Here is a 93,848-nt window from a genome sequence, read left to right on the forward strand (position 1 = left end):
TAGCCACTAGCCACTAGCCAATGAAATCATTATTCTTCTTGTGCTTTCCACTCTAAAGTCTCTAAAGGATAGCCACCAAACCATTTTGCAGTATCCAGTACAAAATGGCTGGTGATTTTTTCAATACCCAAGTCTTCTTGCATCATGTCATTACAAACGCGATTAAAATCTTCAACCGTAGAGCACATCATAAAAGCAATGTAATCAATGCTGCCATTTACCTTCATACAATCGACGACTTCGGTATATTTTTTGATGCCTTTTTCAAATACTCCACAATGTTGGTATGTATTACTTTTCAATACAAAATGCGCATAAGCCTTCACGTTAACACATAACTTGTCCACATTCGTCACCATGGTATAGCCAATAATGAAGCCAGCGTCTTCAAGGGCTTTTACGCGTTGCAAACAGGCACTTGGCGACAAACCAATAATTTCCGATAAATCATTATTACTAATCCGAGCATTGTTTTGTAATTCTGACAAAATACGACGATTCATTCTGTCTAACTTAATATGTTTTTTTACCATTTTTGCCCCATATGAAAATAAATGCTCAAGCGACTTTAAAATCAACAGATTATTGTGTTTGACCCCTCAAAAACTAAATAATATATCCTGAATATACCGCATAATAAAAATTAAAATCACAAATGAAATTGGAATATGATGAATCATCACCCCAGTGTTTTGCTTCGAACACAATTAGGCAATATTACGATCAAGTTATTTATGCAAGAAGCGCCAATTACTGTGACTAACTTTTTAGAATATGTCGATAGCCAGCTATTTAATGACAGTAGTATTTTTAGAATTGTAACCAACGACAATGCAGAGCAAGCTGAAGATGCTAATGCAAAAATCAATGTCATTCAGGCAGGGTTGCCCCCGGAACATTCAAGCTTATTAGCCGGGATCCCTCATGAAACCACTAAAGACACCGGCCTTTCACACATAGATGGGACGGTTTCAATGGCCCGATTTGAGCCAGGAACTGCTGATGGTAGTTTCTTTTTCTGTATCAATGATCAACCTGAACTTAATTATGGTGGTAAACGTTATGATGATGGATTGGGGTTTGCAGCCTTCGGACGTATTACTCAAGGTAGAGACATACTTGAATTAATTTATCAGAAAGCTGAAAACCAAGAATACTTAGAAAATGAAATATCGATATTATCGATTAGCCGTTGTGAATGATGGATGCATCAGCCAAATTAGTCATTTTTGAATCAACACTGATTGTTTTGGCTTTCAGCATAACTTACGGCTAGTTGAATTTTTAAACGGGCTAAAGGCAATACTAATATAAAAGATAGCGCAAATAATATCGTCCCCATAATGACCACATCACGATAACCTGTGCCTTCTACCAAGGTTGAAGCCAAAATAGGGCCTAAGATATAACCCACACCTACCACCGTCTGCGCGGCGCTGATATATTTCCCAGAATGGTCCACATCAGAAATAATCGCAAATAACCGCGCACCAGCAATACTCCAAAAGAAACTAAATATGCATAAAGAGACGAGATAGCGTGTTTCATTTAAGCCCTTATCGAGTACCAATAACGATAACGCCATCACGAGCAACGACACAAATAATAGCCCCGTATGCTTACCAAACTCACCCGTAAAGGCAAAAAATAACGCACCAACCAGACCAGCAACCATCGCAATGGCAAGCGCTTGAGAAACATAAGATAGCGCCAAATCAGCACTGGTGCCCATCAAAGACATATAAGTCCACACCCCACCTATACTCATATAGAAAAAGAGTATCCCTAATAGGGCTAAATTTAATTGCTTGGTTGGCTGTTTCTCTCCCGTTTTTTCAACACCTTGTTTCACTTTATAGTCATCACTTTTACGCGGTAACAGTTTAATCACCAAAAGCGGAATTAAGTAAAATAATCCCATGGCGATAAACACCCCTGACAACGATAAGCGATCAAATATAATCGGCACGAGAGCAAGTCCAATCGCCTGAACCACAACGATGGCAGCGGTATAAAACCCAAACCAACGATTTGGATTGCTCGTCATACCAATTGCACTTATCCCCACAGCAACAATCAATCCTTCGCCCAAGCCGGTAATAGACCTTATCAAGCAAAGTACCAGAAAATTTTCAGTGAACACTGAAAGAAAATTTCCCGCAACCGCAATAACTACACCAACAAGTAACACCTGTCTAAAGTTTACTTTTTTGATAAATATCGAAAAAATAAATGTGGCGAGTGCTAACCCCACAGCATCAGTCGATGCTAACCAGCCAATTTGTTGGTCCGTCAACGATAACTTGATCCCAACGACTTCCAAATACACGGGTAAAAACAATAACACAAGGTAGCCAACAGGTGCAGTTGCGAGTCCACTCAGTCCATATTTCAAATCTGGATCACTGGTATTAAAGAGCTTATGCAGCATTAATTATTCCCATCTATTCTAAAAAAGTCAGATATGTCATCTATTCAACTTAGCGGTAATGAGGCTATTTAAAATTATAAATAACCTGCGCATCTTGCTCGGTTATAAAACCATTTTTAATATCATTTAACACATCCGCTTTAGGCCTTTTACTTGGATTGCCCCAACCACCACCATTGCCGGTCACTAACCGCAGAAGATCGCCTTTTTTCAACTTATATCGACTGGTTCGACTAAATCGTGCTTTTAGATTGTCCTGATCATCGAACACTTCGACATAGTTACATGAGCCATCATGACCTTCATCAATCCCCCAAGGCGCGGTGATTCCACGACCAAAAAAACTTGAAATATCAGTATTATCGGAAAGGATTCGATAATCGAGAATAACACCATTACCGCCTCTGTATTCACCTGCACCAGACGAATCATTGTTAAAGGCATATTGTTCCACTAATACACCATATCGCGCTTCTGTGATTTCGACAGGAATATTACTGGTTTCGCCATTACCCACACAAAACTGACCAGACTCGCCATCTTTACCAACGGCAGCGCCCCAGCCACCCACTAAAGGCTCAACTAACAGGTAAGGCTCACCCGTTTCAGGCAGTTCACCGGATAAATTCATGGTACAAACGGAACCAAATTGTCCTGCGGTAACAATGCCAGGTAACACATCGGCTAACGCTTTACGCGTCACATCTGCTGCACATACCATGGCTTCAAAATAGGAAGATACCGGTGCTGGGCGCTCTGCAGTCAACAAGGTGCCTGGTGGGCAAATAACCTCTAAACGGCGAAAACAACCATCGGTTGCAGGCGCATCAGGCTGAACAATGCCCATGAAGACTTCTCTCGCCGCAGAAATTAATACTCCCATCGTACAATTAATAGGCCCGGGAGCTTGTTTAGATGACCCGGTAAAATCAAGGGTGAATAATGTGTCCGTGATGGTCACTTTGACCTTTACCGCAAAAGGCCCATTGCCCATACCATCTTCATCAATGACGTCTTCAGCCTCAAATACACCTTTCGGTAGTGACTTGAATTTCTCTAACACCATGACATCACCATGCTCGAGTAGCTTATCAATGGCTGTTAATGTCACTTGTTTACTGTATTTTTCCATCACAGCAACAAAGCGTTGTTCACCCACTTTTAATGACGCTGAACATGCTTGTAAGTCACCTAATGTCATATCAGGTAAACGAACGTTAACTTCAATTAAATCCAGCAAGGCTTGGTTAGGCACGCCTCGTTCAAACACTTTAATCCCAGGAAACTGCAAGCCCTCTTGGTAGATTTCAGTGGCATCAGCACTATAACTACCAGGATCTTTACCACCAATTTCGGTCCAATGCGCTTTATTAGCAGTCCATGCAACCAGTTCATTTTCAAAAAATATGGGACGGATCATACAAACATCAGATAAATGTGTCCCTCCACCCGCATAGGGATCGTTTAAGATAAAAACGTCTTCGGGGTAAATATTCTCACGATCAAATTTAGCGATGATATTTTGGACGCCAGCATCTAATGTACCGATAAATCCAGGGATGCCGTTGCCTTGAGAAATGAGTCGTCCCTGAGCATCGGTAACGCCGATGCCATAATCTAACGATTCATAAATGATCGGACTTTTACTACTACGTTTTAATGCTAAAAACATTTCTTCGCCAATAGCCACTAGCGCATTTTTTATTATTTCTATGGTAAATATATCGACTTGTTTATTCATAGTTTACTACTCAACTTAATACTTTTACTGCAACCAATTAATCACGAAGATAAATATGAAGTCCGCCAAAATCATCCACTTCAACCCTGTTACTCGGTAATATAACCGTCGTTGTGGTGCTTTCTTCAATGATAGCGGGGCCTTTAAATTTCATACCAGGCTGTAATTTTTCGCGGTCATAAATAGCCGCCTCTTGCTGAGTATTATTATCAAAATCAACCACTCGCATTCCAATCAAAGCAACATCAGCATTCGTAGATGAACCTATTGGTAACTTTTCAAGTTTAGCTTTGTCTAGTATGCCAAAAGCAACTAAGTGAATATTCACAACTTCAATCGCTGAGTCATTGAGTCTAAACGTATATTCCTGCTGATGAGTTCGGTGAAAACGCTCTGACAATTCATTAATAAAATCAGCATCTTCAAGTTCAGTACTGGGTACATGAATTTTAACGGTATGCTCTTGCCCACTATAGCGGGCATCCACATACCGTTCATGCTTCACTTTATCCTTGCTCAAACCATCATTTTCATAATCTAGATTGGCTTTTGAAGTCACTTCTTTAAATGCATTAATCACTTCACATTTACTGTGACGATTAAGACTGAATCTATGGGTTTGAATATAATCTCTACGCAAGTCAATCATCAGCATCCCCCAAGCAGAAAACACGCCTGCAAAGGGAGGAATGATGACTTTGCGTGCATTCAATTCTTTGGCTAAAGCGGTTGCGTGCAAGGCGCCACCACCACCAAAGGCCATCAGTGAAAAGTCGCGAGGGTCGTAACCACGATTAACCGAGATTAACTTAAGCGCATTGACCATATTAGAGTTAGCAATATTTAATACGCCATGAGCAACATCCATGGCTGTGACATCAAGCTGTTGCGCTAATGCTGTAAAAGACGCTTCCACTGCGGCAATATCGGGCTGTATTGCTCCACCAGCAAAATTGTCACGATTGATTCTACCGGTAATTAAATTTGCATCCGTTGTTGTTGGTGCACTTCCCCCACGGCCATAAGCGACCGGACCCGGCGTAGAACCCGCACTTTGCGGACCGACATGCAAACTATTAGCGGCATCAATCCAAGCAATACTGCCGCCGCCATTGCCAATTTCAACAATATCAATCACGGGAGTTTTGATAGGGTAACCGGCTTTTTTAGCTGTTTTTTCTAAAACATATTCTGTGGTGATACGTGTTTGACCATCGTGAATAAGTGAACATTTTGCTGTCGTGCCACCAATATCGAGGGCCATAATGTTGCCATCACCAATCACTTCACCGTAGGCTGCCGCCCCTAATATGCCGCCAACAGGACCAGATTCAACCAGTGTTATTGGATTATCACGAGCTGATTGTAATGTGGCTATTCCGCCATTAGATTGCATGATAAAAGGATCAGTTTTCAAACCATTGGCACGTAATTTACTTTGCAGTTTATCCAAATACTGCTGAGCGGGAGGCAACACATAGGCTGATAACACTGTGGTGCTGGTTCTTTCGTATTCTCGCCACTCACTTGATATTTCATGTGACGCAATAACGTTAACGTCAGGCCACAATAGCTTTAATGCCTGCACTGTTTTAATTTCATGAACAGGATTTAAATAAGCATGTAAAAAACACACCCCTACAGCTTCAACTTGCTGAGATTTAAAATAATCCACCAAGTGCTGTAAATTATCTAAATTTATCGGCTTGACAACATTGCCTTTATAATCGAGACGCTCTTCAACTTCTAAACGTAAATGACGCTCAACAAACGGGTTGGGTTTTTGATATGTGTTGTTAAAAATATCGGGAGTATTACCGCGTGCAATCTCTAACACATCACGAAAGCCTTTGGTGGTGATAAGCCCTGTTTTAACCCCTTTTCGCTCGGTAATCGCATTGATAACAACGGTGGAACCGTGAGCGAAAAAATCGACCTCTGACAACTCAATTTCAGCTTTAATCGCAGCATTAACCACACCTTGCTCAAAATTTGGGGCGGTCGTATCACTTTTAACGGCTTTCACATTACCTTCATCAATATAAACAAGATCGGTGAACGTTCCACCGACATCTGTTGCCACTCTTACCGTCATAATTTGCACCTTTTACTCACAAAAGTTAATTGCAATTTAGGGCAATTAACCCTCTCTAGCCCGTCATAATATTATTGACTGAGCTAGCTATATTAAATGTTAACTAGCCATAATCGATGGTAAGTAATACTTGCCACCAGCCAGCGATTATCGCTAGCGATGTCTCGTTCTAGAAGTTATAACGCGCCTGCACCCCGACTTGTCTAGGTTGATTGCGCATACGAATTAAAGGGTTGAATAGGAATACCGTTTCGGGAGAAGCCTCGTCGGTTAAGTTGGAGGCAAATAATGACACTGACCACTGCTGGTTTTCTATGGCTATATTGGCATTTACAAAGGTATGAGCATCGGACTCGCCAGTATCATCATTGAAAATATCGAATGAACGTGGGCCTAAGGTGTTGAAGGCAAGTCGCGCTTTAAATACAAAGTCGCTAAAGGCTTCTTTTGAGTAATCAATTGAACCATTTAAATTAAAATCTGATACATACGGCATAGTGCCGCCTTCAGTTTCAGCTAAATCTCGACCAGACAGAATATCAATGCCTGTATTTTTGGTAATTTCATTATCGATTAAGCCAAGACCAAAATTAATACTGATATCATCAGTCACTGATGCAGACATTTCGAGCTCAAAACCATCGATAGCGACTTCATCAATGTTTAAATTTTCCAGCGTGAACGTCGTTGGGTTTAAGCGAGTAAATTGTGCATCTTGCTGTTCAATATGAAAGACTGACATATTTAACCACAGCGCACCGTCTAGCCAAGTGGTTTTAAGCCCTAACTCAACAGTATCGGAAATTTCTTGCTCATACTTTCGAATAACAGCAGGGGAGTACTCATTAAAACCACCCGATCGAAACCCTTTCGAATAGGTGCTATAAAGCAGGTGTTCTGCTGTCATTTGCCAAGCGATTGAAGCTTTGGGTTGCAACTGACTAAAAGTATCATTCACTTTCGATGCGCTTGGATCTCTTTCATCATAAGCATCACGCTCTTCAGAGTCATAACGCAGTGCCAGTGTGAGCTCTAAATCATCTTTAATGTCGTAGTTTGTCTGCCCAAACACCGCATAAGCACTGCTTTCTTGTACTGTTTTTTCACCAATAAAGACTAAACTTGGATCTGCTGCAATGTTGGCTAATACATCCTGATAAGTTACACGTTCAGTCGGCGTGATATCCCATACTTGATCATAAGATACGCTTCTATTTTTTGCTTCATAGTAAGCACCAACAGACCAACGTAAACTGTCATCATTTGGCGAAGTAAAGCGCGCTTCAGCGCTGCTAGCATCTTCTTCTATTGGATTTATTTGGGTGATGGGGAAATAGAAATTATCTTCACTAGCCTCTTGATGAGTAAAGTCGCCATCAGAGAAAAACATAATATCTGAGTCATTTGCAGCAGCAATAAGGGTCAAATCACCATAATCAGTCCCTTGTTCTAACTTAGCAGAAACAGACCACAGTGTTGATTCATCAAGACCAACCGCATTGGCATCAGGCTTTACTGAGAAGTCTTCTAATTCTTCTTTAGTAATAAAGGCCATATAATTACTACCCTGAGTTTTCTCAGAATAGCTACCGTTTAAAGTCAACGCCGTATCGTCACTCAAATAAAACTTAAGCATACCTTGAGTACCGAAAGCACCGTCGACATAATCGACGGTTTCATTAAGGTAATTATTGTCGATTAATCCATCAAAATCTTGATAGTTTGCAGAAAGCCTATAGTAGGCTTTATCTTCTATCATAGGGCCGCTTATTGCAGCGTTAACCTTTTTATCACTGCCTTCTGCAATTGAGGCTTGTACGCTACCTTCAAGCTCATCCGTTGCTTGCTTGGTGACAATATTAATGGCACCACCAATGGCATTTTTACCATACAAAGCACCTTGCGGACCTCTTAATACTTCGATTCGCTCTATGTCGTGCAAGCCTTGATTAATAAATTCTAAATTAGGCACCGTTATGCCATCGACGACATAAGCGATAGGTGCTTCACCAACTTGTGGCGTTATGAGTCCACGCACTGTGACAAAGTTAAGGCCCGAGCGAAAATTACTCGATACGTTTAAGTTTGGTGTCAGTGCGGAAAAATCTTTAATAGTCGTGATACGGGCAGCTTTAATATCTTCATCACTAAATACAGTTACTGAATCGGGGATTTGTTGCAATGTTTCTGTGCGTCCACGAGCGGAAACAACAATTTTTTCAATATTATCGAGATTGCTATTTTCTTTGCTTGCTTCTTCTGCATGCAAAACTGTACTTCCTGATAAGGCGAAAATTACTGCTACAGCAATTTTCTTAGGAAGAAAGTGATTACTTAATGACATTTGGCTACCCTCTAAATTTTGTGTGAGCACTTGGGTCAATTGTCACGTTAATCAATTGTTACACCACTCAAGTGCGCCGTTACATCTCTTTAACAGTTTCAATGTTACGCAATAGAGAAAAAAACTTTGATACAAATAACGTGTAAAAACGCAGTATCTTTCGTATTTACATTCCAAAACTGCATATTTAGCAGTAACCACGGTAATCTGATGATCCATTGATTCTATACATTCGCTAGTGCATTAGTGTGAATGTTAAACCGCTGATAAAATTGGAAAAGCAAGGTTCACTAATAATGCAGCATTGATTTTATCCCGCGAAACACGTTAGATTAAATACTCTACAATAATTATATCCATAAGGCTGCTGATGACTACGGATGTCCAACTGCAAGCATTGAAGCAAGTTGCTGAAATATTTGACCAACATGTGCCATTTCATAATTTATTAGGCTTAGAGATTAAGCGCTATGATGAGAGTGGTGTTGAAGTGATGATTAAAATGAAGCCTGAGCTCATCGGCAATATTCATCAAAATATTTTACACGGCGGGGTTACTGCAACCTTGCTCGATGTGGTTGGCGGACTGACCTGTTTTGCCGGCTTAGTCTCAAGCAGAGATGACTGGACCTTGGAGCAATTACAGCAGCGCCTTACCACATTAGGCACCATTGATATGCGCGTTGATTTTCTACGCCCTGGACGTGGAGAAATATTTACTGGCACTGGTTGCGTCATTCGTTCAGGCAATCGGGTGTCAGTCTGTCGCATGGAATTACATAACGAACAAGGTACCCATATAGCCTTCGGTACTGGGACCTATATGGTGGGTTAACCCAGCAAAGCCAAAAAACTAAACATTCAATATAAACAGACGCTTAAAATTAGTCATTTGGCTGATATATAGCAACTGTAATAATGCTTGGGCTAATGGCTTAATCTTGATTAAAAAATGATTGAGCGATTAGCTTGAGAGATCGTCAAAGGCAACCTACAATCGCCCTCTCTTTGTCAGTTGTTTGTGGAAATTCATGCAAGATATTGAAACACGTAAAGGCATTATCCTCGCCATTTGTGCTTATTGCTTATGGGGCATAGCACCACTGTATTTTAAATTACTGGCTGATGTGTCAGCCTTCGAAATCTTGGCTCACCGCGTGGTGTGGTCCTTTATCTTTATCATCATTTTAATGCAGTTTATTGGCGGATTTTCACGCCTAACACTGTTATTGAAAAAGCCAAAACAATTACTGGTGTTGGCGCTGACCTCGGTACTGATTGCACTTAATTGGCTGATTTTCATTTGGGCGATCAACAACGGCCACATGCTCGATGCCAGTTTAGGTTATTTCATTAATCCACTATTTAACGTATTGCTTGGAATGGTATTTTTATCTGAGCGGCTACGAAAATTACAGTGGTTTGCGGTGGCGCTTGCCTGTATCGGGGTGCTCATCCAGCTCATCTCCTTTGGCTCTATCCCATTGGTGTCTTTAGCGCTGGCAGCATCATTTGGTTTTTATGGTTTATTACGTAAAAAAGTCAACATTGATGCTAAAGCGGGTTTATTGGTTGAAACCGCTATTTTACTGCCTGTGGCATTAGCTTATTTAGCCCTAACGCTTGATACCGCATCGGCAAATATGCTCACTAACGATATTGGAATGAACTTAACCTTAGTGGCCGCAGGTATTGTTACCACCATTCCACTATTGTGCTTTGCAGGGGCAGCCATTCGTATCCCATTATCCATGCTAGGTTTTTTCCAGTATATTGGCCCAAGTATCATGTTCATGTTGGCAATATTTTTATTCAAAGAGCCTTTTGATATTGAAAAAGGGGTCACATTTGGCTTTATTTGGAGTGCATTAGTGTTGTTTACCGCTGATATGGCGCTGCAGCGCCGTCGCCGTTTAAAGCAAAGCTAATAGCTATCGCCTTTTCAATGCTTCATTGCCGCAATGGCTTTCATTGCGGCCTCGTTATCCTCTAGGGTTACTAGCATTACATAGCCTCTAGTGGTTGGCAGTAGCAAGGCATCGTCCCTTGTGAGTGACACCAGCGCCTTATCGCCGTTTTTAAGGGTAAACCATCCTAGTGAGTATCCGGCAATGCCTATGCCGTTTGTACGCCACTGTGGCGTTAATTCTAATTCAGTTGTTAAGTCCACTACTCTCACTTGCTGCCAAAGTAATTCATCCGTGTTGAAATCCTGACTGTAAAGGGGGATCGATAACGTCAAAGGCTTATTGTCAGGCTTTAGCGTCAACTGGCTATTATTGGTTTGATACAGGGTCCATGAGAACAGCATAAACAGGAATAAAATAATCCCGTAGCTAACATACAACGCAGTGCTCGGTAATTTCTTTACCCAAATCAGCGCCGTTAGCCCTACTAACCCAACCAGCACCCCGACAAAATTGAACATGCCGTGACTGCTTAATCCTGCTAATGCTATTTCAGTCATTTTTCCTACTTAGTGATGTGTTTTTATAAGGATACATCTTTATTCATTTTTCAATATTATCATAATCTTCATAACATGCTGACCGGCATAGTTTTATCACCCCAAATCTTGCCTAAAAATCAGTAACCATGATGAGTTAACATCTGAAATACACAAAAATGCCACCGTAAAGTAACCTCCACGGTGGCATTGCTATAACGGCACAATCGCAATACAGCTTACAAGTCCAACGCCAGAACTTTTGAATTGCGTTGGAAGTTATACAGCTTCTTTTTTGCGTTAGGCAGCTGTTCAACATCAACAATATTAAAGCCGAACTCCAAGAACCAATGAATACTGCGGGTGGTTAAGGCAAACAGTTTCGAATAACCTCGAACCCGTGCTTGGCCAATAATATTGTTCAGCAACACACTGCCTCTGTCAGCATCACGATAGTCTTGATGCACCACTAAACAGGCAAACTCACCGGCATTGTCTTCTTCAAAGGGATATAACGCCGCGCAGCCAATGACTAAGCTATCGCGCTCAATCAACATAAACTGCTCAATTTCCATTTCCAGCTGCTCACGGGAGCGGCGCACTAGCACCCCTTGCTCCTCTAATGGGCGAATAAGGTCTAATACTCCACCGATATCGCCAATGGTGGCGCGTCTTAAGCGCTCAGCGCTTTCAGTAACAATTTGGGTACCAATACCTTCACGGGAGAACAACTCTTGTAGCAAAGTGCCATCTTCAAGGTAGCTCACCAAGTGACAACGTGGAATGCCATTACGACAAGCATCAATACTGGCCTTTAAAAATGCCATGGTGCCCACACAGGATTTACCCGCCGTTTGCATTTCATCCAAGATGGACTGCGCGCCGTTTGGCATCAGCTCAGCAATCACCTCGCCGTCTTTGCCCAAAATGCCGTGGGTATTACTAAAACCAATAATTTTGTCGGCTTTAAGCTTTATAGCCACTTTGGTGGCCACTTCTTCGGCGGTTAAGTTAAAACATTCGCCAGTGACAGAAACCGCAATAGGCCCCATCAATACAATACAATTTTTTTCCAGCTGGCGTTCAATACCTTGAGTATCAATACGGCGCACTTTGCCCGTTAGGCAAAAATCCACCCCGTCATCGACTCCCAAAGGCTGAGCAATAACAAAGTTGCCACTGACAAGGTTGATTTGTGCATTTTGCATTGGGGTGTTGCCAAGGCTCATTGACAGCCTTGCTGTAATATCAAATTGCACTGAGCCTGCAACTTGTTTAATCACTTTTAATGAGCCTTCATCAGTAATGCGCACGCCGTTGTGATAACTCGGTTCAATACCCGCACTGTGCATGGCGCTATCAATTTGCGGCCTTGCACCGTAGACCAACACCACTTTAATCCCTAAGGAGTGCAACAAGGCGACATCGTTTAAGATGCCTCTAAATTGATTATGCAGCAGGGCTTCGCCGCCAAGCATGACAACAAAGGTTTTTCCGCGATGAACATTAACGTATGGCGCTGAATGGCGGAAACCATCAACCAGCTCTGTGGTTCTTAAAGGCACATTAACCCCTAAACAAATAATCAATCAGAACAGTCAGTGACAAAACCACCAACAAATATAATTACGCAATAATATTGCATTTAAATTCACTTTAAAAGCATTTTATCGCATTAGTAATAGTTTTAGGCCATAAATAGTGCCTATAAAGCAGTAAATAAGCTCACATAACCGCCAAATAGTTCAAATGGCGTTTATGCATAAGGCGGCAATATAGCGTCAATAAGTGAATAATGAAGACAAAATAAGCGTAACGACCTCTATCACTGTAAGGCGTTGTTTATAAAGCAAGAGAAAAGCATAACTGATTGAAATTGATAACGCGGAGATCTGGATTACATTTTTGACAGGCAAAAAAAAAGCCCCATAAAGGGACTTTTTTAAAAGAACAAAATCAATTACTTGATTTTAGCTTCTTTGTACATAACGTGCTGGCGAATAACTGGATCAAATTTCTTGATTTCCATTTTTTCAGGCATGTTACGCTTATTTTTTTCAGTAGTGTAGAAGTGACCAGTTTTAGCACTAGATACTAATTTGATCTTCTCACGATTACCTTTAGATTTAGCCATTTTCTATTATACCTTCTCGCCGCGGGCACGAAGTTCTTTAACAACAACTTCAATACCTTTTTTGTCGATGATACGGATACCTTTGGTAGATACACGTAGTTGCACGAAGCGTTTTTCTTCTTCTAACCAAAAACGGTGGTTTTGTAGGTTAGGTAAAAAACGACGACGAGTCGAATTTTTAGCGTGCGAACGGTTGTTACCAACCATAGGCTTCTTGCCAGTAACTTGGCATACTCTTGACATGTCAATCTTCTCCAAAAACAATTTTAAAACGCTCGAGCATTTATGTGCCTCGTGTGGCCGTCGCCCGAGGCACAAAGAGGGCGCATTTTATACACGATAACAAAAATAAGGTCAAGCGTTGTTTAATTTATCCACCCGCGTTCAGCAAAAGAAACTATCTCCTGATCGCCTACAACCATATGATCTAAAAGAGAAACATCGATAGTAGATAAGGCTTTTTTTAATCTGTCAGTAATTTGCCGATCTGCCTGACTTGGCTCTGCAATGCCAGACGGGTGATTATGACACACTATGACTGCCGCAGCTTTTTTTTCCAACACCAAGCTCACCACTTCACGTGGGTAGACTGATGCAGAATTAATCGTTCCGCGGAATAATTCTACAAATTGAATCACTCTATGTTGGCTATCCAACAATAGTAATGCAAACACTTCATAGGATCGGTCTGCTAATTGTCTCATTAAATAGTCCCGAGTTAAATCAGGATTTACCAAAATTTGCCCTCTACGCAGATTTTCTTGCGAAATTCGCTTAGAAATCTCCGATGCCGCCTGTAATTGGGCATATTTTACCGGCCCAACACCCGACAATTGGCAAACTTGACTACGCGGTGCACAAAATAAAGCCCTTAATCCGCCAAACTGACCAATCATATCTCGGGCAAGATCGACCGCATTTTGACCTGCTATGCCATTTCGCAGTAAAACCGCCAGTAACTCGGCATCCGATAAATGCCCTGCACCTAAATGTAATAATTTGTCTCTTGGCCCTTCTCCTTCAGGCCAGTCTTTAATCGCCATAAACACTCCTTGTTTAATGTCATCCGTGATGGGGGCACTCATACTTGTATGAGTAAGTTATAGATAGTGGGTAGCAATAACTTTTTGTAAATAGCGAGTTGTGACCCTTAGTTGTTGTGACCCTTAGCACATCATTATGGTCTATATTTTTAATTTCGGATCATCATCCTTATTTAGATTGTGATATCTTAGCCGCAATATCGCGATGAGCAGGATTGAGCAAAACATGCTGACAAATAAAAAAGTCCTTCTAGGCATAGGTGGTGGTATTGCTGCCTATAAAAGTGCCGACTTAATACGCCGCCTTAAAGAGCGCGGTGCTGATGTTCGTGTGGTCATGAGCCAAAGCGCCATGGAGTTTATTACCCCACTGACAATTCAAGCGCTATCAGGTCATCCTGTGGCCTCAGATTTACTCGATCCAGCAGCTGAAGCCGCAATGGGACATATTGAGCTCGCCAGATGGGCTGATGTGGTTATCGTCGCACCAGCGACCGCTAACCTCATTGCGCGTATTAATGCAGGTATGGCAGATGAACTGTTAACCACCACCTGCCTTGCTACTGAAGCGCCAATTATCGTTTGCCCAGCCATGAACCAGCAAATGTATCGCAACCTTGCAACCCAAGAGAACCTTGCCAACATTAAACGTAAAGGCATCACCGTTTGGGGGCCTGCCAGTGGCGATCAAGCTTGTGGCGAAGTCGGCCCAGGTCGAATGCAAGAGCCCTTGGCCATTGCTGAGCAACTGGTGCAGTATTTCGCCCCAGCTGAAAAACCATTAAACGGTTACAAATTGATCCTGACTGCGGGCCCAACCCGTGAAGCAATCGATCCGGTTCGATACATCTCTAACCATAGCTCAGGTAAAATGGGCTTTTCATTAGCCGCAGCCGCAACCCAAATGGGCGCTGAAGTCACCCTCATTAGCGGCCCTGTTAATCTGGCCACACCTTCAGGCGTTAAGCGCATCAATGTCGAATCAGCACAACAGATGTTAGATGCCGTCATGGAAAACATTGAAGACCAAGCAATTTTTATCGGCTGCGCTGCAGTGGCCGATTACCGCATCGCCACCGTCGCTGAATCTAAAATCAAAAAGTCGGCTGAGCATATGCAACTTGCGCTCGTTCGCAATCCTGATATCTTAGCCAGCGTTTCAGCGCTAAAAAATCGACCTTTCACTGTAGGTTTTGCTGCAGAGACCGATAACGTAGAAGAATATGCCCGTGGCAAGCTTGAACGCAAAAAATTAGATCTTATTGCTGCCAATGACGTATCAATTGCAGGTCTAGGGTTTAACGCCGATAACAATGCGCTGCAGGTGTTCTGGAAAGACGGTAGTGAAAAACTACCCGCAACAGACAAACTGACACTGGCAACGCAATTACTTACTTTGATAGCAGCAAAGATTAAAACATCATGAAAACACCTGTAGAACTTAAACTTCTCGACTCGCGTATTGGCAGCGAGTTTCCTTTACCTGCTTATGCCACCCCAGGCAGTGCAGGTATGGACTTACGTGCCATGATTGATACCACTATGGTTATCGAGCCAGGTGAAACCGTATTAATCCCAACTGGCATAGCTGTACATGTTGCCGATCCAAGCTTAGCTGCCGTGATCTTGCCTCGCTCAGGCTTAGGTCATAAACATGGCATCGTATTAGGCAATTTAGTCGGCTTAATTGATTCAGACTACCAAGGCCCCTTAATGGTGTCTTGCTGGAACCGCAGCGATAAAGCCTACAGCATCGAAATAGGCGATCGTTTAGCGCAGTTAGTTTTTGTGCCTGTAGTACAGGCGCAGTTTACCTTAGTCGATGAGTTTGATACCTCAGAACGTGGTGAAGGTGGATTTGGTCATTCTGGCACCAAATAACCTTTACAAGTAGTCACAATCCTAGGAATAAATAATGGCGGCTAGCCCAAAAATAAATCGTCGTGAGCACATTTTACAGTGCCTTGCGCATATGCTGGAAACCAGCCCTGGTCAACGTATTACCACTGCTAAGTTGGCAGCTGAAGTTGGTGTTTCAGAAGCGGCGTTATATCGCCACTTCCCAAGTAAAGCGAGAATGTTTGAAGGCTTGATCGAGTTTATTGAAGATGCGATTTTATCGCGCTTGAATATCATCATGGATGAAGAAAAAGACACCATGAAACGTTGTGAGCTGGTACTGCAACTCTTACTGGTGTTTTCAGAGCGTAACCCGGGGATCTCACGGGTGCTCAATGGTGATGCACTTTTAGGTGAAAATGAACGTTTACGCAGCCGCATTAGCGCACTGTTTGCCAAAATTGAAACCCAAATCAAACAAATACTGCGTGAAAAAACCCTCCGTGAAGGCAAAGGTTTTAATATCGACGAAGCCATACTTGCCAACCTACTGCTTGCAGTAGCAGAAGGGAGAATCGCTCAGTTTGTGCGTAGTGAGTTCAAACAAAAGCCCACTAAGCACTTCGATGAACAGTGGCAGTTTATTCAGCAGCAACTGCTGAGAAGCTAACCTATTAGTATTGTTAATATCGCTTATTATGGTCGTTGAATTAACACAAAACAACAACATATCTAAAACGCACTTCGGTGCGTTTTTTATTGCCGATAAATTGTATTTGTTAATTAAATGTCGTACTTTGGCTTTAGTTTATCGATAGCTATCGATAAATATTACCACTACAAAAATTAACAAGGATGTTTATGAAACACACTGCTGTTATTGCAGCCTGTCTGCTGGCCTTTATTCCCTCAATATCTCATGCGGCATCATTATCTGATGCGAGCCTTTTCAGTAAAGGGGCAGAGTTTAGCGATGTCAAAATTTCTCCAGAAGGTGATTACCTCAGTGCATTAACTAGCCACAATGGCAAAAAAACCTTAGTTATTTTAGAAACAAAAACCAAAAAGCTGCTCAATGCGCTCAACTTTCCAGGTAATGCCGAAGTCGGCAATTATGTATGGGCAAACCATGAACGTATTGTGCTACAAAAAGTCTATTTAAAAGGTTGGTCCGACATTCCACAATATTATGGCGAATTATTTGCTATTAACGCTGATGGCTCACGCAAAAAATACTTATTTGGCTATAACAGTGGCGAGCAACAAACCGGTTCCCATATAAAGAAAAACACCGCTATTAATGCCACTGCATTCATACTTGATCCAATGCCAGAAAACAATAAACACATGCTGGTCAATGCGATACCATGGAGCAGTGCGCTTTCGAGAGGTTATGATAGCCTTCAAGATGTATATCGTGTCGATCTCTATACTGGTAAAAGACGCAAAATCGTTACCTCTCCCATAGGTAAAGCTAGCTTTTTAACCAATCATACAGGCGAAGTAAAATTTGTAGCTGGTATCGATAGTCAAAATAAAACCCAAATATTTTATCGCCATGAAGGCGATTGGCTGAACAGTAGCAAGCTTAATCTTGGTTTGACTGATTTTTATCCCATTTCATTCGCCAATAACCCTGACACCATTTTTGCCGCTGGCAGAGAAGACAATCACACCTTGGGGGTGTATAAAATTGATTTAACTAGCGGCGAAAAGCAACTGGTTGTTCAAGATGAAGATGTTGACCCAAGCAACTATTGGATTAATAAAAAAACCAAACAGCTTTATGCCGTCGAATTCGATAGCGGATATCCAACTTATGCCTTTGTAGATAAACAAGATCCCCACTCCAAACTAGTTAAACAATTGCTGGCATCACTACCTGGACATCAAATCCAAATAGTCAGTGAAACTAACGACGCTAAACTCGCTATCATTAAAGCCTTCAACGATCGCAACCCTGGTGATTACTACTTATTTGATACCGAAAACACCAAACTTGAATATCTTTTATCTGAAAAAAGCTGGCTAGACCCTGATGCCATGGCTGAAGTTAAACCTATTAATTTCACCAGTCGTGATGGTAAAACGATTTCAGGCTACCTCACCTTGCCCGCAGGTAAAGAAGCCAAAAACCTACCACTGATTGTTAACCCCCATGGCGGCCCACATTATATCCGCGACAATTGGGGTTTTGACCCACAAAATCAGTTACTGGCGAATCAAGGCATGGCGGTATTACAGGTTAACTTTCGAGGTTCAGGTGGTTTTGGTGGACAATTTCAACAAGATGGTTATCAAAAGTGGGGCTCTGAGATTCAATACGACATCATTGATGGCACCAAATATGTAGTTGACCAAGGTTTTGCAGATAAAGATCGCATTTGTATTGTGGGCGGCAGTTTTGGCGGCTACAGCGCCCTACAAAGTGCCATTATTGAGCCTGATTTATTCAAGTGCGCCATTGGCTTTGCCGGTGTTTACGATTTAGAAATGATGTTTGAAGAAGGTGATGTACAAGAATCTCGAAGTGGCACTAGCTATTTAAAAGATGTGCTTGGGGAAAACCCTCAACAACTTAAAGCCATGTCACCCGCCTTTAATACCGATAAGCTTAAAGCCAGCTTATTACTCGTTCATGGCGGCAATGATGAGAGAGCACCCATTGAGCAGTTAGAGTCATTAGAAAAAGGCTTAAAGCAGCACAAATACCCTTATCAAAAACTAGTCATGGATGATGAGGGTCATGGCTTTTATAATGATGAACATAGAGCCAAATACTACAATAAGATGTTGAGTTTTTTGAAAGATAATCTCAAGTTGTAATTTTGTCGCCTCACACCAAAGCCGATACTTGACTAAAAAGGTCGGCTTTTTTTATTTCAATAATATTAATTTGACCTAAATCACGTTATTATCCCGTCCCTGATCTTTGATGCAGCGCTTGCCTATAAAGCGTTAACGTCATTTTTAGCATACACTCATTAAGTATTACCCCTGTGGTTGGAGGATAAGATGGCATTAAGTGAAGCCGCGTTAAAAGTTAAAGCAGCACTGACTGAACAAGGACTTGAAACCCCAATGTTGCCGCAAACTCGAACTGCAGAAGAGCGTAAAGAAAAAATTGAGCATCACATGAAAGAAGTGCTGACGTTAATGGCGTTAGACTTATCAGACGATAGCTTAATGGATACACCGCGCCGTATTGCCAAAATGTATGTTGATGAGATTTTCTCTGGGCTTGATTACCAGAACTTCCCTAAAATCACCGTCATCGATAATAAGATGGGCGTTGATGAAATGGTGCGAGTGCAAGATATCAGCCTCACCAGTACCTGTGAGCACCATTTAGTGACTATTGATGGCTTTGCCACCGTTGCTTACTTGCCACGCACTAAAATCATCGGTTTATCAAAAATCAACCGCATTGTGCGCTTTTTTGCCCAGCGTCCACAAGTGCAAGAAAGACTGACCCAGCAAGTGTTAGTGGCATTACAAACCTTGCTTGAAACCAAAGATGTGGCGGTCAAAATGGATGCAGTGCATTACTGCGTTAAATCCCGTGGCGTTATGGACTCAACCAGTTCAACCACCACCACAGCGTTAGGTGGGGTGTTTAAATCAAATCCTGCTACCCGCGCTGAGTTTTTACATCAGTCTAAGTGCTAATTTGCTCGGTATAAATTGGTAGCATTGCCAAACAACAGAATCAAAAAAGCCAGTCATATGACTGGCTTTTGCTTTTAGCTTTAAGTGAAGACGGATTAAATACCGTATTGCTCGCGGTAAGCACTCACTGACGCTAGCTCTTTTTCCATGCCAGGTTTTTCAGATAAATAGCTAATCAAGTCAGACAGCTTAACGATAGACACGATGTCACAGCCAAAGTCGCGCTCAACTTCTTGAATCGCTGATAACTCGCCTTTACCTTTTTCTTGTCTATCAAGCGCAATTAATACACCCGCTAAGCTTGCATCGTGTGCAGCAATGATTTCCATCGATTCACGAATTGCGGTGCCCGCGGTGATCACATCATCCACTAACATCACTTTGCCAGCAAGTTCACTACCCACTAATGAGCCGCCTTCACCATGAGTTTTCGCTTCTTTACGGTTAAAGCAGTAAGGCACATCTTTATCGTGATGATCACATAAAGCCACAACGGTAGTTGTCGCAATCGGGATACCTTTATAAGCAGGACCAAACACTAAATCGTAATCGATACCAGAATCAACCAATGCAGCAGCATAAAAACGACCTAAACGCGCTAAATCACGACCCGTGTTAAATAAACCCGCATTGAAAAAGTAAGGGCTAGTACGGCCTGATTTTAAGGTGAACTCACCAAAGCGTAATACCTGACGCTCAAGAGCAAATTCAATAAACTCACGTTGATATGCTTTCACATTATCTCCTTAACACTGTTATCTGTTGGGTAATCTTTTTTGTATTAAATGCAGCTTAAAAAAAGGGCCACCTTATTCAAGTAGCCCCTTAATCAAATACGCTTTAGCTTAATGCCGCTTTTTGCGTATCGACAATTTCGCGAATGCCGTGCTTCGCAAGCTCAAGTAAGCTTAATAACTCTTCGTGGCTGAATGGCTCGCCTTCAGCAGTACCTTGGATCTCAATCATCTTACCGGTTTCTGTCATCACAACGTTCATGTCAGTTTCAGCAGCGCTATCTTCGATATATTCTAAATCGCAGATTGGCTCACCTTTATAAATACCAACACTAACAGCAGCAATAAGGAACTTAAGCGGGTTAGTTTTTAAAATACCTTTACCACGCGCCCAGTTCAGCGCGTCAACTAATGCAACACAAGCACCAGTAATCGCTGCAGTACGTGTTCCGCCGTCAGCTTGAATCACGTCACAATCGATAACGATAGTGTTTTCACCCAATGCTTTCATATCAACAGCTGCACGTAATGAACGGCCGATTAAGCGTTGGATTTCTTGAGTACGACCAGACTGCTTGCCACGAGCAGCTTCACGTTGCATACGGCTATGAGTCGAACGAGGAAGCATACCGTATTCAGCAGTTACCCAGCCTTGGCCTTGGCCTTTAAGAAAACGTGGTACGCCTTCTTCAAAACTGGCAGTACATAAAACTTTTGTGTCACCAAATTCAACCAACACCGAACCTTCAGCGTGAGCTGTAAATTGACGAGTAATCGTAACTGGACGAGATTGTGCAGGTGTTCTGTCGCTTGGACGCATATGCATTTCCTATAGTGTGGAATTGATGACTTAATTTCGCAGCATATTATAGTGACTTGTTTCAGTGGATGCCACGCTTAACAAAACCCTTATTGGATTTTTATTAACAAAACGGCACACTGAGGGATTAAATATTGTTTAAATGATGTGAGACACATGAAAATTGCCATCTTTGGTGCCGGCTCAACAGGCTGTTTTTTAGCAGGCGAACTCAAGCTCGCTAAGCTTGATGTCAGTGTTATTTGCCGGCCACGGATTAAACACAGCATTATTGAAAATAACGGTATTCGGCTTACCGACTATCAAGGCTTAGATCAACGCGTCATGCCAGATGCACTGATGACCGATATCAACCAGTCTGTTAATAAGAGCCGTAATAAAAGTGATAATAATAGCGGCGATAATGAGCAAATAACGCAATTCGATGTCATCTTTGTCACCCTAAAATGCCACCAACTCACCAGCATCATCGATGACTTATTAGCAATATCAACCCAGCAAAGCGCCATCGTATTAATGCAAAATGGCCTAGGTAGCCTTGAAATCCTTCAGCAAGCCTTTAAAAACCGCAATCAAGCAAGGCAAATCTTTCAGGGCATCACCCCGTTTAATGTATTGCAGCAAGATAACGCCAGCTTTCATAAAGGCACTGAAGGCGTGTTTACCTTCAACACATGCCCGCAAACGCGCGCCATTGACACCGCGATGAACAATGCACAGGCAAATATCAGCTGCACATTAGCAACCGATATGACGGCCATTATTAATGGTAAATTACTGCTCAACCTCAATAACGCCTTAAACGCCATATGTGATGTACCGATAAAGCAGCAATTAAGCCAGCGCAAAACCCGAAAACTACTGGCCATGGCAATGCAAGAGTGGCTTAAGGTCTGCAAACAAGCACACTTACCACTGGCCCAATTCGCCAAAGTTAAACCCAGCTTGCTACCGCTGATTTTATCGCTACCTGATAGCTTATTTACCTTGATAGCAAAACCCATGTTGGCAATCGACCCGCACGCACGTTCATCGATGTGGCAAGATATACACGCACAGCGCCCCACAGAAATTGATTACCTAAATGGCGCAGTCGTAAAGCTTGGGCTCAACCACCAAGTGGCAACCCCAGTAAACAGCGCCATAGTCGCAGGAATTAAAAAATTAGAGCAAGGCAAGACAATCAGTATCGATGAGATTTACCGCATGATCCGAGCTTAACTCGCACCTATATAGCGCCAGCACTTACAGAAAGTTAGCCCTGATATACCGCTAGCATTGCTTTCAGCTAGATACAAAAAAGCCGAGCTCATCACTGCATGCAGCAACCAACTCGGCTTTTTAACGCCTTAAAACAATTAATAGTCGTAAATAGTCTCGCTAAATCTACTTAGTCTTTTTAATCATAGGCAGCACCAACAGCGCCACACCTACCACTAAAAATGGAATACTCAATAATTGCCCTGCACTCATGGTCCAATCTGTGGCATAAGCGGCTTGCTTAACCTTGACCATTTCGATGGCCCAACGTGCGCTGAATACGCTACACAAGAACAGTCCAAAAATAACCCCGTGCTTTTGTTTTAAGTTGGTAAATTTATACAAAGCAAACAAAGCAATAAAGATAACTAAATAGCTAATGGCCTCATATAACTGCGCCGGATGGCGCGGCAGCATATCAATACGTTCGAAAATAATGCCCCACGGTTTAGTGGTCGGTAGCCCTAAAATCTCTGAATTGGCAAAGTTTGCCATCCGTACAAAAAAGCCAAATATCGCTGTCGCAATGGCTAAGCGGTCAAGTAAAAACAAAAACGGCATATCGGTTTTACGCTTGTAATAGTAAAGCGCTAAAATGGCACCTAAACCGCCGCCATGGCTGGCTAAACCGCCTTCCCAAATGGCCAAAATCTTCATTGGATTGGCAAAATAATAACTTGGATCGTAAAAAAAACAGTGCGCTAAACGGGCGCCAACAATAATCCCCACCACACAATAAGTCAGTAGATTATCTAGCGATGCGACATCTAAACCTTCTTTTTTGTACATGTGCTTCATAACTTGAAAACCACTGGCAATGGCTGCCGCAAACAAAGCCCCATACCAATGTACTTGTAAACCCATAAATGAAATTAATACTGGGTCGAGATTCCACACAAAATGGTCCAATTGACTACTCCAAACATTAACAACCACTCACGCAGCAGGCGTGAGCAAATAATTGCCGCTACTATAAACAATTCATCGGCTTAATTCGATGACTATGGTCACCACAGCAGACTATTTCCATGATAGGTAGACGACACTCGTACCTTAATCGCAATGCTGTGACTGATAAAAGCCGCTTAAGTTGCACACTAACCAGTATAAATAGCTCAAAAGCCAGTTGATAAAACTTGCTAAGCTTTGACCTTCACAATCAGCAGACTATAATCGACACACTATTTACGTTGCTAATTAATCAGGGTTCACAATGATCCAAAGTATGACCGCCTACGCTCGCATTGAGCACAAAGCCGAATGGGGCACAGCCTCGTGGGAAATCCGCTCAGTCAATCAACGCTACTTAGAAACCTACTTACGCTTACCAGAGCAAATGCGTAGCCTAGAGCCAGTATTGCGCGATCGCCTACGTAAACGCTTAAACCGCGGCAAGGTTGAGGTCAACTTACGTTATGAACTATCAGAGTCTGGCAGCAGTGAAATGCGCCTAAACCAAGACTTGGCCAAGCAACTACTTAACGCAGCAGAGTGGTTAAAGAAAGAATCTAGCCATGGCGAGCTTAACTTAGCCGACATTCTACGCTGGCCTGGTGTGATGTCTGGCGCAGAGCAAGACATGGGCGACATCAATAAAGACTTACTGGTGGCTTTTGATGGCGCTGTAGCGCAATTTATCGAAGCTCGCGGCCGTGAAGGTGAAGCAATCAATACTATGTTGCAAACCCGCCTAGACCAAATTGTTGAACAAGTGGCCATCGTGCGCGAGCACATGCCAGCCGTGATGCAATGGCAACGTGACAAGCTAACCAACCGTTTAGCTGAAATCACCGGCGAACTTGATCCTGCTCGTATGGAGCAAGAAATGGTGCTACTTGCACAAAAGATGGATGTCGCAGAAGAAATGGATCGCCTTGATGCACACGTTGCAGAAACGCGCTTAATCCTCAAAAAAGGTGGCGCACAAGGCCGCCGCTTAGATTTCATGATGCAAGAATTCAACCGTGAATCTAACACCCTAGCGTCTAAGTCAATCAGCGCAGAAGTCACCGCCGCAGCGGTAGAACTTAAAGTGCTTATTGAGCAGATGAGAGAACAGATCCAAAACGTTGAGTAAGCATTTTACACGCGTTTTATAAAACTAAGCCCAGCGAATGCTGGGCTTTCTATTTTAGTTTGTAAAGTTTGTAGGCCTTATAACAACCTTCGTTTCACACGCTACAACAGGTAAAACTAACCCATAGTGAGTTTGATTGCTTGTTTGGTGCCTTGAGCCCTTAATGACTATCCCATAGGTTATATCGCATTAAGGGATACTTCATGAGCTGGTACTCCAATACATTTCAGCTTCCTTAAGTGCATTCTATTGTTAATAAAAAAGGCTAATTCACGAATATCGAAGATAAAACACTGGTCAAAGCTGACTTAATCACTAGCTATGTTACAGTGAGTCTTATCGCTGAATTATCACCAAGTTATCGTTATTTAAGAAGGTTTTGTGGAACAACTCACTATCGTCATTGATTTTTTAGCAACCTATAAGTTGTTTGTTACCGTATTAATCATCCTATTGCTGTCGATGCTTAAACGCTTTGTGGTGTCTAAAATTCGTGGTGATATCGCTTTTGTGAGCGAAGGGCAGCGTAAGTGGATGTCGCGGACTAAAAACGGCACTTTCATCTTAATCGTGATGATTTTATTTTTACTGTGGCAGACAGAAATCAATAAGTTCGCGCTGTCTGTGACCGCGATAGCCATTGCCTTTGTGGTGGCGTCAAAAGAGATTATTCTGTGTTTTACTGGCTCCATTCAGCGGGCGAGTTCGCGCTCATTTGTCATCGGTGACTGGATTGAAGTGGGTAAGCTGTGCGGCGAGGTCATTGAACACAACTTAATGGCGACGGTGATCCAAGAAATCGACTTGCACCATGGTCAGTACCATTACACCGGTAAAACAGTCACCTTCCCTAATAGTATGTTTTTTAGTTATGCGGTGAAAAACCTCAATTTCATGAAGCGTTATGTTTACCATAGCTTTTCCATTACCGTGGTTGAGTTTGTAAACTTGTATCCGCTGTTTCCTGCATTAACCAGCAAGATTGAAGCCCACTGTGAAGACTTTTTTGAAGTAGCAACTCGCTATAATAATATTATTGAAAGACATGCTGGCGTTGACCTGCCAGGACCTGAGCCACATATTCATATCCATAGCGGCCCTGCGGGCGAGCAAATGGTGCATATTATGATTTTTTGCCCCACTGAACGGGCAACCCATTTAGAGCAACACATTCGAGAAGACTTTATGATTGCCTATCATGAGGCGTTTCCTAAAGCGGCTGAAACGAGTGCTTGAGTTAACCTGCTAGGCTAATGTTCAGGGCTAATGTTCAGGGCTAATGTTCAGGGATAATGCTTCGAGCTGATACTTTGAGCTAAAGATTTACCCAAAAAGAAGCCACTCAATCGAGTGGCTTTGTTTATGCTAAAAATCGAGCTATCTAACTCACTGAATGCAGTACATCATGTAGTTGCTGTAGGTCTTTGACTTCAAACGTTGGCGTAATGCCATCGACGGTTTGTTTACCGTGATGATTGAGCCAACAGGTATCAATCCCAGCATTAACGCCGCCTAAAATATCTGAATGCAGGTTATCGCCCACCATCAAAATATTGTGCTTTTCAGGGTTACCCATCAGCTTAAAGGTATGCTCAAAAATACTGACATCGGGTTTGGCTTTACCAAACTCTTCAGAAATCACCACATGCTCAAATGACGACTTAAAGCCGGTGCGTTCAAGGCGCACATTTTGCAGCTCAGTTAAGCCGTTGGTGATTATGCCTAAATTGGCTTTGCCTTTTAGGCTATCAACCAGCTGTTTCGCCCCCGGTAATGGCTGACAGATATCGGCCATGGCCGCTAAAAAATCACTGTTAAGTTGCTTGGTAGTGACATTGAGCTTTTCAGCCCAATGTAAAAAGCGGGTGTGTTGCAGCTGCGCGGCATCAATTAATCCTTGTTGATAATCCAGCCAAAGCTGCTTGTTTACCGATTGATAAAATTCAAAATCACTGGCGTTAAAATCAATATCAAAGTGTGAAAACATCAGCTTTAGGCCGCTAAATATATCAAAATCAAACAGGGTTTCATCGGCGTCAAACAATATCCATTGGTACTTCATGGTTCAGCCTTATCGACGTTTTGGTTTATGAAAATGATTTGAAACAGCCTAGTTATTATTCAAATAGCGTCACTAATTGCGCTTCTTGGGCAACCAAGCTGTTATATATGGTTAACTGGTTTGCCGCGCGATCGAGGTTATGGCCCTCACGATGAATACCAAAGTACACATCACCATTTAAATGATCGGTTAAAAACCGCGAACCTAGCATCAACGCCATCACTTTAATGCCTAACCACAGGCTGCGTTTTTCCAGCGGTGTTAATATTGCAGATAACTGCTCGGTATAGGCTTGAGTGGCTGCTTTAATAATCTCAGGGCGAGCAATGACTTTATCGAGCGCTGTAGAGTCTTCTTCCTCAGGTGAGCAAAACGCCCGTACCATGTCACCAAAGTCATACATTAAGTAGCCTTTCATGCAGGTGTCGATATCGATGACTGCCATGCTAGACATATCACGCTTATCAAACAGCATATTGTTGATTTTTGTGTCGTTATGGCAAATACGAAGTGGCAGTTGTTGCTCCACTTGGGCGAGCTCAGCAAATAAGGCTTGTTGCGATAACACTAAATCAACCCATTGCTGACAATCTGCTAAGCGCTGAGATTTATCATCAGCAACCGCTTGTTTAAGCTGTTGGATACGAAGAGGAAGGTTTAAGAAGTTAGGAATAACATCTTGTAAGCTATTAGCATCTAAATCACTCAATGCATGTGCAAAATGACCAAAAGCGCTGGCGGCCATTTTGGCTTCATCTTGATTGGTCACCACTTCAATTGTATGGCTATTGGCTAAATAGCTAATGGCTCGCCAATAACCTTTATCACCAAGGTTTACCGACAAACTTCCATCTTTAAGAACCACAGGCGAAATAACATCGAGCTGGTATTCACCCAAGGTAGATTTTTGGATGAGGTGATGACTCACTTTAGCAGCATTGTCGATTAACACGTCAGGTTTGGTGAACACTGTGGTATTAATTTGCTGTAGCACCATTTGCCCTGCTGGCCACTTAACCAAATAGGTTTGGTTAATATGACCATTGCCCAAAGGCGCAATAGTGGCACTTGTTACATCTGATGCTGCAATTCCATATAAAGGCAAAATTGTTTGCCTAATAAACTCAACCACCCAACACTCCATATCTTTTCTTTGCAAGCCAAACAGTTTAAGCCATCGCAGCCGGCAACACTAGTCACCTGTTGTGCTGCGATTTAAGCTCTTATAAGCTTTTCATAAATTGGCCAAATGCAGGCTCAGAGGATAATGTGGCTTGGCTGCCTTTCAGGCTAAAGTTATAACCACACAGTTTGAAGCTACCACGCATGGCAACATTGTTGATGAGCTTGGTATTATCCAGCGGTGAAAAGCGCGCTTCGGTGCCGCTATCTGCCATTAAATCAACGCTAATGGGCCTAAATTTACTGCCATCATTAAAGACTAATTCGGCGCAGCGTTTATCGCCTTGGGCTGTATCTAAACGCCAAATAGACTGGGCATCACCTTCATCACCTAACCAGCGTAACACTAAAATATCTTCTTGTAAGATAAGCCAAAAACCATCAGGCAGTTTTACTCGCGCAGTTTCATTGCTTGCTAATGGTTGCTCAATGGCTGCGGTTTCAACAGGTACAATTTCGGTTTTTTCTGTGCCAGTAAATAATAAGCTAATTAGATAGATAACTAGGCCAATTGCACACATAACCCCTATAGCTTTTGCCGCCATTATAAGTATTTTTTTATTATCTTGCGCCCACACTAACCAAGATTTAAGTAATTCTGTCATCGAACCTGACTCTAATGCGCCTCGGTCAACTCGGTAGCTGGGCTTTTCATCAGCTTGATACCTAGCCTCGTCTGTTTCGCTATTGTATCCAGCTGCATTATTTGCAGAATGGTTAAACGGATTAAGCTCAGACTCTTTATAAACGGTTTCGTGCTGATAACCAGGCTCATGGCCCAGTTCGTCATCAAAACTGTTGTTATCAAAGCTTTCAATATCAGAGTTTGCGCTATCAACGTTGGCAGCGTCAGGGCTTTCAGCCCTAAGACTGGTGTTATTGCCATGTCCAATGGTCGGTTCTTGACGCTGCCTTACTCTCTGAGCGCCTGCAACAGGTTTAGCATGTGGGCCTTGATAGCCCATAACATAAAAATTATTTCTGCGGTTTTGATTACGGCTATTGCTCTTGGGTGCTGAAAACCACGCAAAACCAGCGCTCACTATGGCCGCTAAAATAAAAATGGTCACTGACACAGCAACAGGAAAACTAAATGCAATAGAAAGGCTAAAAAATAACAATAACAAGGTTGGGATTGCCACCAAAGAGCTTGGCTTAGCTGCGTCTCGTAAACGGCGTAAGCTGCTTAAAGCACTAATGGGCAGCGCCACTACCCCTGCAATAATAGTGGTAACAGAATGAGCAAATAACAGCGCGATGATTAATACAAAAATCAAACAAGATAATTGCACAGCCAACACTCTTTGACCGTTATCTCGGCCTTGGCGACAAAATAAGGATGAAAATGACACAAGAAATCCCAATAATAAATAAACAGAAACTATATAAGCAGACTAAACAATTTCATCACTAAAGTCAGCGAAACCACTGCATTTGCCGCAAAATTAATTGTAAAACCATCAATCACAAACCATTTAGCGCCATTAACATTGCCAGTTCATTTTTTATTAACGAATATGACAAAATGAAATAGCCTTAGGTCTTTAAGCCTATGCATTAAACTAATCAATGTATTACTAAGGTTAGAAAAAAAATCGCCGCTAATAACCACAGATTTATGCAGTTTTTTCCATCACAAATCTCGCAAATTGCCATGCTTTGAGTATAATACTCGCCCTGTAAAATAATCTGGTTGGAATTTGCACTATGAGCGCGAGAGGAAATCTATTTATTGTGTCTGCCCCAAGTGGCGCCGGTAAATCTTCGCTTATCTCTGCTTTATTAAAAGATAAGCCAAGCGACATGCAAGTGTCTGTATCACACACTACCCGTCAACCACGTCCTGGTGAAGTTAATGGTCAACATTATCACTTTGCCAGCGTTGAAGAATTTAAAGCGCTCATCGCTGATGAAGCTTTTTTTGAATGGGCAGAAGTGTTTGGTAACTATTACGGCACATCCCGCAAGGTCATTGAGCAAACATTAGCCAACGGTATTGATGTCTTTTTAGATATTGATTGGCAAGGCGCAGAGCAAGTTAAAAAGCTAATGCCTGAGGCCGTTGGGGTATTTATATTACCCCCTTCAAAAGCTGAGCTTGAACGCCGCCTAACTGGCCGAGGACAAGACAGCCAAGACGTGATTGACGGACGTATGGCTGAGGCTGTATCTGAGATGTCACACTATAAAGACGCTGATTATATTATTGTAAACGATGACTTTGATACCGCACTAGACGATCTGCGCGCGATCATTCGCAGCCAAAGATCAACCTGTGCTAGTCAGATCCATACTCATAATGGTATGATTAACGATCTGTTGGCAGACTAATTGTCATTAAGTACAATTTGCGTCACTTTTTCCCATAGATAACACTGGAGTTTCACCACATGGCTCGCGTAACTGTAGAAGACGCCGTACAACAAATCGGCAACCGTTTTGACATGATCCTGGTTGCAGCGCGTCGTGCACGCCAAATCGCTGTGCAAGGTAAAGACCCAATGGTTGAAGAGATGAATGATAAACCAACGGTTATCGCCCTGCGCGAAATCGAATTAGGTTTAGTCACCTCTAACACATTAGACGCTGATGAGCGTCAAACTGTACGTGAACGCGAAGCAGCTGAAATTGCCGCTGTTGCAGCAATTGCTGAAGGCCGTTCACTTTAAGGAGTAGCGCCACTTGTATCTGTTTGAAGGTCTAAAGGAGTCTGCCTCTGGTTATTTAGAACCAGCGCAAGTAGAGTTACTCAAGCAGGCGTACATTGTTGCGCGTGATGCCCATGAAGGGCAAATGCGCACAAGTGGCGAGCCCTATATTACCCACCCCGTTGCGGTAGCCCGCATCGTTGCAGATATGCGTCTTGATCACGAGACGTTAATGGCTGCACTGCTTCACGACACCATCGAAGATACCCCAGTTACCAAAGAAGAACTCACTGAGCTATTTGGCGTAACCGTGGCTGAACTGGTCGAAGGCGTGTCTAAACTTGAAAAAATCAAGTTCCGCGATAAAAAAGAAGCCCAAGCTGAAAACTTCCGCAAGATGATGATGGCAATGACGCAAGATATTCGCGTTATTTTGATCAAACTTGCTGACAGAACGCATAACATGCGAACTTTGGGTGCATTACGTCCTGACAAGCGTCGTCGTATTGCCCGTGAAACCTTAGAGATTTACGCACCGATTGCTAATCGTCTTGGTATTCACAATATCAAAAGCGAATTAGAAGATTTAGGTTTTCAAGCCTATTATCCGATGCGATATCGCGTTTTAAAAGAAGTCGTAAAAGCAGCCCGTGGTAATAGAAAAGAACTGATTAACAGTATTGAAACTGCCATAACCTCTCGCCTTGAAGATGCTGGAATTAACTGCAAGGTCAAAGGTCGTGAGAAAAACCTTTACTCAATTTACCTTAAAATGAGTAAAAAAGAACTGCAGTTTCAAGAAGTCATGGACATTTATGCCTTCAGAGTCATGGTCGATTCCATTGACACCTGTTACCGTGTATTAGGTGCCATGCATGGTCTTTATAAGCCTCATCCCGGTCGCTTTAAAGATTATATTGCCATTCCTAAAGCCAATGGTTATCAATCATTGCACACCTCATTATTTGGCCCCCATGCGGTTCCTGTTGAAGTACAAATACGTACTGAAGAAATGGACCTGATGGCGGACAAAGGGGTTGCTGCTCATTGGATGTATAAGAGCGGCACCAGTAGTTCACAACAAAGTACCACCCAAGTTCGCGCCCATAAGTGGATGCAAAGCTTGCTGGAGCTACAACAAAGCGCCAGTAGCTCATTTGAGTTTGTGGAAAATGTTAAAACTGAGCTATTCCCTGAAGAAATATACGTATTCACCCCAGAAGGCCGCATTTTAGAGCTGCCGGTGAATGCAACAGCGGTCGACTTTGCTTACGAAGTCCATACCGATGTGGGTAACACCTGTGTCGGCGCCCGTGTTAACCGTCAAGCTTATCCATTAAGTCAGCCGTTAATATCAGGCCAAACCGTTGAAATTATTACAGCTAAAGGCGCAAGACCTAATGCTGCATGGCTTAACTTTGTCGTAACAGGTAAAGCCCGCGGTAAAATTCGTCAAGTCTTGAAAAGTTTAACCAGTGACGATGCTGTGGCGCTCGGCAAACGGCTACTGAACCACGCATTAGGTGAAAACAAGCTTGATGACATCACCTTAGAGCAGCTTAAAAAAGTTATTGCTGAAACTAAGCATGACAATCTTGAATCGTTATTGGCTGATATCGGCCTAGGTAATGCCATGAGCATTGTGGTTGCCCAGCGCTTAATGGGTCACAAGCTCACCACTAAGAATGAAGATAGCGAAACCGAAGAGCACTTGATGCCAATTCGCGGCGCTGAAGGCATGTTGGTGACCTTCGCAAATTGCTGTCGTCCAATTCCAGGTGATGCTGTCATCGCCCATGTAAGCCCAGGCAAAGGCCTTGTGGTACACATGGAAAATTGCTCAAATATCCGTGGTTATCAAAGCGAGCCAGACAAATATATCCCAGTACATTGGGATAACGTTGAAGGTGAAAGCTATCAAGCCAATCTGCGAGTTGAAATTGTCAATCATCAAGGCGCACTGGCAAAAATCACCAGTATTATTGCTGCCGCCGGCTCAAATATTCATAACTTGAGCACTGAAGAGCGTGATGGCAGAGTCTATCTCATTAACCTGCGGATCTCAGTCGACGACCGTGTTCATTTGGCCAATGTTATGCGCCGCATTAGGGTATTACCTGAAGTCCTGCGCACCTCACGTAACCGCTAATAAATCAATCACGACTTCTGCATTGCAGAAGTCTTGCGCACCTGCCACAAACGTTAGTAATATTGATCCCCTAAATCCCTAAGTTAGATAACAGCTTAGGGATGACATCATTCATTTACTTGATCGCAGAGGGCGTCATGGCAGAAAAAATCATCATCGCAACCGATAAAGCTCCAACAGCAATTGGCACCTATTCTCAAGCTGTAAAAGTAGGTAGCACTGTTTACCTTTCAGGCCAAATCCCACTCGTACCAAGCACCATGGAAATGGTTAGCGATGATTTCTCTGAGCAGGTTGTACAGGTTTTCGAAAACTTAACCGCAGTATGTGATGCCGCTGGCGGCACTATAGCTGATATCGTTAAACTGAATATCTTTTTAACCGACTTATCTCACTTCGCTACCGTTAATGAAATCATGGCGCGCTACTTTACTCAACCTTATCCAGCACGTGCTGCAATCGGGGTAAAACAGCTGCCAAAAGGCTCATTAGTGGAAATGGATGGAATAATGGAGATCTAGCTCACAAACCGAGTTTTATCCTGAAGGGTGCCATTGGCACCCTTTTTTATTAGAGCTATTACTCAAGAGGTATTTAACTTTCAGTGAAACATGCTAGTTTATAAGTAGAAATTATCTCGTTAAGTTGTTCTCGCGTTTGCGAATAGGCTGATAAATAGCCATACTGAGATGATTGCATTAGCAAACTACAAATAAATGCATCCTACATTAAAAACAAAAAGAACATGGAATTGTCGATGGAAAATCTAATAAAAACGCCAGTAGAAATGTTATCTCATTGGGCTGAAACCCAAGGGGATGCCGTATATTTACGACAACCAATTAACGGCCAGTTTGTTGACTTCACATGGGGAGAAGTTCAGCAAAAGGTACAACAAATTGCAGGCGCATTACGCCACTTAGGTCTAGTACCGGGTGACAAAGTTGCTCTGCTTTCTAAAAACTGTGCCGAGTGGTTTATTACCGATCTTGCCCTTATGCACGGCGGCTACATCAGTGTGCCAATCTATCCCACTGCTAACGCTGAAATGATCCGCTATGTATTAGAACACAGTGGCGCTAAAGCTATCTTCACCGGAAAACTTGATTTTTGGGCCGACCAAGAAGCCGGTGTCGGCGGTGAAATCCTCCGTTTAGCTTTACCTTATGAGACCATGCCAGCGCAATATCATTGGGAAAAACTGCTTGAGTTAGGGCAACCATTAGTGGATGCGCCTACGCCTAGTAGCGATCAAATGATGACGCTCATTTACACCTCGGGCTCTACTGGTAAACCAAAAGGCGCAATGCAAACCTTCGGCAGTTACGGCTGGACTTGTGAAGCGGTTGTGCGCGATTTAAAAACCAATACCACAGACAGATTATTATCCTACTTGCCTTTAGCGCACATTACTGAGCGGGTAGCGATTCAAGGATCGTCTTTTTACTCCGGCTCGTCGGTGGCGTTTGTAGAAAGTTTAGATTCTTTTGTGGCTGATGTGCAGCGATGCCGCCCGACGGTCTTTTTCTCGGTGCCGCGTTTATGGACCCTGTTTCAGCTCAATATTGTCAATAAAATTGGCCAAAGCAAGCTGGATTTATTGCTTAAAATCCCACTGGTTAGCGGCTTAGTTAAACGTAAAATCCAAAAAGGTTTAGGCTTAGAGCATTGCCGTTTATTAGGTTCAGGATCAGCCCCCATCCCACCATCTCAATTAGAGTGGTACAACAAAATCGGCATGAATATTTCAGAAGCCTGGGGCATGACCGAAAACTGTGCTTACTCAATTATTAACTTCCCATTTAATGCCTCAAAAATTGGTAGCGTGGGTCGCCCTGTTGAAGGCTGCCAAGTTCGCCGCACCGATGAAGGTGAGTTAATGGTTAAGAGCCCAGGTTTGATGACAGGTTATTACAAGCAAGAAGAAGCCACAGCAGCATGCTTTGATGCTGATGGATTTTTCCATACGGGTGACTTATGTGAAATCGATGAAGATGGCTACATTTCTATCACTGGCCGCGTTAAAGATAACTTTAAAACCTCTAAAGGTAAGTATGTGGCGCCGGTGCCTATTGAGCGTAAAATAGCCCAAGATCCGCACATTGAGCTACTTTGTGTCATTGGCTCAGGCTTACCGCACCCGATCACCTTAGTGCAATTATCTGAAGGCTCAGCCTTGCAAGCCCGCGAAGAAGTGCGCGCGTCACTGAAAGCGACCCTAGATGGAGTTAACCCGCACCTTGAGTCCCATGAAGTTGTGGATGCCATTGTCGTAGTGACAGAGCCTTGGACCATTGAAAATGATGCCCTAACCCCTACACTTAAAATTAAGCGTCATGTGTTAGAAAAGCAGTTCAGTGCCAAAGTTGACGGTATTCGCGGCGCTAAAGTGTGCTGGGAAGACGAGATTTAGCACCACAGTAATTCGCTTCAATATATTGGCCGCCTAAGCTTTAACAAGCCGGCGGCTTTTTTATCAATGACATTTGTCACCTCAAACTGGTGACGTTTGTGTCTGCCCTGTGCAAGCCCTTTGTTAGATACTAACTCCGTAGCAACACACCTTAAATGCAATAAACGGAGTTAATCATGACATCACTAATCTTAAAATCTCTTATCTCAAAATCAACCGTCATGGCGGTAACACTGACGTTAGTCAGTAGTGCTAGCAATGCCGATATCGGCGCTATCGATATGGCAGCCAACACAATGGATCTACAACAGCTAAAGGTTCTCAGCGAACAATCTGTGGATTATGAACACGCCTATGCACAATATCGCACCGCCATTACAGCCAATATTAGCGGTCTGCGCGGAGTGGCTAAAAAAGCCCTGAATGAGGCACAGACGACACTTGAAACTGTATTGAGCCGTGAAGACGATGCTGAGTCAATGGCGCTACTGGCGTCTGTTTACGGTATGCAAATCGCCAATGACTCAAGCAAAGGACAATCTCTGGGAATGAAGGTAAGTGCTTTACTGGCTCAAGCAGAACAACTCAGCCCTGAAAACCCTCGTATTGCGTTAGTCAGAGCAATGAGCGCCTTTTATACTCCCGCTCAATATGGCGGCGGTATGGATAAAGCTGAGCAGTATGCCACTGATGCGATTCGTTTTTATGAACTACCATGTGTTGATATCTGCTGGGGGCATACTGAAGCGTACACCTGGCGCGGAATCGCTAAGCAAGAATTAGGTCGTCAACAAGAAGCAATTAATGATTGGCAACACGCTGTAGAAATTGATCCTAATTACGCTTGGGCAAATTTTTTACTTAAACAACAAGCGCGTTAATCCGATGCTGCTGAAGCTAGCTGCTGAAGCTAGCTACTGCAGACATACACATTATGACTCGGTTGCAGTATGCTAACTTCGCAAGGAGGCTTCATGTCTAATATCAATACCAAACACTCGGTCAATAGTAGCAACACTCGCGTTCACCCAGAAAAAGCCTATCGACAAAAAACAGCTTGGGTATATCTGCTCAATCTGATTTTTTACTTTATTCCACTTTGGTTTATGCGGGATGATTGGGCTCGGGTCGGTGTCAGCTTGTTACTCATATTTCCCTTCTTATATGGGTACTTTTGGGCTTACAAAAGCTCAGCCGCTCAAGGGAAATATCCTATTGCTTTAATGCTCATCACTGCGAGCATTGCCACCATATTTACCAGCGGCTCCATTTCATTTTTCAGTTTTGCCGGTTTTTTTATTGGTTTTTTCTATTCACTGCGCACCGCCATTATTAGCTTTATTCTTATCAGTACTTGGCTGTGGCTACTTAATTACATCGTGGGCTATGAAGCTTACTATTTTCCGCTATACGGTATGTTAGTCACCTTTGTGGTGGGGCTATTTGGCGTGGTTGAGCATAACAATGAACGCATCAGGCGCCAACAAAGACAATCAAATGATGAAATCGCTAACTTAGCAACGGCACTGGAGCGTGAACGTATTGCGCGCGATTTACATGACATCATGGGGCACAATTTATCTTCCATTGCACTGAAAGCACAACTCGCCGAAAAACTGGTTGAAGCAGGCGAGCTTGCTGTTGCAAAACAGCATTTACAGGAACTTGCTGATATCGCCAGAAACAGCTTAACTGAAATTCGCCAAACGGTTTCTAATTACAAACATAAAGGCTTACAAGATACGGTCAATCAACTATGCAGTTTATTAAGACAAAAAGAAATTGAAGTACATCTCGAGGGTAAATTACCACCATTAACACCTTTGCAAGAAACTCAACTAGGGCTAATGTTGACAGAATTAGTTAATAATATGCTCAAACATAGCCAAGCCAGTCAATGTGTATGGTGCTTTAACACCTTGGATAAGCAGCTTATTGTTAGCCTAAGTGACAATGCTAACACCAAAGTTATTAAAGAAGGTAATGGCTTAAAAGGCATTAGAGAGCGAGTGAACTTATTGGGCGGCAAGTTTAGTTATCATATTAACGATGGCTACCGTTTTAGCATCAGTTTGCCCCTTGAAGCAGAGCAAGTCAGTGAACCTAAAGTTGACAACGACACGGAACAGCCTTAATGAAGATTTTATTAGCAGAAGATCAAGCCATGGTGCGCGGGGCATTATCTGCCCTACTTACCCTTGCCAAAGATGAACTCGGTGAAGTCGATATCACAGAAGCAGAAGATGGTAACCAAGCCATGGCAATGCTTAAAGAGCAGCATTTTGATTTGCTGCTCAGTGATATTGAAATGCCCGGTCACAGCGGCGTTGAGCTGGCTCAGTGGCTCGCAGCATATCAAGCCGAGGCTGCAACAATGCAACCTAAAACTAAAATCATCATCTTAACCACTTTTGGCCGCGTAGGTTACATCAAAAGAGCACTCAGTTGTGGCGTCGAGGGATTTTTGCTAAAAGATGCGCCATCTGAAAGTCTAGTCAACGCTATTAAACAGGTGATGGCAGGTAAAAAAATTATCGATCCAGAGCTGGCGATCAGCGCCATTGGTGATATTGACCCACTCAATGATAAAGAAAGAAAAGCGCTACGATTAGCCAGTGATGGCTTATCAACCAGTGATATCGCCGCCCAGTTATTTATCGCCGAAGGTACTGTGCGGAATTACCTTTCTGAAGCGATCTCCAAGCTCAATGCCACCAATCGCATAGATGCGGCACGAATAGCTAAACAAAAAGGCTGGTTATAGAGGCAGTTAAGCCTGATATCTGGATTAATATTGCCTTGTATTAAAACTCTGCTAAGATAAGCCATAACATCTGTATATATTTACAGTACTATCATTGCTAACAAGCATCAGGGCGATAAAGTTGACTGTATAACTCTTTGGATAACTGTCAAAGTTAACCCCAAAGTGAATGACTCACTTTAATCAGCGAGCTTTACAATATCAACAAAGTCTAAGTGATGAAGTCTGTGGTCAACTCAATAGATAAAGGCATGCTAGATTTGCAACCATTGGATCAGGTACCGATTACCGACTTAAAAGGCGTCGCTAAAAAAGCCGCTGAAAAGCTGGCAAAGCTTGGCATTAAGACAGTGCAAGATGTACTGTTTCATTTGCCGCTGCGCTATGAAGACCGCACCCAAATCTATCCCATCAATGCTCTTTATCCCGCGATGTACGCCACAGTTGAAGCTGAAATCATCTCAACCCAAATTGTGCCGGGTCGCAGACGTATGCTGACCTGCAATATTGCCGACGAAAGTGGTTACCTCACATTGCGGTTTTTTAACTTCTCGGTTGCCCAGCGAAATGGCATGCAAAACGGCGCGATAATTCGGGCCTATGGTGAAATCAAGCGCGGCAACCGCCATTTTGAGATAATCCACCCAGAATACAAAATCATTAAAGCTGGCGAAAACCCAGCCCTGAGTGATTCACTGACCCCTATTTATCCTTCGACTGAAGGATTAAAACAAGCCAGTTGGATTAAGCTCACCGAGCAGGCACTAACTATGCTCAATCAAGGTGGCTTAACAGAGTTACTACCACCAGCCCTGCAACCCAACAATATGAGCATTGGTCAGGCATTATCCTTAATCCATCGACCGCCCAATAACATCGCCCAAGCCGATTTAGAGCAAGGCATGCACCCCGCTCAGCAGCGCTTAGTCCAAGAAGAGTTACTGGCCCATAACTTAAGTATGCTGCAATTACGTCAGCGCAATAACCTTGATAAAGCGGTGACTTTACCCGCCACCGGCCAGCTATTAAATCCATTTTTAAAAGCCTTACCTTTTAAGCCAACAGGGGCCCAGCAACGAGTCGTAGCTGATATCGGTATTGATATTGAAAAGCCCACACCTATGATGCGCTTAGTGCAAGGGGATGTGGGCTCGGGTAAAACCTTAGTGGCCGCCTTAGCAGCCCTGCAAGCCATTGAAAATGGTTATCAGGTGGCGATGATGGCACCGACGGAATTATTAGCAGAGCAACACGCAGTCAACTTTGCCGCCTGGTTTGAACCATTAGGGCTAAAAGTGGGCTGGTTAGCAGGCAAGTTAAAAGGCAAAGCCAGAACACAATCATTGGCTGATATCGCCGATGGCAGCGCCAACATGGTAATTGGCACCCATGCTATTTTCCAAGAGCAGGTCAGTTTTAATAAGCTCGCGTTAATCATTATTGATGAACAACACCGTTTTGGGGTCCATCAACGCTTAGGATTACGCGAAAAAGGCGTCAGCCAAGGCTTTCATCCGCATCAATTAATAATGACAGCTACGCCAATTCCGCGCACGTTAGCGATGACGGCTTATGCTGATTTAGAAACCTCTATCATTGATGAGTTACCGCCAGGAAGAACCCCTGTTACCACGGTTGCCATTAGCGATAATCGCCGCGAACAAATCATCGAGCGGGTAAAACAAGCCGCGCTAAATGATAATCGGCAGATTTATTGGGTTTGTACTCTCATTGAAGAATCTGAAGTTCTTGAGTGCCAAGCCGCTGAAGATACCGCTGCAGAATTAAGCCAATTACTACCCGAATTAAAGGTTGGCTTAGTGCACGGACGTATGAAAAGTGCAGAAAAACAGCAAATAATGGCCCAATTTAAGGCGGGTGAACTACATTTATTAGTGGCAACAACGGTTATTGAAGTGGGAGTCGATGTGCCTAATGCCAGTTTAATGATTATTGAAAACCCTGAGCGGTTAGGCTTGGCGCAATTGCATCAGTTACGTGGCCGAGTAGGCCGAGGCTCTATTGCCAGCCACTGCGTGTTATTGTACAAAGCACCGTTATCACAAACTGCCACCAAACGTTTAGGAGTACTAAGGGCCAGTAACGATGGCTTTGTTATTGCCCAAAAAGACTTAGAAATAAGAGGCCCAGGTGAAGTACTCGGTACCCGCCAAACCGGCTTGGCAGAAATGAAAATCGCTGATTTAGTCAGGGATCAATATCTGATTGAAAACACACAAAAATTAGCGGCCCATGTTATGCAACAAGTGCCACAAAATGTAGACAGCATTGTTCAACGTTGGTTAGGGGATCGCCAGCAATACGTACAAGCATAAATTATTGTTAACCTTGGCTATTATTACTAGACAAGTGTTGAGATTATTGCAGAATGAAAATAAGGTTTAAGCCTTATATACTACCAAATGAAAATGTAACAAATTCAATGGTATTGGTTCCCTTTCGACGTTTAAAGCTAAGGAATAGACATGCAAGTCAATCAAAATGATAGAGCCACACCGCACTCAAGTCGCGCCAGTGGTAGTAACGCGGGTGTGATTGGTATCACCATTGCGGTTTTACTGGCTGGTGCAGGCTATTTCTACTTCTCGGCCGATAAAGCGCCTGAAGTCGAAGCGCCAATACCTGTGCAACTACCAGAGCCTGTGCCTGAACAACCTATTGAGCAAGAGCCTATTGAAGAAGTGATAGTGGAAGTTATTGAACCCACTATTATTGAAGCTCCAGAGCCTGAAGTAGTAGAGCCCTTACCTACACTGATTGAAAGTGATGACTTTGTCGCCCAGAAAACGGTTGAGATGGCTGATGGGATGAAAATCGAGCCACTACTTGTTAAAAAAGACATTGCCCGCCAGTTTGTGGTATTTGTCGATAATATGGCCCAAGGTGAAGTGATCCGTAAAGCCAGCCCACTGAAAGGCCCTAAAGATAAATTCACCGTCAGTGAAATCACTAACAAAACCTATTTAAACCCTGACAGTTACCATCGTTATGACCTGTACGCCAACATGGTGTCAGATATGAATGACGAGCAGTTAATCAACACTTATAAAGAACTCACGCCAATATTTGACGAAGCTTTTGCAGAGCTAGGTTATAGCGATATGTCATTTGACGAGCGCATGCAGCAAGCCTTTGAGATGATCTTATCAGCGCCGATTATTGAAGACCCGATTGAATTAAGTTCTATCAGTGTCAATTATCAGTTTGTCGACCCTAAACTAGAAGCACTGCCAAATGTGCAAAAATTTATGGTACGTATGGGACCTGAAAATAGCCGTAAAATTAAAACGGCAATTAGAAAACTTCAGCAGCAAATGGCCAACTGATAGAACCGTTATCATTGGGGTTATGATTTGCAATGGCAGGTTCCAGTATGCGCAATCTAAATCAATGGCATAAAAAATAGCGACATGAGTGTCGCTATTTTTTTAGATAAAGTATTTTTGCTTTTGGCGGCATCAATACCTCGTTAATCTTTAAGCGTTGGAACAGCTAAGTTCTTTATAAAAAGCTAATCGCATTCAACACGTTTTTATAAGATGTTGGCTTCTCTCTAATCCATTTAGAAAAAAGCCATTTCTCGCCTTCAATCACTGGCATTCCCTGATGTAGAGATAACGGTAAAGGCGCAAAGTTATTATCTGTATTATTGAAAATAATGAGTTGCTTATACTTAGGAGTGATTGATTTCGAAAGGCGTGGAAAGTTTGTTTCCCCTCCACTTTTAACCTTATTTAAATAAATTAATACCGTTTTGTATCTCTGCCCGCCATCTTGCAATGCTACAGCCGACCCTGAATCTTTAGGATGGAAAAAATCATAGTGCGCTTTATATTCTTCAGTTGGCGCATAATGTAAGACATTACTTAACTCACCATGTTCAACAGGTAAGTTAAAGTACGCTGATATTTTCATTTCAATATTCAATAATACCCAATCACTCGATGTAGAAACAAATTGGGCGACCGAACCCGTGCGAACCTGGCTGACTTCATTTTTCCCTGTATGACCATCAACAACCAATGAGCGCTTGATGCTACTTTCCGCATGGCACTTAAGCCAATGACACTCGAAATCATTAACGAAATCATCAACGGTATACAAGTTTATTTCTGGTGCGATTAATTGGTAGGATAATGCTGATAAATCGGCTTTTTTAATATCATTAAAGTCATAAATCTCTATCGGTTCACTTACAGATTCAAAATCTAAAGCGTCTAATATCGCAATAATCGATTCAAGATGATCAAAGCGCTTTAGAATAGTGAAAGCCTTAACCAAATCATTCTGTTGATAATACAAATTTGCCGCTGCGATTACAGCATTCAAATCACCTTTGATATACGCATCATACAAGTAAGGCTGAAATGCCACACCAACTTGTGGGTGAAAATATAATAGAAAGGCAGCTTTATAGCTTGCTCCAGCAATGCCTTTTTCAACTAATTCAAATACAAATTTTAGTCCAACAGACGGGTTATTACAGATAAGCACATCGACTTTCATAAGTAATGCATCTGGAACTTCTTGCTTTACTAACGGTTCTAAAACGGCTGCAGCCTCTAATGCCTTCCCTTTATATAACAGCGTATTAGCTAGATTCAATTGTTCATTATGTTCTTTAAATATTGGCATATTTTATTAGTTTAGTTTGTATATGTACTTTTATCATACTATACAAATTTCAATATATTCACATGAGTTTATTCGTTAACCTGAGCCATCAAAGCCATGATGATTAAAGCAACTTTTTTTGTGTAGTATCACTGACAGAGAATTAAACCCTTCTTATAAATGGATATAGTCAAACTCTAGGGGTTAACAATGAAATTATTACTGAATAGCCTCGTCATTGGCTGCTGTTTACTCAGCCCAATGACGCTAGCAAATAGTTATACCAGCGCCGAATACCAACAAATTTTTAGCGGTAACGATACCTATAAGCAAAAACAGGCCATTGAATCGATGATATTGGTAGGCCTTGAAGACCCAAGTATTTATAACACCATCAAATCCAAAATCGAAACGGAACTGCCTAGTGCAACCGATAAGTATTTAATTGATAATGTTTCCTGGTTAATTAAAGGCTTAGGCTATTCAGGCGACCCGCAATATAACGGTTTCTTAGTGTCTTTATCCCAAGGTGAAGCCCACCTAAAGATCCGAAAATATGCCAAGGCTGCGATTGAAGATCTAAAGAAGTTTCAAAAGTGGAACGTGTTTTTACAAGATAAAAGTCACTATGATAAAACCCAACCACGGCTGCAAAATACCTATGCCGCAGCATTAAGAAGTGACGATTTAGCATTGATTCGTCTAACCGCAAGACGCATCATCACCGAGTGGATTTTTGACGATTACATGCTAAGCCAGTTAGCCATTCAATTGCAGCCGATGCGCTTAATTGATGACAGTAGACTCGCGATTGATGCCTACGCTTATGTGGCTAAAGGGCTCGCTATTTCAGGTTCTGCTCAATACAAACCTGTTGTTGCAGACATTGCCGCCAATGCGAAACAGAAAACATTGCGTAGATATGCCAACAGTTATTTGAAAAAATACTACTAGTGAGGTTTAGTAGGGCTTGGGAGCAAGACACTAACGCTCCCAGCTCTGGTATGGCTGAACACGATTATTGAATCAAGTTCACTTAGCAATGCTAAAATACAGCCCAGTAAAGCTGGCACAAAGCTTATCTTTACAATGCAGCTGTACCTCAAGTTTCACTTTTACCTTACCGCCATCAGCAAGGCTTGCTAATGAAACATCTGGCCAAATAACACTAGCAGTGGGGGCTTCAGTAATGGGCGCGCTATAGCGGATGTGTGCATCTGCTAATACGATATCACCACTAAAACCTTGCAACTTTTGCTGTAACCACATCATCCCCCAGCCCGTTAGGGTCGCCAACGTATAAATACTGCCAGCAAACATGGTCTGATGCAGGTTAATATTGGGCTCGAGCAGCGCGGTAACTGTGAGTGTTTGCTGCTGAAAACTCAGCGGCTGCACTTGCATAAACTCACTCAAAGGAATGGTTTGATACCAAGTGTTTTGCAGTTCAATAAGTTGCTCTTTAGCCGCCATAATGTGCTCCTTTAAACCTGCAAATTAAAGGTCACAGGACCATCATTAACTAACTCTACCTTCATGTTTGCGCCGAAAGAGCCTGTAGCAGTTGTCACCCCTTGTTCACGACAAAAAGCCACGAAAGCTTCATATAGCTCATTGGCTTGATCTGGAGTCGCAGCGCTGGAGAAGCTTGGACGCAGCCCTCGGCCAGTATCAGCGGCTAAGGTAAACTGTGACACTACCAGTAACTCACCACCAGCTTGTTGCAGATTTAAATTCATCTTGCCGTTTTCATCACTAAACACACGATAGCCGATGACTTTTTTGGCCAGCTTTTGCATTTTCTCAATGTCATCGTCACGTTCCACCCCAAGCAGCACTAATAAACCTTTATTGATACTACCGGTGACTTCTTGCCCTAGCTCAGAGTCGATGGTGACACTGGCACGTGTCACCCTTTGGATTAAGCCAATCAATGTTACTTCCTAATACTTACGTGAAGAATTGTGCGATTACTTGCGGATTTACCTACACCAACAATAACCTTAGCCAGCGATATCTTGTTTCATCACTGGGATCGGTTTAATTAAATGCTCAGATCCTTTGGGTAATGATTTACCCACTTGATTAAGGCCTTCATCAGTCCACAACATAAAGCGGCGTAATTCTTCCAGTTCAATGGAATCAACAAATGTCGCAGCGCCTTGTACTTGGATCACCGCCCCATTGTCGCGAATGACGAACTTAGCAAAATTAAGCTTTTGGTTTAGTGAGCCAATTAACAACAATAGCTCTTTACTGCCATGTAATTGCGGATGCACCGCAAACAATCGATTGGTAAGAATACGATCGACCCCTTGCTCACTCATGCTAGGCTGCAGCACAAACTGAGTTTCCCCAAATTGCACCGCCACACTATTAGGGCTGAGTTTAGTGGCTAAGTAACTGGCGTTTAGCAACGTTTTATATAATTCTTCAGCGGCTTGCTCATCGCTCATATTAGCCATGTTGATCATCTTAGGAGCAGCAGAAACTACAGTATCTTCTGTGGTATTTTCGGTGGCGGCGCAAGCAGATAACCCTATTACGCATGCTGCAAGTATCAATTTTTTCATTTTCGTTCCTTGTTAAGTTATCTTTGCTAGCGATAAAGTATCGCAAGTTAACACTCATGTCAGGCTCAAGTGCTAAGCCCAGTCGGTGTATTTATAATGCTTGTGTTACTTCTCATTATCTTCTGAAGTAGAAAAAATCCCGGTATCGAGGTACTCAGGCATCGCGGCCGTTATTTCTGCGCCTAATAAAACAATTATCCACGACACATAAATCCACACAAACAAAATCGGGATGGTGGCTAGCGCGCCATAAATGGCTTCATAACTGGGAAACTGCGTCACATAAAAGGCAAAACCTTTTTTACCCGCTTCAAATAGCATCGCCGCTACCACAGCACCTAATAAGGCATGTAAAAAATGCACTTTTTTATTGGGCACCACCATATACAACAGTAAAATCGAGGCCACAGAAAACAACATCGGCAAACGCTCAACCAGCCAAGTCATTAAGCCTGATATTTCGCTATTATCAAATACCGTTAATGACACCACATAAGAGGTTGCCACTAAGCTGGCACCAATCAATACTGGCCCTAATGTCAGTACCATCCAATACATAGAAAAAGACACCATATAAGAGCGGCTTTCAGTGGTACGCCAAATATTATTCAGCGCTTTATCGATAGCAGAAATCAGCAACAAGGCCACCACCACTAACGCAATCACCCCGACAAAGGTGCCCTTTGAGGCATTTTCAACAAATTCATTGATATAAACCTGTACGGTATCGCCAGCGGCAGGCAAAAAGTTGTCGTAAATAAAGCTCTCAATTTTACCGCGAATACCTTTAAATACTGGAAACGCCGACAACATCGACATGGTCACCGCCACCATTGGCACTAGTGATAATAGTGTCACATAGGCTAAGTGACCGGCTTTGACATTGATTTGATCTTCTACCAAGCGCTGCTTAAGGTGAAGTATAAATTGCCAAATGCTAATAAAAACTCGTTGGATATAGGCTACATCTATCTTATTTGTCACAATATTCTCTTGATTATTTTATTTTCAATTCTGCGTTTTAATTCGTACAATGTTATAACACGATAGTTACACTCCAAGGGAGCGATTTAATGTCTCAACAAGGTTCTGCTGGTAATGTGATTGCCGCCATCGCCAGTTTCTTTTTCCCAGGTTTAGGTCAACTGGTTCAAGGTCGTATTATAGCTGCAATTCTATTTTTCTGTCTTACAGCAGTATGTTACTTCTTCTGGGTATTAATCATCCCAGCCATTATTGGTGCCATACTTCACCTTTGGAGCATTATTGATGCTGCCACATTTACCGCCGACTAATTCGACAATACGATAAGAGAGTAAACAATGAAGAAATGGATATCCTTGGCATTACTGAGTAGCAGCTTACTACTTAGCGGTTGTCAAAGCGCTTATTATGGCGCCATGGAAAAGGTCGGCTACCACAAGCGTGACATCATGGTTGATCGCGTCCAGGAAGCAAAAGAGTCCCAAGAAGAAGCCCAAGAGCAATTTAGTTCTGCGTTAGAAGAAATGCAGGCGTTACTTGCCTTTGATGGTGGCGATCTTGAAGATGCTTATAACAAAGCTAAAGATGAATATGATTCAGCGCAGTCAGCCGCTGATGAAGTGGGCGATCGCATCGATAAAGTTGAAGATGTAGCTGAAGCTCTATTTGAAGAGTGGCAAGCTGAAATTCAAGAAATCAGCAAAGCGAGCCTACGCCGTAATAGCACCTCTAAATTGAATGAAACCCAGCGCTCTTACGATTCATTGGTCAAAGGCATGCGCCGCGCCGAAGCAAAAATGCCTCCGATCCTGACGGCTATGAAAGACAATATGTTGTATTTAAAGCATAACCTTAATGCGCAGGCTATTGGCGCCATTAAAGGTGAGTTTGAAAGCCTGCAATCAGATATTACTAGCTTGATCAGCGAAATGAACAAATCGATTGCTGAATCGAATAAGTTTATTGAAGCCATGGAAAAGGGTTAACATCTTAAAAATAAAGTGAGCAGCTTTTAAGTCCTGACTTAAAAGCTGCTTTTCTCTTTAGTTGCCAATTTATCCAGTTCAGAACAAGTCTTAACGCCATCTCGGCAAGCAATCAATGTCACCTCAATATGTGTAAGCATCTGCTTTTGATCAAGTATAAAACCCTGCGAGGCAGCCAAGTGTGATAATACTTGATAAGCCTCAGTCTCTACTGAGCCAAACTGGAATGTATCGCCATTACTGAGTGATGCAATTGCAGTCATTGATAACTGATTATTGTTACTATCTTTTAGCTTTCGAGCTGAAAAATGTAACCTTTGCTCATCATCAAAGCCGCTAACGAGTGACGTTAACGTCGATTTATCGGCAAATTCAAATGTTATTTCAGGGGATAAATTAGCAATGGGGGTATTATATTCAACCCCTTGGATATAGGCTTCAAACCACATCTTTTTGAACTGGTAATAAGTTATCTTACGCTTCCAATCTGCATTAATTTGCACTATTCGGTCTTTATCATTAACTAATGACCATGCTGTTGCGGCAATGTCTGGAGCAACCTTTATTTGTAGCGGCTCAAAAAAGCCCTGCTGATATAAATACTCTGCATAAGTAATAAACTGTTCACGCTCGAGATTTTGTGGCGCTAAGGGAATAATGGTAGAGCGGTCTTCAAACTGGCAAATGCCTTGGGTGGCAGAGCGATTATAGTCACTACACACTTCAACCATTAATTTAATTACTTCAAATTTACGTAGCTCAAATTGGCTAAAGTTAACCACATTCATAAACGCGTGCTGGCGATTGGCTAACGCTGATAATGCTGCAGCTTGATATTTTTTATCTGAATTACAGTCATTACATTGAAGGTTTATGCTGCCAACTTTATTATTCGCAAAGACATTAGCAGTGACCAACATCAGCATTATTAACAGTACTAATTGGCTTAAAAATCCATTTCTCAAACTATTCCATCCCTATATAAAATTATACGTAACAAGCTAATAATAATCTAAAAGTAGCAATCGCGCCTGATGGCGCTGCCGTGAAATCAATACCCTAGCGATTAATACAGGTCAATGTAGTCATTTTTAGGCACAGCGAAAATCAGCGTATGATTATAATAAGCAATCAGATTGCCGCATGGGTTCTAATTTTGTTCAACGTTAAGGGGGAGTATCCCCAATTAAAGCTCCGACTTACATCCCCCTTAAACTCAGTTCAGTTAATTCAATTTATATAATGCCTACCATTAATCCGTTGAATAATTTGAGTGGCCGTTAAATCATGTACCACATTGATGACAGTCGATGCTGCATCGGTAATGGCGCCTAATACCACCAAAATAGGGATCACTTCGACGGGTAAGCCTAAGGTTGTCACAATAAAGATTTCCCCTAAAAATGCCCCGCCAGGCACGCCGCCAATGACAAATGCTGACAGCACCGAAATCAAAATGGTTAACATAAACACATCCGCGCTAAAGTCGAGCCCAAGTAATGAATAGATAAATACGATTTTAAGCGCGGTTATCATCGCTGCGCCGCCTTTATTTAAATTCACCAATAGCGGCAAGCTGATTTCAGCTATTTGCTCATTTAAACCCATTTTACTTGCTGTGCGAATATTAACTGGCAAGGTGGCCAAAGAGGAACTAGTACCTAGGGCGGTTACTGCAGGAGCTAGCATATGCTGCCAAAAATTATTTACTCCTTTCCCTCCACCTCCAATCCATGCATATAGCGTTGAGCCTAAAGTTAAATACAAAAAGGTTGCCACTAAAAATAGCGCAATAGCTCGGGCAAATGTGCCCATTAACTCAGCATCTTGACTGGCCATAGTTGCGGCAAAATAAGCCCCTAAGCCAATTGGTGCTAAGTACATTAAGATGGCTATGATTTTCATGATCACGGTATTAAAGCTATCCAATAATGCCGAAACTTTGAGGCCGTCTTCACCTGATTGACCAATCGCTATTCCGGTGATCAGCGACATAATGATCAGCGCTAAAATATTCGATTTAGACATTAAGCCCACAAAATCATTGGTGGTTAATAAGCTCACAAAATCCATACTGCCAGTGGTTTCAACGGTATCGGCTAAATCAAGTGTCACTCCTTGGGCAGGGTCAAATGCTAGCGCCAACAAGGTAATGCCTACAGCGGGGATCATCGCCATGACAATGGACACGCCCATGATGGTGGCAAGTATGGAGCCAAGCTTTTTTAAATCGGTCATTTTGGCAATGGATGACATCACGCTAACGGCCACCAAAGGCACAATAATCATAAACAACAAGTTGAGAAATATTTGCCCTATGGGTTTAAGTTTAATGGCAAACTCAGGGGCAACTAAGCCCAACATGCCGCCCAGCATCAGGGCTGTGAGTAAAATAATCGATGAGCGATACGCGCGAAGGGCATTCCACATGGTGAGGTTCCAATAATTAAGATCTAGTGAGCATATGCTGGTTTTTAATCATAGCCGAAAAGCCGTTACTATGAAGGCTGGGCTTACTGCAGCGCATTGATGACGAGTAACTTATCTGCTGTAAACTTGACTCTGAACTAATGCGCCCAAGCAAAGCCCGCGACTGCGGGCTTTGGCTAAATTGCGATAAACAGCTATTTTCCTCTGCTTCGCCCTTCTCTGGTCATTCCTGACTGACGCGCTTGTCGAGAACGATTCAGACTTTGATGATCTATGCTACTCGAGCGAGTTCGATTAATTGAGTGACTCATATTACTCGACTGATTACGGCTCGGTTGGCTGTGGCTAGTTTGATTTCGACTCGGTTGAATCGAGGTTGATGGCCGCGTACTTGTAACAGGACGAGTATTATTGGCGGGACGGGTATTACTCGCCGGACGAGTAGTGCTAGATGGCCGTGTCGAAGGAAAACTACTACTATTGCCCTTTGACGGTTTATTTACATTGCTAGGTTTAGACCCTTGAGCTTTTGATGGCACATTATTCCACTTACCATCGCTACGATTTTCCCACTTGCCTTTATTATCACGGGCAACATTACCGTGCTTATCGGCAAACACATCATTAGTGCGCTTTTTATTTACCTTCGCTTTATTAAAATGCTTATTGGCTACACTTGGGCTGGCTAAGCGTTTACGATTCGCCTCGCGATGGTAAAGGTTATTGGGTCTAGCGCGATTATTAGCTAATTTGTTCGAACGCATATGATTATGCATTTTAGTGCGATTACCGACACTGATACTGTTACCAATATTGATACGACCGGTATTGATCACCACTGGTCGTCTATAGCCACCGCCATAATAGCCACCACAGCATGGGCGACGATAACCATAACCGCCTCCCCATACCACACCAGCATTGAAAAAGCCGTTGCTCCAGCTCACGCCAACATTCCAGCCTGTCCACGGATTATAACCAACATGTAATCCCCAGGTCGGTGGGCGAGGATAATAATAACGGCCTCGATACGGTGGGTAATACCAGCCGGTACCGTAAATTGGCACCCCATAATAAGGGTATGACCACATATAACCCGGCGTATAACCTACGTAAACCACTTCAGGGGTTGAATCATAAACCTGCACGTAAGTGGTGTTATAAACCGGCGAACTTGCGGGTATCTTGGCAATTTCTTCATCAGGAATATTATCAGCAACAATCCACGGGCCTTTGGCAGTTTTTGAGGTAAACCACACCCCATTATCAACAGCGTAATAAGCTTGATTTATCAACAATACTTGTGTGGCGGTATTAACAGCATAGGAGACTGATGTTCCTGTTACCGCTTCAAATTTAGGCTCGCCATCGTATTCAACCTCCAGTGTGGCTTCATCACGCTTAATCGCTGCAGTTTGCGGGATTTGCGCATCTAGCACTGCTTGATTGGCTTCATCAGTGCCTGCAACTGAGACCCTTAAGCCACCAATATCAGATTCGGGAGGGATATCGTTAAAGCTTTCAGGCAGTTTGTCAGCCCTAACAAACTGCCAAGGTCCGGCCTGCTTTTTAGATTTAAACCAACGCCCAGATAAGAGCACATACATATCGCCAGAGGAGGTCTCTCTTACCCATGGGGTTTCGGTATTGGTGACATAAAGTAACTTACCATCAATCAGACTTTGCCAATTGGGTGAGCCATCAGTGGCCACTAACTCAGTCGGTTCATTAGTGGTAATAATCTGCGGCGCATTGACGCTGCTTTTAGCGGCTTCATCCTCGGTATTCACCATGCTGACCAAATCTTCAGGAGGATACAATGTGACTTGCCATGGCCCCATAGGATCATCTGCCACATACCAAAAGGTACCACTGCTTAAATACAGCTTGTTCGTTTGCGTATTACGGGCAACGGCAAAAGGGGTATTTAACACTCGCTCATAGGGACTATTTTCAATTTCACTAAATTGTGGCTCACCATCATAGGACAGCAACACGCTCAAGTTATTACTGAAGACGATTTCTGGCGCATCGTTGTTAATATTATCTAAGCTGCGTTTTACCTGCTCAGCATTTTCAAGGCTGGCTGATAAGCGCTCCATGGAAATTTCGAAGCTAGTTGTCGCTAGCGATTCTGAGACTGTATCGGTGAACGTTTGCTGGTCTTCGGCAGTGGATGATGGCCAGCGCACTTCGGTCACTTCAATATTACGCACCAAAGCAACATCGTCATCAGTATCGATTCTAGCGCTAAACCAAAAAGCGCCAAATACAGGGTCGTCTTGACCTTCCACTTCAAATGACATCGCAGCGCGGCTCATCAAGATATTGCCATCTAACGATTCTGGCTGCGGCTGATAAACCACTAAGGTGCCGAGTTTCGTTTCAACATCTTGCGGCCATTCAATTGCTACTGCCGAAAAGGGTAATAGCAACAATGCTATCCATACAGTTAGCACTTGCAGCCAGCGACGTTTGATATTGGTTATCATCATGAGTCCTTATTTTGCAATCATTTGCTATTAATCATGCGCGACTAATAATTAAAAGCGTGTATTTAAGTATATGTAGTAAAATCCATTTATTGCCAATTTGGTCATGATTAACAAGTTAGCATCTATTTGTTCATTTAATATACCGACAAACACATTGAATTTGTAAAATAGATTGTAGAAAAATCAAACAGCCACTTTGCTAAATATCCATCCACCCTGCCGTTTTATGAATATGCAAAGATCAAAAAAGCCCTTACTGGAAACCAGTAAGGGCTTTTTACTAACTGTTATTTACTACTATAAAAGCGGTCTATAAAGACGTCTTATAGTGAGTAGTAAAGTTCAAATTCAACTGGGTGAGTAGTACGTGCAACACGCTCTGCTTCACCTTGCTTGATAGCAATATATGAATCGATAAAGTCATTAGTGAATACTTCACCTTTAACTAAGAACTCACGGTCCGCATCTAAGCTTGCAAGTGCATCTTCTAGTGAAGTCGCAACTTGTGGGATCTCAGCCGCTTCTTCTGCTGGTAAGTCGTATAAATCTTTATCCATAGCTTCACCTGGGTGAATCTTGTTTTGGATACCGTCTAGACCTGCCATTAATAGCGCAGCAAAACCTAAATATGGGTTTGCATGTGGATCAGGGAAACGTGTTTCAATACGACGACCTTTAGGGCTTGGTACCACTGGGATACGGATAGAAGCACTACGGTTACGTGCAGAGTATGCAAGCATGACAGGCGCTTCGAAATGTGGCACAAGACGCTTGTAAGAGTTTGTGCTTGGGTTAGTAAATGCATTCAACGCTTTAGCATGCTTGATGATACCACCAATGTAGTAAAGAGCAGTTTCACTTAAACCAGCGTACTTGTCGCCTGCGAATAAGTTAACGCCATCTTTAGCTAAAGATTGGTGAACGTGCATACCACTACCGTTATCGCCCATTACTGGTTTAGGCATAAATGTCGCTGTTTTACCGTATGCGTGTGCCATGTTATGCACAACATACTTAAGGATCTGAACTTCATCAGCTTTAGCAGTTAGCGTGTTAAAGCGTGTCGCGATTTCGTTTTGACCGGCTGTAGCAACTTCATGGTGATGCGCTTCAACAACTTGACCCATTTCTTCAAGTACTAAACACATAGCACTACGTAAGTCTTGTGATGAATCAACTGGTGCTACTGGGAAGTAACCACCTTTAACGAATGGACGGTGACCAGTGTTACCATCTTCATAGCCAGTACCTGAGTTCCATGCCGCTTCTTTTGCATCAACTTTAGCAAAACAACCTGACATGTCAGCACCAAACTTAACATCGTCAAATAAGAAGAACTCTGGCTCTGGACCAATTAATACTGTGTCAGCAATACCAGTAGACGTTAAGTATTCTTCAGCTTTTTTAGCAATAGAACGTGGGTCACGGTTGTAACCTGTCATTGTGCCTGGCTCTAAGATGTCACAACGGATTAGTGCAGTTGTTTCTTCTGTGAAAGGGTCAAGAACAAACGTGCTCGCATCTGGCATCAGCACCATGTCAGATTCGTTAATGCCTTTCCAACCCGTAATAGACGAACCATCGAACATTTTGCCGTCTTCAAAAAAATCTTCATCAACCTGATGAGATGGGATAGAAACGTGTTGTTCTTTACCTCTGGTATCGGTAAAGCGTAAATCAACAAACTTAACTTCCAATTCTTTAAGTTGCGTTAAAACAGATTCAGCTGACATTCTTAAGCCTCCGGTAGAGTAAGGGTATTCCCTTTTATAATTCAAGTTCACCACTATACTACGACATTAAAGACGCGTATGTGTCGAAATATCACATAATTGACAATCTTAAAGCTATTACCATGCCAACTGAATAAGTATATGATTTTTATATATTTGACTTAATAGCCAATTATCGAAAACACAATTTTGCATCATTTTAGTGCAAGCGCACGCACTATTATGGTTCAACTTCTATTTTGGTGCGCGGCTAAAAACACTGCGCTGATTGTTTGTCACATTTCTGAATCGTTACTATTATATGATGCTATAAATGCCAAAATTGATGGTTATTTTTTAGCTAATCACAAAGTGTACAAAAATAATCCTATCCGCAAAGCGTCTCGTGGAGTAGAATGGCACGCTTTTTTATGGTGGCTAAACTTAATGCCGCTATAAACTCCTATTTATTTGTTTGATGGTATAGAGGTTTTATCCGTGTTAGAGAATTTACGTAACATCGCCATTATTGCTCACGTCGACCATGGCAAAACGACCTTGGTAGACAAGCTTTTGGCACAGTCAGGCACCCTTGAAAGTCGAGGCGAAGCCGCAGAACGTGTAATGGATTCTAACGATCTTGAAAAAGAACGTGGTATCACCATTTTGGCTAAAAATACCGCCATCAAATGGAACGACTACCGTATTAATATCGTAGACACTCCTGGTCACGCCGATTTCGGTGGTGAAGTTGAACGTGTTCTATCTATGGTAGATTCAGTATTACTTTTAGTTGATGCAGTTGATGGCCCAATGCCACAAACTCGCTTCGTAACTAAAAAAGCGTTTGCTCAAGGCCTTAAGCCAATTGTTGTAATCAACAAGATTGACCGTCCAGGCGCTCGTCCTGATTGGGTTATTGACCAAGTATTCGATTTATTCGACAACTTAGGTGCAACTGACGAACAGTTAGATTTCCCTATCGTTTATGCTTCTGCATTAAATGGTTTCGCGACCCTTGATCCAGACGAAACTAGCGAAGACATGACACCTTTATTCCAAGCAATTGTTGAAAAGGTTTCTTTCCCTGATGCTGATGCTGAAGGTGAATGTCAAATGCAAATTTCTCAAATCGATTACAACTCATACGTAGGTGTTATCGGTATTGGTCGTGTTAAACGTGGTAGCGTTAAGCCTAACCAACAAGTAACTATTGTTGGTGCAGACGGTAAGACACGTAACGGTAAAGTTGGCCAAGTATTAGGTTACATGGGTCTTGACCGTCACGAAGTTGCTGAAGCTAACGCTGGCGACATCGTTGCAATTACCGGTCTTGGTGAGCTAAAAATTTCTGACACTATTTGTGCTCCAGGCGCTGTTGAAGCCTTGCCTGCTCTTTCTGTTGACGAACCAACGCTAACCATGACTTTCCAAGTAAACACTTCTCCGTTTGCTGGTAAAGAAGGTAAGTATGTTACTTCACGTAATATCCTTGAGCGTTTAGAGCAAGAGCTAATTCATAACGTTGCATTACGTGTTGAAGAAACTGAATCTCCAGATCGTTTCCGTGTTTCAGGCCGTGGTGAATTACACTTAGGTATCCTAATTGAAAACATGCGTCGTGAAGGTTACGAGCTAGCGGTATCACGTCCAGAAGTAATCGTTAAAGAAATTGACGGTGAAATGTGCGAGCCATTTGAAACCTTAACCGTTGATGTTGAAGAAGAACATCAAGGTGCTGTAATTGAAAAATTAGGTACACGTAAAGGTGACATGAAAGACATGCAGCTAGACGGTAAAGGTCGTGTACGTATCGACTTTATCATTCCTAGCCGTGGCTTAATCGGTTTCCAAACTGAATTCATGACAGCGACTTCTGGTACTGGTCTTATCTACCATTCATTCGACCATTACGGTCCAGTGAAAGGCGGTGACATTGGTCAACGTGCTCGTGGTGTATTGATTTCAAACGCTACTGGTAAAGCACTGACTTTCGCATTGTTCGGTTTACAAGAACGTGGTCGTCTATTCATCGGCCATGCTGCTGAAGTATATGAAGGTCAAGTTGTTGGTTTACACGCTCGTGCAAACGATTTAACAGTTAACTGTTTGAAAGGTAAGCAACTTACAAACATGCGTGCATCAGGTACTGATGAAGCACAAGTGTTAACTCCGCATATCGAAATGACCCTTGAGCAAGCGCTTGAGTTCATCGATGATGACGAATTAGTAGAAGTAACTCCTGAGAACATCCGTGTTCGTAAGCGTTACTTAACTGAAAACGAGCGTAAGCGTCATAACCGTAGCGCTAAGTAATCGTTTTGATTAGTTAACGATTTCAAATTTTGAGAACCAAAAAACCCGCTTATGGCGGGTTTTTTATTGGCTAAATATACTTAGCCGCAAAACAGCACATGACTTAATTTCACTTTTAACTCACTTAAATCGACTATATATTTTCTCTCAATAATTAATCAACAGAGAATAATATGACCGTCATTAATCACGTTAACGTAGCCAAGCAAGCCAATGTTTATTTTGAAGGTAAAGTCATCAGTCGTACCATTCATTTTAATGACGGAAGCCAGCAGACTCTCGGAGTAGTGTTGCCGGGCGAATACAGCTTTGACACTGCTGTCGCTGAAATCATGAATGTGACTTCAGGTTCATTTGAGGTGCTATTACCCAACAAGAGTGAATGGCAAACCGTTCCAGCAGGTCAACTGTTTACACTTGATGCGAAAGTCACCTTTAAAATTCGTACCCATGAAATTAGCGAATATTGCTGCGAGTACAAGTAATTAGCCTATGTTAATCAGCAGTTAATACTGATCTTTAATTCAAAAGAGGCTAATATTATAAAGTTTAAAGCTGAAGGTGAAGGAACCCCAAATGCGTTTAACCTTATTAATAACTCTTATTTTATGCAGTGTTATCTTTTCTATCAGTCATGCCACCGTGTATCGCTGGGTTGATGAACAAGGAAATGTACATTACAGCGACCAACCACGAGAAAATGCTGAACAAGTAGAATTGAGTGAAAATACCCAAAACAGTGTTGCTGCGCCCACCGTCATAGAAACAGACAGCAGCCCAAAAGAAGCTAAACCAGTAGAGTATCGGGTACGTATTGTTAATCCGACCCAAGAAGAAACCATTCGCAATAACAATGGCAACTTTACTGTGGTTGCCAGTGCTGCACCAGAATTACCCAGTGGCTTTTTAATGGCGCTGTATATCGACGACTTACTTTATGGTCAGCCGCAATCAAGCAGTATTTTTAATGTTACCGAAGTGAATCGCGGTGAACATAATCTCGTGGTTAAAGTTTTGACCCAAAACGGCAAAGTCCTTGCATCAAGTTCTCCAAGAAAGATATTTCTACACCAAGCATCTGTTTTCTCAATCGCAAAGCCTCGACCTTTGCCAAGTAAAAAGTGATATATATCAAAAAGATAAATATTATGAATTTGAGATTGTTTTAACAAGTTGCCAGTGTAGAACAAGTTGCGCATCGCACCATATTGGTGCAACATAGTAGTGCAACTCTACTTTGCAGGACACTTGATGGACATGAACAATCTGCTGAATCATTTGGTTACCGCTGTATTCGTTATCGATAACGAATTACGGCCGCGTTATGCCAATGCTGCAGCTGAACAACTTCTTGGTATTGGCAGCAATAAATTACTAGAGCAGCGTTTACCTGAGCTATATCAGTTCATGGGCGTTGAAGCCGAGCTCCTCCAAGACTCGGTTAACGCAAATCAAGGGATCACCGTCAACACTGCGGCGTTAATTACTCTTGATGGCGTGCACCACATCATCGATATCACCCTGATACCGATGGAAAGTGAAGACAACATCAGCCTGCTAGAACTACGTCAAGTTGATCAACAACATCGTATTCATCAACAACTTAATTTAGATGCTCAGCAACAGGCGGCACAATTTTTAGTGCGTAACCTCGCCCATGAAATTAAAAACCCATTAGGTGGCTTAAGAGGCGCGGCGCAACTATTATCTCGGGAACTAGAAGACCCAAGCCTTAAAGAATTTACCGATCTGATTATTGAGCAAGCCGATAGACTACGAAATTTAGTTGATAAACTATTGGGCCCTCAGCGCCCGACTCAACATGAAACCCACAATATTCATCAAATAGTTCAAAAAGTGCTGCGCTTAGTCGAGCTAACCCTACCAAGCAATATCCGCTTGGAGCGAGATTATGACCCTTCAATCCCCGATATGGACATGGATGCTGATCAATTACAGCAAGCGGTGCTCAATGTGGTGCAAAATGCCGCGCAAGCATTAGATCCTAATGGCGGAGAAATACTCATCCGCACTCGCACCCAGCATCAAGTCACCATAGGCACTAAGCGTTTTAAGCTGGTACTGGCATTGTCGATTATCGATAACGGCCCAGGGATCCCTGCAGACCTATTAGATACCTTGTTTTATCCCATGGTCACCGGCCGTGAGGAGGGCTCAGGATTAGGATTATCCATCGCCCATAATATTGCACGATTACATGGAGGTCGGATTGATTGTATATCGGCACCAGGACAAACAGAATTTACGATTATTTTGCCATTACAATAATTTGCCAATGATGGCTCAAGAGGAAGTGATATGAACATAAGCGAACAAGTTTGGATCCTTGATGACGACAGCTCGATTCGCTGGGTTTTAGAAAGAGCCTTAGCGGGAGCTAAACTGACAACGGCAAGTTTTGCCGCTGCAGAGTCGTTATGGCAAGCCTTAGAAATATCTCAGCCTATTGTCATCGTATCTGATATCCGTATGCCGGGTACCGATGGCTTAACCTTGCTTGATCGCTTGCAAATGCACTATCCGCATATTCCGGTGATCATCATGACGGCTCATTCGGATCTGGATAGTGCCGTCAGTGCCTATCAAGCAGGGGCATTTGAATATTTGCCAAAGCCTTTTGATATTGATGAAGCCATTGCGCTGGTAGAGCGCGCACTGACCCATGCAACAGAGCAAGTACCGCCGCCTGTAGCTGAGCCAGAAAAGCTTAAAACACCAGAAATTATTGGTGAAGCGCCTTCAATGCAGGAGGTGTTTCGCGCTATTGGCCGTTTATCTCGCTCATCAATTAGTGTGCTTATTAACGGTCAGTCTGGTACCGGTAAAGAGTTAGTTGCTGGGGCGCTGCATAAACATAGCCCCCGTAAAGAAAACCCTTTTATTGCCCTTAACATGGCAGCAATCCCCAAAGATTTGATTGAATCTGAATTATTTGGTCATGAAAAAGGTGCCTTCACCGGTGCCGCTAATGTGCGCCAAGGGCGCTTTGAGCAAGCCAATGGCGGCACACTATTCTTAGATGAAATTGGTGATATGCCATTAGATGTGCAAACCCGTCTATTGCGGGTATTGGCTGATGGGCAATTTTATCGGGTTGGTGGTCACATTGCCGTGCAAGTTGATGTACGTATTATTGCCGCAACCCACCAAGACTTAGAATTATTGGTGCAAAAAGGCGATTTCCGTGAAGATTTATTTCATCGTCTCAATGTTATAAGAGTACATTTACCACCGCTTTCTCAGCGCCGTGAGGATATTACTCAGTTAGCAAGCCATTTCCTTGCCACTGCCGCCAAAGAAATCGGCGTTGAGCCTAAAATCCTCACTAAAGAAACCGCTAAAAAACTTGAGCAACTGCCGTGGCCGGGTAATGTGCGTCAGCTTGAAAATACCTGCCGCTGGTTAACAGTGATGGCATCGGGGCAAGAAATCCTGCCTCAGGATTTACCGCCTGAGCTGCTAAAAGATCCCATCAGTGCCAGCGAGCGTGTTAATGGTGTTTCTGATTGGCAAATGGCGCTGACCCAATGGATTGATGAAAAGCTCTCTGCCGGTGAAAGTGATTTATTAACTGAAGTGCAACCTGCCTTTGAGCGAATTTTACTTGAAACCGCACTAAAGCATACTCAAGGCCATAAACAAGAAGCCGCTAAACGTTTAGGCTGGGGGCGTAATACCCTCACCCGCAAGCTAAAAGAGCTTGAAATGGATTAAAGTCCTGCTTATTTCAGCCTAAAAGGAGTCCTATTTCGATAATGAAATGACTCCTTTTTTATGACTATATTGATTTAGTTTTGTAGTTTAAGCACTATTAACTCAGAGTATAAGCATTATTCAGAGCTTCGAATATGGAGCGAGTAACAACCCTCAATTACCACAAACACATGAGCTGTAAAGCCGCGAAGTATATCGCTCAACATAACTGCAAGGACTGAAAATGGCCGCAAAAAGCATTATTGTCATGGGCGTATGTGCCAGCGGAAAAAGTAGCATTGCTGCGCGCTTAGCTGCTGTTATCAAGGCTAAGTTTATTGACGGTGACGATCTACATCCTAAAGCCAATATCATCAAAATGGCCAAGGGCGAAGCGCTCAATGATACCGACCGCGCCCCTTGGCTTGAGCGCATAAGGGATGCAGCATTTAGCATTGAACAAAAAAACGAAACTGCAGTGATTGTCTGTTCAGCATTAAAACAAAGCTATCGCGAGCAAATACGCGAGGGCAATAATCATGTGGTATTTCTGTATCTTGAAGGTAGTTACCAACTAATTTTAAAAAGAATTCAAGCCCGTCATGGCCATTTTATGAAAGCTGACATGCTTGATAGCCAGTTTGCCACCTTAGAAGATCCAAGCAATGAGCCTGACGTGATCACTGTCAATATTGATAATTCTATTGAAGCCATTGTCCAGCAAGCTTTAAAAGCTTTAAAAGCTTTAACCGAGTTAGAATCAAGTTAATTTCGACCGCAACATTATCAAAACCGCACTCATCACTTGGCTGCAGATGTAAAAAAGCCTTAACTGCATATAACAGTTAAGGCTTTTTATTTGGCTAATATTGCCCTTGATAGCAACAGTATTATTAACTGCGGTATCAACTGCAATTGATGTCATCAGCCATTAAATCGGGTCTTGGTGAATAATCACTTCGGCATCTTCAAACTCTGCCCGTAAGCGATCTTCAGTGCCATCAGTAATTTCGTGGGCTTCAAGTAATAACAGTTGCCCATTTAATTCAATATGAAATTGAATGAAGGTGGTTTTACCGGCCTGACGCGTCCGTAAATCATGAATACCATTCACCCGCGGATCCGCGGTGGCAATGGCAACAATCTGCGCCCGAGTCTCTTCATCCAGCTCCCTGTCTAATAACGACTGAACCGAGCGATACGCTAAATCAAATGCTTGATGACCAATGTATAAGGCAATCAATACTGCAAACAAGCCATCAGCCCACCACCAGCCATATTGTGCTAATACCAATGCCAGCAATACTGCACCGTTTAAAAATAAATCTGATTTATAATGCAATGAATCCGCTTCGACTATGGTGCTGTTGGTCTTGGCTAAGGCTTTTTTCTGCAGTATCACCAAGGCAAAAGTCATGACTAAGGCAATAATGGAGACAATGACCCCAAGGCCTGCATGGGCCACTTCTACCGGATTAATTAACCGTTCGCCACCATAAAACATCAACAAAAATGCTGAGCCTAAGATGAAAGCAGATTGGGCAAGTGATGCAAGAGGTTCGGCTTTACCATGACCATATCGATGGTCGTCATCAGCGGGTAAAATGGCATAGCGAATAGCGATGAAATTCACTATGGATGCTAAGGCATCAGCAAAGGAGTCAGTAAGGGAAGCTAACATACTCGCCGACCCTGAATAGAGCCAAGCGAGTAGTTTTATCACGATCAGGATTAATGCTGTTGCCACCGCGGCTCGGCTGGCAAGTTTTACCCAAAAATCGTATTCAGATTCTGCAGTCATAATAGAGAAAACACTAGTAATTAAGCCATTTAGTTAATCTCTATTATAGCGGAGTCTTGGTTTATTTAACGAGAACCTTTACCTTTTACCTTGGTAAAGCGTGATTCAAATTTCTGTTGCTGCTCTTCTGTCAAAATTTGATAGATTTCATTTTGCATTTTGAAGAAATTCATCATTTGTTGTGTTTGCTTCGCCTGCTTAGCAGCAATGATTTGCTCAGCTTGAGACTCATTAAAGTTGGCATCAGTAATTAACGCTAACATGTCTGCTTTATGTGCACTGCGCTCTTCTGCTGAAGGACGCTCGCCTTTTTCAGCTTTGTACTTAGCCATAATCGCTTTAACGTCAGTCTTTTGCGCTTCGGTAAGATCTAAAGAACGTAGCATTTTACGTACGCCTTTATGCATGCTTTTACCGTGATGTTTGCCGCCGTGAGCACGTTCACCTTTTTGGGTTTGCTCAGTTTTAACTGAGGTATCTGCAGGCTCTGCGGCATAAAGTTGACCAGCTAATAATGCTGATGATGCTACTAGAGCTAAAACGCTGCTTTTCATCTTTAATCGTGTTTTCATAATCTCACCTTTTATCTCAAGTTATTGAACCCGCTAAGACCGACGGTTAACCATTTAATCCATCAAATGTAACCAATCAAAAACTCACCTTAGGCTCAAAATCGTTTGTGTTGTCAGTATGAAAATGAACATCGCACTGATAACGGGATCTGGGGTCACCTACATACTGTTTCGTAGGAATGAAACAAGTTTAGCGAATGCAATGTCAATGAGGGTGTTGGCTCAGTAAAAAAATGTAAAGACCATTTTTTAATCAACACATATCTTGTTCTTCAATAAAATTGCCCATAATCACGACCTCGATGCAGAGAATGGGAGCAAGCTCACGTATTAAAGGTTTGATCATTTTCATAATGAACAAAGTTACACTTGTAACATCAAAGTTAGCGCTAAGTAGTTAACATTATGAGACATTAGCTTTATAGCGAGTGCGACTTATCAGAGATAATTTAAGCGCATGTGACAAAAGACTGCAGCTAAGAGTGAATGACTGATGTTATGAGTGACTAAATGCGGTAAATGATTGAATTGAGGTTATGGATGAACAAAGTTGTCAGCAATATCATTTTTATTAGTAGTTTATTATTTTCTGTCTGTGGTTTTGCACAAAGTAACGTGACACCCAGTCCTCACGAACCCAATGCCAGTATTTGGGTTAATCAAACCCAAGCCGGCCCCGAGATTAACTTACACTTTTTTTGGTCTGCGACCTGCCCACATTGTAAGGAGGCTCACCCTTTTATAGATGCCTTAGCAGAGCGCTATAGCTGGATTCATTTACAAGATTACCTTATCAGCGAGCCTGGCAGTGTCGACAAACTCATGGCCGTGGGCGAATTAACCGGGGTTGAACCCAAGTCAGTGCCTTATTTCGCCGTCTGTGGCGAAGCCATTACTGGCTACAACAGCCATGATGTCACCGGACGCTATATTCTGCAGCGCCTAGAGGCTTGTTATCAACGAAATGCAGGCAGCTTGCCAAGCAAAGACTTAATGGCTGATTTCTATACCGAAAAAACCACTGCTAGTAGCCCGCTTTTTGAAACCTGTGCTGATGATTCAGATCCAAATAACCCCAGCACTTGTGGGATGAACTTTAGTACGACTACTGGCGAACAAGCAAAGCTCGATTCAACGCCACATATCCAGCCCGTTGATATTCCGTTAATTGGTGCAGTACAACCAGAGCAAATGTCACTTCCTGTGTTGACCTTAGTCCTCGCCGGCGTCGATGCCTTTAACCCTTGTGCCTTCTTCGTATTGCTATTTTTGCTTAGCATTATGGTGAATGCCGGTAGTCGTGGCCGCATGTTATTAGTGGGCGGTATCTTTGTGTTTTTCTCGGGCTTTATTTACTTTATCTTTATGAGCGCGTGGCTAAACTTATTCCAGTTACTTGGCGGTGGTGATGGCGGCTGGATAATTACTAGCGCAGGAGTTATCGCACTGGTGGCGGCAGTAGTGAATATTAAAGATTTCTTTTTTGGTAAAGGCGATGTCAGTTTGTCTATGTCAGTTGAAAACCGCGGCAGCTTAATCAAACGCATGGGCAAATTATCTAAAGCTAGCTCTTTACCAAGCTTAATATTGGGTTCGGCATTACTGGCGATTATGGCCAATGCTTACGAGCTACTCTGCACCGCGGGTTTCCCGATGATTTACACCTCAGTGTTATCAATCTCAGGGGTAGATACCGTGCAGCGCTATTTATACCTCATCGCTTATAACCTTATCTATATCATTCCATTAGCGACGATTGTCATTGTTTTTGCTGCGACATTAGGTAAGCGTAAACTGACTGAAAAAGAAGGCGAAGTGTTGAAATTAATGTCAGGCATTATGATGCTTGGCTTAGGGAGCATGTTGGTCATTAACCCCAGCGCCTTACAGGATGTGGTGTTCTCTGTTGGATTAATTGTGGGCTCTATTTTACTAACTTACCTGATTGTTAAAATAAAGCGCTATAAGCAAAAGTCGTAACTGATATTTGAACGGTATAAAGACGAGCCAACTGGCTCGTTGCGATTATCAAAAAAATCCAGATAGTGTGTATTGCTATTGTCTGTTTGTGGTTTGCATTTATAGGCTATAATTTAATTTGAGTTAGTCAATTTACACACACTTCGGTTATCAACCCGAATAAGGTTTCCTTGATGATATTATCCCCTATCGCTTTATCTCTGGTCGCAATCTGCAGTTTTGCAGCATTTCCTGCCATAGCCGAGCAAAGCCAGCCACAATCAGAAGTGATTAGCAGTGGTGAAATTCAATGGGGCTATTTAAACCCACTTCGCGGCGATAAAAGCCCAGGTGCTGCTAACCTGTGGGGCGATCGCACTAAAAATGTCCCGACTGGCATGTTAGTCAAATTCAACAAAGGCTTTTCATCTCCTCCCCATATTCATAATATTACTTACCGTGGAGTGGTGATTAAGGGACAAATGCACAATGACGATCCAAATGCAGTCAGCATGTGGATGCCAACGGGCTCATTTTGGACCCAACCAGCAGGTGAAAACCATATCACTTCTGCTAATGGCACTGAAAATCTGATTTTTCTAGAAATTGACAGTGGACCATATCTTGTTAAACCTTCAGATGAGCAGTTTGACAACGGAGAAAGACCCATTAACCTCCATGAAGCTAATCTTGTATGGTTAACCCCAACAGATGTTAGTTTTATTAATGGTAATGATGCGCAAGTAACTGCCCTATGGGGCGGTAATGCCGCAGGGCAGCTTGGCGGCACTATGGTCAAAATCCCAGCAGGTTACACAGGAAAAATCGATGTTAATGCAGATGAATTTCGCGCCATTGTGATAGAAGGAAATGTACAATATCAGTCTGCAGAAACTGACAGCCCTAAAAATCTTAGTGCAGGCAGTTATTTTGGTTCAACTGCTCAATTTACCCATCAGATCACTGCCGCTGAAAATGGCGCGATGATTTATATCCGCACAAATGGAAAATACCAGTTGAATACTCAACCATAGAGGTGTTCACTCTATTTCAGGTTACACAAACCAATTTGTAAAAGAGTGCAATGTTGCTAACCTTGTGACCTCATTCGTTATATAGTGCCATTAGGAACAGAGTGAGGTTGTAATGAGTCGTATTTTATTAGTCGATGATGACGTAGGTTTATCAGAGTTATTAGCCCAGCTTTTAGAGCTAGAAGGCTTTGAATTAACTCAAGCATTTGATGGTCAGCAAGGGCTAGACTTTGCGCAGAATCAAGATTTTGATTTAATCTTATTAGACGTCATGCTGCCAAAACTCAATGGTTTTGAAGTGCTGCGCGCCCTGCGCACCCAAAAGCAAACTCCAGTGCTGATGCTTACCGCCAGAGGCGATGAAATTGACCGAGTAGTAGGGTTAGAAATTGGCGCTGATGACTACCTGCCAAAACCGTTTAACGATCGTGAATTAGTGGCCCGTATACGCGCTATTTTACGCCGTTCTAGCCTCACTCAAGCAGATGCAGGCGCCCAAGATACCATTAGCTTTGGTGATTTAAGCTTAGATCAAGCCAGACAAGAGCTGTACTGTAATGATCAGCTTATTATTCTTACCGGCACTGAATTCTCATTGCTTCATAGCTTGATCACTCAAGCAGGCGATTTGGTCACTAAAGAGCAGCTCAGTGAAACCGTTTTGGGTAAAAAACTGATGCCATTTGACCGCAGTTTAGACATGCATTTATCCAATCTGCGCAAAAAATTACCTGAACGTCACGATGGTCGCCCTCGAGTAAAAACCATCCGTGGTAAAGGCTATATCTGGATCCCATAATGATTAAGCTATCTTCGTTAAATCGTTTATTTGTCAAATTACTGCTGGGCTTTTGGCTTGGCAGCTCTTTAATTATTGGCTTTGTGGCTGTACTGCCTTTATTGCAGCAAAACCACGACAAACAGCCAATGACAGCCAAGCAGCAACAGCTACTTAAACGCACAGCTAAACCATTTATTGAAGATCCTAAATTACTCGAAGATCACAAAGCTTTAAAACGCTTGCATCGCCATCGCAGTCCAAATGGCAAAATGATTAAGTTCTATATCACCAATGACCAAGACCTTGTGATTAATAGCAGGCAAGTCCCTAGAACCTTTAGAGAGTTCTTGCTGATTAGTGAAGAGTTTAACGCGCCAATGAGCCATCAGTTCCGTGATGAATTGATTTTTGGACCTTACACTTTTACTGCTGGGGAACAAGAATATCGCATCTACAGTCGCGTACCAGATAACCACCCTAGACCTTGGTTCTTTTTCTTTAATGACCATAAATTATTAACCACTATTATCGCCATGATCTTATCTGGCATATTATGTGGCTTTTTAGCATGGTATTTAGGCAAACCACTTCGCTCACTCAAGCATAGCTCTAACGCTCTTGCTAGCGGCGATTTAAGCGCTCGAGTCGATGACAGTATTGCCGCCAGAGGCGATGAAATGGGCGAGTTAGCACAAGCATTCAATACCATGGCGCAATCCATTGAAACCATGATGCATAACCAGCAGCGCCTAATGGGTGATATCTCCCATGAACTGCGTACCCCCTTAACGCGCTTACAACTCTCTTTAGCGCTGGCTCGCAAAAAACAACAAAGCAGCGTCGAGATTGAGCGCATTGGCTATGAAGCTGAGCAGCTAGAAGCTTTGATTGCAGAATTGCTGACCTTATCGCGAGTGACCATCAGTAATACTGAAAATAAAGTCCACTTAGAACTTGCCGAGTCTCTCAGTCAAATTCTTGATGATGCTGAATTTGAAGCCGAGCAACAACAGAAAAGATTACTCATTGATATACCAGAAAACATTAGCCTAGATCACTACCCCAAAGCGCTTTCTCGGGCGATTGAAAATGTACTGCGTAATGGCATTCGCTATGCCAATAGTGACATTTCAATCACTGCAATAAAGCAACACCAACAGGTCGTCATTACCATTAAAGACGATGGTCCTGGTATTGAAGACGTTGAGTTAGAGAAAATATTTAAGCCTTTTTATCGCCCTGATAGTTCAAGAGACAGAGAATCAGGTGGTTGGGGCTTAGGTCTGGCGATTACCCAAGCCGCCATCAAGCTCAATAAAGGCGAGATACATGCCAGCATTATTGCCCCCCATGGGCTCAAGGTGGTGATTAGCCTGCCTGAGCGGATCTGCCGTTCGAATTGAACATTGTGAATTGATTACCACCAGCAGCTGGTTTTGCGTATAATTCCCAGCTCAATCAATGAAGGTAGCTATCCATGTTCCATATTGCGCTTTATGAACCAGAAATTGCCCCTAATACCGGTAACATTATCCGTCTTTGTGCCAATAATGGCGCTAAGCTACATTTAATAGAGCCATTAGGTTTTGATTTAGAAGAGAAAAAACTTCGACGCGCCGGCTTAGATTACTCAGACTTAACCAATATCACCCGTCATAAAGATTTTGCAGCCTTCCTTGACGTCATGGCAGGTAAACGTATTATGGCCTGCACCACCAAAGGTAGTCGTCCTCATACTGAGCTGTCGTTCGCTGCTGATGATGTATTGTTATTTGGGCCCGAAACCCGTGGCTTACCTATGGATGTCATTGAGTCGATTCCCACTGAGCAGCGCTTACGTATTCCGATGACGGCTAACAGTCGCAGCTTAAACCTGTCTAACTCAGTGGCGATTATTAGCTATGAAGCTTGGCGTCAATTGGACTTTGCTGGCGCCAGCTAGGTTTTAGGTTTTAGGTTTTAGGTTTTAACCACGGTAAGTTTCAAACATCAATCTGGCTTAAGTGGTTCAGACTAAGTGGTTCATCCCAATCACATAATGCAGCCAACAAAAAGCCTCGCAATAATGCGAGGCTTGTTTATTTAACCTGTTCCGCGCTGAGATAGCTTATTGGCCAAAGCCCACATCGGTAATATTAACCTTAGTAACCTCACCATACTCTTTGGCAATATCGGCAATCTGAGCCGCGTTACCAACAAGCACATACTGCAAATTGTCTTTTGGAAAGTAACGGTTAATGAGACGCTGGGTTTCGGCTAATGTCAGCCCATCGACCTTGGCTTGAAACTCATTAATAAATGCATCATCAAAGTTATAGATATACATATCAGCCAGTAACTCGCCCAGTTGGCCACCGGTTTCAAACTTAGGAGGGTACTGACCTTTGACATAAGCTTTGGCTGAATCTAGGGTTTGTTGATCAATGCCTTGCTCCCATAAACGGCCATAGGTTTTTAAAGCTAAATCCATGGCTTCTTTGGTGGTGCTGGTTTTAGTAAAGGTGCTGATAGAGAACACCCCTGCAGCAGAATAGGCACTAAAGCCAGAACGCGCCCCATAAGTGAGCCCGGCGTTAACCCGTAACTCATCATTAAGCCATGAGGTAAAACGGCCCCCTAAAATGGTATTTACTACCGTTAGCCCCACATAATCAGGGTTATCGCGCTTAATCCCCAAACCGCCAATAACAAAAGTGGTTTCAATGGCATCGGGTTTATCAACTAATAACACCTTACTGGCAGTTAATGGCGCTAGCCCTTGTGTTAAATCAGGCTGCACCGCAGTGTCAGTGTTTTTCCAGCCGCCAAATGCCGTTGACAGCTTGGCTTTCATGGTTGCGATATCAAAGTCACCCACCACATTAATGGCGGTATTTTTTGGCTGAAAATAACTTTGATGAAAGGCCCGTAGCTGAGTGACATTAATATCAGCTAATGACTTACTGTTGCCTGATATCGGATTGGCGTAAGGATGCTCACCAAATATCAACTTATTGTAGTAACGACCGATTACCGCCCGTGGGCTTTCTTTCGCTTGTGACAAGCCAACAATTTCGCGCTGTCTGAGTTTTTCAAATTCACTATGGTCAAAGTCAGGGCTTATGAGCACTGGCTGGATAATATCGAGCATGGTATCAAGATCTTTACTCATAAAATCCGCTTCCAGCATCATGCTTTCACGCCCTGACGCTGTAGATAAGCTTGCACCGAGAAAGTCCACCATCTGCTCAATTTCAGCTTTGCTTTTACCGCCGGCGCCCAGTAATAAACTTTTCATTGTCATATACGACACCCCAGATGTGGTGTCGTTTACCGCCCCTGCGCGCACAACGGCATTAAAGTTAATTATCGGTACTTCTTGTTGCACCATCAAATTAACCAATAAGCCATTTTTAAGGGTAATGGATTGATATTGCGGCATACTGAAACTGCCAGTATCGAGGGGCTTGCTTGACTCAGTCGTGGCTTTGCAGCCCGCCAACCCCACACCACAAGCAAGCGCTATGGCTGATACCGTTAAGGCGCTGGCCTTTTTAAGCTTTATCAATGACATCATTAGTCAGCTCCCTCTGTGGCGGCTAACACACCCACGGTGCGATTGGCCTTACGTAAATAGGTTTGCGCAACACGCTGAATATCAGCAACGGTTACCTTATTGTAGGCTGCAGGCGCACTAAATAGTTTGTCATAACTGCCAAAATACAGCTCATAACGACCTAAAGTATTAGCGCGGCCATTGATGGTTTGCATGGTGCGATAAAAATCCATTAGCTTGATGTTTTTCACTTTTTCAAGCTCTTGCTCGCTAACGCCTTCAAGGGCAATACGGTTTATCTCGGCAATCATTGAGGCTTCTAATTGCAATGCATCAATCCCTGCATTGGCGACCCCAAGAAAGTAAAACAGATTAGGGTCAAATGACATCGGCAAATATGACATCACATCGGAGGCCAGTTGCTTATCCACCAAGCCTTGATAAAGCCGTGAGCTATTACCTTCACTGAAAATAGTGCTGAGTATATCTAGCGCATAATAATCGGCATGTTTCGTGGATGGCACATGATACGCCAGCAGCACATTAGGGGTAGTAACAGAGGCTTTTTCAACAAAGACTCGGCGCTCACCTTTTTGCAGCGGCTCTACAGTGCGAACGGCTAATGGCGCGGGCTGGGCGGCAATGACGCCAAAATATTGCTTCGCTAGACGCTTCACCTCCGCGGTTTTAACATCACCTGCGATCACCACCACAGCATTGTTGGGCGCATAGTAAGTCTTATGGTATTGCTGTAAATCCGCTAGCGACCAGGCGGCAATATCTGACTCATGGCCAATCACAGGCCAGCTATAAGGGTGAGCTCTAAACGCTGCACCTTTTACTTCTTGTTGCAAGGTGCGCCAGTTGGAGTTTTCAAGCCCTGTGGTGCGCTCTGATTGCACCACACCACGCTCGCTTTCTACCATCTGCGAATTAATATCTAAGTTAGCGATGCGATCAGCTTCGAGATCAAAAATGGTTTCTAACGCATTGGCAGGAAACCAATTGGTGTATACCGTGGTGTCTTCAGTGGTATAAGCATTATTAGCGCCACCCGCGGCTTCCATGGTGCGGTCAAACATTTTAGGGCCATACTTTTTTGAGCCGTTAAACATCATGTGCTCGAAAAAATGCGAGATCCCAGTAATGCCCGGTGCCTCATTACGAGAACCCACTTTCCAAAACAAATACATGTTGGCATTGGGTATGCTGCTATCTTCTAGCACCATAATTTTCATGCCATTATCCAGAGTAAAGCTATTGATATCCTCGACTGTGGTGGCCATCGCCGCGGTACTCACCCAGCAACTGAGTAATACCCATAACGCGCTGATGTTGCGTTTCATAATGGTTTCCTTGTAAGTCATTGCAATGAACAACAGGCCTGCTACAACCCGTTGTTAGTATTTTTATCGCTTAATTCACCGCGCCTAGCGCAGTTAATGCCAGCTGAGTCATGGTTTCAACGCCCACTTTTAAGGCTTTTTCATCAACAAAAAATGCTGGCGAATGATTACTGGCGACAGTGGCAGGATCTGTGCCTGCTGGCGTCACCCCTAAAAAGTAAAACAGCCCCGGCGTTTCAAGCGCATAGTAGGAGAAGTCCTCAGCGCCGGTGATAAGCCCTGGCTCAATGAGATTATCATCGCCCACAACCTCACGAATAACCGGACGCATTTTTGCGACTAACTCAGGGTTATTAACCGTAACTGGATAACCTGCATCAATCTCTGTGGTGGCAGTGGCGCCGAGGGTTTGAGCAGAAAGCGTCGCGATTTCAGCTAGTTTTACTTTAATGTCGGCGCGCATATCTTGATCAAAGGTTCGGATAGTACCAATCAACTCAACTTCATCAGGAATGATGTTCGAGCGTATACCGCCATTAATGGCGCCAAAACTCACCACTGCCGGTGCTTTAGTCACATCAACGCGGCGACTAATAATGGTTTGTACGCTATTAATTATTTGCGCTGAAGCCACAATCGGGTCCACCCCGCCCCAAGGACGAGAACCATGGGTTTGGCGACCCTTTACCGTAATCGTAAATGAATCTTCTGAAGCCATCGCAGGGCCTGCTCGCAAACCAATCATCCCTGTGGGCATACTTGAGGTCACGTGCATACCAAACACTTGATCAGGTTTACGACTAGCAAATAAGCCTTCTTTAAGCATTAACTCTGCACCGCCTTCTTCACCCGCTGGCGCGCCTTCTTCTGCTGGCTGAAAGATAAACATCACATCGCCAGCAAGGCTGTCTTTAGACTTGACCAGATTCTCTGCCACGCCCATTAACATCGCCACATGAGTGTCATGACCACAGGCATGCATCACGCCGACTTTTTGGCCACGATAAGTATCAGTGGCTTTGGAGGCAAAAGGTAAATCAACCTCTTCTGTGACTGGCAACGCATCCATATCAGCGCGAATGCCGATTAGCGGCCCAGACTTTGCGCCTTTTAATATCGCCACTACACCAGTGTGCGCAATGCCGGTTTGTACTTCTAAGCCTAAAGACTCAAGGTGTTTGGCAATCACTTTACTGGTTCTAAACTCGCGGTTAGACAGTTCAGGGTGCTGATGTAAGTCACGGCGCCACTCCAACACCTTAGCTTCAACATCGCTTGCAAGTTGTGCTGCGTTAGGGGTTTGAGCCATTATCGAACCAGAAAAAGTGCCAGAGGCAACCGCAAGGCAAGCAGCAAGTATCGTTAAGCGCATAAATCATCCATGTTTTTATCATTTTTGTAGTATTTCAATCTACAGCGTATCCCTTGAATTGTTAAATATTTTGTTATCCAAAGCACATTTGAAATTGTGTCGATTTATGTAGAGTGGCTCAATAAACACTATGGTTGATGACATTGTGTTGATAATCTATGGCCACTATTAAATTTAAATCGAGAGTCCAAGCCCATGAAAATCACCTTTGAGCAATTAACCGCAGCCGGTGCTAGTAACTCATTGGAGATTGAACAGTGGTTAATTGAACATCGCCAATCCTGGGGAGTATTCAGCGCCCACAGTGATATTGGCGCCATGCTCGGTGACTTATTAGCAGATGTACCTGTGGGCGTTGGCTCTGACACATCAAATACATCAAGCATTGAGGTCACCGCAGGTGCGATACATAAAACCTCAGGCCGAGTTGCTCAGGTCTCACTCGCTGAGCAACAAAGGTTATTAGCACTTGAACTCGCCAATGATGACAGTGACTTTTTAGATTATGCCGATAAAGGCACTACGGTCGCGGGATTAATTTTTGCCCATTGCCATAAGCAAACATTAACCGACAAACTGCTTGAGGAGCTTGATTTAGTTCAGCTGCAACAGCGCGGGTTTCGTGAACTTTCAACGGGCGAAACCCGTCGTGTGATGCTAGCCATTGCCCTTGCTAGCGAGCCGGACTTTTTAGTGTTAGATAATCCCTATTCAGGGCTCGACATTAGCCATCGTCAAAGCTTAACGGCTTATCTAAGTCAGCTTGATATTCAAATGATGGTGATATTTTCTCGCGAGGAAGATATGCCCACATGGATAAATCAGATTGCTATATTCAGCCACAGCAAACTTGATAGCATCATGGATAAAGCCAGCTGGGAGCAACACCCTGTTATAAGCCAAATTACCGCCCAATCTAAAGTCCAAAGCGAGCAAATGCTGGCAATCATGCAGCGCCACCGCCATCAAAGCCCATTTGATAACCCCATCTTTGAACTTAAAAATGGCAAGGTGGCTTACAGTGATAAAACCATTTTTACTGAGGTTAATTGGCGCATTGATAAAGGCCAACACTGGCAGGTAAAAGGCCCCAATGGCTGTGGTAAAAGTACCTTGTTAGGGCTTATTTTTGGCGACCACCCACAATGCTACAGCAATGATATTCATATCTTTGGTAAGCAACGTGGCACTGGAGAAAGTATTTGGGAAATAAAGCAGCATATCGGTATGGTGTCATCGGCATTACACCTGCAATATCGCGTCGGTTGCAGTGCTAAAGATGTGATTTTATCCGGCTTTTATGACTCTATTGGCCTGTACCAAAAAGCCACTCAAGCCCAGCAAGATATCGCCCAAGATTGGCTCAGCATTTTGCATATGTCCCACTATGCCAAAGTCTCGTTTAAGCAACTGGATTACAGCCAACAGCGACTATTGTTAATTGCCAGAGCGTTAGTTAAACAGCCAACATTATTGATTTTAGATGAGCCCTATCAAGGGCTAGATTATCTGGGTATTCGCTTAGTCAAAAATACCCTTGAATTGATCGCCAGAGAAAACCTCAGTCAGCTGCTGTATGTGTCCCATTATCATGAGGACAGTTTAGACAGCATTAATAACTATCTGGAATTTGTTGCCGATGAAGCAAGCGATGGCTATAAAGCGCTAATCAGCTAGTTAATAGTGCTGCATTGCCAAAGCGCTTACTTTTCTTCGATTTTACGCTCTTTAGCTGCAGCTTCTTTAGCCTCACGCAAATATTTATCCGCCCGAGATTCTCGCTGTTGAAACTGCGCTTGAGATTTCTCTAACTGCTGTTGTTGCCACTCACCAGGCTCTTGGCGTTCAATAATTTCTTGCTCACGACTGCTGGTGTCGCTGGCTGCTTGGCGGGCTTTTTCAAGCTGACTTTGCTCCGTCTTTTTCGAGTCGATTCGACCTTGCTCAGCTTGTTGCGACAAGGTCAGTCGCGGCTTATCAGATGCCTGAGCAGCCACGGCAATAACGCCTAGCAAACTTGAAAGCAGTAATAGCTTGCTCATTAGCCTTAATAGACTGTTTGAATATAAGTTTAGCGACATACAATTAACCTTCCTGGTTGTTTTTAGACTCAATATAACGGGCTCGCACCTCAGCAGGCATGGCATTGAGCTTATGTTGCACCATGGCATCAAAGGCGCTAAATAGCGGGCTGATATCAAGTTCGCTATCGATTGCTTGCAATGTATAAGCGGTGGCTTCCAGTGTTGATAAACTGTCGCTACGTTTGGCCTTGCGAATAAGATATTGTGAAACCCCTTCAAATTCAATATGCAATGCCGGAAGCTCCAATAACCACGGATTAAGCTGCAACATTTTGAATGCTTTGCGCCAGGTGCCATCAATTAATAAAATGCAGCAATCTGCTGGTACTGACGAGTCCGCTGCATTTTGACTATTTTCACAGGGATACACCAGATACACAGGTTTATTGGCCCTTGCCAGCTGTTGTCGCAATGGCGCAAAGTCATCAGCGCTTTCACCCACCACCACTTGAGTTTGCGGCAGGGTTAAACTCAGCAATTTAACAGTATTTTTTGCATGCTCAACTTCAGAGGGGTGCTGCAGCACAATCACCTCAGTTTTAGCCGTCATCTTAGTCACGCTATCACAGATACAAGCCGACTGCGGGTAGCTACATTTTTGACAATACACTCTACTCATTAAACACCAAACACCTTGCTAAATATGTTGCAAAAACAAACAATAAAGGTATGTTTACCTCACAGGTAAAACTTAAGGTACTAATTTACCTGCAAATTTATTAGATAAACAAGCTCAATTAAACTCAAGGAAGAATTATGACTCGTAGCACGTTATCACTGGCAGTGATGCTCTATCTCGCTAGCAGCGCCGCTTTTGCCGCTGACAGCACATTTCATCACGAAGCTGAAATTGGCTTTCTCGACACCAGTGAAAGCTCTGACGGTTTAGCTAGCGCTAAATATAGTTATTATTTTCAAGGGGTCAAGCAAAATGACGTCCCCTATGCTCTCGCCACATTCTTAAGCCAATCTTCTGTGGTTTCAGCCCGCTATGCAATGACAGAACACCAAGATCTGTATGAGCTTTCAGGCGAATATGTGTTTGACTCTAAAATCTTTGTTGGTGGCGCTTATTCTCGACTATCCACTGACAGGGACTGGGCACCAACAACCACAGATCTAGATGCCTACGAACTCAAAGCAGGTTATTATTTTAATCCACATGCTAAATTGACCTTGTCGTACCTGACCCACTCAGACTCGAACTCTACACATACGTCTCATGAAGTTATCGGTGATTATAACCGAAACTCAAGTGAAGATTACGATGGCTTCCAAGTTGAATACCAGCATTACTTACCGTTCGAATCCACATCAGGCCTGATGTTAACCGCTGTAGGTAGCTACTCAAATACTGATTCTGAATACGACAGCAAATACGATAGTCTTTTTTTAGATGACAATGATGAAGTTGTTGAGGCTAGAATTGAAGCCGCTAATGAGGGTACAACAAAAGAAACCAACCTAGGGGTTGATGCTGATTGGTATATTACCAATTCATGGTCTGTTGGAGGCGGGTATCAATACCGTAATTATGACCGCGACAGTTCACATCGTTTTTCCCAAGAAACGGCTGATGAGATATATGAGAGTAACCGAGATTATAGTGACTCCGACAGTTTTAATATCTATACACTCAACACCAGCTACTTTTGGAACTTTTCTAAATATGTATCGGCTAGAGCCGCTATTGAGCAACGCTTTATCGATAGCGATTCAGATACTAGCGTTGGCATCGCCATTAACGGTAGATTCTAAAATCAATTTTTAGCACTTATAAGAAATTTTTCTACTCACAAAAAATGCCTAACGATAATGATCGTTAGGCATTTTTATTTAGCAGCTTAGCCGAGTCAAACTAGACTTATGGGTGCACTTGCTCAACATGTAAATGATTCAAGCGTTTTGATGACATAATAATGAGTAGCACCAGTGACAAGCCGCCCATTAATATCGCTACCGCATAAGGTGCGGTGATATCGGTCATTTGAATTAACGCCGCCAATACTGATGCGCCGCTCATTTGAATACAGCCTAACATAGCTGCTGCCGTACCGGCGCGCTCACCAAAGGCTGATAATGCCATTGAAGTTGCTGGGCCGAGTAATATCGCAAAACCAATACATAGCAGCATCATAGGTAGCATAAAGCTAAAGCCTGCAGCTAAACCGGTTTCAGGTCCTACAAGTTGCATCACCACCTCAAGGACTGCCGCGATGAGCATCAAGGTTAATGCCACCACCACACCTGGGCGATTACCAATGCGCTTAACTAACACTGGCGCAGCAAAACAAGCCGCAATATTGACTGCCGCATTGAGGCCAAATAAGCCACTAAATGCCAACTCACTGACCCCTAGATGGCCAATTAACCACATAGGCGAATATGATACGTAGGTGATGATAGATGCCATTGCTGCCATACAGGTTGCAGCATAAAACATGAAGTGTGGGTCGCTTAATACTGGCTTGTAACGTCCCCAGCGATAAAGCTTACCGCTAGTGTCTGTGCTTGCTGGGCGAGTTTCAGGGAATTTAAAAATAACGATAGCCAATACGATGATGGCGTACAGCGCCATAAAGATAAAGGTTGAACGCCAGCCAAACTGCAGGGCTAATAAGCCGCCCAATGTTGGTGCCAGTGCCGGAATAACGCAAATAGCGCCATTTAAATAACTGTACATTTTGACGCTTTCTTGACTGGTATAACAGTCTCGAACCGCACTGAATACCACAATTGAAGTAGAACAAGCTGCCAAGCCTTGCAGAACACGTGCAAGTTGCAATACTTCAAACTCCACCGCCATCGCGCCAACTAGGCTGCTCACGCCATATAACACAATACCGAATAAGGCGATTGGCTTACGGCCAAAGCGATCGGCTAATGGGCCAATTAGGATTTGTCCCAGCCCCATGGCAAACAAAAACAACACTAATGTTGACTGAATTTGGCTACCACTTACCCCATACTCTAGCGCCATGGTTGGCATGGATGGTAAATATATATCGATGGCTAATGGGCTCAGTAGCACCATAAACATCAGTATTGGTAGCAGGTTACGTCTCATTGAATTGGTCTCTTACATTTCATGGTAATGATTAATTGGGCGGCATTTTAGACTACTCATGGTATGAATAGAAATGGTATTATTTCCTAAGTAAATTTCCCTTGAGGAATATCACATGAATATTGATAATCTCGCTAAAATAGACTTAAACCTGCTGGTCATTCTACAAGTCTTACTTGAAGAACAATCGGTCACTCGCGCCGCAAACCGCCTGCATTTAAGTCAGTCAGCGTTAAGCAAAAGCCTTAACCGACTACGGGCAACCTTAGACGACCCGCTATTTCAGCGTACAGCTCATGGGTTAAAGCCCACTGCCCATGCGGTAAATCTTGCCCAACAATTACCTCAACTTCTGCAAAGTTTGCATCAAATAGTGCAGCCACCAAGCTTTATTGCTGCCAGTAGCCACCAGCATTTTTCATTTGCCATGGTCGAAAGCGCCTACGAAACCTTGCTACCGTATTTTATCGGCACCATTTTAAGAGAAGCACCCAATGTAAAGTTAGACTCTTATGTGTGGACTGAAAAGTCGATGCAAGACTTACAGTTGGGGCAAATCGATTTTGGCATTGCAGGTCGTGATACTCATCCTCAAGCTGATTTGAAAATAGAGCAACTGCCTGATGGGATTAAATATCAGACCTTATTTAAAGATAGGCAAGTGTGCTTAATCCGCCAAGATCATCCGCTAATGGCACAAATTAAAGCCGGTCACTGGAATAGAGAGCTGTACCTGCAAATGGCTCATGTGCAGGTGCGCTGTGAAGGCAATGATTGGTGGGCGCTGGATTACCATCTTGCAGAGAAAAACTTACATCGGCGTATTAGCTCTACCGTGCCAGATTTTTATGGCGCTGCCAGTATTTGCGCCCACAGTGACTTAATTTTTACTTTGCCATCGAGCTTTGCAAGGCATGCTGCACTACTTTATCCACTGGTTGAAATTCCGCTACCATTTGAGTTTATGCCCATGGCCTATGTACTACTGTGGCATGAACGCAACAGCCAAGCGCCGGGTCACCTTTGGTTAAGAAATATCATTTGTGGCAGTGTAGAAGAAGCGATAAAACAAACGGCTGTCACGCAGGTTTAATCGCCCAATACTGCAATATAAGCCAGCCCATTTTTCATAACACAATCACTGACGATAAAATTTGGCTCAAATTGCTGCCCAGATTGCCGCAAAAATGCACAAACATTAACCATGATTAACGTGACCTAGGCGCTGGGATCATCGATAGTCATGCTTCAAGTATTAAATTCATCGTCATCCAGTGCTATTTTGATGACGATGTTCAAAGGTTATTTTAGGAGTAACAATGAACTTTAACCAAATGTTTAATCAAACAAATTTAAAACAGCGCCTAGGGAATTTTCACCCACTATTATCATTGCTATTAGTGATTGGGATTTCGTTGACCTCGTTAGTGTTATTACCGTTTTTACTGATGTTTGCTCTAGTCAGCTTCATCGGATTGAACTTATTAGGGCGTAAATACCTAGCCCCTAGAATGCAGCCTATTTTCAGCCAGCAGTCTCAAGCAAATGAGTTTTATCGTAGCAATCCCAACATGCAGCGAGAATCATCTATCTACAAATCAGAGATGTTCCGAAAAGCCAAACCCAGCAACACGGGTCGCACTTTCGAGCACAATCCTGATTAACAAGCTGCTTACCGTTTAGCTATACCAATGAAAACACCGCCAGCTGGCGGTGTTTTGGTATCTGGGATGTATGAAACGATTAAGCCAAAATATGCTGCGCATATTGCAATGACTTTAACTCTTGTTCACTGGGCTTAAGCCCAATCACATTATCAATTTGAATTTGCAGCGACAACCAAATGGGGTCAATAATTTCAGCTTGTTGTTCATTCGCATGCTGTTTTGCCAGCTTTAACAAGGATGCCGATTCCACCACATCAATGCGGCCTAACATGCCATCGGCCAAAGCGACACTCAGTTCAATCATAGCAGGGACACTGCGGCCATAATTGATCACATCACGTAAGTAGCGCTCGGCTAAACAGCCATCGCTACCCAAACCAGCATCGTCATTTAACATGTGCTGCGCGCGGGCAAACATGGCATCAAGCTGACCTTGCTCAGCCGCTTCTGCCAACCAATGTTCACTGGTATTAGCATCAGCCTCACAGCCTTCACCATTATGGAGCATTAAGGCTAAATGGTATTGCGCATGGGGATAACCTGTCTGGGCGGCTTTACTAATCCACTCAAATGCATCGGTTAACTGTTGCTGCTGATAATACAGTACCCCCAAATTCGACATCGCTTCTGCATTTTCTGCCACGGCGGCCTGTTCAAGCCAATTCGCGGCTAATGCCATATCCTGCGGAAACTGCTTAGAGCCCACTAAATAGAAATAACCCAATAAGGCTTTAGCTTCAATCACACCTGCTTGTGCTGCTTGCTCAATGGCTTGCTCGCCTTTTAGCGCGTCTTTATGACCACTGTAACCATGCAGTAGCGCCACACCGTGTTCAAATAAACCTTGATGATGCGCCGTTGCCGCAAGCTCAAACCAGTAAGCCGCCTGTTTAAAGGTGCTGATTGACTCGGCCTGTTCAAGTTCAGGTTGCTGCAGTGATTGCTCCTGCTCTTGCTGCATTAATGCTTTTGACTTGAGCGACATCCCCACCAGATATTGCGCTTGGGGATCATTATGCATGACAGCTTGATAACACAACTCTCGCCCAGCAAAAGAATCAAAAGCTTCAAATTTATATGCTGGCGCAGCTTTTTGGTGGACTTTCGGATATAGCAGCTCAATTAACCCTAAGCTATTTTTAATGGTTTTTTCAGCGAGCGTAACCAATTGCTCTTGGGTTAGATGGTATTTCTCAGGATGAGCGCCACGATTACCGTCACTACGAAGTTTATGTAGCGCGCGCGTCGTAGGCACATCAATCAAGCGCATGCGATTTAACTGCTCGATGCGATCATATAAATTGGGGCTAGTGAATTTTAGCGACTGCTTAGCCGCGATTAACGCAGTAACTTGATGGGTAAAACTTCTGACAAACACCAAAGCCTGGGTGGGAATATCTCGCACATAGCTCTTGGCTTTAGTGTAATCTTCAACAATGTCAGGAGAGAAGCTGCCTATCAGCTCAATATCATTTAACACTTCGGGCAACTCCTCAAGGCTATCAACTCACTTAATTAGATTTCGGTATGATCGCTGTTGGTATCATCTTCGCTAACATCAGTGCTGCGATTAACCATATACAATCTGAATAAAGCCACGTTTACAAACAGGCCTAAGAATGCGAATACAGTGTCGATGATCACCTGTAGTGGAAAACCGCCAAATTCAGCGAGAGATAATACCGTACCGCCCACTAATGACAATGGAATATACATCATCAAAATAGCCATTGTTTTCAGCACAATAGGAGATGAAAACTTAAAGCTGTTCTTAATGGCTTCTAGTGGCGTTAGGCGCTCTACAATCACCATAAAGTTTACGTAAGCTAAACGGGCAAATAAATAGAAGCTTATCGCCAAACCTACAACCCAAAACGGCCCAAACACAGCAAACAGCATTACCGGCGCTAAAATCGCTAAACCAGAAAACACCCCAGCTAATAATAGCGGCGGCACGAAAGTGAAGCTGTTTTTCAATATCATCCCAGGGGTCACTTCATGACCACGAGATCGCACCTCTAGGTACAAGGTTAGCGCCGAAATCAACAGTGAAAAAATCAGCAATAACGCCATCATCGCAGCGCCATGCATTGCACCAAATTGTGGTACTTCTACTTCTGCTTGGGCTGCCAGTTCACTGCCTAACCATAATTGGATCACGACTTGGAGTAGCAGCAACGGTACTGTTAATGATGCTAATTGTACAATGTGGTTACGAAAGAAATTATATGCTTCAGTCAAAATTGCAGACAATGACATGGGGGTTCCAATAATCAAAAAAAGATAAATATACTGCTAAGGATACCGAAAAAAGCAGTTTTTTGCACAATTGATATCGTCATTAGACTGAAGTTCCCTAAATCAATTGTCACAATTTTGTTAATAGCGTTACAATGTTAACCAAAGTATCCAATTATTATTACCTACAGGACGGCCACAATGAAAATGACTCCCGCAGTAAGCCTTTTATTAACCGCATTTGCAGTCACCACACCCGCTCAAGCTGGATGGTTAGATAACATTTTTGGTAGTGATGAAGAAAAAGTTGAAACCGTCGCCGCTACTGAAGCGGTTGCTGATGCACAATCAACTGATTTAGTTGGTAATGTCATGTCACAGCTGGGGTTAAACCAGCAGCAAGCTGAAGGTGGTTTAGGGGCATTGCTAAGCTTAGCGCAATCTAACTTGGGCGATTCAGACTTTAGCCAAATTTCAGATAGCATTCCCGGTACTGATGCGCTATTGGCAGCAGTGCCAGCACTATCTTCAGATTCAGGTATGACAGGGTTATTGTCTCAAGCTGGTGATATTGGTAAGTCACTTGAAGGCGCGAGCATGGTATATGACACCTTTGAAGCACTTGGAATTAAAAAAGAATACGTGGCGCCTATGGTCGATATTGCCAAGTCTTATCTAGAAAGCAACGGCTCTGAAGGCACAGTTGATATGTTGATGAAAGGCCTTGGTTCAATCATGTAACATTTGCGGTATCGTTAATGGATTAATTTTAATTAATGCCGAGCCATTCGCTCGGCATTATTGTCTCTGTTAAGCTAAAGTCATCACATAGGCTGACACAGCTGCATACATCGTTTTGTTTATTGGAGGCAATATGATTGCTAAATTAAAACAGTTCTTACAATCCCATACCCAAGCGACCACCCCAGAAGATCAAGCGCGTCAGCTTAATCTCGCTGCTGCCAGTTTATTACTTGAAGTCATGTACGCAGATGAAACCCTTGATGAGCAAGAGGTGGCCATGTTGCCAGCTATGCTCACTAAGAATCTCGGTTTGACTCTGCAAGCCGCTGATGAGCTCATCGCTGAAGCCAAATTGATTCAAGGCAATGCCACCTCATTGTACGAGTTTACCGCTGAAATAAACGCCCAATGCTCCATCGCCCAAAAACAGAAACTGTTACTGGGGATGTGGAAGCTTGCCTACTCCGACGGCAAACTGTGCCGCAATGAAGATCAAATCATTCGCCGCACCGCAGATTTGCTGCATTTAAAGCACAGTGAAGTTATTCAAATGCGTAATATCGCCATGGAGCAACGTTAAGGGCTCTTTGAGGGCCTAACTCGCGTCGAGGTAGCCTCACAAAATTAAGCTCTTATAGCTAATCACTTATTAGCGCCTTACGAGTTAAATGATTTTTCTGCCAATAGATGAAGGGCGCAACGGTCAGCACTAAGATGCACGAATACCACATATTCTCAGCGAGTGCGTAGCCCACTCCAATACAAAATACACAGCCCGCCACCACCAAAGGTAAGTAAGCTTTACTGAGTAACTTTGCCGCTGACAACATGGTTAATAAATAGATAATCACAAACACCCCATTACTCCAGGCAATCAGATCTTCAAGTTTCTGCTCAGTGATAAATGTCAGTACAATAACCATCACCATAGTCACTAAAATGGTCACCAATGCCCGCAAAGGTACGCCGTATGAGTTCAATTTTTCAAAATACTTGGGCAATATTCCTTGCTGGCTAAAACTCCAAAGTAGCCGCGCTGCACTGGCACAATATACATTTACCGTTGCCAAGCCACTTGCTATGCCTAATACACCGATAACTTGCGCCCCAATGGCAGGCACACCCAAACCGCTCAATAGCTGATTAAAAGCATGCACCATTGCAAGGCCCTCAGCTTCAGCTGGCACAATTAATAACAACAAGGTGCACACCAGATAAATAATCCCCACCAACACAGTGCCTAACATCATTGCTGGTAACATATCTTTTTTCGGGTCGCGAAAGTCATTGGCTAAATGGGTCATGGCTTCTATGCCTAAAAAGCTCCAAAAACCGATGCCCATGGCTAACATCACGCTCGCCGCTTCTGGTTTAGCGACTGCAGAGAGCGAGGTTAATTGCCCAAGGTTGGCGCCGCTGCTGCCAAATAGCACAGTCACTACAGCCACAATGGCCAGTGTTAGCCCAAACTGTAATTTGGCAGACACTTGAATGCCGCGATAATTAAGCAGCAATAACACAGCAACAATGGCGATTTCGGCGGCCAATTGCCCCCAACCTGTTATAGCAACCAGCGCATCCATAAATTGAAAGGTCATTAAAATGGCTGCGGGGGCGCCAATGGGGATCACTAATAAAAAAATCAGCCCTATGGTGCGCCCTGCTGTGATACCAAAGGCTTTTTCAATAAAATAAGCTGGCCCTGCGGCATGGGGGAAGCGACTTGCCAGCAAGCCAAATACCACTGCCACCGGCAATATGGCGACTGTGAGTATAATCCACGCCAGTAAAGCGCCACTCCCAGCCACCTCTATGGTCATCTGTGGCAATATAAATACCCCAGTGCCCAGCAAAGTGGTGGCCATCAGTCCTGCGCCTTGCCAGCGCCCTATGCTTGCTGTAATTTGATTCATTGTCTTTATCTATAGTGATATTTAGTAAGAGTATAAGCTGATAGCGCTTGTCAAACTGCAGCATATCACCTGCAAGATCACCGAACAAACCGACAAAATGACGGCATTTAGCTCAATAACCAACATAATGAGGGTTAGCCTTGGACAAGTTCGATCAATTAATCATTAACGCATTACGCCTTAATGCCCGCCAAAGCATTTCAAATATTGCTGAGCAAGTGAGTTTATCTCGCAGCGCAGTCACTGAACGCATCAAAAAGCTAGAACAAACCGGCGTGATCCGTGGTTATCAAGTGCTATTGAGCGAGTCACAAAAAGAAGGCGTTTCAGCGTATTTCGAAATCCAGCATGAACGCGCTAATTGCGCTGATGTAGTCCATGTTTTTCACGCGATTCCTGAAGTGATCACGTGCCAAGGCATTACCGGCGAAATGGATTTATTAGTGTATGTGAATGCCCCATCAATGAAGCGCTTACATCAAATTCGGGAATACATTGATGCCCAAGCCGATATCGTTAAAATCAAAACCCACGTGGTGATGAGTGAATGGATTAATAACCAGCCCAGTAATTAGGCTATTAGGTTAAATCAAAGTCGCTAGCTTGAATTGTAGCAATTTATCTGTTCCCCTTTACTGGCGCTATTTTTAGCTTATCAAGCTAGCTTTTTATAATTTTCCAACCGAAATCTTAGATATAGCAGCTTGATAGCGTTACACTTCTTAGTAACTGGTTTTCTATTAGGTTTATCAACATGCAATCACAGCCGACATCTGACATCAATTTACTTTGGGGCGCACTCATTTTAGAAGAGTTAGCCAGACTGGGTGTTAAACATGTTTGTATGGCGCCAGGCTCTCGCTCAACCCCATTAACCTTAGCCGCAGCGGCGCAGTCAAGCTTGCAATCTCACCTTCATTTTGACGAACGTGGGCTGGGTTTCATGGCGCTGGGCTTAGCTAAAGCCAGTCACAGCCCGGTGGCCATCATCACCACTTCTGGCACTGCGGTAGCGAATCTGTATCCCGCCATTATTGAAGCTTGGCTTACTCAGGTGCCACTGATTATTTTAACTGGCGACAGGCCGCCTGAACTCATTGGCTGCGGCGCTAACCAAGCCATTAATCAGCCCGCCATTTTTGCTGATTACGCTAAGCAAGTGAATTTACCGACGCCGGATCTTGCCATCAGCCCTAATACCTTGCTCACCACCATTGATGAAGCAGTGGCAAATTTAACCCAGCCAGTACATGTCAATTGCATGTACCGAGAGCCTCTGTATCCCACAGAGCTTCAAAGCCTAGGGCAATTAGCCCAATCAATGAGTGATTATGTAACGCCAATTACGCCATGGTTAAACCACTCTCACCCTTACACGGATTACGGCCAGTTAGCTCAAACCAATCTGCCTAGCCAAGACACTATGATGCGTTTTGCACACGGCAAAGGGATCATTGTGGCGGGAACCTTATCCCCCCAAGAAAACCCAAAGCAAATTATTGAATTATCTCAAAAACTGGGTTGGCCAATAGTCGCCGACGCGCAATCACAACTGAGGCAGCACCCCAGTGTTATTGGCCATATCGATCAACTGCTGCTAAATCCTAAAGCCAGTAAATTTATTGAACAAGCTGACCGCATTTTGGTGTTTGGTGGCCGCTTTATCTCTAAGCGTTTAATCAGCTTTATTGCTAATCATCAATGGCATAGCTATTGGCAGGTATTAGCAAACCAGCAACGACTGGATCCAAACCATCAATCAAAACGAATTTGGCAAGCCAGTATCACTGCCATGTGCAATAACAATTGGCCTCGCTCCTCTGCAGCTAATTGGGCGTTAAGCTTAGTTGAGCACAATCAAAACATTGAAGCATTACTGACGCAGCATATTGATCAAAGTAGTTTTGGTGAGCCGCAAGTGGTTCGGCATATCGCTCAGCAGCAAAGCGCATCACATCAATGGTTTATTGGTAATAGCTTGCCAATACGCTTATACGATATGTATGCACCAATCATTTGCGAGCTACCCGATATTTATACTAACCGCGGCGCATCGGGTATTGATGGCTTAATCGCTACCGCAACTGGGGTGGCATTAGCCAATAATCAGCCTACCACCTTGCTTATTGGGGATATTTCCAGTTTGCACGACTTAAACTCACTGGCGATGACCAAACACGTTAACAGCCCGTTTGTGATTGTGATTTTAAACAATGACGGCGGTAATATCTTTAACCTGCTGCCGGTACCCAATGATGCCGTTCGAGAGCAATATTACCGCTTAAGCCATGGCTTAGAATTTGGCTACGCAGCAGCCATGTTTGGTCTGGCCTATAATCAAGTGGATAGTTTAACGAGTTTTAATGAAGCCTACGCCGATGCGATGGGATATGCAGGCACCTCAGTCATTGAAGTGAATGTCAGCCCAACTCAGGCCAGCGATCAGATTAAACTCATCGGACAATGGGTGAGGCAGCACTAATGCCAATAATTAATCGTTTTGGCGACACCAATTTACCAGCACTGGTATTATTGCATGGTTTTTTGGGGTCAAAAGAAGACTGGCAAGCAAGCTTACAGATTTTAAGTCAGCACTTTCACTGTATCTGTATCGACTTACCAGGCCATGGTGACAATCAGCTAGAATTGCCAACCCCAGGCTTTGAAACGGCGGCGCAGTCTATTGTCGATAAAGTCATCCAGCTCGGTTATAGCCAATTTCATTTGTTAGGTTATTCATTAGGTGGCCGTATTGCACTGCACATTGCCAAGCTTTACCCCAAAGCAGTATTAAGTTTATTGCTGGAGTCTGCGCACTTAGGCTTAACCAGCAGCCGCGACAAACAAGCACGCCTCAAGCACGATCAAAAGTGGGCCGATAAGCTCGCCGTCGAACCTATTAGAGACTTTCTCGAGCAATGGTATCAACAGCCAGTATTTGCTAATTTAACCACGGACGCTAGAAAAAACCTGATTGCGATTCGCAGTAAAAACAATCCCCAAGCGCTGCTGCACTGTTTTAAAAGTACCTCGCTAGGGTTACAACAAAATGGCGAAAAAGTGCTGAAGCAATTACACTGCCCCGCCTACCTGTTAGTGGGAGAACAAGACAGTAAGTTCAGTCAACTTGCCCAGCAGTGGCAGCAAAAACTGCAACTTAACACAGTCACCATTGCTCATTGCGGTCACAATATCCATAAAGCGCAACCTAAGATGTTTGCCGCTAGGATCATCCAACTTTTAACCCCTTAAGGACATCATTCATGGCAACCGCTAACAGTAATAATAACCAGGTTTTAATGAATGCCCCACGTATTAGTCAGCTTGAGTTATATCGTTATCAAATTAACTTGGCCCCCCATTTACCCGTAGCTAAACAACGTATTGATATCCGCCACGGCTTAGTCATTGCAGCAAGTCTAACTAGCGGCCAACAAAGCTTTGTTGAAATAGCGCCACTGTCTGGCACTGACATTGAAGGCGTGGCGCTCAGCGGTTTTAGTCATGAATCACTTGACGCAGTTATCGAACAACTCACCACCCTATTACCACGCTTAATAGGCAGTAGCCTTACTCAAATTAATGAGATATTGGCATCTGCTGAGCTTTATCCATCCGCTGCATTTGGCTTAAGTTTATTAGCCCTTAAGCTTGATGGCGGGTTTGATCATCCCCAATATGATTATGCTCAATCAATGCAAAGTAAAATTGGCCTTTTCTATTATCAACCAGACTCAGATCTCAATAAGTTACGAGCAAAACTGGCCCAATTAGATAAACGCAGCTACTCAGTTAAAGTGAAAGTCGCCCAAGCCAGTATCGAGCAGGAAATAAAATATATTCATCAAATACTTGAGCTTAATCCAAAGCTTAAACTCCGTTTAGATGCCAACCAAGGCTTTACACCTGAGCAAGCCATTGAGTTTCTAGCGTGTTTGCCTAAAGCGGCCATTGAATATATTGAAGAGCCATGTAAAACCCCAGCAGAAAACCAACAGGTTTACCAAGCCCTTAAAATTCCTTTTGCTTTAGATGAAAGCTTAAACGACAGCAAGTATCAATTTGACATGCTTGAAGGTCTAACCGCGCTGGTAATTAAACCCACCATCATAGGCAGTATTAATCAATTAACAGGGTTAATTACCACGGCCAATAGCCATGGCGTGCGCTGCATTTTAAGCTCAAGTTTAGAGGCAAACCTTGGGATTAATGACTTGGCTAAATTAAGCTATATGCTGACTCCAGATGAAACCCCAGGACTCGATACCCTATCAAGCTTTAGTGAACCGCTTATTGATGAACAAGGGCAACTGAATAAAGCGGTTTGTGTGCTACTGCAGCGCGAAACGATTTCTGAAGCGACGATCAATCAAGACGCTGATCTCACCCAAGCTGCAGCTCTCAATCAAGCATCGATCCTTATTGCCGATAGCGAGCATTAATATGAATAACATGATATCGCCGCTGCACCAAACTGCTATTGAACATCCAAATGCAGTGGCAATCATCTTACCGAATAGCGCCGCTGAGCTCACAGCGGGTTTCAATAAAACCGCCAGTGCATCAACTGCGAGTAACGATACCCAAACCGCCATTAGCTATGCTCAGTTAAGTCAGCTGGTATTAGCATTGGCGCAGCAACTTAGCGGCCAAGGGGTTGCAAAAAATCATCGACTGGCCTGCATTAGTCGTAATAATCTGGAAATGATTTGCCTGTATTGGGCCTGTATTGATTTAGGGGCATTATTTTTTCCGATATCACCCCGTTTTCCTGCTGCGCAAATAAGCCAACTATGCCTGCGTTTTAACATCAATTACTATTGGTCTGAGGCTGATTTAACACCGCAATTAGCATCAGTATTAGCCACACAGGCACAGCCGCAACCTATCACAACTGAGGTGACATTTAAGCTTAACCTAAATACCAGTAAGCCACTCAGGCCCTTCGCTATCGACGCTAGCCAGCCAGTGAATGTTATTCTGACCTCTGGATCAAGTGGCACCCCAAAAGGAGTGGTTCATAGCCTTAGTAATCATATTGCTAGCGCCAAAGGCTCAGCTGAAAATATCAACCTAGATAAAGGGGATAGCTGGTTATTATCATTACCGCTATTTCATATTGGCGGCCTCGCCATTGTTAATCGCTGCGCCATCGCCGCTGCCACCATAGTACTCAGTACCGAGCAGCCTCTTGTTAAGCAATTAGCCCAAACGCCATTAAGCCACTTATCGTTAGTATCAGCTCAACTAAGCCAGATTTTAGACACTGATGCGACAGTACTTAAACATGTAAAAGCATTATTGCTCGGTGGCGGCGCGATCGATCTGCTACTGGTTAAACAGCTAGCTCAGTTACACATCAGCGCTTTTTGCAGTTACGGCATGTCAGAGATGAGCTCACAAATCACTACCGCGGCCATTAATAGCGCTAATCATTTAGGTACAGCGCTGCCACAGCGGCAATTAAAGCTAGTTGATGGGGTAATTTGGGTCAAAGGCCCATGTTTATTTTTAGGCTATTTACAAGCAAGCCCTGATCACACCCTAAGCGCTTCACAGCAGCGAGCAGAGCCCATACTTGAGCGTCCTGTTGATGAGAACGGTTGGTTTTGCACTAATGACCAAGGCCAATTTGATGACCAAGGTCAGTTACATTTACTGGGCCGCGTAGACAATATGTTTATCTGTGGTGGTGAAAATATTCACCCAGAAGAAATTGAAGCCGCCTTAAGGGCTCACCCTGATATCGCTCAGGCCATTGTGTTTGGCCAATATGATGCTAAATTTAGCTTGCTACCAGCAGCAATTATTCAATTTAAAGCTCCCCAAGCCCAGCTAACAACCGAGGTTATTGGCAGCATTGAAGCACTGCTATTAAAGTTTATCGCTCGCTTTAAGCGCCCGCGTCACTATTACCCTTGGCCCGATAATATTGAGTCCGCCAGTTTAAAAATACCTCGCAAACAGATCATTGCTGCGGTTAAGAGCCAATATAACCTCGACTCACTTTAGGCTGTTTTATCACGGCTTTCAGCTAATAACAGCTTTAGTTGAAAGCTAATTTTTAGCCACAAAAAAACCTGCCGTAGCAGGTTTTAGTTTTTAGCGAGATTGAAGTGAATCAACCCGAGGCTAAGTTAGATTTCCATACAAGATTTAAGCTTGGTCATGGCATTCTTTTCAAGCTGTCTAATGCGCTCTGCAGACACTTGGTAAGTAGCGGCTAATTCTTGTAGTGTTGTCTTGTCATCATCTAACCAACGCGCTCTTAAAATATGTTGGCTACGTTCATCAAGGGTTTTAATTGCCGAGAATAAACGCGCTTGAGAGTCTGACTCCCAATTTTGATTTTCAACTTCAAGTGCAACATCGGAAGAATGATCTTCTAAATAATGAACTGGGGCAAAATCCACACCGCTGTCATCATCATTGTCGCTGGCTAAATCAAATGCAGGATCTTGAGCCGCCATACGCGACTCCATCTCAGTGACGTCTTTTTTAGACACCCCAAGGTTTTCGGCAACCATGCCGACTTCTTCATCACTAAACCAGCCTAAACGCTTTTTGGTTTTACGAATGTTGAAGAATAATTTACGTTGCGCTTTGGTGGTGGCAACTTTCACAATACGCCAGTTTTTAAGCACGTATTCATGAATTTCAGCTTTAATCCAATGCACAGCAAAAGACACCAAGCGCACACCAACACCAGGATCAAAACGTTTTACCGCTTTCATCAAACCAATGTTGCCTTCTTGAATAAGGTCCGCCTGTGGCAAACCATATCCTGAATAACCTTTAGCCACATGCACTACAAAGCGCAGGTGCGACATAATCAGTTTTTTTGCCGCTTGTAGATCGCCAGTTTCTTGCAAACGCTTGGCTAACTCATGCTCTTCTTCGGCCCCAAGCATTTCGATGCCTGTGACTGACTGCATATAAGCTTCTAAGCTGCTACTACCTCTAGGGACAGTAAGTGACATAGATTGCGATTGAAAGGCCATTGGCGCTCCTACATTAACAACATTAAAACGGTCTATTGCTCATTATACAGCTAGCTGGCGGCAATAGCTTGTGAACTATCTATGATATGGCGACATATGTCAACATGGCGACCAGATTAGTTGGTGCACATTTTTTGTGCTAATTTATACTCGACTGAAAACACATCGATTACAAGTTAATAAAAATTCATCAAAGCCGCGATCAACTTAGCTATTACGCGATCAATTTAGCTATTAAATGATACCAACCAAGCCCTAAGAAGGTTCAATGGCACGTAAATGCTGCCTTACCGATAAGTATGAACCTAGCCAGCCTAAAAACGAGGCAAGTAGCACTAACTTAATTAGCTCAGAGAAACTCAAGGCTTGAATTTGCAACTGGCTACCATAAAGACCTAACAACTCAGCTAAAGCAGAATCAAGATACCAGACTAATAAATTGATAATAACCCAAGCTAACACGCCGCCAATCACCCCATACCAAATACCGGTATAAAGAAACGGCCGTTGAATAAAAGACTCTGTGGCGCCGACCAGTTTCATGACTTCAATTTCAGTACGGCGATTCATAATGGCTAAGCGAATAGTATTGCCAATCACTAACACCACTGCTAATACCAATAACGCAGCAATGGCGAGTACCGTGCGCTCAATTAACCTGACCATGGCTTGCAGGCGCTCAAGCCATTCAATATCTAAACGGCCAAAGCTCACTTCAGGCTCACGCTCAAGCTTTACTAATAGTTGTCTTGCCCCTTCAGGGCTCGAGTGACGCGCCAAAGGTGTTACCACCACCACGGCTGGCAACGGGTTACTATCAAGGTAAGATAATGCTTCGCCAAAGCCTGATAAGCGCTGAAACTCTTCTAGCGCTTGCTCGCGGTTTATATAGTCAACCGCATCAACTTCAGCGTATACATTAATACGGCGGATTAAATTTTGAATAGATTGCTCACTGCGGCCTTCGTTAATAAATAACGATATTTCAGCAGCATTATTCCATGACTGGGTGATGTTCTCGGCATTTTTAACCAGTACTTGCAAAGCTGCAGGTAAGCTTAAGCTCACCCCAAGTACCGCCATGGTCATCACAGAGGACACCGGGTTGCGCCACAGCTCGCCCACACTCGCCATTGCTTGCTGAATGTGGCGCACAAAAAACATCACTACTCGACCCGTAAAAGGCAGCTTACTGGCGGTAATTTTAACTTTTCTGGTCATTATACTTGCCCTTCTGTGGTCGCAGAATAGAGCTCGTCATTGCCAAGCATTTTGCCCTGACGCAGGGTTAAGGTGCGGTATTTCATCCGGGCAATCAAGCCTAAGTCATGGGTGGCAATCAGCACGCTAGTGCCAGAATCATGGAAGGTTTCGAATAATCTTAAGATATCCATCGATAACTTAGGATCTAAGTTACCTGTGGGTTCATCGGCCAGTAATAAAGGCGGTTTGTTGACAATGGCGCGGGCAATACCAACACGTTGTTGCTCACCGCCAGATAGCATGATGGGTAAATGACGCTCTTTGCCATACAGCCCCACCATGTCGAGTGCGCCAGCAACTCTTTTGCGGATCTCGCCGTGGGAGAAGCCTTCAATCACTAATGGCAGCGCAATATTATCAAATACGCTTTTATCCATTAATAAGTGGTGGTTTTGAAAAATCATGCCGATATTGCGACGTAAATACGGCACATGCTTTTTCCCTAACTTGGCAATATCATGACCATTAATCGATACTTTACCGGCACTGGCTCGCTCAATCACAGTGATCAATTTGAGCAAGGTACTTTTACCTGCGCCAGAATGTCCGGTTAAAAAGGCCATTTCCCCTTGTTGGAGGTGAAAATTAACTTCTGAGAGTGCTTTTTGGCCACCCGGATAAATCTTACTGACTTGCTCAAACTGGATCATAAATGACTATTCTGCCTTTTCCTGACTAAATAATGCTTCGATGAAATCGCTGGAATTAAAAGTACGTAAGTCATCAATTTGCTCACCAACACCTATGTGTCGGATCGGAATATTAAACTTATCAGCAATGGCGAAAATAACCCCACCTTTTGCAGTACCATCTAATTTACTAATGGTGATCCCCGTTACCCCAACGGCTTCTTGGAATAACTGCGCCTGGCTAATGGCATTTTGCCCGGTACTTGCATCTAGCGTTAGCATCACCTCGTGAGGCGCATTAGGGTCTAATTTTTTCATGACGCGAACAACTTTTTTCAGCTCTTCCATCAAATGACTCTTATTTTGTAAACGCCCTGCCGTATCGGCAATCAGTACGTCAACATTACGCGCTTTGGCAGCTTGTAATGCATCAAATAATACCGAGGCACTGTCTGCGCCGGTATGTTGGGCAATCACTGGGATGTCATTACGTTGTCCCCAAACCTGTAATTGCTCAACGGCTGCTGCACGGAAGGTATCACCAGCCGCTAACATGACAGATTTGCCTTGTTTTTGATACTGTTTTGCTAATTTACCAATGGTGGTAGTTTTACCCACGCCATTGACGCCGACCATTAAAATAACAAATGGGCCGTCTGCATTTTCAGGCACTAAAGGGACTGCCACTGGATCGAGAATAGTTTGTAATTCGTCTCGTAATAAATCATATAGCGCTTCGGCATCTTTAAGTTGCTTACGTGATGCTTGTGAGGTCAAATTATCAATCAGGCGAGTGGTGGTTTCGACGCCCACATCGGCAATCAATAATTGCTCTTCGAGTTCTTCGAATAAGTCATCGTCAATTTTTTTACCGCGGAAGATCCCCATAAAGCCGCTACCAATGTTTTCACTGGTTCGCAGTAATCCACGCTTTAAGCGGGCAAATAAGCCCTCTTTTACCGGTTTAGCCTGAGGCTCATCCACTTGCTCTTGCTCAACGTCTGCCGCTTCGGCTTCTGCTGCCAATCGAGCTTGTTCTTGGTCAGCAAGACGTTGCTGCTCTGCTGCACGTTCAGCTTCTAATGCAATACGCGCCGCTTCGGCTTCTGCTGCCAATCGAGCTTGTTCTTGGTCAGCAAGACGCTG

General features: G+C 43.3%; 86 protein-coding genes. 46 read left to right on the forward strand and 40 right to left on the reverse strand.

The window, feature by feature from the left end; genetic code table 11:
- Positions 1-29: 29 nt before the first annotated feature.
- On the reverse strand, positions 30-533 hold the full coding sequence (locus tag BCU94_RS12520; protein ID WP_102476555.1) for an Lrp/AsnC family transcriptional regulator: 504 nt from the start codon (positions 531-533) through the stop codon (positions 30-32).
- A gap of 135 nt (positions 534-668) precedes the next feature.
- Between BCU94_RS12520 and BCU94_RS12525 the strand changes: the two genes are divergently transcribed.
- Positions 669-1,202: a peptidylprolyl isomerase gene (locus BCU94_RS12525; RefSeq protein WP_241905000.1), complete on the forward strand. Its 534-nt coding sequence runs from the start codon at positions 669-671 to the stop codon at positions 1,200-1,202.
- Positions 1,203-1,234: 32 nt separating this feature from the next.
- Here BCU94_RS12525 and BCU94_RS12530 read toward each other — a convergent pair whose 3' ends face one another.
- The 4 genes from BCU94_RS12530 to BCU94_RS12545 all read right to left on the reverse strand — a co-directional run bounded on the left by BCU94_RS12530 (position 1,235) and on the right by BCU94_RS12545 (position 8,611).
- Complete coding sequence (locus BCU94_RS12530; protein WP_102476557.1) at positions 1,235-2,431, reverse strand: MFS transporter; 1,197 nt, start codon at positions 2,429-2,431, stop codon at positions 1,235-1,237.
- A 64-nt stretch (positions 2,432-2,495) separates the two neighbouring features.
- A complete protein-coding gene (locus tag BCU94_RS12535) occupies positions 2,496-4,172 on the reverse strand; it encodes a hydantoinase B/oxoprolinase family protein (protein ID WP_102476558.1) in 1,677 nt (558 codons plus the stop codon).
- Positions 4,173-4,209: 37 nt separating this feature from the next.
- On the reverse strand, positions 4,210-6,267 hold the full coding sequence (locus BCU94_RS12540; protein WP_102476559.1) for a hydantoinase/oxoprolinase family protein: 2,058 nt from the start codon (positions 6,265-6,267) through the stop codon (positions 4,210-4,212).
- Between the two features lie 169 nt (positions 6,268-6,436).
- Positions 6,437-8,611: a TonB-dependent receptor gene (locus BCU94_RS12545; protein WP_102476560.1), complete on the reverse strand. Its 2,175-nt coding sequence runs from the start codon at positions 8,609-8,611 to the stop codon at positions 6,437-6,439.
- Between the two features lie 370 nt (positions 8,612-8,981).
- Between BCU94_RS12545 and BCU94_RS12550 the strand changes: the two genes are divergently transcribed.
- Entirely contained in the window at positions 8,982-9,446 is a 465-nt protein-coding gene (locus BCU94_RS12550) for a thioesterase family protein (RefSeq protein WP_102476561.1), read from the forward strand.
- Positions 9,447-9,642: 196 nt separating this feature from the next.
- Entirely contained in the window at positions 9,643-10,539 is an 897-nt protein-coding gene (gene rarD, locus BCU94_RS12555) for an EamA family transporter RarD (RefSeq protein WP_102476562.1), read from the forward strand.
- Between the two features lie 14 nt (positions 10,540-10,553).
- On the opposite strand, the gene BCU94_RS12560 is transcribed toward rarD, so the two are convergent.
- The 5 genes from BCU94_RS12560 to radC all read right to left on the reverse strand — a co-directional run bounded on the left by BCU94_RS12560 (position 10,554) and on the right by radC (position 14,234).
- Positions 10,554-11,078, reverse strand: coding sequence for a PH domain-containing protein (locus BCU94_RS12560; RefSeq protein ID WP_102440198.1), 525 nt, complete (start codon positions 11,076-11,078; stop codon positions 10,554-10,556).
- Between the two features lie 218 nt (positions 11,079-11,296).
- Positions 11,297-12,622 carry an amino-acid N-acetyltransferase gene (argA, locus tag BCU94_RS12565; protein ID WP_102476563.1) on the reverse strand — a complete coding sequence of 442 codons (1,326 nt, stop codon included), beginning with the start codon at positions 12,620-12,622 and terminating at the stop codon, positions 11,297-11,299.
- A gap of 395 nt (positions 12,623-13,017) precedes the next feature.
- Positions 13,018-13,191 (reverse strand): 50S ribosomal protein L33, encoded by a 174-nt coding sequence (gene rpmG / locus BCU94_RS12570; protein WP_011494790.1) that lies wholly within the window; start codon positions 13,189-13,191, stop codon positions 13,018-13,020.
- A 6-nt stretch (positions 13,192-13,197) separates the two neighbouring features.
- Entirely contained in the window at positions 13,198-13,434 is a 237-nt protein-coding gene (rpmB, locus tag BCU94_RS12575; RefSeq protein WP_055025225.1) for a 50S ribosomal protein L28, read from the reverse strand.
- A gap of 122 nt (positions 13,435-13,556) precedes the next feature.
- Complete coding sequence (gene radC / locus BCU94_RS12580; protein WP_102440196.1) at positions 13,557-14,234, reverse strand: DNA repair protein RadC; 678 nt, start codon at positions 14,232-14,234, stop codon at positions 13,557-13,559.
- A 226-nt stretch (positions 14,235-14,460) separates the two neighbouring features.
- Between radC and coaBC the strand changes: the two genes are divergently transcribed.
- The 5 genes from coaBC to folE all read left to right on the forward strand — a co-directional run bounded on the left by coaBC (position 14,461) and on the right by folE (position 19,742).
- A complete protein-coding gene (gene coaBC / locus BCU94_RS12585; RefSeq protein WP_102476564.1) occupies positions 14,461-15,660 on the forward strand; it encodes a bifunctional phosphopantothenoylcysteine decarboxylase/phosphopantothenate--cysteine ligase CoaBC in 1,200 nt (399 codons plus the stop codon).
- Positions 15,657-16,115 (forward strand): dUTP diphosphatase, encoded by a 459-nt coding sequence (gene dut / locus BCU94_RS12590; RefSeq protein WP_076538029.1) that lies wholly within the window; start codon positions 15,657-15,659, stop codon positions 16,113-16,115. Before coaBC ends, dut begins: the two co-directional genes overlap by 4 nt.
- 34 nt (positions 16,116-16,149) lie before the next feature.
- Positions 16,150-16,743, forward strand: coding sequence for a nucleoid occlusion factor SlmA (slmA, locus tag BCU94_RS12595; RefSeq protein ID WP_076538032.1), 594 nt, complete (start codon positions 16,150-16,152; stop codon positions 16,741-16,743).
- A gap of 185 nt (positions 16,744-16,928) precedes the next feature.
- On the forward strand, positions 16,929-18,899 hold the full coding sequence (locus BCU94_RS12600; RefSeq protein ID WP_102476565.1) for a S9 family peptidase: 1,971 nt from the start codon (positions 16,929-16,931) through the stop codon (positions 18,897-18,899).
- A gap of 189 nt (positions 18,900-19,088) precedes the next feature.
- A complete protein-coding gene (folE, locus tag BCU94_RS12605) occupies positions 19,089-19,742 on the forward strand; it encodes a GTP cyclohydrolase I FolE (protein WP_102476566.1) in 654 nt (217 codons plus the stop codon).
- 95 nt (positions 19,743-19,837) lie between these two features.
- On the opposite strand, the gene pyrE is transcribed toward folE, so the two are convergent.
- Positions 19,838-20,479 carry an orotate phosphoribosyltransferase gene (gene pyrE / locus BCU94_RS12610; protein WP_102476567.1) on the reverse strand — a complete coding sequence of 214 codons (642 nt, stop codon included), beginning with the start codon at positions 20,477-20,479 and terminating at the stop codon, positions 19,838-19,840.
- Between the two features lie 103 nt (positions 20,480-20,582).
- On the reverse strand, positions 20,583-21,296 hold the full coding sequence (gene rph / locus BCU94_RS12615) for a ribonuclease PH (RefSeq protein WP_055025233.1): 714 nt from the start codon (positions 21,294-21,296) through the stop codon (positions 20,583-20,585).
- Positions 21,297-21,452: 156 nt separating this feature from the next.
- Here rph and BCU94_RS12620 point away from each other — a divergent pair, with 156 nt between their 5' ends.
- Entirely contained in the window at positions 21,453-22,517 is a 1,065-nt protein-coding gene (locus tag BCU94_RS12620; RefSeq protein ID WP_102476568.1) for a 2-dehydropantoate 2-reductase, read from the forward strand.
- Positions 22,518-22,682: 165 nt separating this feature from the next.
- Here the strand turns inward: BCU94_RS12620 and lgt are convergent, their stop codons facing one another.
- Complete coding sequence (lgt, locus tag BCU94_RS12625; RefSeq protein WP_102476569.1) at positions 22,683-23,465, reverse strand: prolipoprotein diacylglyceryl transferase; 783 nt, start codon at positions 23,463-23,465, stop codon at positions 22,683-22,685.
- Positions 23,466-23,769: 304 nt separating this feature from the next.
- On the opposite strand from lgt, the gene BCU94_RS12630 reads away from it, so the two are divergent.
- Positions 23,770-24,633 carry a YicC/YloC family endoribonuclease gene (locus tag BCU94_RS12630; RefSeq protein ID WP_102440189.1) on the forward strand — a complete coding sequence of 288 codons (864 nt, stop codon included), beginning with the start codon at positions 23,770-23,772 and terminating at the stop codon, positions 24,631-24,633.
- Positions 24,634-25,014: 381 nt separating this feature from the next.
- Positions 25,015-25,869 carry a mechanosensitive ion channel family protein gene (locus tag BCU94_RS12635; RefSeq protein ID WP_102476570.1) on the forward strand — a complete coding sequence of 285 codons (855 nt, stop codon included), beginning with the start codon at positions 25,015-25,017 and terminating at the stop codon, positions 25,867-25,869.
- 145 nt (positions 25,870-26,014) lie between these two features.
- On the opposite strand, the gene yjjG is transcribed toward BCU94_RS12635, so the two are convergent.
- The 3 genes from yjjG to BCU94_RS12650 all read right to left on the reverse strand — a co-directional run bounded on the left by yjjG (position 26,015) and on the right by BCU94_RS12650 (position 29,229).
- Complete coding sequence (gene yjjG, locus BCU94_RS12640; RefSeq protein ID WP_102476571.1) at positions 26,015-26,695, reverse strand: pyrimidine 5'-nucleotidase; 681 nt, start codon at positions 26,693-26,695, stop codon at positions 26,015-26,017.
- 55 nt (positions 26,696-26,750) lie between these two features.
- Positions 26,751-27,827 carry an aminoglycoside phosphotransferase family protein gene (locus tag BCU94_RS12645; RefSeq protein ID WP_102476601.1) on the reverse strand — a complete coding sequence of 359 codons (1,077 nt, stop codon included), beginning with the start codon at positions 27,825-27,827 and terminating at the stop codon, positions 26,751-26,753.
- A 91-nt stretch (positions 27,828-27,918) separates the two neighbouring features.
- Positions 27,919-29,229, reverse strand: coding sequence for a hypothetical protein (locus tag BCU94_RS12650; RefSeq protein ID WP_102439855.1), 1,311 nt, complete (start codon positions 29,227-29,229; stop codon positions 27,919-27,921).
- A gap of 355 nt (positions 29,230-29,584) precedes the next feature.
- Between BCU94_RS12650 and gmk the strand changes: the two genes are divergently transcribed.
- The 10 genes from gmk (at position 29,585) to BCU94_RS12700 (ending at position 41,198) form a co-directional block, all read left to right on the forward strand.
- Positions 29,585-30,208 carry a guanylate kinase gene (gene gmk, locus BCU94_RS12655; RefSeq protein ID WP_102476572.1) on the forward strand — a complete coding sequence of 208 codons (624 nt, stop codon included), beginning with the start codon at positions 29,585-29,587 and terminating at the stop codon, positions 30,206-30,208.
- A 59-nt stretch (positions 30,209-30,267) separates the two neighbouring features.
- Positions 30,268-30,546 (forward strand): DNA-directed RNA polymerase subunit omega, encoded by a 279-nt coding sequence (gene rpoZ / locus BCU94_RS12660; RefSeq protein ID WP_076538077.1) that lies wholly within the window; start codon positions 30,268-30,270, stop codon positions 30,544-30,546.
- 13 nt (positions 30,547-30,559) lie between these two features.
- On the forward strand, positions 30,560-32,674 hold the full coding sequence (gene spoT, locus BCU94_RS12665; RefSeq protein WP_102439856.1) for a bifunctional GTP diphosphokinase/guanosine-3',5'-bis pyrophosphate 3'-pyrophosphohydrolase: 2,115 nt from the start codon (positions 30,560-30,562) through the stop codon (positions 32,672-32,674).
- A gap of 137 nt (positions 32,675-32,811) precedes the next feature.
- On the forward strand, positions 32,812-33,195 hold the full coding sequence (locus tag BCU94_RS12670) for a RidA family protein (protein WP_102476602.1): 384 nt from the start codon (positions 32,812-32,814) through the stop codon (positions 33,193-33,195).
- Between the two features lie 236 nt (positions 33,196-33,431).
- Positions 33,432-35,087, forward strand: coding sequence for an AMP-binding protein (locus BCU94_RS12675; RefSeq protein ID WP_102476573.1), 1,656 nt, complete (start codon positions 33,432-33,434; stop codon positions 35,085-35,087).
- A 176-nt stretch (positions 35,088-35,263) separates the two neighbouring features.
- On the forward strand, positions 35,264-35,968 hold the full coding sequence (locus BCU94_RS12680; RefSeq protein WP_102476574.1) for a tetratricopeptide repeat protein: 705 nt from the start codon (positions 35,264-35,266) through the stop codon (positions 35,966-35,968).
- Between the two features lie 93 nt (positions 35,969-36,061).
- Positions 36,062-37,222, forward strand: a complete 1,161-nt coding sequence (locus BCU94_RS12685; RefSeq protein WP_102476575.1) for a sensor histidine kinase — start codon at positions 36,062-36,064, stop codon at positions 37,220-37,222.
- Entirely contained in the window at positions 37,222-37,851 is a 630-nt protein-coding gene (locus BCU94_RS12690; RefSeq protein ID WP_102439859.1) for a response regulator transcription factor, read from the forward strand. Before BCU94_RS12685 ends, BCU94_RS12690 begins: the two co-directional genes overlap by 1 nt.
- A 260-nt stretch (positions 37,852-38,111) precedes the next feature.
- Entirely contained in the window at positions 38,112-40,187 is a 2,076-nt protein-coding gene (recG, locus tag BCU94_RS12695) for an ATP-dependent DNA helicase RecG (RefSeq protein WP_102439867.1), read from the forward strand.
- A 150-nt stretch (positions 40,188-40,337) separates the two neighbouring features.
- The gene (locus BCU94_RS12700) at positions 40,338-41,198 is read left to right on the forward strand and encodes a DUF3014 domain-containing protein (protein ID WP_102476576.1); all 861 of its coding nucleotides are present in this window, start codon (positions 40,338-40,340) and stop codon (positions 41,196-41,198) included.
- A gap of 175 nt (positions 41,199-41,373) precedes the next feature.
- On the opposite strand, the gene BCU94_RS12705 is transcribed toward BCU94_RS12700, so the two are convergent.
- Positions 41,374-42,507, reverse strand: a complete 1,134-nt coding sequence (locus tag BCU94_RS12705; RefSeq protein ID WP_102476577.1) for a 2OG-Fe(II) oxygenase — start codon at positions 42,505-42,507, stop codon at positions 41,374-41,376.
- 189 nt (positions 42,508-42,696) lie between these two features.
- Here BCU94_RS12705 and BCU94_RS12710 point away from each other — a divergent pair, with 189 nt between their 5' ends.
- Positions 42,697-43,440, forward strand: a complete 744-nt coding sequence (locus BCU94_RS12710; protein ID WP_102476578.1) for a hypothetical protein — start codon at positions 42,697-42,699, stop codon at positions 43,438-43,440.
- Positions 43,441-43,518: 78 nt separating this feature from the next.
- Here the strand turns inward: BCU94_RS12710 and BCU94_RS12715 are convergent, their stop codons facing one another.
- The 4 genes from BCU94_RS12715 to BCU94_RS12730 all read right to left on the reverse strand — a co-directional run bounded on the left by BCU94_RS12715 (position 43,519) and on the right by BCU94_RS12730 (position 46,043).
- Positions 43,519-43,959, reverse strand: coding sequence for a thioesterase domain-containing protein (locus BCU94_RS12715; RefSeq protein ID WP_102476579.1), 441 nt, complete (start codon positions 43,957-43,959; stop codon positions 43,519-43,521).
- Positions 43,960-43,970: 11 nt separating this feature from the next.
- A complete protein-coding gene (gene dtd / locus BCU94_RS12720; RefSeq protein ID WP_102439862.1) occupies positions 43,971-44,420 on the reverse strand; it encodes a D-aminoacyl-tRNA deacylase in 450 nt (149 codons plus the stop codon).
- A gap of 69 nt (positions 44,421-44,489) precedes the next feature.
- Positions 44,490-45,059 carry a hypothetical protein gene (locus BCU94_RS12725; RefSeq protein WP_102439863.1) on the reverse strand — a complete coding sequence of 190 codons (570 nt, stop codon included), beginning with the start codon at positions 45,057-45,059 and terminating at the stop codon, positions 44,490-44,492.
- A gap of 105 nt (positions 45,060-45,164) precedes the next feature.
- The gene (locus BCU94_RS12730; protein ID WP_102439864.1) at positions 45,165-46,043 is read right to left on the reverse strand and encodes a virulence factor BrkB family protein; all 879 of its coding nucleotides are present in this window, start codon (positions 46,041-46,043) and stop codon (positions 45,165-45,167) included.
- A gap of 89 nt (positions 46,044-46,132) precedes the next feature.
- Here BCU94_RS12730 and BCU94_RS12735 point away from each other — a divergent pair, with 89 nt between their 5' ends.
- The gene (locus tag BCU94_RS12735; protein ID WP_076538103.1) at positions 46,133-46,354 is read left to right on the forward strand and encodes a hypothetical protein; all 222 of its coding nucleotides are present in this window, start codon (positions 46,133-46,135) and stop codon (positions 46,352-46,354) included.
- Between the two features lie 27 nt (positions 46,355-46,381).
- Entirely contained in the window at positions 46,382-47,029 is a 648-nt protein-coding gene (locus BCU94_RS12740; RefSeq protein WP_102439865.1) for a DUF2959 domain-containing protein, read from the forward strand.
- Positions 47,030-47,067: 38 nt separating this feature from the next.
- On the opposite strand, the gene BCU94_RS12745 is transcribed toward BCU94_RS12740, so the two are convergent.
- From BCU94_RS12745 to glnA, 4 genes are all read right to left on the reverse strand, one after another.
- Positions 47,068-47,994: a hypothetical protein gene (locus BCU94_RS12745; protein WP_133149790.1), complete on the reverse strand. Its 927-nt coding sequence runs from the start codon at positions 47,992-47,994 to the stop codon at positions 47,068-47,070.
- A 265-nt stretch (positions 47,995-48,259) separates the two neighbouring features.
- A complete protein-coding gene (locus BCU94_RS12750; protein WP_102476581.1) occupies positions 48,260-49,459 on the reverse strand; it encodes a dicarboxylate/amino acid:cation symporter in 1,200 nt (399 codons plus the stop codon).
- A gap of 194 nt (positions 49,460-49,653) precedes the next feature.
- Positions 49,654-51,951: a carbohydrate-binding family V/XII gene (locus BCU94_RS12755; protein ID WP_102476582.1), complete on the reverse strand. Its 2,298-nt coding sequence runs from the start codon at positions 51,949-51,951 to the stop codon at positions 49,654-49,656.
- 326 nt (positions 51,952-52,277) lie between these two features.
- Complete coding sequence (gene glnA / locus BCU94_RS12760) at positions 52,278-53,687, reverse strand: glutamate--ammonia ligase (RefSeq protein ID WP_076538111.1); 1,410 nt, start codon at positions 53,685-53,687, stop codon at positions 52,278-52,280.
- Between the two features lie 477 nt (positions 53,688-54,164).
- Here glnA and typA point away from each other — a divergent pair, with 477 nt between their 5' ends.
- The 6 genes from typA to BCU94_RS12795 all read left to right on the forward strand — a co-directional run bounded on the left by typA (position 54,165) and on the right by BCU94_RS12795 (position 60,465).
- Positions 54,165-55,982 carry a translational GTPase TypA gene (gene typA, locus BCU94_RS12770; RefSeq protein ID WP_076538117.1) on the forward strand — a complete coding sequence of 606 codons (1,818 nt, stop codon included), beginning with the start codon at positions 54,165-54,167 and terminating at the stop codon, positions 55,980-55,982.
- Between the two features lie 173 nt (positions 55,983-56,155).
- Complete coding sequence (locus BCU94_RS12775; protein WP_102440175.1) at positions 56,156-56,467, forward strand: pyrimidine/purine nucleoside phosphorylase; 312 nt, start codon at positions 56,156-56,158, stop codon at positions 56,465-56,467.
- Positions 56,468-56,558: 91 nt separating this feature from the next.
- Positions 56,559-57,107, forward strand: a complete 549-nt coding sequence (locus tag BCU94_RS12780) for a DUF4124 domain-containing protein (protein WP_102440174.1) — start codon at positions 56,559-56,561, stop codon at positions 57,105-57,107.
- Between the two features lie 126 nt (positions 57,108-57,233).
- Positions 57,234-58,271: a nitrogen regulation protein NR(II) gene (gene glnL / locus BCU94_RS12785; protein ID WP_102440173.1), complete on the forward strand. Its 1,038-nt coding sequence runs from the start codon at positions 57,234-57,236 to the stop codon at positions 58,269-58,271.
- A gap of 30 nt (positions 58,272-58,301) precedes the next feature.
- Positions 58,302-59,717 carry a nitrogen regulation protein NR(I) gene (gene glnG, locus BCU94_RS12790; protein ID WP_102440172.1) on the forward strand — a complete coding sequence of 472 codons (1,416 nt, stop codon included), beginning with the start codon at positions 58,302-58,304 and terminating at the stop codon, positions 59,715-59,717.
- A gap of 223 nt (positions 59,718-59,940) precedes the next feature.
- A complete protein-coding gene (locus tag BCU94_RS12795; RefSeq protein WP_102476584.1) occupies positions 59,941-60,465 on the forward strand; it encodes a gluconokinase in 525 nt (174 codons plus the stop codon).
- A gap of 162 nt (positions 60,466-60,627) precedes the next feature.
- Here BCU94_RS12795 and BCU94_RS12800 read toward each other — a convergent pair whose 3' ends face one another.
- Both BCU94_RS12800 and BCU94_RS12805 read right to left on the reverse strand, forming a co-directional pair.
- Positions 60,628-61,497 carry a cation diffusion facilitator family transporter gene (locus BCU94_RS12800; RefSeq protein WP_102440170.1) on the reverse strand — a complete coding sequence of 290 codons (870 nt, stop codon included), beginning with the start codon at positions 61,495-61,497 and terminating at the stop codon, positions 60,628-60,630.
- Between the two features lie 65 nt (positions 61,498-61,562).
- The gene (locus tag BCU94_RS12805; RefSeq protein ID WP_102440169.1) at positions 61,563-62,069 is read right to left on the reverse strand and encodes a Spy/CpxP family protein refolding chaperone; all 507 of its coding nucleotides are present in this window, start codon (positions 62,067-62,069) and stop codon (positions 61,563-61,565) included.
- A 540-nt stretch (positions 62,070-62,609) separates the two neighbouring features.
- Between BCU94_RS12805 and BCU94_RS12810 the strand changes: the two genes are divergently transcribed.
- The 5 genes from BCU94_RS12810 (at position 62,610) to trmL (ending at position 67,785) form a co-directional block, all read left to right on the forward strand.
- Positions 62,610-64,049, forward strand: a complete 1,440-nt coding sequence (locus tag BCU94_RS12810) for a cytochrome C biosynthesis protein (RefSeq protein WP_102476585.1) — start codon at positions 62,610-62,612, stop codon at positions 64,047-64,049.
- A gap of 176 nt (positions 64,050-64,225) precedes the next feature.
- Complete coding sequence (locus BCU94_RS12815; protein ID WP_241905003.1) at positions 64,226-65,062, forward strand: DUF4437 domain-containing protein; 837 nt, start codon at positions 64,226-64,228, stop codon at positions 65,060-65,062.
- A 112-nt stretch (positions 65,063-65,174) separates the two neighbouring features.
- On the forward strand, positions 65,175-65,861 hold the full coding sequence (locus tag BCU94_RS12820) for a response regulator (RefSeq protein WP_102476587.1): 687 nt from the start codon (positions 65,175-65,177) through the stop codon (positions 65,859-65,861).
- Complete coding sequence (locus tag BCU94_RS12825) at positions 65,861-67,246, forward strand: ATP-binding protein (RefSeq protein WP_102476588.1); 1,386 nt, start codon at positions 65,861-65,863, stop codon at positions 67,244-67,246. The genes BCU94_RS12820 and BCU94_RS12825 overlap by 1 nt, the downstream gene beginning before the upstream one ends.
- A 74-nt stretch (positions 67,247-67,320) precedes the next feature.
- The gene (gene trmL / locus BCU94_RS12830; RefSeq protein WP_102476589.1) at positions 67,321-67,785 is read left to right on the forward strand and encodes a tRNA (uridine(34)/cytosine(34)/5-carboxymethylaminomethyluridine(34)-2'-O)-methyltransferase TrmL; all 465 of its coding nucleotides are present in this window, start codon (positions 67,321-67,323) and stop codon (positions 67,783-67,785) included.
- A gap of 165 nt (positions 67,786-67,950) precedes the next feature.
- Here trmL and BCU94_RS12835 read toward each other — a convergent pair whose 3' ends face one another.
- The 3 genes from BCU94_RS12835 to BCU94_RS12845 all read right to left on the reverse strand — a co-directional run bounded on the left by BCU94_RS12835 (position 67,951) and on the right by BCU94_RS12845 (position 72,033).
- The gene (locus BCU94_RS12835; protein WP_102476590.1) at positions 67,951-69,399 is read right to left on the reverse strand and encodes a pitrilysin family protein; all 1,449 of its coding nucleotides are present in this window, start codon (positions 69,397-69,399) and stop codon (positions 67,951-67,953) included.
- Positions 69,399-70,724, reverse strand: coding sequence for a pitrilysin family protein (locus BCU94_RS12840; protein ID WP_102476591.1), 1,326 nt, complete (start codon positions 70,722-70,724; stop codon positions 69,399-69,401). Before BCU94_RS12840 ends, BCU94_RS12835 begins: the two co-directional genes overlap by 1 nt.
- Before the next feature lie 70 nt (positions 70,725-70,794).
- Positions 70,795-72,033 carry an amidohydrolase gene (locus tag BCU94_RS12845; protein ID WP_241901070.1) on the reverse strand — a complete coding sequence of 413 codons (1,239 nt, stop codon included), beginning with the start codon at positions 72,031-72,033 and terminating at the stop codon, positions 70,795-70,797.
- Positions 72,034-72,291: 258 nt separating this feature from the next.
- Here BCU94_RS12845 and BCU94_RS12850 point away from each other — a divergent pair, with 258 nt between their 5' ends.
- Complete coding sequence (locus BCU94_RS12850) at positions 72,292-73,773, forward strand: ATP-binding cassette domain-containing protein (protein ID WP_102476592.1); 1,482 nt, start codon at positions 72,292-72,294, stop codon at positions 73,771-73,773.
- Positions 73,774-73,799: 26 nt separating this feature from the next.
- Here BCU94_RS12850 and BCU94_RS12855 read toward each other — a convergent pair whose 3' ends face one another.
- Complete coding sequence (locus tag BCU94_RS12855; RefSeq protein WP_241901066.1) at positions 73,800-74,177, reverse strand: hypothetical protein; 378 nt, start codon at positions 74,175-74,177, stop codon at positions 73,800-73,802.
- A gap of 4 nt (positions 74,178-74,181) precedes the next feature.
- Positions 74,182-74,799: a tRNA-uridine aminocarboxypropyltransferase gene (locus BCU94_RS12860; RefSeq protein ID WP_102476593.1), complete on the reverse strand. Its 618-nt coding sequence runs from the start codon at positions 74,797-74,799 to the stop codon at positions 74,182-74,184.
- Positions 74,800-74,936: 137 nt separating this feature from the next.
- On the opposite strand from BCU94_RS12860, the gene BCU94_RS12865 reads away from it, so the two are divergent.
- Positions 74,937-75,938 carry a putative porin gene (locus BCU94_RS12865; RefSeq protein ID WP_102476594.1) on the forward strand — a complete coding sequence of 334 codons (1,002 nt, stop codon included), beginning with the start codon at positions 74,937-74,939 and terminating at the stop codon, positions 75,936-75,938.
- Positions 75,939-76,044: 106 nt separating this feature from the next.
- Here the strand turns inward: BCU94_RS12865 and BCU94_RS12870 are convergent, their stop codons facing one another.
- Positions 76,045-77,247: a multidrug effflux MFS transporter gene (locus BCU94_RS12870; RefSeq protein ID WP_102476595.1), complete on the reverse strand. Its 1,203-nt coding sequence runs from the start codon at positions 77,245-77,247 to the stop codon at positions 76,045-76,047.
- A gap of 115 nt (positions 77,248-77,362) precedes the next feature.
- On the opposite strand from BCU94_RS12870, the gene BCU94_RS12875 reads away from it, so the two are divergent.
- Together BCU94_RS12875 and BCU94_RS12880 are read left to right on the forward strand one after the other, a co-directional pair.
- Entirely contained in the window at positions 77,363-78,340 is a 978-nt protein-coding gene (locus tag BCU94_RS12875; protein WP_102440158.1) for a LysR family transcriptional regulator, read from the forward strand.
- A 226-nt stretch (positions 78,341-78,566) separates the two neighbouring features.
- Positions 78,567-78,911, forward strand: coding sequence for a hypothetical protein (locus tag BCU94_RS12880; protein ID WP_102440157.1), 345 nt, complete (start codon positions 78,567-78,569; stop codon positions 78,909-78,911).
- 79 nt (positions 78,912-78,990) lie between these two features.
- On the opposite strand, the gene BCU94_RS12885 is transcribed toward BCU94_RS12880, so the two are convergent.
- Both BCU94_RS12885 and BCU94_RS12890 read right to left on the reverse strand, forming a co-directional pair.
- Positions 78,991-80,394, reverse strand: coding sequence for a tetratricopeptide repeat protein (locus tag BCU94_RS12885; RefSeq protein WP_102440156.1), 1,404 nt, complete (start codon positions 80,392-80,394; stop codon positions 78,991-78,993).
- Between the two features lie 35 nt (positions 80,395-80,429).
- Positions 80,430-81,173 carry a hypothetical protein gene (locus BCU94_RS12890; protein ID WP_102440155.1) on the reverse strand — a complete coding sequence of 248 codons (744 nt, stop codon included), beginning with the start codon at positions 81,171-81,173 and terminating at the stop codon, positions 80,430-80,432.
- A 180-nt stretch (positions 81,174-81,353) separates the two neighbouring features.
- On the opposite strand from BCU94_RS12890, the gene BCU94_RS12895 reads away from it, so the two are divergent.
- Together BCU94_RS12895 and BCU94_RS12900 are read left to right on the forward strand one after the other, a co-directional pair.
- Complete coding sequence (locus tag BCU94_RS12895; RefSeq protein ID WP_102440154.1) at positions 81,354-81,893, forward strand: DUF2780 domain-containing protein; 540 nt, start codon at positions 81,354-81,356, stop codon at positions 81,891-81,893.
- Between the two features lie 133 nt (positions 81,894-82,026).
- A complete protein-coding gene (locus BCU94_RS12900) occupies positions 82,027-82,476 on the forward strand; it encodes a TerB family tellurite resistance protein (RefSeq protein ID WP_102440153.1) in 450 nt (149 codons plus the stop codon).
- 58 nt (positions 82,477-82,534) lie between these two features.
- Here BCU94_RS12900 and yjeH read toward each other — a convergent pair whose 3' ends face one another.
- The gene (yjeH, locus tag BCU94_RS12905; RefSeq protein WP_102440152.1) at positions 82,535-83,809 is read right to left on the reverse strand and encodes an L-methionine/branched-chain amino acid transporter; all 1,275 of its coding nucleotides are present in this window, start codon (positions 83,807-83,809) and stop codon (positions 82,535-82,537) included.
- 140 nt (positions 83,810-83,949) lie between these two features.
- On the opposite strand from yjeH, the gene BCU94_RS12910 reads away from it, so the two are divergent.
- The 5 genes from BCU94_RS12910 to menE all read left to right on the forward strand — a co-directional run bounded on the left by BCU94_RS12910 (position 83,950) and on the right by menE (position 89,821).
- The gene (locus BCU94_RS12910) at positions 83,950-84,384 is read left to right on the forward strand and encodes an Lrp/AsnC family transcriptional regulator (RefSeq protein ID WP_102440151.1); all 435 of its coding nucleotides are present in this window, start codon (positions 83,950-83,952) and stop codon (positions 84,382-84,384) included.
- 179 nt (positions 84,385-84,563) lie between these two features.
- Positions 84,564-86,291, forward strand: a complete 1,728-nt coding sequence (gene menD, locus BCU94_RS12915; protein WP_102476596.1) for a 2-succinyl-5-enolpyruvyl-6-hydroxy-3-cyclohexene-1-carboxylic-acid synthase — start codon at positions 84,564-84,566, stop codon at positions 86,289-86,291.
- A complete protein-coding gene (menH, locus tag BCU94_RS12920) occupies positions 86,291-87,061 on the forward strand; it encodes a 2-succinyl-6-hydroxy-2,4-cyclohexadiene-1-carboxylate synthase (protein ID WP_102440149.1) in 771 nt (256 codons plus the stop codon). Before menD ends, menH begins: the two co-directional genes overlap by 1 nt.
- An 11-nt stretch (positions 87,062-87,072) precedes the next feature.
- Complete coding sequence (gene menC / locus BCU94_RS12925) at positions 87,073-88,251, forward strand: o-succinylbenzoate synthase (RefSeq protein ID WP_241905001.1); 1,179 nt, start codon at positions 87,073-87,075, stop codon at positions 88,249-88,251.
- 1 nt (position 88,252) lies between these two features.
- Entirely contained in the window at positions 88,253-89,821 is a 1,569-nt protein-coding gene (gene menE, locus BCU94_RS12930; protein ID WP_102476597.1) for an o-succinylbenzoate--CoA ligase, read from the forward strand.
- Positions 89,822-89,946: 125 nt separating this feature from the next.
- Here menE and rpoH read toward each other — a convergent pair whose 3' ends face one another.
- The 4 genes from rpoH to ftsY all read right to left on the reverse strand — a co-directional run.
- A complete protein-coding gene (gene rpoH / locus BCU94_RS12935; protein WP_102440147.1) occupies positions 89,947-90,810 on the reverse strand; it encodes an RNA polymerase sigma factor RpoH in 864 nt (287 codons plus the stop codon).
- A gap of 255 nt (positions 90,811-91,065) precedes the next feature.
- Positions 91,066-92,031 (reverse strand): permease-like cell division protein FtsX, encoded by a 966-nt coding sequence (gene ftsX, locus BCU94_RS12940; protein WP_102440146.1) that lies wholly within the window; start codon positions 92,029-92,031, stop codon positions 91,066-91,068.
- Complete coding sequence (ftsE, locus tag BCU94_RS12945; protein WP_076538182.1) at positions 92,031-92,723, reverse strand: cell division ATP-binding protein FtsE; 693 nt, start codon at positions 92,721-92,723, stop codon at positions 92,031-92,033. The genes ftsX and ftsE overlap by 1 nt, the downstream gene beginning before the upstream one ends.
- Before the next feature lie 6 nt (positions 92,724-92,729).
- Positions 92,730-93,848 (reverse strand): signal recognition particle-docking protein FtsY (gene ftsY, locus BCU94_RS12950; RefSeq protein WP_102476598.1); only part of this gene is annotated, 1,119 nt, incomplete at its 5' end.

The organism is Shewanella sp. 10N.286.52.C2, assembly GCF_002874545.1.
GTDB lineage: Bacteria > Pseudomonadota > Gammaproteobacteria > Enterobacterales > Shewanellaceae > Shewanella.

Excerpts from the sequence above, each read along its gene's own strand:
- BCU94_RS12810 (WP_102476585.1), top strand. The coding sequence starts at position 62,610 with ATGAACAAAGTTGTCAGCAATATCATTTTTATTAGTAGTTTATTATTT.
- rarD (WP_102476562.1), top strand. The coding sequence starts at position 9,643 with ATGCAAGATATTGAAACACGTAAAGGCATTATCCTCGCCATTTGTGCT.
- BCU94_RS12620 (WP_102476568.1), top strand. The coding sequence starts at position 21,453 with ATGAAAATTGCCATCTTTGGTGCCGGCTCAACAGGCTGTTTTTTAGCA.
- gmk (WP_102476572.1), top strand. The coding sequence starts at position 29,585 with ATGAGCGCGAGAGGAAATCTATTTATTGTGTCTGCCCCAAGTGGCGCC.
- BCU94_RS12700 (WP_102476576.1), top strand. The coding sequence starts at position 40,338 with ATGCAAGTCAATCAAAATGATAGAGCCACACCGCACTCAAGTCGCGCC.
- BCU94_RS12900 (WP_102440153.1), top strand. The coding sequence starts at position 82,027 with ATGATTGCTAAATTAAAACAGTTCTTACAATCCCATACCCAAGCGACC.
- glnG (WP_102440172.1), top strand. The coding sequence starts at position 58,302 with ATGAACATAAGCGAACAAGTTTGGATCCTTGATGACGACAGCTCGATT.
- BCU94_RS12715 (WP_102476579.1), bottom strand. The coding sequence starts at position 43,959 with ATGGCGGCTAAAGAGCAACTTATTGAACTGCAAAACACTTGGTATCAA.
- BCU94_RS12875 (WP_102440158.1), top strand. The coding sequence starts at position 77,363 with ATGAATATTGATAATCTCGCTAAAATAGACTTAAACCTGCTGGTCATT.
- yjjG (WP_102476571.1), bottom strand. The coding sequence starts at position 26,695 with ATGAAGTACCAATGGATATTGTTTGACGCCGATGAAACCCTGTTTGAT.
- BCU94_RS12895 (WP_102440154.1), top strand. The coding sequence starts at position 81,354 with ATGAAAATGACTCCCGCAGTAAGCCTTTTATTAACCGCATTTGCAGTC.
- BCU94_RS12530 (WP_102476557.1), bottom strand. The coding sequence starts at position 2,431 with ATGCTGCATAAGCTCTTTAATACCAGTGATCCAGATTTGAAATATGGA.
- trmL (WP_102476589.1), top strand. The coding sequence starts at position 67,321 with ATGTTCCATATTGCGCTTTATGAACCAGAAATTGCCCCTAATACCGGT.
- BCU94_RS12545 (WP_102476560.1), bottom strand. The coding sequence starts at position 8,611 with ATGTCATTAAGTAATCACTTTCTTCCTAAGAAAATTGCTGTAGCAGTA.
- ftsE (WP_076538182.1), bottom strand. The coding sequence starts at position 92,723 with ATGATCCAGTTTGAGCAAGTCAGTAAGATTTATCCGGGTGGCCAAAAA.
- menC (WP_241905001.1), top strand. The coding sequence starts at position 87,073 with ATGGCAACCGCTAACAGTAATAATAACCAGGTTTTAATGAATGCCCCA.
- BCU94_RS12520 (WP_102476555.1), bottom strand. The coding sequence starts at position 533 with ATGGTAAAAAAACATATTAAGTTAGACAGAATGAATCGTCGTATTTTG.
- BCU94_RS12750 (WP_102476581.1), bottom strand. The coding sequence starts at position 49,459 with ATGTGGAATGCCCTTCGCGCGTATCGCTCATCGATTATTTTACTCACA.
- BCU94_RS12780 (WP_102440174.1), top strand. The coding sequence starts at position 56,559 with ATGCGTTTAACCTTATTAATAACTCTTATTTTATGCAGTGTTATCTTT.
- BCU94_RS12550 (WP_102476561.1), top strand. The coding sequence starts at position 8,982 with ATGACTACGGATGTCCAACTGCAAGCATTGAAGCAAGTTGCTGAAATA.
- BCU94_RS12725 (WP_102439863.1), bottom strand. The coding sequence starts at position 45,059 with ATGAAAAAATTGATACTTGCAGCATGCGTAATAGGGTTATCTGCTTGC.
- coaBC (WP_102476564.1), top strand. The coding sequence starts at position 14,461 with ATGCTGACAAATAAAAAAGTCCTTCTAGGCATAGGTGGTGGTATTGCT.
- BCU94_RS12705 (WP_102476577.1), bottom strand. The coding sequence starts at position 42,507 with ATGCCAATATTTAAAGAACATAATGAACAATTGAATCTAGCTAATACG.
- BCU94_RS12775 (WP_102440175.1), top strand. The coding sequence starts at position 56,156 with ATGACCGTCATTAATCACGTTAACGTAGCCAAGCAAGCCAATGTTTAT.
- rpmG (WP_011494790.1), bottom strand. The coding sequence starts at position 13,191 with ATGGCTAAATCTAAAGGTAATCGTGAGAAGATCAAATTAGTATCTAGT.
- BCU94_RS12670 (WP_102476602.1), top strand. The coding sequence starts at position 32,812 with ATGGCAGAAAAAATCATCATCGCAACCGATAAAGCTCCAACAGCAATT.
- BCU94_RS12755 (WP_102476582.1), bottom strand. The coding sequence starts at position 51,951 with ATGATAACCAATATCAAACGTCGCTGGCTGCAAGTGCTAACTGTATGG.
- ftsX (WP_102440146.1), bottom strand. The coding sequence starts at position 92,031 with ATGACCAGAAAAGTTAAAATTACCGCCAGTAAGCTGCCTTTTACGGGT.
- glnA (WP_076538111.1), bottom strand. The coding sequence starts at position 53,687 with ATGTCAGCTGAATCTGTTTTAACGCAACTTAAAGAATTGGAAGTTAAG.
- rpoZ (WP_076538077.1), top strand. The coding sequence starts at position 30,268 with ATGGCTCGCGTAACTGTAGAAGACGCCGTACAACAAATCGGCAACCGT.
- menE (WP_102476597.1), top strand. The coding sequence starts at position 88,253 with ATGAATAACATGATATCGCCGCTGCACCAAACTGCTATTGAACATCCA.
- BCU94_RS12880 (WP_102440157.1), top strand. The coding sequence starts at position 78,567 with ATGAACTTTAACCAAATGTTTAATCAAACAAATTTAAAACAGCGCCTA.
- BCU94_RS12630 (WP_102440189.1), top strand. The coding sequence starts at position 23,770 with ATGATCCAAAGTATGACCGCCTACGCTCGCATTGAGCACAAAGCCGAA.
- BCU94_RS12865 (WP_102476594.1), top strand. The coding sequence starts at position 74,937 with ATGACTCGTAGCACGTTATCACTGGCAGTGATGCTCTATCTCGCTAGC.
- BCU94_RS12735 (WP_076538103.1), top strand. The coding sequence starts at position 46,133 with ATGTCTCAACAAGGTTCTGCTGGTAATGTGATTGCCGCCATCGCCAGT.
- BCU94_RS12795 (WP_102476584.1), top strand. The coding sequence starts at position 59,941 with ATGGCCGCAAAAAGCATTATTGTCATGGGCGTATGTGCCAGCGGAAAA.
- folE (WP_102476566.1), top strand. The coding sequence starts at position 19,089 with ATGGCATTAAGTGAAGCCGCGTTAAAAGTTAAAGCAGCACTGACTGAA.
- menD (WP_102476596.1), top strand. The coding sequence starts at position 84,564 with ATGCAATCACAGCCGACATCTGACATCAATTTACTTTGGGGCGCACTC.
- BCU94_RS12680 (WP_102476574.1), top strand. The coding sequence starts at position 35,264 with ATGACATCACTAATCTTAAAATCTCTTATCTCAAAATCAACCGTCATG.
- rpmB (WP_055025225.1), bottom strand. The coding sequence starts at position 13,434 with ATGTCAAGAGTATGCCAAGTTACTGGCAAGAAGCCTATGGTTGGTAAC.
- rpoH (WP_102440147.1), bottom strand. The coding sequence starts at position 90,810 with ATGGCCTTTCAATCGCAATCTATGTCACTTACTGTCCCTAGAGGTAGT.
- BCU94_RS12845 (WP_241901070.1), bottom strand. The coding sequence starts at position 72,033 with ATGGCTCAAACCCCTAACGCAGCACAACTTGCAAGCGATGTTGAAGCT.
- BCU94_RS12525 (WP_241905000.1), top strand. The coding sequence starts at position 669 with ATGATGAATCATCACCCCAGTGTTTTGCTTCGAACACAATTAGGCAAT.
- BCU94_RS12850 (WP_102476592.1), top strand. The coding sequence starts at position 72,292 with ATGAAAATCACCTTTGAGCAATTAACCGCAGCCGGTGCTAGTAACTCA.
- BCU94_RS12675 (WP_102476573.1), top strand. The coding sequence starts at position 33,432 with ATGGAAAATCTAATAAAAACGCCAGTAGAAATGTTATCTCATTGGGCT.
- yjeH (WP_102440152.1), bottom strand. The coding sequence starts at position 83,809 with ATGAATCAAATTACAGCAAGCATAGGGCGCTGGCAAGGCGCAGGACTG.
- dut (WP_076538029.1), top strand. The coding sequence starts at position 15,657 with ATGAAAACACCTGTAGAACTTAAACTTCTCGACTCGCGTATTGGCAGC.
- rph (WP_055025233.1), bottom strand. The coding sequence starts at position 21,296 with ATGCGTCCAAGCGACAGAACACCTGCACAATCTCGTCCAGTTACGATT.
- BCU94_RS12560 (WP_102440198.1), bottom strand. The coding sequence starts at position 11,078 with ATGACTGAAATAGCATTAGCAGGATTAAGCAGTCACGGCATGTTCAAT.
- BCU94_RS12540 (WP_102476559.1), bottom strand. The coding sequence starts at position 6,267 with ATGACGGTAAGAGTGGCAACAGATGTCGGTGGAACGTTCACCGATCTT.
- BCU94_RS12870 (WP_102476595.1), bottom strand. The coding sequence starts at position 77,247 with ATGAGACGTAACCTGCTACCAATACTGATGTTTATGGTGCTACTGAGC.
- BCU94_RS12740 (WP_102439865.1), top strand. The coding sequence starts at position 46,382 with ATGAAGAAATGGATATCCTTGGCATTACTGAGTAGCAGCTTACTACTT.
- BCU94_RS12685 (WP_102476575.1), top strand. The coding sequence starts at position 36,062 with ATGTCTAATATCAATACCAAACACTCGGTCAATAGTAGCAACACTCGC.
- BCU94_RS12890 (WP_102440155.1), bottom strand. The coding sequence starts at position 81,173 with ATGTCATTGTCTGCAATTTTGACTGAAGCATATAATTTCTTTCGTAAC.
- glnL (WP_102440173.1), top strand. The coding sequence starts at position 57,234 with ATGGACATGAACAATCTGCTGAATCATTTGGTTACCGCTGTATTCGTT.
- BCU94_RS12690 (WP_102439859.1), top strand. The coding sequence starts at position 37,222 with ATGAAGATTTTATTAGCAGAAGATCAAGCCATGGTGCGCGGGGCATTA.
- radC (WP_102440196.1), bottom strand. The coding sequence starts at position 14,234 with ATGGCGATTAAAGACTGGCCTGAAGGAGAAGGGCCAAGAGACAAATTA.
- BCU94_RS12600 (WP_102476565.1), top strand. The coding sequence starts at position 16,929 with ATGTTTATGAAACACACTGCTGTTATTGCAGCCTGTCTGCTGGCCTTT.
- BCU94_RS12710 (WP_102476578.1), top strand. The coding sequence starts at position 42,697 with ATGAAATTATTACTGAATAGCCTCGTCATTGGCTGCTGTTTACTCAGC.
- BCU94_RS12820 (WP_102476587.1), top strand. The coding sequence starts at position 65,175 with ATGAGTCGTATTTTATTAGTCGATGATGACGTAGGTTTATCAGAGTTA.
- BCU94_RS12825 (WP_102476588.1), top strand. The coding sequence starts at position 65,861 with ATGATTAAGCTATCTTCGTTAAATCGTTTATTTGTCAAATTACTGCTG.
- BCU94_RS12860 (WP_102476593.1), bottom strand. The coding sequence starts at position 74,799 with ATGAGTAGAGTGTATTGTCAAAAATGTAGCTACCCGCAGTCGGCTTGT.
- BCU94_RS12805 (WP_102440169.1), bottom strand. The coding sequence starts at position 62,069 with ATGAAAACACGATTAAAGATGAAAAGCAGCGTTTTAGCTCTAGTAGCA.
- BCU94_RS12535 (WP_102476558.1), bottom strand. The coding sequence starts at position 4,172 with ATGAATAAACAAGTCGATATATTTACCATAGAAATAATAAAAAATGCG.
- BCU94_RS12800 (WP_102440170.1), bottom strand. The coding sequence starts at position 61,497 with ATGACTGCAGAATCTGAATACGATTTTTGGGTAAAACTTGCCAGCCGA.
- menH (WP_102440149.1), top strand. The coding sequence starts at position 86,291 with ATGCCAATAATTAATCGTTTTGGCGACACCAATTTACCAGCACTGGTA.
- BCU94_RS12840 (WP_102476591.1), bottom strand. The coding sequence starts at position 70,724 with ATGAAACGCAACATCAGCGCGTTATGGGTATTACTCAGTTGCTGGGTG.
- slmA (WP_076538032.1), top strand. The coding sequence starts at position 16,150 with ATGGCGGCTAGCCCAAAAATAAATCGTCGTGAGCACATTTTACAGTGC.
- BCU94_RS12835 (WP_102476590.1), bottom strand. The coding sequence starts at position 69,399 with ATGATGTCATTGATAAAGCTTAAAAAGGCCAGCGCCTTAACGGTATCA.
- BCU94_RS12855 (WP_241901066.1), bottom strand. The coding sequence starts at position 74,177 with ATGTCGCTAAACTTATATTCAAACAGTCTATTAAGGCTAATGAGCAAG.